Annotated in this window: 114 protein-coding genes, 5 pseudogenes and 5 other annotated features (2 of these 124 only partly in view); of the genes and pseudogenes, 99 read left to right on the top strand and 20 right to left on the bottom strand. The window is 36.2% G+C overall.

What is annotated here, in order from left to right:
• The 7 genes and pseudogenes from Q9B79_RS11405 to Q9B79_RS11375 form a co-directional block, all read left to right on the top strand.
• Positions 1 to 43, top strand: partial view of a retron Ec67 family RNA-directed DNA polymerase/endonuclease gene (locus Q9B79_RS11405; RefSeq protein WP_306184164.1) — the final stretch only. The gene continues 1,712 nt to the left of window position 1, outside the view; 43 of the gene's 1,755 nt are visible here — the last part of the coding sequence; its start codon lies beyond the left edge, outside the window; it ends in the stop codon at positions 41 to 43.
• Positions 44 to 195: 152 nt separating this feature from the next.
• Positions 196 to 426, top strand: a pseudogene (locus Q9B79_RS11400) (site-specific integrase); the annotation flags it as partial.
• A 105-nt stretch (positions 427 to 531) separates the two neighbouring features.
• Positions 532 to 1,467 (top strand): hypothetical protein, encoded by a 936-nt coding sequence (locus Q9B79_RS11395; protein ID WP_306184162.1) that lies wholly within the window; start codon positions 532 to 534, stop codon positions 1,465 to 1,467.
• 440 nt (positions 1,468 to 1,907) lie between these two features.
• The gene (locus Q9B79_RS11390; protein WP_306184160.1) at positions 1,908 to 2,486 is read left to right on the top strand and encodes a hypothetical protein; all 579 of its coding nucleotides are present in this window, start codon (positions 1,908 to 1,910) and stop codon (positions 2,484 to 2,486) included.
• A gap of 644 nt (positions 2,487 to 3,130) precedes the next feature.
• Positions 3,131 to 3,988, top strand: a complete 858-nt coding sequence (locus tag Q9B79_RS11385) for a phosphoribosyltransferase-like protein (protein ID WP_306184158.1) — start codon at positions 3,131 to 3,133, stop codon at positions 3,986 to 3,988.
• Between the two features lie 5 nt (positions 3,989 to 3,993).
• On the top strand, positions 3,994 to 4,308 hold the full coding sequence (locus Q9B79_RS11380; protein ID WP_306184156.1) for a hypothetical protein: 315 nt from the start codon (positions 3,994 to 3,996) through the stop codon (positions 4,306 to 4,308).
• 249 nt (positions 4,309 to 4,557) lie between these two features.
• The gene (locus Q9B79_RS11375; RefSeq protein ID WP_306184154.1) at positions 4,558 to 5,592 is read left to right on the top strand and encodes a retron St85 family RNA-directed DNA polymerase; all 1,035 of its coding nucleotides are present in this window, start codon (positions 4,558 to 4,560) and stop codon (positions 5,590 to 5,592) included.
• A gap of 642 nt (positions 5,593 to 6,234) precedes the next feature.
• Here Q9B79_RS11375 and Q9B79_RS11370 read toward each other — a convergent pair.
• Positions 6,235 to 6,429 carry a hypothetical protein gene (locus tag Q9B79_RS11370; protein WP_306184152.1) on the bottom strand — a complete coding sequence of 65 codons (195 nt, stop codon included), beginning with the start codon at positions 6,427 to 6,429 and terminating at the stop codon, positions 6,235 to 6,237.
• A 217-nt stretch (positions 6,430 to 6,646) separates the two neighbouring features.
• Between Q9B79_RS11370 and Q9B79_RS11365 the strand changes: the two are divergent.
• The 20 genes and pseudogenes from Q9B79_RS11365 to pheA form a co-directional block, all read left to right on the top strand.
• Positions 6,647 to 6,787: pseudogene (locus Q9B79_RS11365) on the top strand (JAB domain-containing protein); the annotation flags it as partial.
• Positions 6,788 to 6,944: 157 nt separating this feature from the next.
• Entirely contained in the window at positions 6,945 to 7,964 is a 1,020-nt protein-coding gene (gene mreB, locus Q9B79_RS11360; RefSeq protein WP_000466737.1) for a cell shape-determining protein MreB, read from the top strand.
• Positions 7,965 to 8,005: 41 nt separating this feature from the next.
• Positions 8,006 to 8,857 carry a rod shape-determining protein MreC gene (gene mreC, locus Q9B79_RS11355; RefSeq protein ID WP_306184149.1) on the top strand — a complete coding sequence of 284 codons (852 nt, stop codon included), beginning with the start codon at positions 8,006 to 8,008 and terminating at the stop codon, positions 8,855 to 8,857.
• A gap of 14 nt (positions 8,858 to 8,871) precedes the next feature.
• A complete protein-coding gene (mreD, locus tag Q9B79_RS11350; protein WP_306184146.1) occupies positions 8,872 to 9,417 on the top strand; it encodes a rod shape-determining protein MreD in 546 nt (181 codons plus the stop codon).
• Between the two features lie 35 nt (positions 9,418 to 9,452).
• On the top strand, positions 9,453 to 10,139 hold the full coding sequence (gene minC / locus Q9B79_RS11345; RefSeq protein WP_098669489.1) for a septum site-determining protein MinC: 687 nt from the start codon (positions 9,453 to 9,455) through the stop codon (positions 10,137 to 10,139).
• A 2-nt stretch (positions 10,140 to 10,141) separates the two neighbouring features.
• Positions 10,142 to 10,939, top strand: coding sequence for a septum site-determining protein MinD (minD, locus tag Q9B79_RS11340; protein WP_000503311.1), 798 nt, complete (start codon positions 10,142 to 10,144; stop codon positions 10,937 to 10,939).
• Positions 10,940 to 11,072: 133 nt separating this feature from the next.
• On the top strand, positions 11,073 to 11,819 hold the full coding sequence (spoIVFA, locus tag Q9B79_RS11335) for a stage IV sporulation protein SpoIVFA (RefSeq protein ID WP_166702908.1): 747 nt from the start codon (positions 11,073 to 11,075) through the stop codon (positions 11,817 to 11,819).
• Entirely contained in the window at positions 11,812 to 12,672 is an 861-nt protein-coding gene (spoIVFB, locus tag Q9B79_RS11330; protein WP_306184143.1) for a stage IV sporulation intramembrane metalloprotease SpoIVFB, read from the top strand. The genes spoIVFA and spoIVFB overlap by 8 nt, the downstream gene beginning before the upstream one ends.
• A gap of 67 nt (positions 12,673 to 12,739) precedes the next feature.
• Entirely contained in the window at positions 12,740 to 14,128 is a 1,389-nt protein-coding gene (locus tag Q9B79_RS11325) for an Rne/Rng family ribonuclease (protein ID WP_306184141.1), read from the top strand.
• 77 nt (positions 14,129 to 14,205) lie between these two features.
• Positions 14,206 to 14,283 (top strand) — a sequence feature (ribosomal protein L21 leader region).
• Between the two features lie 14 nt (positions 14,284 to 14,297).
• Positions 14,298 to 14,606, top strand: coding sequence for a 50S ribosomal protein L21 (gene rplU, locus Q9B79_RS11320; protein WP_000270907.1), 309 nt, complete (start codon positions 14,298 to 14,300; stop codon positions 14,604 to 14,606).
• Positions 14,607 to 14,617: 11 nt separating this feature from the next.
• Positions 14,618 to 14,962, top strand: a complete 345-nt coding sequence (locus Q9B79_RS11315) for a ribosomal-processing cysteine protease Prp (protein WP_306184138.1) — start codon at positions 14,618 to 14,620, stop codon at positions 14,960 to 14,962.
• A 3-nt stretch (positions 14,963 to 14,965) separates the two neighbouring features.
• Complete coding sequence (gene rpmA, locus Q9B79_RS11310; RefSeq protein WP_000944957.1) at positions 14,966 to 15,256, top strand: 50S ribosomal protein L27; 291 nt, start codon at positions 14,966 to 14,968, stop codon at positions 15,254 to 15,256.
• 63 nt (positions 15,257 to 15,319) lie between these two features.
• Positions 15,320 to 15,868 (top strand): sporulation initiation phosphotransferase B, encoded by a 549-nt coding sequence (locus Q9B79_RS11305; protein WP_063224842.1) that lies wholly within the window; start codon positions 15,320 to 15,322, stop codon positions 15,866 to 15,868.
• Entirely contained in the window at positions 15,868 to 17,154 is a 1,287-nt protein-coding gene (obgE, locus tag Q9B79_RS11300; protein ID WP_306184135.1) for a GTPase ObgE, read from the top strand. The genes Q9B79_RS11305 and obgE overlap by 1 nt, the downstream gene beginning before the upstream one ends.
• Before the next feature lie 292 nt (positions 17,155 to 17,446).
• Positions 17,447 to 18,154 carry a response regulator transcription factor gene (locus Q9B79_RS11295; RefSeq protein ID WP_000276717.1) on the top strand — a complete coding sequence of 236 codons (708 nt, stop codon included), beginning with the start codon at positions 17,447 to 17,449 and terminating at the stop codon, positions 18,152 to 18,154.
• Positions 18,144 to 19,226, top strand: a complete 1,083-nt coding sequence (locus Q9B79_RS11290) for a HAMP domain-containing histidine kinase (RefSeq protein ID WP_306184133.1) — start codon at positions 18,144 to 18,146, stop codon at positions 19,224 to 19,226. Before Q9B79_RS11295 ends, Q9B79_RS11290 begins: the two co-directional genes overlap by 11 nt.
• 93 nt (positions 19,227 to 19,319) lie before the next feature.
• Positions 19,320 to 20,096, top strand: coding sequence for an ABC transporter ATP-binding protein (locus tag Q9B79_RS11285; protein WP_000114530.1), 777 nt, complete (start codon positions 19,320 to 19,322; stop codon positions 20,094 to 20,096).
• Complete coding sequence (locus tag Q9B79_RS11280) at positions 20,071 to 21,993, top strand: ABC transporter permease (protein ID WP_306184130.1); 1,923 nt, start codon at positions 20,071 to 20,073, stop codon at positions 21,991 to 21,993. Before Q9B79_RS11285 ends, Q9B79_RS11280 begins: the two co-directional genes overlap by 26 nt.
• Positions 21,994 to 22,042: 49 nt before the next feature.
• Positions 22,043 to 23,956 (top strand): ABC transporter permease, encoded by a 1,914-nt coding sequence (locus Q9B79_RS11275; protein ID WP_306184128.1) that lies wholly within the window; start codon positions 22,043 to 22,045, stop codon positions 23,954 to 23,956.
• A gap of 96 nt (positions 23,957 to 24,052) precedes the next feature.
• Positions 24,053 to 24,904: a prephenate dehydratase gene (pheA, locus tag Q9B79_RS11270; protein ID WP_306184126.1), complete on the top strand. Its 852-nt coding sequence runs from the start codon at positions 24,053 to 24,055 to the stop codon at positions 24,902 to 24,904.
• 217 nt (positions 24,905 to 25,121) lie between these two features.
• On the opposite strand, the gene Q9B79_RS11265 is transcribed toward pheA, so the two are convergent.
• The 3 genes from Q9B79_RS11265 to Q9B79_RS11255 form a co-directional block, all read right to left on the bottom strand.
• Complete coding sequence (locus Q9B79_RS11265) at positions 25,122 to 25,769, bottom strand: MOSC domain-containing protein (protein WP_306184124.1); 648 nt, start codon at positions 25,767 to 25,769, stop codon at positions 25,122 to 25,124.
• A 79-nt stretch (positions 25,770 to 25,848) separates the two neighbouring features.
• Positions 25,849 to 26,391 carry a transcription repressor NadR gene (locus tag Q9B79_RS11260; RefSeq protein ID WP_306184122.1) on the bottom strand — a complete coding sequence of 181 codons (543 nt, stop codon included), beginning with the start codon at positions 26,389 to 26,391 and terminating at the stop codon, positions 25,849 to 25,851.
• Positions 26,391 to 27,533: an IscS subfamily cysteine desulfurase gene (locus Q9B79_RS11255; protein WP_306184120.1), complete on the bottom strand. Its 1,143-nt coding sequence runs from the start codon at positions 27,531 to 27,533 to the stop codon at positions 26,391 to 26,393. The genes Q9B79_RS11260 and Q9B79_RS11255 overlap by 1 nt, the downstream gene beginning before the upstream one ends.
• Positions 27,534 to 27,686: 153 nt before the next feature.
• Between Q9B79_RS11255 and nadB the strand changes: the two genes are divergently transcribed.
• The 5 genes and pseudogenes from nadB (at position 27,687) to Q9B79_RS11230 (ending at position 34,061) form a co-directional block, all read left to right on the top strand.
• Positions 27,687 to 29,216, top strand: coding sequence for an L-aspartate oxidase (gene nadB / locus Q9B79_RS11250; RefSeq protein ID WP_306184118.1), 1,530 nt, complete (start codon positions 27,687 to 27,689; stop codon positions 29,214 to 29,216).
• 19 nt (positions 29,217 to 29,235) lie between these two features.
• The gene (nadC, locus tag Q9B79_RS11245; protein ID WP_306184116.1) at positions 29,236 to 30,069 is read left to right on the top strand and encodes a carboxylating nicotinate-nucleotide diphosphorylase; all 834 of its coding nucleotides are present in this window, start codon (positions 29,236 to 29,238) and stop codon (positions 30,067 to 30,069) included.
• A gap of 30 nt (positions 30,070 to 30,099) precedes the next feature.
• Complete coding sequence (nadA, locus tag Q9B79_RS11240; protein ID WP_306184114.1) at positions 30,100 to 31,206, top strand: quinolinate synthase NadA; 1,107 nt, start codon at positions 30,100 to 30,102, stop codon at positions 31,204 to 31,206.
• Positions 31,207 to 31,431: 225 nt separating this feature from the next.
• A pseudogene (safA, locus tag Q9B79_RS26990) lies at positions 31,432 to 31,588 on the top strand (SafA/ExsA family spore coat assembly protein); the annotation flags it as partial.
• Positions 31,589 to 33,419: 1,831 nt separating this feature from the next.
• A complete protein-coding gene (locus Q9B79_RS11230) occupies positions 33,420 to 34,061 on the top strand; it encodes a YhcN/YlaJ family sporulation lipoprotein (protein WP_306184110.1) in 642 nt (213 codons plus the stop codon).
• A gap of 33 nt (positions 34,062 to 34,094) precedes the next feature.
• On the opposite strand, the gene Q9B79_RS11225 is transcribed toward Q9B79_RS11230, so the two are convergent.
• Positions 34,095 to 34,529, bottom strand: a complete 435-nt coding sequence (locus Q9B79_RS11225) for a branched-chain amino acid ABC transporter substrate-binding protein (RefSeq protein ID WP_306184109.1) — start codon at positions 34,527 to 34,529, stop codon at positions 34,095 to 34,097.
• A 481-nt stretch (positions 34,530 to 35,010) separates the two neighbouring features.
• Here Q9B79_RS11225 and Q9B79_RS11220 point away from each other — a divergent pair, with 481 nt between their 5' ends.
• Together Q9B79_RS11220 and Q9B79_RS11215 are read left to right on the top strand one after the other, a co-directional pair.
• On the top strand, positions 35,011 to 35,547 hold the full coding sequence (locus tag Q9B79_RS11220) for a Pycsar system effector family protein (protein WP_306184107.1): 537 nt from the start codon (positions 35,011 to 35,013) through the stop codon (positions 35,545 to 35,547).
• 25 nt (positions 35,548 to 35,572) lie between these two features.
• Positions 35,573 to 35,857 (top strand): RyR domain-containing protein, encoded by a 285-nt coding sequence (locus tag Q9B79_RS11215; RefSeq protein ID WP_000323609.1) that lies wholly within the window; start codon positions 35,573 to 35,575, stop codon positions 35,855 to 35,857.
• Positions 35,858 to 35,891: 34 nt separating this feature from the next.
• On the opposite strand, the gene Q9B79_RS11210 is transcribed toward Q9B79_RS11215, so the two are convergent.
• Positions 35,892 to 36,650: an MBL fold metallo-hydrolase gene (locus Q9B79_RS11210; protein WP_306184104.1), complete on the bottom strand. Its 759-nt coding sequence runs from the start codon at positions 36,648 to 36,650 to the stop codon at positions 35,892 to 35,894.
• Positions 36,651 to 36,778: 128 nt separating this feature from the next.
• On the opposite strand from Q9B79_RS11210, the gene Q9B79_RS11205 reads away from it, so the two are divergent.
• From Q9B79_RS11205 to Q9B79_RS11175, 7 genes are all read left to right on the top strand, one after another.
• Positions 36,779 to 37,831: a hypothetical protein gene (locus Q9B79_RS11205; protein ID WP_306184102.1), complete on the top strand. Its 1,053-nt coding sequence runs from the start codon at positions 36,779 to 36,781 to the stop codon at positions 37,829 to 37,831.
• Positions 37,828 to 38,871 carry a hypothetical protein gene (locus tag Q9B79_RS11200; protein ID WP_098663526.1) on the top strand — a complete coding sequence of 348 codons (1,044 nt, stop codon included), beginning with the start codon at positions 37,828 to 37,830 and terminating at the stop codon, positions 38,869 to 38,871. The genes Q9B79_RS11205 and Q9B79_RS11200 overlap by 4 nt, the downstream gene beginning before the upstream one ends.
• A gap of 16 nt (positions 38,872 to 38,887) precedes the next feature.
• The gene (locus tag Q9B79_RS11195; protein WP_306184099.1) at positions 38,888 to 40,321 is read left to right on the top strand and encodes a tetratricopeptide repeat-containing protein; all 1,434 of its coding nucleotides are present in this window, start codon (positions 38,888 to 38,890) and stop codon (positions 40,319 to 40,321) included.
• 2 nt (positions 40,322 to 40,323) lie between these two features.
• The gene (locus tag Q9B79_RS11190) at positions 40,324 to 42,708 is read left to right on the top strand and encodes a toll/interleukin-1 receptor domain-containing protein (RefSeq protein WP_306184097.1); all 2,385 of its coding nucleotides are present in this window, start codon (positions 40,324 to 40,326) and stop codon (positions 42,706 to 42,708) included.
• Complete coding sequence (locus Q9B79_RS11185) at positions 42,695 to 43,627, top strand: SPFH domain-containing protein (RefSeq protein WP_306184095.1); 933 nt, start codon at positions 42,695 to 42,697, stop codon at positions 43,625 to 43,627. Before Q9B79_RS11190 ends, Q9B79_RS11185 begins: the two co-directional genes overlap by 14 nt.
• The gene (locus Q9B79_RS11180) at positions 43,620 to 44,387 is read left to right on the top strand and encodes an SH3 domain-containing protein (protein WP_306184093.1); all 768 of its coding nucleotides are present in this window, start codon (positions 43,620 to 43,622) and stop codon (positions 44,385 to 44,387) included. Before Q9B79_RS11185 ends, Q9B79_RS11180 begins: the two co-directional genes overlap by 8 nt.
• A 137-nt stretch (positions 44,388 to 44,524) precedes the next feature.
• The gene (locus Q9B79_RS11175) at positions 44,525 to 45,055 is read left to right on the top strand and encodes a BofC C-terminal domain-containing protein (RefSeq protein WP_306184091.1); all 531 of its coding nucleotides are present in this window, start codon (positions 44,525 to 44,527) and stop codon (positions 45,053 to 45,055) included.
• 13 nt (positions 45,056 to 45,068) lie between these two features.
• On the opposite strand, the gene Q9B79_RS11170 is transcribed toward Q9B79_RS11175, so the two are convergent.
• Complete coding sequence (locus tag Q9B79_RS11170) at positions 45,069 to 46,013, bottom strand: iron-hydroxamate ABC transporter substrate-binding protein (RefSeq protein ID WP_306184089.1); 945 nt, start codon at positions 46,011 to 46,013, stop codon at positions 45,069 to 45,071.
• 189 nt (positions 46,014 to 46,202) lie between these two features.
• Here Q9B79_RS11170 and ruvA point away from each other — a divergent pair, with 189 nt between their 5' ends.
• Genes ruvA through yajC form a run of 6 tightly spaced genes read left to right on the top strand, consistent with a single transcriptional unit; the run spans position 46,203 to position 50,536 of the window.
• Entirely contained in the window at positions 46,203 to 46,820 is a 618-nt protein-coding gene (ruvA, locus tag Q9B79_RS11165; RefSeq protein ID WP_000464508.1) for a Holliday junction DNA helicase RuvA, read from the top strand.
• Between the two features lie 5 nt (positions 46,821 to 46,825).
• On the top strand, positions 46,826 to 47,827 hold the full coding sequence (gene ruvB / locus Q9B79_RS11160) for a Holliday junction branch migration DNA helicase RuvB (RefSeq protein WP_048557571.1): 1,002 nt from the start codon (positions 46,826 to 46,828) through the stop codon (positions 47,825 to 47,827).
• Positions 47,824 to 48,024, top strand: a complete 201-nt coding sequence (locus tag Q9B79_RS11155) for a DUF2905 domain-containing protein (RefSeq protein WP_306184082.1) — start codon at positions 47,824 to 47,826, stop codon at positions 48,022 to 48,024. Before ruvB ends, Q9B79_RS11155 begins: the two co-directional genes overlap by 4 nt.
• 19 nt (positions 48,025 to 48,043) lie before the next feature.
• The gene (gene queA / locus Q9B79_RS11150; protein WP_149178150.1) at positions 48,044 to 49,096 is read left to right on the top strand and encodes a tRNA preQ1(34) S-adenosylmethionine ribosyltransferase-isomerase QueA; all 1,053 of its coding nucleotides are present in this window, start codon (positions 48,044 to 48,046) and stop codon (positions 49,094 to 49,096) included.
• A 12-nt stretch (positions 49,097 to 49,108) separates the two neighbouring features.
• A complete protein-coding gene (tgt, locus tag Q9B79_RS11145) occupies positions 49,109 to 50,248 on the top strand; it encodes a tRNA guanosine(34) transglycosylase Tgt (protein ID WP_000125362.1) in 1,140 nt (379 codons plus the stop codon).
• Between the two features lie 27 nt (positions 50,249 to 50,275).
• The gene (gene yajC / locus Q9B79_RS11140; RefSeq protein WP_048531388.1) at positions 50,276 to 50,536 is read left to right on the top strand and encodes a preprotein translocase subunit YajC; all 261 of its coding nucleotides are present in this window, start codon (positions 50,276 to 50,278) and stop codon (positions 50,534 to 50,536) included.
• Between the two features lie 36 nt (positions 50,537 to 50,572).
• On the opposite strand, the gene Q9B79_RS11135 is transcribed toward yajC, so the two are convergent.
• On the bottom strand, positions 50,573 to 50,956 hold the full coding sequence (locus tag Q9B79_RS11135) for a TIGR04086 family membrane protein (RefSeq protein WP_306184078.1): 384 nt from the start codon (positions 50,954 to 50,956) through the stop codon (positions 50,573 to 50,575).
• 102 nt (positions 50,957 to 51,058) lie between these two features.
• On the opposite strand from Q9B79_RS11135, the gene Q9B79_RS11130 reads away from it, so the two are divergent.
• Complete coding sequence (locus Q9B79_RS11130; protein WP_306184076.1) at positions 51,059 to 51,706, top strand: DUF421 domain-containing protein; 648 nt, start codon at positions 51,059 to 51,061, stop codon at positions 51,704 to 51,706.
• Between the two features lie 29 nt (positions 51,707 to 51,735).
• On the opposite strand, the gene spoVB is transcribed toward Q9B79_RS11130, so the two are convergent.
• Positions 51,736 to 53,295, bottom strand: coding sequence for a stage V sporulation protein B (spoVB, locus tag Q9B79_RS11125; RefSeq protein ID WP_306184074.1), 1,560 nt, complete (start codon positions 53,293 to 53,295; stop codon positions 51,736 to 51,738).
• A gap of 171 nt (positions 53,296 to 53,466) precedes the next feature.
• Here spoVB and Q9B79_RS11120 point away from each other — a divergent pair, with 171 nt between their 5' ends.
• The 13 genes and pseudogenes from Q9B79_RS11120 (at position 53,467) to Q9B79_RS11065 (ending at position 68,982) form a co-directional block, all read left to right on the top strand.
• Positions 53,467 to 53,751 (top strand): post-transcriptional regulator, encoded by a 285-nt coding sequence (locus Q9B79_RS11120; RefSeq protein ID WP_000886978.1) that lies wholly within the window; start codon positions 53,467 to 53,469, stop codon positions 53,749 to 53,751.
• A 269-nt stretch (positions 53,752 to 54,020) separates the two neighbouring features.
• Positions 54,021 to 56,285 (top strand): protein translocase subunit SecDF, encoded by a 2,265-nt coding sequence (gene secDF, locus Q9B79_RS11115; RefSeq protein WP_306184071.1) that lies wholly within the window; start codon positions 54,021 to 54,023, stop codon positions 56,283 to 56,285.
• A 163-nt stretch (positions 56,286 to 56,448) separates the two neighbouring features.
• Positions 56,449 to 57,342, top strand: coding sequence for a cation diffusion facilitator family transporter (locus tag Q9B79_RS11110; protein WP_306184810.1), 894 nt, complete (start codon positions 56,449 to 56,451; stop codon positions 57,340 to 57,342).
• A 101-nt stretch (positions 57,343 to 57,443) separates the two neighbouring features.
• The gene (gene recJ, locus Q9B79_RS11105) at positions 57,444 to 59,783 is read left to right on the top strand and encodes a single-stranded-DNA-specific exonuclease RecJ (protein ID WP_306184069.1); all 2,340 of its coding nucleotides are present in this window, start codon (positions 57,444 to 57,446) and stop codon (positions 59,781 to 59,783) included.
• A gap of 47 nt (positions 59,784 to 59,830) precedes the next feature.
• Positions 59,831 to 60,343, top strand: a complete 513-nt coding sequence (locus Q9B79_RS11100) for an adenine phosphoribosyltransferase (protein WP_000346214.1) — start codon at positions 59,831 to 59,833, stop codon at positions 60,341 to 60,343.
• Positions 60,344 to 60,553: 210 nt separating this feature from the next.
• The gene (gene relA / locus Q9B79_RS11095; protein ID WP_001262809.1) at positions 60,554 to 62,737 is read left to right on the top strand and encodes a GTP diphosphokinase; all 2,184 of its coding nucleotides are present in this window, start codon (positions 60,554 to 60,556) and stop codon (positions 62,735 to 62,737) included.
• 17 nt (positions 62,738 to 62,754) lie between these two features.
• Entirely contained in the window at positions 62,755 to 63,195 is a 441-nt protein-coding gene (locus Q9B79_RS11090; protein ID WP_001266955.1) for a D-tyrosyl-tRNA(Tyr) deacylase, read from the top strand.
• Positions 63,196 to 63,323: 128 nt separating this feature from the next.
• Positions 63,324 to 64,019, top strand: coding sequence for an alpha/beta fold hydrolase (locus tag Q9B79_RS11085; RefSeq protein WP_306184066.1), 696 nt, complete (start codon positions 63,324 to 63,326; stop codon positions 64,017 to 64,019).
• Positions 64,020 to 64,042: 23 nt separating this feature from the next.
• Positions 64,043 to 64,196 (top strand): annotated as a pseudogene (locus Q9B79_RS27075) (YrdB family protein); the annotation flags it as partial.
• Positions 64,197 to 64,278: 82 nt separating this feature from the next.
• Positions 64,279 to 64,455 carry a hypothetical protein gene (locus Q9B79_RS11080; protein WP_001242605.1) on the top strand — a complete coding sequence of 59 codons (177 nt, stop codon included), beginning with the start codon at positions 64,279 to 64,281 and terminating at the stop codon, positions 64,453 to 64,455.
• Between the two features lie 54 nt (positions 64,456 to 64,509).
• Positions 64,510 to 64,740 (top strand) — a binding site (T-box leader).
• A 69-nt stretch (positions 64,741 to 64,809) separates the two neighbouring features.
• The gene (gene hisS / locus Q9B79_RS11075; RefSeq protein ID WP_033656406.1) at positions 64,810 to 66,081 is read left to right on the top strand and encodes a histidine--tRNA ligase; all 1,272 of its coding nucleotides are present in this window, start codon (positions 64,810 to 64,812) and stop codon (positions 66,079 to 66,081) included.
• 12 nt (positions 66,082 to 66,093) lie between these two features.
• The gene (aspS, locus tag Q9B79_RS11070) at positions 66,094 to 67,869 is read left to right on the top strand and encodes an aspartate--tRNA ligase (RefSeq protein ID WP_262722582.1); all 1,776 of its coding nucleotides are present in this window, start codon (positions 66,094 to 66,096) and stop codon (positions 67,867 to 67,869) included.
• A gap of 345 nt (positions 67,870 to 68,214) precedes the next feature.
• Positions 68,215 to 68,982, top strand: a complete 768-nt coding sequence (locus Q9B79_RS11065; protein WP_000903176.1) for a tRNA threonylcarbamoyladenosine dehydratase — start codon at positions 68,215 to 68,217, stop codon at positions 68,980 to 68,982.
• Between the two features lie 457 nt (positions 68,983 to 69,439).
• Here the strand turns inward: Q9B79_RS11065 and Q9B79_RS11060 are convergent, their stop codons facing one another.
• The gene (locus Q9B79_RS11060) at positions 69,440 to 70,081 is read right to left on the bottom strand and encodes an RsfA family transcriptional regulator (RefSeq protein ID WP_306184064.1); all 642 of its coding nucleotides are present in this window, start codon (positions 70,079 to 70,081) and stop codon (positions 69,440 to 69,442) included.
• A gap of 37 nt (positions 70,082 to 70,118) precedes the next feature.
• Complete coding sequence (locus tag Q9B79_RS11055; protein ID WP_263697515.1) at positions 70,119 to 71,405, bottom strand: replication-associated recombination protein A; 1,287 nt, start codon at positions 71,403 to 71,405, stop codon at positions 70,119 to 70,121.
• A gap of 292 nt (positions 71,406 to 71,697) precedes the next feature.
• Here Q9B79_RS11055 and cymR point away from each other — a divergent pair, with 292 nt between their 5' ends.
• The 7 genes from cymR (at position 71,698) to Q9B79_RS11020 (ending at position 78,094) form a co-directional block, all read left to right on the top strand.
• Positions 71,698 to 72,114, top strand: coding sequence for a cysteine metabolism transcriptional regulator CymR (gene cymR / locus Q9B79_RS11050; protein WP_000704116.1), 417 nt, complete (start codon positions 71,698 to 71,700; stop codon positions 72,112 to 72,114).
• A 35-nt stretch (positions 72,115 to 72,149) separates the two neighbouring features.
• Entirely contained in the window at positions 72,150 to 73,295 is a 1,146-nt protein-coding gene (locus Q9B79_RS11045) for a cysteine desulfurase family protein (protein ID WP_306184063.1), read from the top strand.
• A 16-nt stretch (positions 73,296 to 73,311) separates the two neighbouring features.
• Positions 73,312 to 74,427, top strand: coding sequence for a tRNA 2-thiouridine(34) synthase MnmA (gene mnmA, locus Q9B79_RS11040; protein WP_306184062.1), 1,116 nt, complete (start codon positions 73,312 to 73,314; stop codon positions 74,425 to 74,427).
• Positions 74,428 to 74,537: 110 nt separating this feature from the next.
• Positions 74,538 to 75,197: a tetratricopeptide repeat protein gene (locus tag Q9B79_RS11035; protein WP_306184061.1), complete on the top strand. Its 660-nt coding sequence runs from the start codon at positions 74,538 to 74,540 to the stop codon at positions 75,195 to 75,197.
• A 97-nt stretch (positions 75,198 to 75,294) separates the two neighbouring features.
• The gene (gene recD2, locus Q9B79_RS11030; protein WP_263704163.1) at positions 75,295 to 77,631 is read left to right on the top strand and encodes an SF1B family DNA helicase RecD2; all 2,337 of its coding nucleotides are present in this window, start codon (positions 75,295 to 75,297) and stop codon (positions 77,629 to 77,631) included.
• Between the two features lie 127 nt (positions 77,632 to 77,758).
• Positions 77,759 to 77,947, top strand: a complete 189-nt coding sequence (locus Q9B79_RS11025; RefSeq protein ID WP_000469281.1) for a hypothetical protein — start codon at positions 77,759 to 77,761, stop codon at positions 77,945 to 77,947.
• A gap of 18 nt (positions 77,948 to 77,965) precedes the next feature.
• Positions 77,966 to 78,094, top strand: a complete 129-nt coding sequence (locus Q9B79_RS11020; protein ID WP_098670102.1) for a YrzQ family protein — start codon at positions 77,966 to 77,968, stop codon at positions 78,092 to 78,094.
• Positions 78,095 to 78,129: 35 nt separating this feature from the next.
• On the opposite strand, the gene Q9B79_RS11015 is transcribed toward Q9B79_RS11020, so the two are convergent.
• On the bottom strand, positions 78,130 to 78,342 hold the full coding sequence (locus Q9B79_RS11015; protein ID WP_000242552.1) for a hypothetical protein: 213 nt from the start codon (positions 78,340 to 78,342) through the stop codon (positions 78,130 to 78,132).
• A gap of 176 nt (positions 78,343 to 78,518) precedes the next feature.
• Between Q9B79_RS11015 and Q9B79_RS11010 the strand changes: the two genes are divergently transcribed.
• A complete protein-coding gene (locus Q9B79_RS11010; protein WP_306184060.1) occupies positions 78,519 to 79,586 on the top strand; it encodes an AI-2E family transporter in 1,068 nt (355 codons plus the stop codon).
• 38 nt (positions 79,587 to 79,624) lie between these two features.
• Here Q9B79_RS11010 and Q9B79_RS11005 read toward each other — a convergent pair whose 3' ends face one another.
• Positions 79,625 to 79,969: a PH domain-containing protein gene (locus tag Q9B79_RS11005; protein WP_306184059.1), complete on the bottom strand. Its 345-nt coding sequence runs from the start codon at positions 79,967 to 79,969 to the stop codon at positions 79,625 to 79,627.
• A 222-nt stretch (positions 79,970 to 80,191) separates the two neighbouring features.
• Positions 80,192 to 80,411, top strand: a binding site (T-box leader).
• A 40-nt stretch (positions 80,412 to 80,451) separates the two neighbouring features.
• Between Q9B79_RS11005 and alaS the strand changes: the two genes are divergently transcribed.
• The 12 genes from alaS (at position 80,452) to Q9B79_RS10945 (ending at position 92,549) form a co-directional block, all read left to right on the top strand.
• Positions 80,452 to 83,094: an alanine--tRNA ligase gene (gene alaS / locus Q9B79_RS11000; protein ID WP_306184058.1), complete on the top strand. Its 2,643-nt coding sequence runs from the start codon at positions 80,452 to 80,454 to the stop codon at positions 83,092 to 83,094.
• Positions 83,095 to 83,170: 76 nt separating this feature from the next.
• Positions 83,171 to 83,437: an IreB family regulatory phosphoprotein gene (locus Q9B79_RS10995; RefSeq protein ID WP_000348590.1), complete on the top strand. Its 267-nt coding sequence runs from the start codon at positions 83,171 to 83,173 to the stop codon at positions 83,435 to 83,437.
• Positions 83,438 to 83,440: 3 nt separating this feature from the next.
• Complete coding sequence (gene ruvX / locus Q9B79_RS10990; RefSeq protein ID WP_001221192.1) at positions 83,441 to 83,854, top strand: Holliday junction resolvase RuvX; 414 nt, start codon at positions 83,441 to 83,443, stop codon at positions 83,852 to 83,854.
• A 12-nt stretch (positions 83,855 to 83,866) separates the two neighbouring features.
• Positions 83,867 to 84,145 carry a DUF1292 domain-containing protein gene (locus Q9B79_RS10985; protein ID WP_000392730.1) on the top strand — a complete coding sequence of 93 codons (279 nt, stop codon included), beginning with the start codon at positions 83,867 to 83,869 and terminating at the stop codon, positions 84,143 to 84,145.
• A 216-nt stretch (positions 84,146 to 84,361) separates the two neighbouring features.
• Positions 84,362 to 85,432: an endolytic transglycosylase MltG gene (gene mltG, locus Q9B79_RS10980; RefSeq protein WP_306184055.1), complete on the top strand. Its 1,071-nt coding sequence runs from the start codon at positions 84,362 to 84,364 to the stop codon at positions 85,430 to 85,432.
• 202 nt (positions 85,433 to 85,634) lie between these two features.
• Entirely contained in the window at positions 85,635 to 86,276 is a 642-nt protein-coding gene (locus Q9B79_RS10975; RefSeq protein ID WP_000389094.1) for an O-methyltransferase, read from the top strand.
• Positions 86,277 to 86,283: 7 nt separating this feature from the next.
• Positions 86,284 to 87,213 (top strand): peptidase U32 family protein, encoded by a 930-nt coding sequence (locus Q9B79_RS10970; RefSeq protein WP_306184053.1) that lies wholly within the window; start codon positions 86,284 to 86,286, stop codon positions 87,211 to 87,213.
• 18 nt (positions 87,214 to 87,231) lie between these two features.
• A complete protein-coding gene (locus tag Q9B79_RS10965) occupies positions 87,232 to 88,512 on the top strand; it encodes a peptidase U32 family protein (protein WP_000217970.1) in 1,281 nt (426 codons plus the stop codon).
• Positions 88,513 to 88,529: 17 nt separating this feature from the next.
• Positions 88,530 to 89,168, top strand: coding sequence for a uridine kinase (gene udk, locus Q9B79_RS10960; protein ID WP_000537078.1), 639 nt, complete (start codon positions 88,530 to 88,532; stop codon positions 89,166 to 89,168).
• Positions 89,169 to 89,446: 278 nt separating this feature from the next.
• The gene (gene greA / locus Q9B79_RS10955; protein ID WP_000179963.1) at positions 89,447 to 89,923 is read left to right on the top strand and encodes a transcription elongation factor GreA; all 477 of its coding nucleotides are present in this window, start codon (positions 89,447 to 89,449) and stop codon (positions 89,921 to 89,923) included.
• Positions 89,924 to 90,015: 92 nt separating this feature from the next.
• Positions 90,016 to 91,770 carry a peptidoglycan D,D-transpeptidase FtsI family protein gene (locus Q9B79_RS10950; protein ID WP_306184050.1) on the top strand — a complete coding sequence of 585 codons (1,755 nt, stop codon included), beginning with the start codon at positions 90,016 to 90,018 and terminating at the stop codon, positions 91,768 to 91,770.
• 116 nt (positions 91,771 to 91,886) lie between these two features.
• Entirely contained in the window at positions 91,887 to 92,549 is a 663-nt protein-coding gene (locus Q9B79_RS10945) for a YrrS family protein (protein WP_306184049.1), read from the top strand.
• 34 nt (positions 92,550 to 92,583) lie between these two features.
• On the opposite strand, the gene Q9B79_RS10940 is transcribed toward Q9B79_RS10945, so the two are convergent.
• Positions 92,584 to 92,799: a YrzA family protein gene (locus Q9B79_RS10940; protein ID WP_000010984.1), complete on the bottom strand. Its 216-nt coding sequence runs from the start codon at positions 92,797 to 92,799 to the stop codon at positions 92,584 to 92,586.
• A gap of 136 nt (positions 92,800 to 92,935) precedes the next feature.
• Here Q9B79_RS10940 and Q9B79_RS10935 point away from each other — a divergent pair, with 136 nt between their 5' ends.
• The 13 genes from Q9B79_RS10935 (at position 92,936) to Q9B79_RS10875 (ending at position 104,769) form a co-directional block, all read left to right on the top strand.
• Entirely contained in the window at positions 92,936 to 93,574 is a 639-nt protein-coding gene (locus tag Q9B79_RS10935) for a class I SAM-dependent DNA methyltransferase (RefSeq protein WP_306184046.1), read from the top strand.
• 14 nt (positions 93,575 to 93,588) lie between these two features.
• Complete coding sequence (mtnN, locus tag Q9B79_RS10930) at positions 93,589 to 94,284, top strand: 5'-methylthioadenosine/S-adenosylhomocysteine nucleosidase (RefSeq protein ID WP_001217039.1); 696 nt, start codon at positions 93,589 to 93,591, stop codon at positions 94,282 to 94,284.
• A gap of 82 nt (positions 94,285 to 94,366) precedes the next feature.
• On the top strand, positions 94,367 to 95,290 hold the full coding sequence (locus tag Q9B79_RS10925) for an O-acetylserine dependent cystathionine beta-synthase (RefSeq protein ID WP_306184043.1): 924 nt from the start codon (positions 94,367 to 94,369) through the stop codon (positions 95,288 to 95,290).
• Positions 95,291 to 95,293: 3 nt separating this feature from the next.
• The gene (locus tag Q9B79_RS10920) at positions 95,294 to 96,427 is read left to right on the top strand and encodes a bifunctional cystathionine gamma-lyase/homocysteine desulfhydrase (protein ID WP_306184041.1); all 1,134 of its coding nucleotides are present in this window, start codon (positions 95,294 to 95,296) and stop codon (positions 96,425 to 96,427) included.
• Between the two features lie 259 nt (positions 96,428 to 96,686).
• The gene (gene adhE, locus Q9B79_RS10915) at positions 96,687 to 99,290 is read left to right on the top strand and encodes a bifunctional acetaldehyde-CoA/alcohol dehydrogenase (protein ID WP_306184039.1); all 2,604 of its coding nucleotides are present in this window, start codon (positions 96,687 to 96,689) and stop codon (positions 99,288 to 99,290) included.
• A 126-nt stretch (positions 99,291 to 99,416) separates the two neighbouring features.
• Positions 99,417 to 99,644: a YrhC family protein gene (locus Q9B79_RS10910; protein WP_306184037.1), complete on the top strand. Its 228-nt coding sequence runs from the start codon at positions 99,417 to 99,419 to the stop codon at positions 99,642 to 99,644.
• Between the two features lie 158 nt (positions 99,645 to 99,802).
• A complete protein-coding gene (locus Q9B79_RS10905; protein ID WP_306184035.1) occupies positions 99,803 to 100,750 on the top strand; it encodes an ABC transporter substrate-binding protein in 948 nt (315 codons plus the stop codon).
• A 5-nt stretch (positions 100,751 to 100,755) separates the two neighbouring features.
• Entirely contained in the window at positions 100,756 to 101,784 is a 1,029-nt protein-coding gene (locus tag Q9B79_RS10900) for a FecCD family ABC transporter permease (RefSeq protein ID WP_306184033.1), read from the top strand.
• Positions 101,771 to 102,589: an ABC transporter ATP-binding protein gene (locus tag Q9B79_RS10895; protein ID WP_306184031.1), complete on the top strand. Its 819-nt coding sequence runs from the start codon at positions 101,771 to 101,773 to the stop codon at positions 102,587 to 102,589. Before Q9B79_RS10900 ends, Q9B79_RS10895 begins: the two co-directional genes overlap by 14 nt.
• The gene (locus Q9B79_RS10890; RefSeq protein ID WP_306184029.1) at positions 102,556 to 102,951 is read left to right on the top strand and encodes an ankyrin repeat domain-containing protein; all 396 of its coding nucleotides are present in this window, start codon (positions 102,556 to 102,558) and stop codon (positions 102,949 to 102,951) included. Before Q9B79_RS10895 ends, Q9B79_RS10890 begins: the two co-directional genes overlap by 34 nt.
• Positions 102,952 to 103,258: 307 nt before the next feature.
• Positions 103,259 to 103,765: a GNAT family N-acetyltransferase gene (locus Q9B79_RS10885; protein ID WP_306184027.1), complete on the top strand. Its 507-nt coding sequence runs from the start codon at positions 103,259 to 103,261 to the stop codon at positions 103,763 to 103,765.
• A gap of 56 nt (positions 103,766 to 103,821) precedes the next feature.
• Positions 103,822 to 104,280 (top strand): GNAT family N-acetyltransferase, encoded by a 459-nt coding sequence (locus Q9B79_RS10880; protein WP_306184025.1) that lies wholly within the window; start codon positions 103,822 to 103,824, stop codon positions 104,278 to 104,280.
• A gap of 111 nt (positions 104,281 to 104,391) precedes the next feature.
• Complete coding sequence (locus Q9B79_RS10875; RefSeq protein ID WP_306184023.1) at positions 104,392 to 104,769, top strand: hotdog family protein; 378 nt, start codon at positions 104,392 to 104,394, stop codon at positions 104,767 to 104,769.
• Between the two features lie 33 nt (positions 104,770 to 104,802).
• On the opposite strand, the gene Q9B79_RS10870 is transcribed toward Q9B79_RS10875, so the two are convergent.
• On the bottom strand, positions 104,803 to 105,348 hold the full coding sequence (locus tag Q9B79_RS10870; protein ID WP_001020700.1) for a helix-turn-helix domain-containing protein: 546 nt from the start codon (positions 105,346 to 105,348) through the stop codon (positions 104,803 to 104,805).
• Between the two features lie 157 nt (positions 105,349 to 105,505).
• Here Q9B79_RS10870 and Q9B79_RS10865 point away from each other — a divergent pair, with 157 nt between their 5' ends.
• Both Q9B79_RS10865 and Q9B79_RS10860 read left to right on the top strand, forming a co-directional pair.
• Positions 105,506 to 105,910: a DoxX family protein gene (locus tag Q9B79_RS10865; RefSeq protein WP_306184020.1), complete on the top strand. Its 405-nt coding sequence runs from the start codon at positions 105,506 to 105,508 to the stop codon at positions 105,908 to 105,910.
• Positions 105,911 to 105,930: 20 nt separating this feature from the next.
• A complete protein-coding gene (locus Q9B79_RS10860) occupies positions 105,931 to 106,788 on the top strand; it encodes a VOC family protein (RefSeq protein ID WP_306184019.1) in 858 nt (285 codons plus the stop codon).
• Between the two features lie 16 nt (positions 106,789 to 106,804).
• Here the strand turns inward: Q9B79_RS10860 and Q9B79_RS10855 are convergent, their stop codons facing one another.
• The 3 genes from Q9B79_RS10855 to Q9B79_RS10845 form a co-directional block, all read right to left on the bottom strand.
• A complete protein-coding gene (locus Q9B79_RS10855; RefSeq protein ID WP_306184017.1) occupies positions 106,805 to 107,119 on the bottom strand; it encodes a 4a-hydroxytetrahydrobiopterin dehydratase in 315 nt (104 codons plus the stop codon).
• The gene (locus tag Q9B79_RS10850; RefSeq protein ID WP_306184015.1) at positions 107,100 to 108,854 is read right to left on the bottom strand and encodes an aromatic amino acid hydroxylase; all 1,755 of its coding nucleotides are present in this window, start codon (positions 108,852 to 108,854) and stop codon (positions 107,100 to 107,102) included. Before Q9B79_RS10850 ends, Q9B79_RS10855 begins: the two co-directional genes overlap by 20 nt.
• 161 nt (positions 108,855 to 109,015) lie before the next feature.
• Positions 109,016 to 109,243 (bottom strand) — a binding site (T-box leader).
• Positions 109,244 to 109,293: 50 nt separating this feature from the next.
• Positions 109,294 to 109,522 (bottom strand) — a binding site (T-box leader).
• 189 nt (positions 109,523 to 109,711) lie between these two features.
• Positions 109,712 to 112,459 carry a S8 family serine peptidase gene (locus Q9B79_RS10845; protein WP_306184013.1) on the bottom strand — a complete coding sequence of 916 codons (2,748 nt, stop codon included), beginning with the start codon at positions 112,457 to 112,459 and terminating at the stop codon, positions 109,712 to 109,714.
• Positions 112,460 to 112,686: 227 nt separating this feature from the next.
• Between Q9B79_RS10845 and Q9B79_RS10840 the strand changes: the two genes are divergently transcribed.
• Entirely contained in the window at positions 112,687 to 113,919 is a 1,233-nt protein-coding gene (locus Q9B79_RS10840; protein WP_306184011.1) for a TolB family protein, read from the top strand.
• Positions 113,920 to 113,967: 48 nt separating this feature from the next.
• Here Q9B79_RS10840 and Q9B79_RS10835 read toward each other — a convergent pair whose 3' ends face one another.
• Together Q9B79_RS10835 and Q9B79_RS10830 are read right to left on the bottom strand one after the other, a co-directional pair.
• Entirely contained in the window at positions 113,968 to 114,090 is a 123-nt protein-coding gene (locus Q9B79_RS10835) for a DUF4023 domain-containing protein (RefSeq protein WP_000071866.1), read from the bottom strand.
• Between the two features lie 69 nt (positions 114,091 to 114,159).
• Positions 114,160 to 114,498 carry a phosphoglycerate mutase gene (locus tag Q9B79_RS10830; protein WP_306184008.1) on the bottom strand — a complete coding sequence of 113 codons (339 nt, stop codon included), beginning with the start codon at positions 114,496 to 114,498 and terminating at the stop codon, positions 114,160 to 114,162.
• A gap of 169 nt (positions 114,499 to 114,667) precedes the next feature.
• Between Q9B79_RS10830 and Q9B79_RS10825 the strand changes: the two genes are divergently transcribed.
• Positions 114,668 to 115,270, top strand: coding sequence for a histidine phosphatase family protein (locus Q9B79_RS10825; protein WP_306184005.1), 603 nt, complete (start codon positions 114,668 to 114,670; stop codon positions 115,268 to 115,270).
• Between the two features lie 18 nt (positions 115,271 to 115,288).
• Positions 115,289 to 115,343, top strand: a pseudogene (locus Q9B79_RS26985) (delta-aminolevulinic acid dehydratase) (it continues 634 nt past the right edge of the window).

Raw genomic sequence — 115,343 nt, 5'->3', positions numbered from 1 at the left:
TTTAGATAAGAGTAGTGGGAGCAAAGTTCCTTTAGGAGTCTAAAAGTAGTGAGGTTATCACTACTCAAAAACATAAATCTAATTTGTGAAATTAAAAAATTAATCACTAACAGGTGCTTTAATTGAATAAGGTTCGTATCTCAATAATAAAAAAACTCGCCGATACTATGGCGAGTTTTTCTTTTTTAATTTGAAATAGAAGGTTTTTATGAACATTTGAATTTTGTTATGTTGTGGGTCTACTATATGACTGGAATATGAGTGAATGAAGGTACTGCTTTGTGTTGAAATGATAATGATATGAAAAATAAACGTTTGCGTGTTTATCATATGTTAATAGTGAAAACGAGAAGTGAATAGAAAAGAAATTCATATAAGAAAACGGAAGATGGAAAGAGAATTATTGCTCTTGACGATGACACAATAAATAAAAAATGTGTACGTTAGAAAAATTATTCCACATTTTAATGTAAAATTAAAATGTGGAATATAAGGCTGCTAAAAAATGATGTTTATTAGGAGGTTGGAGTGATGATAGTTATTGAAAAGATTGATGGAATTGAAGAAGATGTTATAGAGGAAATGAAAGAAAGTTTAGAAAAGTTAATTATTGAGAGGTTCTCTAAAATTTTAAATTTATCTAGGTTAGATCTTTTATATTTCCCTAATGATTTTGATAAAGCTGTACTGGAATTTCAGATTGAGCAAGGTGTATCGGAAAGAGGTTTAACAAATAATGCTATGGGAACTGCATTCGGAAAAACAATGGAAGTCGAAGTAAATGGAGAACTGAAAGATAGAATTTTTCTTCGTAAAGAACTTCTATTGCACCTCTTTTTCGGAGATGTAAATACCCAAATGTTATCTTTGAATACGATACATCATGAATTATGCCATGTTCATGATAATAATGATCTAGCGAATATGGAGGAGTTTCAAGCGGAATTAGATATAGAATCCAATACTATTTATAGTGTATTAAATGTACATGCAATGAACCTATTCAGCGAATATATCGTTCCTAAGATGGCTGTTACTACTAAAGATCCAAATAATATTATAGATAAGGATTTTTTTACATATATAATAAGCTACACTCAAAAAGAAGTGAAAAAAGATATTGAAAAGTATCTAGATGGAGAGATAGATACTTTAAATTTTTTCAGGGAACTTCAATTAAAAACAAGTCATTTATTAAAGGTGTTTTCAACCACTATAGGTGAGCTGGATGGTATTACAAAAGAAACAGCGTTAATTAACGAACAACAATTAGATAGTTTTATAAGTAATTATCAAATAAGTGATTGTTGGTTTTCATTAAAAGCCGCACTTAGAAAGTTAAACGAAACTTATCCTAATTGGAAACAAGTTGCAGATATAGAACCATTAAAGGATTGTATCTTAAAAACATGGAATACATATGGTGTATATCCAGATGAATATGGAATTAGAATCCTGAAAGATTAACTATTATAAGTAGGTTGCTCTACAGTAGACAATTATTTATTATACTTGATACCTAACACTTCTTACAGTACGTTTCTATTGCCTTTTCCAGGGTGGCAAAAAATTGGTTATTCACCTTGGAATGTTACTATTAGTAAGGACCTTGCTAGTTCATTCATTTTTGCAGAGAACTGGCAGACGAAAGATATGGAAGTAGAATGGAGCTCCAGGCCCTAATGATTGGAATAGGATAGGTACCAGGTAGTTTTGCATGTGCTAATAATAAACCTTTTTATAAAAATAGTATAATGCTTCACAAAGTAGGAATCCGTTTAAACCAAGTTTTTTATGGATTCCTTTTGTCTACTATCAAATAAGGGGCTGTAAGACAATTCTGATTAAACTTTATTCCAAACCAATATTTATTTCTGTACTAAAATAAATTAAGAGAGGAAGATTCCATGTTAAATAAAATAAGGGATATAGAAATTGCTCTTGAAAATAAGAGTTACTTATCAGCTTTGGCACTGTCTTTAACTTTACCTGATATTTGCGGGGAAATTGAATATCCGCATATTAAACACAAAAATGGAAGAAGAAATGTGGGCAAACAGTATGAAAGATGGTTTGATGATTGGGTGAATCAATATTATGCAGACTGTACAGGTTGGACAAATGATTATGCTAAAGCGAAAAATCCTTATTTTACAGGAGAAATGTGTTATTCTTTACGTTGTTCTTTTTTACACGCTGGAAATTTGGATATAAAAGAATGGGGTGAAAAAGAAGACGATGATTATTGTTATTCTTACGAATTTAAACTTGGCGTAAGTGGAGCAGATTCATTTGGTTCATCTTACTCAGACCAAATTCAAAATAACTTCAAAGTTAAAAAACTAGAAACAGTTACAATAAATATTGATAAATTGTGTAAGTACATTTGTTTATCTGCTGAAAGGTATTATCGAGAAAAAGGCTCTAATTATTTCGAAGAGCATAATATTCACTTAATTGACTTTAGTAGGGGCTTTCCCCAATGAAAAGGTAGGGTTTAAAAATAACTTTGGTATGGTTTGGTGACTTTGCCTTTTGTAGGGCTGGCATTAATTCTTTAAATACTAGATAATTTATTTTTTACCAAAAATCCTACCAAGTTAACTTGTATAGTTGGAAAAACTATAATATTTTATTTTATTTTCTTGTAACATTCAGATTAGAAATTAATTTTCTCCTAGTTGTATCATTTTTTCTGACTGTAACTACATTTTTAATTTATTTGCAACTTTTCTACTCATGTTTGGATATAAGTGCCCCTATGCGCCTGGTGTGCTTTGTATGTCCTCATGTACCAGTCGGTCTATCACGAACAACTAAGTCGTTTTTCCAAGAGAAATCAATAGCGAATTATGAGAATGTCTAAGAGCAAGAGTTCTTATTTTATGAACATTAGCAAGCTTAGAATGTTGCTCAATTAATTGAAAGTAATGTATATTTTATATTGTGGAAGTCGTTCTAATTCTTTTGAAATATTACGTTTGATAAGACAAGTGAAGGTGGTTTACCTTATTTGGCCTTTAGAATAATAGTTTAAAATATTTATATATTTACAAAAGGAGTAATTAGAAGTAAAATATATAAAGTTAATTGTATACTAAGAAAATTAAAATAATTGAAGAGTGAAATCATGAGACCTAAAAAAACTGAGAGCGAACTTCGTGCAGATGTTTTTACTAAGCTAGTCGAAATTTTTAAAAATAAGTCTTGGGAAATTGAAAAAGGTCCAAATGAAGCTAGTCTTTTTAATCGATTTTGTAGTACTCTTTCTGAATTAGAATATGATCAGCAGATGTTGATTTTAGAATTGACAGAAAGATTTACAAGGATTAAATTTGAGGAATATATAATTTATATTAAAAAAATCCTGGATAATGTTATCAATAACGAAGAGATAGGTATAAAAAATATAAATAATATATATATAGCACCTTTAATCTCTCCAGAAGATTTTGGGAAAAGTAAAAGTTCAACTATGGTTCAATATGTAATTAGAGGTATTACTCCAAATATACCAGAACTTGCTTTTAAAAGAATTGTATATACAGATGGATTAGAAGTGGAATGTGAACAAATTAATACAGAAGATAGTATTTTGTTTTTAGTTGATGATTTTGTAGGAACTGGGGAAACTGCGTCTTCTGCCATTGATTATTTAATTAATAATAAGAAAGTTGATAAAGAAAAGATTGTAATTTTGTCAATAGCTACATTAGAAGTAGGTGTATGCTTTTTACAGAGTTTAGGGGTGCTTATTTTTACTGCATTAGTCTTTAAAAAAGGTATTTCTGATTCTTATCCATCAAAAATAGCGTCTGAGAAAATTGCATTAATGGAATCTATTGAAAAAAAGATTAAACCGCATAAAAATGAAAAATTAGGTTTTAAAAGTTCTGAAGCGCTAATTACTCTTATTAGAACTCCTAATAATACTTTCCCTGTATTTTGGAAGCAGAAAAAAGATAGAATAGCTCCATTTCCGAGGTGAACTTATTGGATCATGAAACTATATTGCTATTACAATTGATTAAAAAGAATGGGAAGATTGAGAATCTAACTAAACAAGGCTATGAATATTCTCAAATTGCAATAATGATAAACACCATTCTTGAGAACGGATTTATAGAATTTTCACCTGAAGGTATAATTATAACTGATAGTGGAGAAAAGGCATTAGCTGTCTATAATAAAAAACTTAATAGAAAAAATTCAGAGGCAATAATAAGTCCTCAAAAAGAGTACATTTTAGAAGAAAGAAAAAGTATTTATGATATATACTTACCAAATAATATTAAAAACTTAAAATAGTCCAATTAGACTTTTAGTGATATTCTTATCACACGTTTGGCGAGTCGCCAAGCGAAGAAGAACAGTATTTTCTAGCCTAGTGTTAATACCTCCTCCATGAGCCGGAGGTCAGTTCCGAAGTTATTAACACACTACGGCTAGCGCCTCCGTGTCATACTAGTAAATTAAAGGAAAGGCATCTTTAATTTACTAGTATGAGGAAGATAGACAGATTAAATTGGTAATTGGACAGATACACATGGTGATTTTATGAAATGGGAAGAATATAAGTCGAAGTTTTACCACTATGCTAGTTTTGAAGGGAAGAATCAAGATTATATAGATAGCTGTTTGAATTATGCTGAAAAGCTCTTTAATAAAGGAGTTCCGATTATATATGATCAATTACATCTATCCTTACTAGTTGGTTACGAAGAGAGATACTTAATCAAAGTTTCGAATTCACAAGATTTATTTTATAGGGAATTTAAAATTCTAAAGAAAAACAAAAGAGACTATAGAACTATTTCAGAACCCTTACCAAATCTTAAAAATATTCAACGATGGATTTTGAAAGAAATATTATCTAAATTAGAGCCGAGTGAATATTCCAAAGCTTTTAGACCTGGTTTTTCAATCAAGGATAATGCAAGATTTCATAGAGGGCAAAAAAAAGTATTAACTATTGATATAAAAGACTATTTTGGATCAATAGGTTTTAAACAAGTATATATGTTTTATATAAATTTAGGCTATTGTAAACAAGTTGCAGTTATGTTAGCCAATATTTGTACCCTAGATAATGGGTTGCCACAAGGGGCGCCGACTAGTCCTATGTTGTCAAACTTAATTACTAAAAAATTAGATCAAAGAATAGCCGGTTTTTCCAAGAAACAAAACATTAGGTATACTAGATATGCTGATGATCTAACTTTTTCAGGAGATTTTAATGAAGGTCATGTAATTAAATTTATAAAAACAATACTTAATTCCGAAGGTTTTATAATTAATGATTCCAAAACAAGAGTTCGTAAGAGAAATCAGAAGCAAGAAGTAACTGGAATTGTAGTTAACGAAAAGATGCAAGCATCAAGAAAATATAGACGAGATTTTAGGCAAAAAATGTACTATATTAAAAAATATGGGCTTGATTCACATGTTGATAAAATTGAAGGTGGAACTACCCTTAACTATCTGTATCGATTATTAGGAATGGCTAATTTTATTATTAACATTAATCCAAAAGATAAAGAAATAAAGGAAGATTATCATTACCTTAAGGAATTACTACGAAAGGTAAAGTAAATAGTAATAGTTATAAAGGCGGCAGTTCCCTAAAAGGGAGCTGCCGTTTTTACAAGGGTTTGTTTTTTACCTAAATGGTGTTAAAAGTTTTTACTTTCACTTTTCTTGTATTTGAAGGACTGATTTCCTTGAAACTTAGTTTTCTTTTTATATGAAGTTGTGTAACTAATTGAACCAGCCCTATTATTAGCAATTTCAAAATTAACATTAGGATATAAGTGTGAATAGGTACTTAACGTTGTTTTAATATCCTCATGCTCTAAAAGATCTTTAATAATAAGGGGGTAGCGTTATACTCACTGATTAAAAAAGAAGCATGAGAGTTGAAGTAAGCGCTTGGTTTGAATCGGTTTAAACCAAGCGCTTACGTATGCTGTTTTATAATTCGGGCAATTGTTGATTTTTCACTTGTCCTGAGAGAGATTGCCATTCATCATACCAACACTTTAATACTTGAGCCTCTCTAAAACGCAAACTTGTTATAAATAAAGCCAGATAGTAATGAATGAGAAGTGTTCATGATAATCGGATGTAACAAATGCAGAAATAACTTTCTCGAATTCCTTCTCTAGATAAAACGTATACAAATGTATACATATAAAAATTATTAATGACTTGAGGGATATGTAAGATGAATCATGTTTATAATTCATTTTTAAGGTCAAATTCAATAATAAGCTCGTTTATTATAAAGTCTAAACATTGAACTTGGCCTAGGAGGCTTTCTCTTATGCAAGAAAATTCATTTTGTGTCATTTGACTTGTAATTATTTCTTTTCGGGATATAAGACGTTTAGTATGATCAATTATTTTTCCTTTTCTGAATGTTTCTGCCATCTACATCACTCCACTTATTGTGTACATTTGTATACAAAATCAAGATAAGAAATAAGGATTTTAAGGAGCCTTTTGTAAGAATAATTCCCTAAAATATTTTAAATATGTTAGAAAAGGATATAAAATCAAGAGAAAATAGAAAAAATTTACTTTGAAGACATGTAGTGAAAGAAAAAAGTGCACTATAAAGATATTTTTCCTATTTTACTCTTGATAAGACCCCACGCCGAGTCGAGAAGATATTGAAGTAACAAAACGCTTAGTAGAATGCGGCCGGATTATCGGAATTGAAGTGCTTGACCATATTATAATAGGCGACCATAAATTCGTGAGTTTAAAGGAAAAAGGTCATATTTAAGACTATGCTTTTTACTTATTTTGTTTTATAATGTGATTTATGAGTTTTTTGTAGAAATTTATCTACAAAAAGGATAAAGATATAAAAAACGTACTGTTTTTATAATATAAAGTAAGAAAAAATGAGTCCGTGAAAACAAGAAAGGAAGATAAAAAATATGTTTGGATTTGGTGGCTTTACTCGCGATCTTGGAATAGACTTAGGAACTGCGAACACGCTTGTATATGTAAAAGGAAAAGGTGTAGTTTTACGTGAACCTTCAGTAGTAGCGTTACAAACTGATACGAAACAAATCGTTGCTGTAGGTAGCGATGCAAAACAAATGATTGGTCGTACACCAGGAAATGTTGTGGCACTTCGCCCAATGAAAGACGGTGTAATTGCTGATTATGAAACAACAGCAACAATGATGAAATACTATATTCAACAAGCTCAAAAATCAAATGGATTCTTCTCGCGTAAGCCTTACGTAATGGTATGTGTACCGTCTGGTATTACAGCTGTAGAAAGACGTGCAGTAATCGATGCGACTCGTCAAGCGGGCGCTCGTGACGCGTATCCAATCGAAGAACCATTTGCAGCAGCAATTGGTGCAAACTTACCTGTTTGGGAACCAACTGGTAGCATGGTTGTTGATATCGGTGGTGGTACAACAGAAGTTGCAATCATTTCTTTAGGTGGTATTGTAACAAGTCAATCAGTTCGTGTTGCTGGTGATGATATGGACGATTCAATCATTCAGTACATTAAGAAAAGCTACAACTTAATGATTGGTGAAAGAACGGCTGAAGCATTAAAATTAGAAATCGGTTCTGCAGGCGAGCCAGAAGGTATCGAGCCTATGGAAATTCGCGGTCGTGATTTAGTAAGTGGTTTACCAAAAACAGTACTAATTCAACCAGAAGAAATTGCAGATGCATTAAAAGATACAGTAGATGCGATTGTAGAATCTGTTAAAAATACGTTAGAGAAAACTCCACCTGAATTAGCGGCAGACATTATGGACCGTGGTATCGTATTAACAGGTGGCGGAGCATTACTACGTAACTTAGATAAAGTGATTAGTGAAGAAACAAATATGCCAGTTCTTGTTGCAGAAGACCCACTAGATTGCGTAGCGATTGGAACGGGTAAAGCATTAGACAATATCGATCTTTTCAAAACTGCTGCTCGATAATATTGCAAAATAAAAATCAATGAAATTAAGAGGGTGTGAACGTGCCACAGTTTTTCTTAAACAAAAGATTAATTGTTTTGTTAGTTAGTATTATTCTTCTCGTGGCATTGATTGGAATCTCATTGAAAGAACGGAACAGTTTAACATGGCCAGAGCAGTTTGTGAAAGACACTGTCGGTGTTGTAGAACGTGTATTCCAAAAGCCAGCGAAATACGTAGCTGGATTCTTCGAAAATGTAGAGGATGTAAAGCGCACGTATGAAGAGAATAAAGAATTAAAAGCAAAATTAGATAATTATGCAGGCCTATCAGGAAAAGTAAAACAATTAGAAGATGATAACAAGAAGTTACAAGAGTTAACAGGTAAAAAAGAGTTAAATAGCGGTTATACTGAAATTCCAGCGACTGTTGTTTCTCGTAATCCAGATAAATGGTACGATTTAATTGGAATTGATAAAGGGGCACAGCAAGGAATTAAAAAAGATATGGCTGTTATGACTTCACAAGGCCTAGTTGGACGAGTGAAAAGTGTATCTCAGTTTACATCATCAGTAGAATTGCTAAGCTCTATGAGCCGAACAAATCGTGTTTCTGCTATCGTACAAGGTGATGAGAAAATCTTTGGATTGATTGAAGGTTACGACAAAGAAAAACACTTACTTCTTTTTACAAAGATTGGCTCTGATGCAGAAGTGAAAAAAGATCAACTAGTTGTAACATCTGGACTTGGTGATATTTTCCCGAAAGGTCTTGTAATTGGAACAATCGTTGATGTTCAGCCGGATCCATACGGTTTAACAAAAACAGCTTATGTAAAACCTGCCGCTGATTTAAATGACGTAGAGCATATTATGGTTGCGAAACGTGAAACGCCTTCAGCGCCATTAGAATAGGAGGGGGAGAAGAGATGATGAAGGTTTTAAAAAGAGCAGCTCTTCCTCTTTTGCTCCTTTTTGTTTTTTTATTTGAAAATATGTTTGCTACTATTGTTCCAACAGCAGTTTTTTGGAAAGACAGTATAGCAGCACCTCATTTCTTTATCATTGTGTTATGTTTTGTTACTGTGTACTATAGTCCGGTCCAAGGGATTTATTACGGACTATTATTTGGTTTCTTGTTTGATACCGTATACACAGAACTTGTCGGTATATATATTTTTGCGTATCCAATTTTAGCTTATTTAGTTTATAGTGTGATGAAGATACTACAATTGAATTTATTTATTGTTGCTTCTATCGTACTAGCTAGCATAGTAGCATTAGAGTATTATGTGTATGGATTTTTAACTTTGTTAGGACGTACTCATATGTCGGCGTATGTCTTTTTCACAGATCGTCTCCTGTCTACTTTATTGCTAAATGCAATTTTCTTATTGATAGTTTGTTTCCCACTGAGACGATATTTAGTGCGTCTTTCAAAAGCGATGGAAGAAAAAGAAAAAAGGATTTTCTAATTTTATGTCGAATTGAATCGGTGGGGTGAACTTTAGTGGAAGAAAAAAAGCAACAAAATGTAATAATAAAAGGGACAAAAGACGGAATAACACTTCATTTAGATGATTGTTGTTCATTCTCTGAGTTACTGAAAGAACTGGATGAAAAGCTTTCTACACATTACTATGATGGTGATGGGCGCTCTTTAATTGAAGTGCATGTGAAAGTGGGAAATCGTTATTTAACAGAAGTCCAACAAGAAGAGATTCGTACGTTAATTCGTAATAAAAAGAATCTTGTTGTGGATTCGATTGAAAGTGATGTTATAACGAAAGCGGAAGCAATAGCTTGGAAAGAAGAAACAGAAATTGTCCCTATTTCCAAAATTGTTCGCTCTGGACAAGTTTTACATGTAAAAGGAAATTTATTGTTAATTGGAGATGTTAATCCAGGCGGAACGGTTATCGCTGGGGGGAATATTTTTGTCGTAGGATCATTAAGAGGAATTGCGCATGCTGGGTATTATGGGGATTCGGATGCTGTAATCGCTGCATCTGTTATGAACCCGATGCAACTTCGAATTAGTGATGTGGCAATGCGGGCTCCGGAAGAGAAAGAAGACGGAGCGGAGGCGGCAGAATGTGCGTATATTAATGAGAACAATCACATTGTTGTCGATCGACTGCAACTTCTCACTCATCTTAGACCTAATTTAACAAAGTTAGAAAGGGGAATTGTATAGCTGTGGGAGAGGCAATAGTAATTACATCTGGAAAAGGCGGTGTAGGTAAAACTACAACGTCTGCGAACATTGGTACAGCCCTAGCGTTATCTGGAAAGAAAGTGTGCTTAATTGACACAGATATCGGTCTTCGAAACTTAGACGTAGTAATGGGGCTGGAAAATCGTATTGTATTTGATCTTGTTGATGTCGTTGAAGGGCGTTGTCGTTTACCTCAGGCTCTTATTAAAGATAAACGTTTTGATGATCTTTATTTATTACCTGCAGCACAAACGAGTGATAAATCAGCGGTAACACCTGAACAAATGGATGAATTAATACAAGTATTACGTCAAGATTATGATTACATATTAATTGATTGTCCTGCGGGGATTGAGCAGGGATTTAAAAACGCGGTAGCTGGTGCGGATAAAGCAATCGTTGTTACGACGCCAGAAGTCTCCTCAATGCGCGATGCGGATCGTATTATCGGGCTTTTAGAAAAAGAGGATATTGAACCACCGAAACTTGTTATTAATCGTGTGCGTAGTCATATGCTTCATGAACAGGATATGTTAGATGTTGATGAAATCGTACGTACATTATCAATCGAGCTTCTTGGTGTTGTCGAAGATGATGATGAGGTTATTCGTGCTACAAATACAGGTGAACCTGTAGCGTTGCAACCGAGCGGAAAAGCAGCGTTAGCTTATCGTAATATTGCAAGACGTTTGTTGGGCGAGAATGTCCCATTACAAGCATTTGAACAAGAAAAGGTATCGGTATTTACAAAGGTGAAAAACTTCTTTGGAATCCGTTAAAGGCACTTCGCATATTTGCGGAGTGCTTTCTTTTTTCTTTACACGAATATCTTCCTTTCCTAGCTCATACATATGTACAAACTGTATACAACTGTTTCTATTTAAATTAGCTTAATGAAGGAAAGGAGACAGTATGAAGAATAGACGTGTAGAAGAAATTAAAAAACGGATTGCGAAAAGGAAGGCAGAGCAAGAAAGGATGGAGGAAGAGCAGTATTTCGCTGGAGGGAATTTTGATAATGAAACAGTATTTATTGAGGATGGAGAAAAGGAAATTCATCCTTTATTTCGAAAAGAAGTGTTTTTCTTCAAAGTTTTATTATCAGCAATATTAGTTCTTTCTATCGCTATTTTATATAAGAATGCACCCTCTTCTTTTGACGGTGCTAAAGCTGTTACAGAAAAAGTGATGAAAGAAGAGTTTCAGTTTGCCACTGTAGCGAAATGGTACGAAAAGCAGTTTGGAAAACCTCTCGTATTTTATTCGCCAAATGAGAAAAAAGAAGGAACGATTCAGCAAAAAGATTATGCAATTCCTGCTTCCGGAAAGGTAATGCAGGGGTTTCAAAAAAATGGCCAAGGTGTATTTGTCCAAACAGCTACAAATGCAACTGTTGAGTCAGTAAATGAAGGGCTAGTTGTTTTTGCAGGCAAGAAGGAGGAACTTGGTAATACAGTTCAAATTCAGCATGCAGATGGCACGGAGTCATGGTATGCAAACTTAAATGATATGTCAGTGAAATTATATGATTACGTTTCAAAGAAACAAAAAATTGGGACGGTAAATAATGATGCAAATAATAAAAATGGTAAGTTTTATTTTGCTATAAAAAAGAATGAAAAATTTATTGATCCGATTCAGGTGATTTCGTTTGATTAAATATAGAGACGTTTTAACGAAAATTTCAGTGCATCCGTTGTTTTGGGTTATTATTGTTATTGGTATTTTTACGGCTCGTTTTAAAGAGTTGCTACTGTTGTTTTGTATCGTTCTTATCCATGAACTTGGGCATGCTTTTGCAGCGGCGCATTATAATTGGCGTATTAAAAAGATTGAACTTTTACCGTTTGGTGGTGTAGCTGAGCTCGAGGAACATGGAAATAAATCATTGAAAGAAGAGCTCGTCGTCGTAATTGCAGGACCTATTCAACATATTTGGATGATGGCGGTAGGCTATATGTTATTTGAAGCTGGTTGGCTTCATGCGGATTTATATTATTTCTTTATGTGGAATAATATAATTATTTTAGCGTTTAATTTACTGCCTATTTGGCCGCTTGATGGTGGGAAAGTATTGTTTAACGTATTATCATATCGTTTTCCTTATTTACAGGCACATGAAAAGATGATGAAATTATCATGTGTTTTTTTTAGTGTAATACTAGTGTGGCAGTTACTTTGGAATAGTAACAACATTATGATGTGGGTGCTACTCATATTTTTAGCGGTGTCGTTATATCAAGAGTGGAAACAAAGACGGTATGCCTTTATGCGTTTTTTATTAGAACGTTATTACGGGAACAAAAGAGGAATTGAAAAGATTGCACCTATTGAAGTGCAATCAGAAGATCATTTATATAAGATATTCACAAAATTTCGTAGAGGGTATAAGCACTCTATAATCGTCCGTGGAAAATATAAAGAACATTACACATTGGATGAAAATGAACTGCTCTATGCGTATTTTACTGAAAAACGAACAACTTCATCTGTCGAAGAATTAATCGGTTAGTGTTGACGATAGCACTAACCTTTTATTATTGTAAAAGCAAAGATGATTATAAAGTGAGGAAAGAATTTTGAAAACGTTATATATGAACTACGCTGGATCGGAAAAACGCGTTGCAATTGAAGAGAAGAAAAAAATTGTTGAGTTTTTATGGAAGCGAAATGAAGAACAAGAGATTGTTGGGCATATTTATGTTGGACGTATTGTAAGAACGATTGCTGGAATGAACGCAGCTTTTGTAAATATCGGTTTAGAAAAACATGCGTATCTTTCATACGATGATGTACCGTCTTCTTATCGTATACATGAAGGGCAAGCGGTACTCGTACAAGTTGTGAAAGAGGCAATTGATACGAAAGGACCGAAATTGACAGCGAATATAGAATTTACCGGGAAATATGTCGTTTATATGCCGTATGATGAAATGCGTGCGGTTTCTCGGAAAATAAAAAATAATAAAAGAAGGCAACAACTACTCCAAATTGAAGTAGAAGGGACAGGTGGATACATATTTCGCTCTGCTTCTGAAAAAGGAGAAATTGAAGAAATACAAGCTGAAATGCAAAAGTTACAGCAGTTATATGAAGAGTTAAAAAGAAAAGAGGGGCAAGGAAAGGCACCGTTACTACTTCATCGACCGGCCACCTTTTTAGATCGCGTATTTCAAGAGAATCCAATTGAAACGATTGAAAAGGTAGTTGTAGATACAAGAAGTATAGTAAAAGAATTAGAAGAAAAAATTGGGGAAGAGAAAGTATCTTATTATAATGAAAAATCTTCAATGTTTAGCCATTTTGGAATAGAGCGTGAAATCGAGAAAGCACTTCAAAAAATTGTATGGCTCCCGAATGGTGCTTATTTAATTGTGGAACAAATGGAGACGATGACTGTAATTGATGTGAATACGGGCAAGTTTACTGGAAAACAGAACTTACAAGATACAGTCCTTCGTACAAATGAAGTGGCAGCTGAAGAAATAGCACGTCAATTAAGACTGCGTGATATCGGTGGTATGATATTAATTGATTTCATTAATATGAAAAGAAGAGAAGATAAAGAAAAGATAAGAGAATGTCTCATTGCTGCTATGCAAAATGATCGCACATATACAAGAGTGCTCGGGTTTACAGAGTTAGGGATTTTAGAGATGACACGTAAACGTAAAAAGCATTCTTTACGCGACGTACTACTAGAAGAGTGTGTACCGTGCAAAGCGACGGGTTATGTGATGTCATATGAAACAATTGCGTATGAGTTAGAGAGAGAGTTAATTACATATGGCAATATAGAGGAAGAGGCAGTATTAATTGCTGCACCTAAAGAACTGCAAAAACAATTTTTGCAAAAAGAATTACAAAAAAATATTCCATTTGAAATTTATTTCAAAGATGATATGATCGAAAAGTACGCTATTATTCGTTTTGGAAGTAAAAAAGAAATTATAGAACGGAAAAAATAGTTAGTAGAACTTTCATTGACAACCGTCTATGATTCATGATAACATCTTTATGTTATAGTTTATAGCACCTAAACGGCTATATGCTACAACCGCACAAGACAGGTTCCCTAAAGGCATTTATGTCTACCTCGTTTTTGGCGAGTCTTAGTAATTAAGAGGAGGTGCAAGTATGTACGCAATTATCGAAACAGGTGGAAAACAAATTAAAGTTGAAGCTGGTCAAGCAATCTACATTGAAAAATTAGATGTTGAAGCTGGTGAAACTGTTACTTTTGACAAAGTTCTTTTCGTTGGTGGCGAAAACGTTAAAGTTGGTAGCCCAGTTGTAGAAGGTGCAACAGTTACTGCGAAAGTTGAAAAACAAGGTCGCGCTAAGAAAATTATCGTTTTCAAATACAAAGCGAAAAAGAACAATCGTAAGAAACAAGGTCATCGTCAACCTTACACTAAGCTAGTTGTTGAAGCTATCAACGCTTAATTCTGGTTAACATGATTAAAATTACGATAAGTCGCACGAAATTAGGAAGTATCCAATCATTTAAAATGACTGGACATGCCGATTATGCGCCACATGGACAAGATCTTGTCTGTGCTGGAACTACAGCGGTTGTGTTTGGTTCTATAAATGCAGTGGAAGAACTTTGTGATGTGCAGGCAACTATTGAACTCGGAAGTGATGGCGGATTCTTAACGTATGAATTGCCTAATGATTTAGACGTTCATACAATGGAAAAAGCACAGATACTTTTAGAAGGATTGGTTGTTTCGCTTAAGACGATCGAACTTGATTACGGAAAATATATCCGTTTAATAGAAAAAGTGCAGGAGGTGTAACGTATGTTAAGATTAGATCTTCAGTTTTTCGCATCTAAGAAAGGTGTAGGTAGTACAAAGAACGGTCGTGACTCTCAGTCAAAACGTCTTGGTGCTAAACGCGCAGATGGTCAAACGGTTTCAGGTGGTTCAATTCTTTACCGTCAACGCGGTACAAAAATTTATCCAGGTGTTAACGTTGGTCGTGGTGGCGATGACACTTTATACGCGAAAGTTGACGGCGTAGTACGCTTCGAGCGTCTTGGCCGTGACCGCAAACAAGTGAGCGTATATCCTGTTGCTCAAGAAGCATAAGAACTCACGGAAAACTCTAACCTGAGTGCAGGTTAGAGTTTTTCTATATTAAGGGGTATCTAAATGAATGAAAAATGGACAATTATAGATGCATTGCGCCATTCAAGACATGATTGGCTCAATCGTATGCAGATGGTGAAAGGAAACCTTTCCCTTGGAAAAGTGGAAGAAATTCATAGTCTCATCGATCGTTTTGTCCAAGAAGCGAGACAAGAATCCAATCTGATGGGGCTATCAATGCCTTTATTTTCAGAGTGGATTTTAACATATAATTGGAAACAGCAGCCGTGCTTATTGGAGTACGAAGTATTAGGGAAATTACATAACTTATCTCACTTGGATGAGACTGTATGTACATGGACGAATCAATTTTTCTCAATGCTTCAGCATAGTTTAGACGTATATGTTGAAAATTATGTTTGTATCACAATTGAATGTGACGCGGAGAATGCTCGTTTCTTTTTTGATTTTCGTGGTAAGCTAACGAGTGTAGAAGAACTACAGAATTGGCTTGCGAACCAAAACAATAAATGGTATTCCATTTCTTATACAGTGCGAGACGAAGAAGTCTCAGTTATATTACAACCAATTGAAAAAAGTGTGGTGAAATAATGTTTGTAGATCAGGTCAAGATATATGTAAAAGGCGGCGACGGTGGTAACGGAATGGTTGCGTATCGTCGTGAGAAGTATGTTCCAAAAGGTGGCCCAGCAGGTGGCGACGGTGGTAAAGGTGCAGATGTTGTTTTCGTTGTTGAGGAAGGCTTACGTACATTAATGGACTTCCGCTACCAACGTCATTTCAAAGCTGATCGCGGTCAGCACGGAATGAGTAAAGGGCAGCACGGACGTAAATCTGAAGACTTACTTGTAAAGGTTCCACCAGGAACAGTAGTAAAAGATGAAAAAACTGGTCAAATTCTTGCCGATTTAGTAACGCATGGACAAACTGCTGTAATTGCAAAAGGTGGCCGCGGTGGCCGTGGTAACTCACGTTTCGCAACAGCTACGAATCCAGCGCCAGAAATCGCTGAGAACGGGGAACCAGGTCAAGAGCGTGATGTCATTCTAGAACTTAAAGTACTAGCAGACGTTGGACTTGTTGGATTCCCAAGTGTAGGTAAATCTACATTATTATCTGTCGTATCATCAGCACGTCCGAAAATTGCAGAGTATCACTTCACAACAATCGTTCCAAATCTTGGTGTTGTTGAAACTGGTGATAACCGCAGCTTCGTTATGGCTGACCTTCCTGGACTAATTGAAGGGGCACATGCTGGCGTCGGACTTGGACACCAATTCTTACGTCATATCGAGCGTACACGTGTAATCGTGCATGTTGTTGATATGTCTGGTTTAGAAGGCCGTGATCCATATGAAGATTACGTAACGATTAATAATGAATTAAAAGAATACAATCTTCGCTTAACAGAGCGTCCACAAGTTGTTGTTGCAAACAAAATGGATATGCCAGATGCAGAAGAAAACTTACAAGCATTTAAAGAGAAAGTGGGGGACGAAGTAAAAATCTTCCCGATCTCAGCTGTAACGAAACAAGGGGTTCGTGACTTACTGTTTGAAGTAGCGAACTTAATAGAAACAACCCCAGAATTCCCAATACATGAAGTAGCGGATGAGTCTGACACAAGTGTAATGTATAAATTTGATACTGAAGGTGTTAAATTTGAAATTACACGTGAAAGTGACGGCACGTTTGTTATCTCTGGTTACGATATTGAGAAGACATTCAAAATGACAGACTTCTCACGTGATGAATCTATACGTCGTTTCGCTCGCCAAATGCGCGGAATGGGTATCGATGAAGCGCTTCGTGCACGTGGTGCAAAAGACGGAGATATTGTAAAAATTCTTGAATATGAATTTGAATTTATCGACTAAGACTGCCGAAATATGGCAGTCTTTTTTTATCCCACTTTAATGGGCAGTAAGGCCCCCACCTCAAAATGCAGCGAAAGCAAAGAAGTTAGGAGGGGGATCAACTGCCCATAAAAGTCCGATTGGTGAGGGCTGATAATCAGTGGGGGATGAAGAAAACCCCTACTGATTAAAGTTTCACTTTATATCTTAAAAGTCTGATTTAAACAGGAAAAAATCCCCACTAATTAAATTTTCAATTTATAATAAAAAGAGGAGTGGTTTTAGAAGAATTTTTTATGGGGAGAAAATGAACATGTATAAAATATTAATTGTAGAAGATGACGAGAAAATCGCGGGGATATTAGAGGAGCATTTAGAAAGGTATGGCTATCAGTCATTTAGAGCAAGTGATTTACGGCATATAAAAGATGAGTTCGTAAAAGTAAATCCACATCTCGTGTTACTAGATATTAATTTACCGTATTTTGATGGTTTCTATTGGTGTCGCCAAATCCGCACGGTATCGAATGCACCAATTATTTTTGTGTCTGCAAGAACAGGAGAAATGGATCAAGTGATGGCAATTGAAAATGGTGGAGATGATTACATTACGAAGCCATTCCATTTAGATATTGTAATGGCTAAGGTGAAAAGTGCACTTCGGCGTGGGTATGGTGAATATGCTTCTGCGGCAGAAAGTGATTGTTTAGGTGTAAATGGACTGTTGTTATTTCCGTCCCAACATGTTGTTGAGTGGCAAGGGCAACAAACAGAACTGACAAAAAATGAATTTTATTTATTAGAGTGTTTAATGAAACAAGCAAATCAATATGTAACGCGAGAAGAACTGTTAGAGGCCCTCTGGGATGAAGTAGCTTTTGTCGATGATAATACATTAACCGTAAATGTAAAACGTGTAAGGAAGAAACTAGAGGAGCTAGGCATTAAAAATGCAATTGTAACGAAACGTGGATATGGTTATGCGCTTCTTACAGAGTGGGGCGAAGGGCATGAAGGTTAAAAATTACCTCATGGACCGCTTTTCTTTACTTCTTTCTTATATTGTTAGCCTCTGTTTATTTGGTCTCGTTTTGCAGTTGCAAAATCTTTTGGACAAAAGATTAATTGACTGGAGTACGTGGTTATATGGACTCTTATTAGGGACAGTTGTATTTACTGTATACCTCATTTACGATTATCGAAAACGGAGTGTGTTTTTAAAGAGCATCGAAAAGTACGTTACTGGCGGAAATACATTACATGACTCACTACTTATTGATACTTCTTATACGTCAGAGCAAGAGATGGTCGTTGAATCGTTTACGTTATTAAGACAGCAATATATGAATGAAGTTCATAAACAACATGCGAAAGAGCAACAGCAAATGATATTTATGAACCAATGGATTCATCAAATGAAAACACCAGTATCGGTTATAGAACTGCTATTGCAGAAGTTTGGCAAAGAGCATCGTGAAGCAAGAGCGACAGTTGAAAGTATTCGTGAAGAAAATAACCGCATACTAAATGGTTTAGATTTAGCGTTACATATGGCAAGATTAGAGCAGTTTGCGAAAGATTATAAAGTAGAAGTAGTAAATGTGATAGATATCATTCGAGGTATTATTAATGAAAATCGAAAATCTTTCATTCAATCGTCTGTATTCCCGAAAGTAATGTTTGAGGAAGATACTTGTATGGTTGCATCTGATAGAAAATGGCTCAGCATTGCTATAGGGCAAATTGTAGTAAATGCAATTAAGTATACGAAAATTTCAGAAGTAGAGAAAAAGGAAATTCAATTTCAGATTGAAGAGAAAGATCAAAAGGTGTTATTACATATTAAGGACAATGGAATCGGTATTCCAGAGCAAGATGTAAAGCGTATATTTGATCCATTCTTTACGGGGATAAATGGCCGTAAAACAAGAGAAGCGACCGGGATGGGCTTATATATTACGAAGGAAATTTGCGATAATTTACATCACGGTATTTATGTACAATCGGCTGAAGGGGAAGGGACAACGTTCACGTTCCAATTTGCAAAAGATGAAGAATATCATACATTAATGAGAAAAATGACAAAACTGTAAGATAACAAAGCGTTTTGTAAGGGAAATCACTCGTTTCTTTTTCTTATTTTTCTTATAGTAAATGTAAGAAGAAAACACATAGGGGGATTAGAAATGAGTGTTCTGGAAGTAAAAGGATTAACGAAAGTGTATCAATCAAAAGGTTCAGTAGCGACGACTGCTTTAAATGATATAAATTTTAAAATAGAAGAAGGCGAATTTGTAGGGATTATGGGTCCTTCAGGGAGCGGGAAAACAACGCTTTTAAATTTATTAGCAACAATTGATAAGCAAACTTCAGGTCATGTGCTTGTAAATGGGGAAGAAATTAATCAAATGCGTGCTGCAAAATTAGCGGAGTTTCGCCGTACACATTTAGGATTCATCTTCCAAGATTTTAACTTACTTGATACGTTATCAATTAAAGAAAATATCATTTTGCCGCTTGTCATGGCGAAGAAATCTGTAAATGAGATCGATGCAAAAGTGCTTGAGATTGCAAAGTTTTTAAATATCGAAGAAATTTTAAATAAAAAAGTATATGAAGTATCAGGCGGGCAACAACAACGTGCAGCAGCTGCGAGAGCGATCATTCATGAACCGACTTTAATTTTAGCGGATGAGCCAACTGGAAACTTAGATTCAAAGTCAGCAAAATCATTAATGAGTGCGTTACAAGACTTACATGAACAAAAGAAAGTGACAATTGCAATGGTAACACATGATCCAGTAGCGGCGAGTTATTGCGAACGTATTCTATTCATTCGCGACGGAGAAATTTTCTCAGAAATACATAAAGGAAGAACGAAACAAGCCTTTTTCCAAGAAATTCTGGACGTACTTGCGATGCTAGGAGGAGAATATCATGAACTTTCGCCAGCTCGCGCTTAGTAATGTAAAAGGAAATTGGCGTAATTATAAAGCGTTTCTTATAAGTAGTTGTTTGTCGATAGTCGTATTTTTCATGTATGCTTCCTTCATTTATCATCCAGATGTCGTAAGCGGTAATATTAGTATGAGGGAGATGATTTCAAAAGGATTAGAATCAATGAATTATATTGTAGTCATCTTCTCAGCACTCTTTATTTTATATGCAAATTCAACATTTTTACGTGCAAGGAAAAAAGAGTTTGGTCTACTAACATTAATAGGTGGAACGAAATCACAACTTGGCCGAATGATTATATTAGAACAGCTTATGTTAGGTAGTATTGCCATTGTAGTAGGTATTGGGCTTGGTATGCTTTGTTCAAAATTATTCTTCCAAGCATTAAGTGTAATATTGAAAATGGATAAAACACTTCCACTCGTATGGAATAGTAAAGCAGTTTTGATTACAGCGGGTGTATACTTTGTTCTGTTTTTAATCTTATCATTGTTTAGCGTTTGGACAGTAGGACGCTTGCAAATTATTGATTTATTAAGAGAAGCAAGAAAACAAAAAATAGAACCTTTTGCATTTACATCGTTATGTGTAGTTGGTGTAGGATGTATTATTGCTGCGTATGTCCTTTGTTTCCAAGTAACAATTATGAATTTTATCATTCTTTTTTTACCGATTGTAGGGCTGACGATAGGCGGAACTTATTTGCTGTTTACACAAGGTAGTACAGTTGTATTAAAGGCGTTACAAAAACGAAAACAATCTTTTTATACGTACCCAAATATGTTTGTACTTAGCAATCTTATTTATAAAATGAAAGATAATGCTCGTTTTCTATTTGTCATTTCTATCATTACGGCGGTCGTATCTTCAGCAGTTGGTACACTGTATGTATATTTTGAAAATATGAGTGCGAAAACGGTAGAGCTTACGCCGCATGCTATTTCATATGAGGAAAAGGGGCTAAATACGCATAGTCTTATTAATGAAGAAAAAGTACAAGAGATTGTAAAAAGAAATGGGTTTGAAGATGCACGAAAAGTAACCTACGTAAAACTACCTGCAACACAGAAAATAATGTTGTTTAACAGTGAACGTGAAGTACCAATGGCGATTATTTCAGAAAAAGAATATAACGCGGAAGTGCGTAAACAAAAGAAAGAGCAAATTACAGAGGTTCATAATGCACCAGGTAGCGCGACGATGGTTATGGTTGATGCGGCAAATGAACTTATGGAAATAGATCGTACGAAACCGTATGAATTTAAGATTAACGGACAAAAGCAGTCTGTTCGATTAAATGATCCAACGTCATATTCTGTTTTTAACGATAGCGAATATCTTATTGTGAATGATCAAGACTTTGAGAAATATGCAAAGCTTGTACCGGACGAAGAAAAGACGAAATATTATGGTTATTATATTGAAGATTGGAAAAATACCGAAGATCTTGTGCTAGATTTGAAAAAGGAAATTGCACCAGAAAAGCAAGGTGAATTGAGAAACTCAGTGTTTGCTTATAAAGATATAAGGGAAGGTGGAGCAATTACAATGTTTATTGGCTTCTTTGTAGCTGTACTGTTCTTCTTCTTCGCTTGTAGTATGACATACTTTAAATGGTTTAACGATAAAGAGCAAGATCGTATTCAATTTAAGTCGTTAAAGAGAATCGGTATGACAGATAAAGAAATTCGTAAAATTGCAATTCGACAAATGGGTGTTATCTTCTTTATCCCAATTTTAATTGGTGCCATTCATAGTGGATTTGCTCTTCATACGCTAGGAAAAATGCTTTATCTCGATTTATGGAAATCAGGTGCGATTGTAATTGGAGCATACATTGTTGCTTCTGCGATTTACTTTATAATCGCGCAAAGAGGATATTTGAAACATGTGCAAAGCTAGAGAAATCTCTAGCTTTTTGCCTATGTAGTAAGTTATAGGAGGACGATAGATGAACATTCGGCAACTAGCGCTGCAAAATATAAAAGGAAATTGGCGTAATTATAAAGTGTTTTTCTTAAGTAGTTGTTTTGCGATATTTGCGTCTTTTGCATACATGTCTGTCATTGTGCATCCGTATATGCAGGAGACGATGTGGTATCAAAACGTACGCTGGGGACTTATTATATGTAATGTTATAATCATTTCTTTTTTCGTCATATTTATTTTGTACTCTACTTCTATTTTCATAGAGGCACGTAAGAAAGAATTAGGATTATACATGTTAATGGGAGCAACGAAATCTAACGTAATAGGAGTGATTATGACCGAGCAAATATTGATCGGCGTATTTGCTAATATTTTCGGTATTGGGCTTGGCATGATCTTTTTAAAGCTCTTCTTCATGGTGTTTAGTATGTTACTGGGGCTTCCGAAAGAACTCCCTGTCATATTTGATGTGAGAGCGATTGGGGGAACGTTTATTGCGTATATGGTCGTATTTGTTTTCTTATCCTTTATAAGTGCTTTACGTATATGGAATATAAAAATCATTCGGTTATTGAAAGAATTTCGAGCAGATAAAAAAGAGAAGAAAACATCAATGTGGATTTGCATATTAGGATTTATTTGTTTAGGGATAGGATATGCGTTAGCGTTACAAGCGACCATACGAACGATAGCGTTCTATTTTTTCCCTGTGTCTATACTTGTCTCTTTTGGAACATATTTTTCTTTTACACACGGCACTGCTCAAATATTAGAAATAATAAAACGAAATAAAAAGATTATGTATACATATCCGTATTTATTTATAGTGAATCAATTATCACATCGTATGAAGGAAAATGGTCGCTTTTTCTTTCTAATGTCAATGGCAACGACGTTTGTAGTTACGGCAACAGGTACGGTGTTCTTATATTTTTCTAGCATGCAAGATATGTGGCGAACTGGAGGGGTACACTCGTTTTCGTACATAGAAAAAGGTATTTCTACTCATGAAGTCTTTGAGGAAGGTGCGGTTGAAAAATTACTGCATCAATATGAGTATGATGATTTTCAATATATAAGTTTTGTTGGAGTGTATGCATCCTTTCAATCTAATAAGGGAGAAACAACAATAGTACCGCTTATAAAAGAAAGTGAATATAACCAAGAAGCGAGGAAACAAAAACAGAAAACGTATCGTCCTAAAAAAGGTACAGTGACACTCGTTTATTATAATAAATACAATAATTCGAATGTATATAATCAAAAAGAGATTCAATTGCAAGTAATGAATCAACTATATCAATTCGTATTTAACGGTCAGAAAGAAGGGGTTCAATTTAACCATCATCCTTCGTACATTAATGGTTTGTTCTTCGTTATGAATGATGAAGATTTTGATAGTATAGCAAATCAGGTTCCTGATTCTGAAAAAATGATATATAGAGGCTACACATTACCAAATATCGAAAAGACGAAAAAATTAAATGAAGATTTACGGAAACATATGAAACAAGATAATAATAATGCATTTCGAAGCAATATGGAGTTATATGTAAATATGAAAGAAGGCGGCGATATTACTCTATTTGTAGGCTCATTTATTAGTATATTATTCTTTCTTACTTCATGTAGTATCGTGTATTTTAAATGGTTCCATAATATTGCATCGGACCGAAAGCAGTATGGTGCACTATCTAAACTTGGAATGACAAAGGAAGAAGTATGGAAAATTTCTCGTTGGCAATTATGTATGCTATTTTTTGCGCCAATTATAGTAGGGAGTATGCATAGTGCAGTTGCGTTATATACGTTTCATAATACGCTTTTTATGGATGGATCATTAAGAAAAGTAGGTTTGTTCATTCTGTTTTATATCGCAGCATGTATCATTTATTTCTTCTTCGCTCAAAGAGAATATAAGAAACATTTAGACTAGCGAAAGTTAGTCTTTTTTTAATATTCGAAATTTACATAGAAGAATATAAAAAAGTATGGTATAACAGTAAGAAAATGAAAAAGAGGGGAAAAGACGATGATTCGAGTAGGATATTTAGGACCAGAAGCAACATTTACAAATATGGCGGTGAGTCGTTTTTTTCCGGAAGCCGAGCATGTGCCGTATCGAACGATTCCGGATTGTATGGATGCAGCTGCAAATGGAAATGTAGATTATGCAGTGGTACCACTAGAAAATGCCATAGAAGGCTCAGTGAATATAACAGTTGATTACCTCGTACATGAGCAACCGCTTTCTATTGTAGGAGAAATTACAGTACCCATTCAGCAGCACCTACTTGTACATCCGCAGTATGCAGAAGTGTGGGAAGAAGTATATGCAGTGCATTCTCATCCACACGCTATTGCGCAATGTCATAAATTTTTAAATGAAGAGTTAAAAGGGGTAACTGTCCGAGATATGACATCAACAAGTGCAGCTGCGCAATATGTGAAAGAACATCCTGAAGAAAAAATTGCTGCCATTGCAAATGAAGCAGCTGCAGAAAAATATGGATTAACGATCGTAAGACGTAGCATTCATACGCATAAAAATAATCATACACGCTTCCTCGTGCTCCATAAGAAAAAGAAAGCAATACTCCCAAATAATGGAGAAAATCGAGGAGAGAAAACGACGCTTATGATAACGTTACCCGCTGATTATGCAGGAGCGCTATATCAAGTGTTATCAGCTTTCGCATGGAGAAAATTAAACTTATCAAAAATCGAATCGCGTCCAATGAAAACAGGTCTTGGAAATTACTTTTTCTTAATCGATGTCGATAAAGCATACGATGATGTATTATTGCCAGGCGTAACGATGGAACTTGAAGCACTTGGTTTTTCTGTTACTGTGCTGGGAAGTTATTCTTCTTATTGGTTGTAAGGGGAAACTAGGTTATACCGTGTGATAGATAAATAAAATCCCACCTAATAAATGGTGGGATTTTATTTATCCCGCTTTAATGGGCAGTAAGACCCCCACCTCAAAATTCAGCGAAAGAAAAGAAGTTAGGCGGGGGATCAACTGCCCATAAAAGTCCGATTGGTTCAACTAATAATCAGTGGGGATGAAGAAAACCCCCACTGATTAAAGTTTCACTTTATTTTAACTTTGCAAGACGCTCTTCTAACTGACCACGCCAAACATCGGCTAGTTCTGGAACAGCAAGAATCTTTTTAATGCCATCTTTATCTTTTCTATTATGAAAATAAATTTCGTTAGAGAACAATACAGAAACATTGCTCGGTTGACGTTCTAGTAATGTGATTTTTGAATCTTTACGCACAGTACCTTCTTGAAGAACGCGGCATAGGTAGCCAGTAAATCCAGTTGCTACAATGCGCGGCAGTATGCCAGTGATGCCAAGACGTTTTGAAATTGTGCTACAAGGTACTCGGGCTTGCGTCACTTGAATGATTGCTTCACCTAGTTGATATGTATCTCCGATGCAAACTTCACGCTCTAACATATTTGTTACGGTAATATTTTCGCCAAATGCGGAAGCTGGAAGTGTTGTTTGGAATTCTTTTTCCCATAGTGCGTAATGCTCGTGTGAGTACACACAAACTGCGCGATCAGGTCCACCGTGGTGTTTTAAATCTGCTACATCATCGCCAAGGAAGCCATCTTTTGATAGGAAAGCTTCTTCGGTAAGTTCTTTACATATACCAGTAATCATTTCTTTATCTTCGCTATATTTCATTTGTTTCGGCTTGCCAATGCTAAAGTGAACGAGTTCAATTCCCATATTTGATCTCCTTTACGATTGATTACAATATTATAGCATTAAAAAAGCACAGAGAATGATAAAATCTCTGTGCTTTACATTAATAAACGAGAAATCCTGCTTTATCTAGTGCCTCGCAAGCTGCATCTAACTTTTCTTTTGAATCTGCCTCAATTGTATGTAAGTGAATACCATCCGTTAGTTGCGAAAGATAGGAAGCATTTGTGTTTTCGATTTTTTGTAAATATTGCTCTACATCAAAGCGATTACTTACCATGATGGACGCTGTTAAGTCACCGTATACAGGATGTTCAACTTTTACATCTTTAATTGTAATGCCGTGGTCAACAAGCAGTGTAAGTTCTTGACGTACTTCTGCTGGCTTATGTTGGCATACAATGACGCGTTCGAAAGCTTGTTGTTTTTCTTGTGGTTTTAAATATAAATAGCCTTGGGCAGTTGCAATAATTGGTTCGTTTCTTGCTTTAAGTAAGGAAATATCTTGGACGATCACTTGCCTACTTACGTTTGTCTTCTTCGATAGTTCATTTCCAGATAACGGCTCATTTGCAGCGAGAAGCCACTGAAGGATAAGCTGTCGTCTTTCTTCACCTAAAATTTTTTTTTGGTCATTTTGTTTCATTATGATTTAACACCTCTATAAAATTGATTTCCAATTGTGTGTAGTGCATGAATAGTAGTATCAATTTGATCTTTCGTTGTTTGTTGCCCGAAAGAGAAGCGGACATATTGTTTTGCCTCTTCATACGTTTTTCCAATTGCAAGCATTGTTTTCGAAGGTTCTTGTTTACCGACTTGACAAGCACTTCCGGTAGAAATGGCAATACCGCGGCGATTACATTCTAGCATTGTATATTGACCTTCTATTCCTTTTATTGTAACCCCAATAATATGTGGTAAACAAGAAGTAGAATGACCTTCTACTTCAATTTCTAGAGGAAGTGCTTGTAATCCCTCCAAAAAGTGGGATCGTAACTCTTTAAAACGTAAGCTTTCTTCCTGTTGATTTTTTAATATATTCTCAGCAGCTGTTAAAAAAGATGCGATGCCAGGAACGTTTACTGTGCCTGGACGAAATCCTTTTTCATGAGAAGTCCCCGGGAATATTTGTGTCCAGCGAACTTGCGGATTTATATAGCAAGCGCCAACACCCTTCGGTCCGTATATTTTATGTGCTGAAACAGAAAGACTATCAATCCCCATCTCAAAAACATTGATAGGAAGTTTACCAAATGTTTGCACACAATCTGAATGAAATAAAACGTTATATTTTTTTAAAAGTGCCCCAATCTCTGCGATGTTTTGAATGGTTCCAATTTCAGAGTTTCCGTGCTGTATACTTGCTAGAACAGTATTCTCTGTAATAGCTGTTTCTAAATCATCTAAATGAATTAGCCCATCTGTATCAACAGGAATTTCAGTAATTGTATACCCCTCTGATTGTAAGGATTGAAAATAACTTCGAATGGATGCATGTTCCATAGGTGTCGTAATAATATGCTTCTTATTTCGGGCATTTAGAAGAGATTGAATCGCAAGATAGTTAGATTCCGAGCCACCGCTTGTGAAGAATATCCCTTGTTCTTTTCCACCAATCATGTCAGCGAATGTTTTTCTGCAAACTTGTAATAAAGAAGAAGCTGTTCCCCCAATGTCATGTAAACTTTGCTCATTTCCAAAGTATTGCGATGCTGCTTTCATATATGTTTGTAATGCTTCCGCGCTCATAGGTGTAGTAGCTGCATAGTCAAGATATATCATCATGTAAGTTCCTCTCTCTAGTAAGAGTTACATTTCTAGTATTTTTTAAATGGTAGTGAAAATAAGAATTATAAAAAAAACTCTTGTCATTATTTTAAAACTATGTAAATATAGGTGTCAAGACAGTTGAAAAGTGTAAAGTAGGAGGCAACAATTATGCCAAGTGCAGATGTCTTAATTATTGGAAGTGGCGTTGCGGCACTTCGTGTTGCGAAAGAGATTTGTCACGAAAAGAATGTGATTATTATCACAAAGAAAACGACCCGTAATAATAATACATATTTAGCGCAAGGTGGAATTGCCGCAGCGGTTGCTACATATGACAATCCAAATGATCATTTTGAAGATACGTTAGTAGCAGGGTGTCATTATAACAATGAAGATGTGGTCCGTTATTTAGTCGAGGAAGGACCGAAAGAAATGAATCATCTCATTGAAAATGGAATGAAATTTGATGGGGATGAAACGGGCCCTCATCTTGGAAAAGAAGGTGCACATCGAAAGCGTCGTATTTTACATGCAGGCGGCGATGCAACAGGGAAGAATTTATTAGAGCATTTCATTCAAGAAGTAGTTCCGCACGTTACGGTAGTGGAACAGGAAATGGTGCTTGATTTTATTATAGAAAATGATAAATGTGCGGGAGTTTTAACGCGAAATAGTGACGGGAAACTGAACCGTTACGTTGCAGATTATACAGTGTTAGCAACAGGTGGGATTGGAGGTTTATACGCCTATACTTCTAACGATACGACAATTACGGGTGATGGACTTGCGATGGTGTACCGCGCAGGCGGAGAGCTTGTCGATTTAGAGTTTGTACAATTTCATCCAACAATGTTATACGCGGACGGGCGATGCTGTGGCCTCGTTTCTGAAGCTGTCCGTGGTGAAGGAGCTGTCCTTATAAATGGAAAAGGGCAGCGTTTTATGATGGATATACACCAAGATCACGATCTCGCTCCGCGTGATGTAGTGGCAAGAGCGATTCATGAACAGCTTTTGTCGGGTGAAAACGTGTATTTGAACATTGAGTCTATCCAAAATTTCGAAGAACGTTTTCCAACTGTATCATCATTGTGTAAAAAGAATGGTGTTGATATAACTGAAAAACGCATTCCGGTCGTACCTGGTGCTCATTTTCATATGGGCGGCGTAAAAACGAACTGTAATGGAGAGACGTCCATTCCAAATTTATATGCAGTCGGTGAAGTAGCTTGTAACGGTGTTCATGGAGCAAATAGATTAGCAAGTAATTCGTTATTAGAAGGTCTTGTGTTTGGAAAAAGAATAGGACAGCACCTTTTAACGAAAGTGACAAAAGACAGATTGAACAACTTTGGTGAGAAGGAAAAGAAGTTTATCGTTCTGAATCATTTGCCGGCGAAAGAAGAAATACAAGAATGCATGATGAAATACGTTGGGATTGTGCGAACAGAACAAAATTTATCTTATGCAAAGAGATGGCTTAGTAAGTACGGTGTTCGAAATATGATTTTACAACATGATGCTCTTACGAATGAAGAAATAACGATTATTAATATGTTAACAGTGTGTGAGCTTATCGTCGTATCAGCTTTGCAAAGAGAAGAAAGTATTGGTGGCCATTATCGAAGTGATTATCCACATAGAAATAGCGTGAAAAAAGAAATCGTTCGAGTTAAAAGAAAACTACAACTTGTGTAATGAGAGGAAGAGGGGCTTTATGAATACGATAAAGGTTAAAGAAGCATTAAATCGATTTTTTCTAGAAGATATAGGAGAAAGAGATGTAACATCTCAGCTTATTTTTCCAGAGAATTTACTTTCAAAAGGAACATTTCTTGCGAAGGATACAGGGGTCTTCGCGGGACGTTTAGTCATTGAAGAAGGATTTAAATTAATTGATGAGAGAATTGAAGTGGAGCTTCATAAAAAAGATGGAGATTTTGTAGAAAAGGGAGAAATAATAGCAACTGCGCAAGGACCAATTGCTTCGTTATTAACGGCAGAGCGCGTTATATTAAACGTTATTCAGCGTATGAGCGGGATAGCTACAATGACATATGAGGCTGTTCGTGCCTTAGATAGTAGCCATACACGTATTTGTGATACGCGAAAAACAATGCCTGGGCTACGTATGTTTGATAAGTATGCGGTCGTGTGCGGAGGCGGATTTAATCACCGTTTCGGTTTGTATGATGGTGTCATGATTAAAGACAATCATATTGCTTTTGCTGGCTCTATTATGAAAGCTGTTACATCAGTGAAAGAAAAATTAGGACATATGGTGAAAGTAGAAGTGGAAACAGAAACAGAGGAGCAAGTGAAAGAAGCAGTAGCTGCTGGTGCGGATATTATTATGTTTGATAACCGTACACCAGATGAGATTCGAGAGTTTTCAAAGATTGTACCAAGTGCCATCGTTACGGAAGCATCAGGAGGCATTACAATTGAAGATTTATCGAAATACGGAAAAACGGGGGTAGATTATATTTCACTTGGAGCGTTAACACATTCAGTGAAAGCACTTGATATTAGTTTCAACATAGAGGCGTAAGGAAAGTGGCTTAGAGGGGGAGAAAGGGATATGAGTATTTTAGAAAAAGTGCAACCGATTGAAACGATGTTACCAGAGTGTTATTACACGATGACAACAGAAGATATGGAGAAGCGTGTTCGTGAAATTAAAGAAAAAATGGGGGAAACACTATTTATTCCAGGACACCATTACCAAAAAGATGAAGTGGTACAATTTTCTGATGCAGCAGGAGATTCACTTCAGCTTGCGCAAGTAGCAGCGAGCAATAAAGAAGCAAAATATATTGTATTTTGCGGTGTACACTTTATGGCAGAAACAGCAGATATGTTAACGACAGATGATCAAATCGTTATTTTGCCAGATATGCGTGCAGGTTGTTCGATGGCAGATATGGCAGATATCGAACAAACAGAAAGAGCGTGGAAAGAGCTCACAAAATTATTTGGAGATACGATGATTCCGTTAACGTATGTTAACTCTACAGCTGCAATTAAAGCGTTTTGCGGTCGTAATGGCGGAGCGACAGTAACTTCTTCTAATGCAAAACAAATGGTATCTTGGGCGTTTACACAAAAAGAGCGCCTTGTCTTTTTACCGGACCAACATTTAGGAAGGAATACAGCGTACGATTTAGGTATCCCGCTAGATAAAATGGCAGTATGGGACCCGCATACAGATTCATTAGAGTACGATGGAGATATAGAAGAAATTCAAGTGATTTTATGGAAAGGACATTGTTCTGTTCATCAAAACTTTACAGTGAAAAACATTGAGAACGTACGGAAAAATCATCCGGACATGAACATTATTGTACATCCGGAATGTTGCTACGAAGTTGTAGCTGCTTCGGATTATGCTGGTTCAACGAAATATATTATTGATATGATTGAATCGGCTCCATCTGGAAGTAAATGGGCGATTGGTACAGAAATGAATTTAGTGAACCGAATTATTCAACAACATCCAGATAAAGAAATTGTTTCACTTAATCCATTTATGTGTCCGTGTTTAACGATGAACCGAATTGATCTGCCGCACTTATTATGGGCACTTGAAATGATAGAAAGAGGAGAAGTAATTAACGTTATTAGCGTCGATAAACAAGTAACTGAAGAAGCAGTTCTTGCATTAAATCGTATGTTAGAGCGTGTGTAAAGCAGCGGATTCCCGTTGCTTTTTTTCGTACATATAATCATAACGAGAACGAAATGGGCATACATTGTTTTGAAGAAATCATTGCGATTTTCTTATGCTTATTCCACTTCTAATGATATTAAAAATCGAAGAAGTGATACAAGTGAAAAGAAGGTAACGTTATTTAGAAAGGGTTACTTCGTGAGATTTGTTACTTATAGATAAGTTATACAGGAGGGGGAAAATTTGAAAATTCATATCGTGCAAAAAGGGGATACCCTTTGGAAAATTGCGAAAAAGTACGGAGTGGATTTTGATACGTTGAAAAAAACAAATACACAACTTAGCAATCCAGATTTAATTATGCCAGGTATGAAAATTAAAGTGCCATCAAGCAGCGTTCATGTAAAACAACATGCTGGAGCGGGTTCAGCACCTCCAAAACAATACGTAAAAGAAGTGCAACAAAAAGAATTTGCAGCAACGCCAACGCCGCTTGGAATAGAAGATGAGGAAGAAGTTACGTATCAATCGGCACCAATTACGCAGCAACCTGCTATGCAACAAACACAGAAGGAAATGCAAGTGAAGCCGCAAAAAGAGGTACAGGTAAAACCACAGAAGGAAATGCAAGTGAAACCACAAAAAGAAGTACAGGTAAAACCACAGAAGGAAATACAAGTAAAACCGCAAAAAGAAGTGCAAAAAGAAAAGCCAATTCAAATAGAAAAACCAGTTGAAAAACCGTCTGTTATTCAAAAACCACCTGTTATAGAAAAACAAAAACCAGCGGAGAAAGAAAACACGAAATTCTCGGTAAATGTATTACCACAGCCGCCACAACCACCAATAAAAGCGAAAAAAGAATATAAAATTTCAGATGTAATTAAAAAGGGAAGCGAGTTAATTGCTCCTCAAATTAATAAGATGAAACCTAATAACGTCATTTCTCCGCAAACGAAAAAAAATAATATCGTATCACCGCAAGTAAAGAAAGAAAATGTAGGGAACATCGTATCACCGCAAGTAAAGAAAGAAAATGTAGGGAACATCGTATCACCGCAAGTGAAGAAAGAAAATGTAGGGAATATCGTATCACCGCAAGTGAAAAAAGAAAATGTAGGGAATATCGTATCACCGCAAGTGAAAAAAGAAAATGTAGGGAATATCGTATCACCGCAAGTAAAGAAAGAAAATGTAGGGAATATCGTATCACCGCAAGTAAAAAAAGAAAATGTAGGGAATATCGTGTCACCAAATGTATCGAAAGAAAATGTAGTGATTCCGCAAGTAATACCGCCAAATATTCAAGTACCAAACATAATGCCAATCATGGACAATAACCAACCACCGAATATAATGCCAATCATGGATAACAACCAACCACCAAATATAATGCCAATTATGGATAACAATCAACCACCAAATATGATGCCAATTATGGATAATAACCCAATACCAAACATGATGCCGATGATGGATAACAATCAAATGCCAAATATGATGCCGATGATGGATAACAACCAAATGCCAAATATGATGCCGATGATAGATAACAACCAAATGCCAAATATGATGCCGATGATAGATAACAACCAAATGCCAAATATGATGCCGATGATGGATAACAACCAAATGCCAAATATGATGCCGATGATGGATAACAACCAAATGCCAAATATGATGCCGATAATGGATAATAATCAACCACCGAATATGCTGCCATACCAACAGCCTATGATGCCGCCAAATCCATATCAAATGCCCTATCAGCAAGGAGCACCTTTTGGACCGCAATATACGTCTATGCCAAATATGATGCCGATGGATAATAATATGCTACCGCTCGTGCAAGGGGAGGAAGATTGTGGGTGTGGAGGAGAGAGTAGGCTATATAGTCCACAACCTGGAGGGCCGCAATACGCGAATCCTTTATATTATCAACCAACTCAATCGGCATATGCACCACAGCCAGGAACGATGTATTATCAACCAGATCCACCAAATGTATTTGGGGAGCCAGTTTCAGAAGAAGAGGATGAAGAAGAAGTTTAAAAAGGTGGGGGTTATTCCCACCTTTTTTGTATGTAGAGTTGTTCTGAAAAAGGAAGATTTACATCGAATGTTAGAAAATTCCCAGTGAAATATTAACAGTGTAAAAACCTTCTCTGTTACTCATCATAAGAGGGAGCTTTTCAGAAGAGAAGTTCATTCTAACAGAGGGGGTTTTTGTATTGAATACGAAAGTAAAAGTGATTGCTGCTTCTTTGTTAGTTACTAGTGCATTAGCTGCATGTGGTACACCAAAAAACAATGCAATGGATGGACGTAACTACAATTACGAGCGTACATCTTATAATGATACACACCAGTATCGTGATAATGTGACGCGTAACGATCGTTATACAGACTATGTAACATATAGAAATGGTCGTAACGATACAGGATATAACTATTACCGCGATGTAAATTACAACGGTCAAATTGCTAACCCGCATCCAACGCGTAATATTACAATGAACAATTCATACATTAACAATGATGGTAAAACTGCAGAAAGAATTACAAATCGTGTGAAACGTATGAATAACGTAGACCGTGTGTCTACCGTTGTATATGGAAACGATGTGGCGATTGCGGTAAAACCACGTAATCCAGTATCGAATGAAACAGCGCTTGCAAATGAAGTTCGTCAAGCTGTTGCAAATGAAGTTGGAAACAGAAACGTATATGTTTCTGTAAGAAATGACATGTTTACACGTGTCGATGCAATGAGTACACGACTGCGTAACGGTACAGTTACAAACGATTTCAATCGTGACATAACAAATATGTTCCGAGACATTCGTTACGGTTTAACTGGTACTACGCGATAGCAAAATAAAAGAGGAAGGGGTAGCCCTTCCTCTTTATTCATCGTCATATTGTAAACGACGTTTTTTAATGAAATAACTAATGGAATAAGAACCTAAAAAGCATATAAAGAGAATACCACCTGTTAAAATAGCCTCAAATAGGGGCCTTTCTGGACTGAAAATAATATAAATAATAACCATAACGATCCCTACACTAAGAGAACGTAAAACAATTTTGTAATAAGGAGTTAACTTTATCTCCTTTTCGCTTTCTTCTACATCGATTGAAACACTTAGCTGTAAATAGCTAAGTACGATACTCGTAAGAATAAATAATAGCCATAATGGAGATTTCGTAATTTGATCCATTCCTTCAGTGAATCCAATATAGCCTAAAATTCCAATTATACCAAGTGATTGAAAAAGAAAGGCAATACGTACGTTTTTTAACGTTTGCAAAATGAGACGTTCATCCTTTATTTTTTTCACAATACCCATCTCCTGTTTATTATGATTTTGCTGTTATATTTATTGTAACATATATATTACATTTATCAATTTATAATTTACATATAATTTGTTTGGATGAAAGAGGAAATAAAATATTTTTATAAACATGTTGCACTTATACTTTATTAATGTTATATTAGCAAAGCGATGAGCTAATTTACGTAAGACGAGAGATATGCTTAAGTGCTAAACACGCGAATGTGGTCGCCTGGTCTCTCGCCGTAAACGCATCAAGACGCCTGCTTTGCAGGCGTCTTTCATTTTATGTTATAAAATGTTATAACTCTATATTAAGATTAAAATATGTAATAGGTGAGGGTATGAAAAGACTCTTTCTTATTATCTTTTTGTTTTATGTAGGTTGCATTTCATTTGATGATTGCTATCAATCTTTTAAGTACGTTACAATAAATGGGTTAGAGTTACTAATATTGGAATTAATGTGTAAGGGTGAGGTACTATGGGGGAAGAAAAGGAATTAAAAATACAACAAGAACAATTGAAAGTGGAAGTACATCAAACGAAACGTTCATCAAAAACGAATTTTTCTTATCAAATGCATACATATTTAAACAATTCTATTCGTTTTTCAGATGTAAAAGCAGCTGGGATTAGTGGTGTAAATGTAACGGTTTTTCGCTTGTTTTTTGATCCATCGACTATTCAAATGTCTTGGGAATTTTTAATATTAGGTGCGAGCTTAATTGGTTTATTAGTAGGGATTGTATTTGCGATTTTATCTATTATGCCTCGTTTTATGGAGAAAAAAGAAAATGGTTTGATATACTGGGGAAGTGTAGCTGATATGACTAGAGAGGACTATATAGATGCCATTAAAGGTGCAGAAGGCGACCATCTATTAGAAGAATTGCTCAGTCAAAATTATACGTTATCTCTAATTGCGAAAAAGAAATTTGCAATGACTAAGTATGCATTTTTATTTTCGATAGTAGGATATATTTTCTTAATAATAGGAGAAGTTGTGAAAGCATTATAGAATTTTGGAATGGAGGAGATTATGGATGGCATATAAGCCAAAAGCGATTGATACATCAAATGTTGAGGTTCCGAAAGATATTCAGGAACTTACAGAGTTAATTTCTAAAAATACACATGAAGTTTGGGCGGATCAAAGGTTGCAAGAAGGTTGGAGATACGGAGAAAAAAGAGATGAAGATAAAAAAGAACATCCTTGTTTAATACCTTATGAAGAGCTTTCAGAAATCGAAAAAAACTATGATCGAAGAACTTCATTAGAGACAATTAAAGTGATTTTAGCGCTTGGTTATGAAATAAAGAAAAGGTAGAACAGCAAAGTGAAAGTAGCTGTTCTACCTTTTTTTAATACATAATTGGGATTCCTTGTTGTACAAATGAAAGATTGTATTGAGAGAAAGTATTTGGTGCATGATCTGGATAATGCATTGCGTAAAGTATAGGTCTACAAGTGTCGGGATAATAGGATAGTACCTCTGTTAAGTGTGCATGGACTGGATTGTAAGTTAAATCTACATCTTGAAAAATGGCTACGGTTTCTTGGTTGATTTGTTCTTTTAAATTGCTATTGTTTAATTTCTTTATATCAGATGAAAATAGGATGTTTTGCTGTTTGTTTAAATCATAGATTTGTAGTGCGAAACTTATCATATCCTCGCAGTGGAAATTTGTTGTATCAATGAATTTAATTTCAATTGTATTTTCAATTGTTAAAGACGACTGTTCATCGCTCAACGTATGAATATCGCAGTAATCATGTAAAGTTAAATTTTGATTGCATAAACCTGGAGAGAGAAGAGATTCAAGTTGTTTTAATTGACACTCTTTAATAATAATCTGTGGTTTTTTTTGATTTTGTTTGTTTGTGGTTGACCAATAACGTCTTTGAAGTAACTCTTCTAGCCCGCCGACATGATCGAAATGAAAATGCGTGAGAAATATATAATCAATATCCGTATATGTATATGGACTAGCTTCTAAACTAAATCTTAAAGTCGTACCAGCATCAATTAAGATATTTGTATTTGAAATTGAAATAATGTAGTTATTGTGAAAGTATTTTGTTGAAAATCCTTGTCCTACTCCTAATGGATATATTTTCATATAGGTCCCTCCAAAAAATGAACATTTTGTGAAAAGTTATGCTAAAATGTTGTTAGTAATTAGTGGAATTATAGCATACAGAAAAGAATTTGGAGTGTTTTGAAACTAGATATTTGGATGTGGAATCGATGTTGGAAAATCTGGAAGAACGTTTGTTGTTACATGAATTAACCGTGGATGTTCCGAGTGGGAAGCGTTCCTTCTTTATTTATAAAGGAGATATGTCGCAAGCTAAGGCCACTGTTTTTTTTGTTATTGCACATGGCTTGTCACTAGATGAAAGTGGTGAATTGTACGAAGCATTTGACAATAAATTTTCTCTTTCTACTTCGAAAGAGAAGAAGCTATTATCACTTTCCAGTGGAGGCTGGATTGGTATTATTGATCAGAAACAACAAAATAAAACATTTTTAATTCTTCATACTAACAAAAAAGAAGGAACGAGATATTCGTTAGATTTACTAGAAGAATACATCAAGGGATGTTTTTTAGCATTAACTTTACTAGAATATAAAGGATTTGAACTAAAAGATGTTTGTCTACCTGTTATCGGTAGAAAAGGAATAGAGACTGAACATCATTTAGTAGCTATAAATATGATGATCCAGTATGCAACAAACTGGTTAAGGGACACATCTTGTTGTGAAAAATTATCATATTTTTTATATGTGCAACAAGATAATGATGTGTGGATGAATTCTTTGGAAAAAGCATTAAAAGGCACGAATGTTGCTCCGGATTTTGATGAAATAATTCGAAATTTACGAAAAAAAATTGTAAGTGAAATAAATAATATTTCCGTAAAAAATGATTTTTATGCTAGTACATTAAATGGAATAAAACAAGAACTAGAAAAAAGAGAAGATTCTAGTAGAAATGTAGCCGTTTTATGTAGAAGTCTAATCATTGAAATAAATAAGGATATATGCCGAATTGCAGGAGTGCCTGTTTCATCATTTAGGAAAAATATAATAGAGATAAAAAGGAATAAAGTAGTAGAAGAATGGATGGTTAATCATTTTATTATACTATACGAGTATAATGAAGGTGGTAGGGGTAATATTCCATTATATGGGCCGAAAACTTTGGAAAAAGATGATATTGCTATTATGTATTTTACTCTTTTAAGAGTTATCAAATTTTTAAATAAAATGTTGCCCAAAAGGATGAACGTGGAATGAATATTATAAATCGTGTAATAGTTGATTCAACCTTTGGTGATCGATCTTTTTTGTTGTGTAAAGGTGATTTGTTAGAAAGTAGTGGGGACGGTGCCATCGTCATTACTACGTATAAAAATGAAAGTGGCCAAATATATGGTGAGCTAGTAGAAAGTATTAGGCAGAGGATGGATATAGATACATTAAAGATTGCTCCTTTTTATCATGTCAACGACCAAGTTTTTATTGGTTATACGATTCTGCAAGGAGACAAACAGGATAAATTTGTATTAACGATTAATTTTAATAGAACACACGATATATTATTTTCGAAAGAAGAATATGAAGAATTAATTGAAGGAGTATTCGCCACGCTAGCAGCATTAGAATTTTCAGGATATCGTTTTTCTTCTATTGCTCTTCCGGTTATTGGTAGGAAGGGATTGGTAGGAAACTATAGTGCTGAAATTACAACGTTACTTGAGCATGCAACACGTTGGTTAAAAAAATCTAAATATACAAAGACGATTTACTACTGTATTTATTTGGATGAGGATGTTGAAATTTGGAATGCAACGCTGAATCAAGTGTTAGGGCGTTCGATTATTCCGCTGCATTATTCTAAAGAGATGGATCAAATTCAAAAGGAATTGTTAAATATATTGGATTCTTTTCCTAAGTCTGATGCTTTTTGGGAGGACACATTTCTCCCCTTAAGAACAGCATTACAACGTGTAAATGAAATACAGTTTGAAACTCTCGCAGCATTTGGAAGGAAATTTGCTGAAAATACTTGTCAGAATCTTTGTGAACTAACAGGGACTGACACAGCATTATTTGATATGAACTTAAGAAATATTAAAAATAACAATGTATTAAACCGAAGTATGAGTCAGTATATGTATGGATTGAGATCGTTTGGTAACCCAGCTATTCATCGGACTGCAACTTTAATAGGAGAGAATAGACCGACAGAAGAAGACATATACGTACTCTTATTGATGCTCCGGAAAATTTTAAAGTTATATGGGTTGTTAATTTATAATCAGAAGCTAATTTGAAAAGAGGGATAGAATCTTGGAAAAGAGATCTATGTTTATTGTTTTCTCTGACTTGAAAGGTTTTTCAAAAATGAATGAACAAGAGTTCAAAAATTTTTATGAACACTATTTAAAATTACTTGTTGAATCTATTCGGTCGTATAAGGATAAAGCAATTGTATGGAATACATGGGGAGATGCGTTTATTGCTTTATTTGAAAATGGAGAAGATGCTGTTTCTTTAATGTTGGAATATCAAAATTTTTTCCGTAAGCACAAATTAAGTATGACGCCTCGCATTGCAGGCCACTATGGTGAGGTGTATATTTTCGAGGACCCTATGTTAAATAATCGGAAAAATGCAGTTGGAGAACATATTAATCGAACTGCACGAATTGAGCCAGTTACATTTCCAGGAGAGATTTATATTACAGAAGACTTCGTACAGGCTTATAAGCAATTTAATGAAATGGAAGCAGTATTTTTTGAAGATTTAGGTGATGTTCAATTAGCCAAGAAATTCGGAGAGCAGCATTTACATAGACTATATTCAGCTAAAGATGAAGGTTGGAATGTTACCAATTTGTTTTTTAAATATAATTTAAAAGAGGCGATTCCACCACGTCCTCAAGTGATAGATGTACAAGAAAGAGACGTAGTACAACAAGTTATTTCAGTTAGAGATAAGGATGAGTTATTGATACTCCAAGAGAAATATAATTTTGATACGTATAGCGGACCATTCCTTCTCGAGTTAGCTAAAGTATATAAAAAATTTGGTGTATATGATAAAGCGCTTATGTACATAAAAAAAGTAGAAGCATGGTCTATGGTCGTGAATGAAATTAATCTTTACCCATTTATAGAGGATAAAGAAGTAGTGAAGTTAAAGGCGAACTGTTTGACTCGTATGGGGAACTATGATGAAGCAGCTAATTTGATGCATGCATTATTAAAGGAAAATAGAATAGATTCTGATGCTTTAGCAATGTTAGCGGCGCAATTTAAACGTAGAGCTTTATATAAAGAAGATTGTTTATTAGATAGAGAGAGTATTAATTTTTCAGATTTACGGAAGTCTTTAGATTTATATTTAGAGGCGTTTCGTGTGAATCCTGAAGATTTTTATCCTGCGATTAATGCAGTGTATATACAAAAAATTTTAGGATTAACAGATTGCTTTACTTTCGCAAATTATATTTCGGATCGATGGTCTGAATATAATGAGAAGTCATGGTGGCATTATAGTACTCTAGCCGAAGTACAACTTATTCAGGATCGTTATGAAGCAAGTGAAAGGTTGATGAAGCGTGCAATTCGCTTCGGGAAGCCGAACACTTTTGAAAAGCAATCCACATTAGATCAAATTAAACAATACTTATTCATCATGGGGCTTGAAAAAGAAGGAGCAGGTATCGTGAAGCTGTTACGTTCAGAGAGCGAAAAGAAAACTATAGTGAATAGGGGATAAAAATGGAAAAGGTATTTATTAGTTATTCTACAAAAGATTCAAGCATTGCAGATATGTTATGTAGTAAATTAACTAGTGCTGAAATAGAATATTGGTTTGCCCCGAAAGATATTCCAGTTGGGGGAGTATACAGTAAACATATCGTACAAGGTATTCAAGAATGTAGTTGCGTGCTACTTATTCTTTCGGAGAATGCTAGACAGTCTGGACATGTAGAAAATGAAATAGAAGCGGCAGTGAATTATAAGAAAAGAATTATTCCATTCCGAGTAGATAATAGTGAGTTAGGAGATTTTTTTGAATATCATTTGAAAAAGGTAAGTTGGTTTAATGCAGCGTTTGGTGAAATAGAGGAACATGCAGATGAACTCATTGTAAGAATAAAAGAAAGTTTAGCTTATGATAATTTAGATGCTAATGTAAATGAATCTGAGTTCTATTACGAAATGATTCCTAGCGATATTTCTAAAGAAGAAGGAACAAATTTTTCTTTGAATATGTCAAATAAACTGTTTGCAATTAAGGACAGTGAAATCGATAAAGTCAGTAATATATATGAGCAAATCGCCAACTTTAACGACTGCTTGCAGGAGTTAAAAAAGAATCATATTTTATTTCTACATAATGAACAGGTTGTCGGAAAATATACAACTGCAATTGCGCTTGCGAATGAGTTGAATCTTGAAAGAATGTATCAATTTTTCCCGGATGTTAGATGGGAAAAATTGATTAGTGGAATGTTGAAAGAAAATACTGTATTTATTATCGATCATATTACATATGACTCCTTACAAGGGTTACAAGATGCTGTAATAAAACAGATGATTGATTTTTTGAAGAATCATAACAGTTATTTTATTGTAACAGTCAATATTGATAAGGAAGATATCAATGAAGACATACAACAATATATGAAGTTTTGTCCGATTCCTAACGGAAAGGAAAGAATTATAAAGAAGCACTTAGCATTTTTAAATTCAATAGATCCAGAGATAGAAGAAATTAATCGTTTTTTTAACAAGAATGAAATTAAACATTATCTAGATTTAGTATTTATTCCGAGAGATGCAGAGGTGTTTTCGGAGAAATTAGTGTGTTTATTAAACGGTGAAATACAGGAAGGTGATGTGTTAGCTGTTTTAAGACAAAACATAAACGAGCGAATTGAAAATTTGTTGCATGAAAATTCAGGAGTGCGAAAATATACGATGCTCCTAGCTTTATCTGTATTTAGTGGTATGGAGTACCAGTTCATTGGGGAGACTGCAGGGCGCTTGCGTAAAATGTTAGAAAAAGAATTGGAGATAAAAGATGAGATTCGGGTAGGTAGCCCTTTGATAATGCCGGTGCAACAAGAAGTTAAGCAACTTGGCGGAATTTTGTACCATGCGCAAACATATTCTCATTTAGGAGTCTTACCAACAAAGTTTGCAAAATTTAAGTATGAAGAGGATGCTAGAGCTGTATTGTTAGAATCTTGGAAATGTTATTTTACCCCAGAGTTAAAAAACGTATTTATAAAGTGGTTAATGGAAGAATCGATGGATTCCAATAAGAAAAAAAATCAGCGGATTTTAGAGGGGTTAGCAGCGCTTTGTAAGGAAGACTTTTTATTTATTTATAATACGGTTATTTCTAATTGGGCTGGACAGAAAAAATATATTTATCATATGAACGTTATCCAGTTATTTCTTTTATTACTGAAAGATAAAGATAATGTTGTTCTAGTATCACGTGTATTACGTTATTGGACGTCTAGTAATAATTATAACTTCCAGAAAATAGCTGCAAGAGTGTATGGAACAAAGATGGGAATTATGATGTATCCACAAGCTTTGGTAGGATTAAAAGAAATATTTAATAAATCAAATACATCTTTACAGGATATAGCTTTGGAAAGTTTTGAACACTTATATAGATTAAGTGAAAGTAGGACGGGATATTACGGAGCGTCATTTGCATTCTTGAGAAGCTGGATACAAGAAGAAGCATTAAGTACGAATAGAAAAGAAAAATTACTTGATCTAGCAATTTCATTAATTTGTACGCTTTCACCAGATACGCTTGTTTACTTGTTTACAAATGATTATATAAGAAGTACGAGTCTAGTTTCGATTGTAAGTGAATGCTTAGGGAATGGAGAAACAAGAATTAAAACTACAAAATGGATTCGAAATGTATTTGAAGAATTGGAGAATAGAGAGGAAGTACATCAAGGTTTACGTGAATTTATGAAAGAGTTGTTTATTGTAGGTGGAGATAGAGTAGAAACACAAATGAGAATTATTTTAGAACGCCTTGTTGAGTCTGAACAGCACTATATTATCAATCCTGTAATTCTTGAAATTGTAGCGATCCAGAGGGGGAGAAAAAATGTCATTTATTAAATCTAGACAACCGGTTAAAGTGAAAATTTTTGGGAAACAACAACCTTCAACGCAGACTTCATCATTTGTATATATAAATGATGAAGGTGAATGTCTTGTTGTGCAAAATGGAGATTACGCATTAAATAGTGAATTACGACACGGAAAATACCATACTGTTTATGAGGTAGATACAAGTGTGTATAGTTATACGTTTCATAAAGAGGTAATGTGTGATGATGGTCAAAATGCATTTTTAATTAGAATGCGCATTAGTTTTTATGTTGGTAATCCAGAAATTATAGTTAGAAGAGGGATTGTAAATTCTACTAATATGTTAGATGAATTGTTATTTTATTCTATAAAAGAAGTTACGAGAGATTACCCAATTGATCAAATTAGAGCGGTAAATGGAGCATTAAAAGGATTGCAAAATGATAGTAAATTTAATAGGGTTTTTGGTGAATATGGTTTAGCAGTCGAAGCTTTGGAAGTAGATGTTGAGTTAGGACATGAAACGCGTGAAAGACTTAAAAGAAAAATGATAATTAAAGATGAGCAAGAAGAAAAGCGTTTGAGAAAAGAAGGGGAAATTGAAAATCTTGTGCACTTTATGGAAAAGTACGGAGAGGTGGGAGTGTTTAGCTCGGAAAAAGAGAGAACAGAATTTATTATGAAAGAATATGAGCGAAAAAAACAAGAAGAACAAGAGGAGCTCAAAATAAAGCGAGAGAAAGACAAAAGAACACAGGATTTAATAGAAGATATGGTCAAAAAAGGTGAAGACCCGAAGTTGATTATGGAAGTAATACAGACATTGAATGAAATTAATTCAGAAAAGAGTTTTGTATCATCAGAAACTGATAGGGTGGAAAAAGATAAGTGGGAGAAATTAGGGGAAACATCAGAGTTAAAGCGGAAAGAGAGATTAGATGGATAAGTTATTAGAATGGTTTTATAAATCATATATATTTTTACTTTCAATACCGATAGCAGCACCTATTCGATTTGCTATTATATTATTTTTAATCATGTTTATCGGGAAGTATTTGATTTTTTATCTTTTCCCTTATACGAGTAAGAAAATTTTAGGTTTGCTTGATTGGTGTATTAAAAAATTAGTAAATGGGATTACTAGATTTATTAGTGCTACTATGCGTAAAAGAAGACAAAAAGGAAAACGTGTCTCAGCTGTTTTTAGTATCGCAGAATTATTAATAAGTATTATCGATAAGGGTTTTGAATATATAAAGATGTATGCTTTGAAATTCATTAGTTTTATAGTGAGATTAGAGCATAAATATAAGATAACAATGAGAGTTTGCGTAGTTGTAATTCCTATTTTAATATATGTATTTCCTACTAATTCGTATACTTTAAAAGTATACGAGTCTGAAAATAAATTAATTCAAGAACATTTAATTCCTTTAGGTTTTGATCCGCAGACATTAAGCGCGAGTAGTGAAGGGAAGACATTACTAAAAGTGAAGGATGAAATGGAAGGAGGAAATGTACGTAAAGAAGCTCGAATTGATGCAGAAGTTGTAGAAGCTGTATCACCTGGAGTCGAACTTGTATATTTAGAAGAGAATGTACAAGTCCAAGATAGTGATAATCAACAACGTACATGGTTAAAAGTAAGACTACCAGACGGAAATATTGGCTGGATTAGTGGTGCAATCGTGGAAAAAGTGAAATGAAAAAGGTTATTGTGAATCGGTCTTCGCAGTAGGAAAAAACTATTGTGCACAAATGAAATAAGGTTCTTGGATAAAACCCCCATTTCCGGAGAAACTACTAATGAAAGTTTGATCTTGCCTAAAAGAGGTGAACGGAAATGAAATGGATACTGATTGCGATGCAAGCTTTCGTTATGATGTTTTGTCTCGTTTATGAAACGAATGTGAAGGCGGAAGGGCCAGTACCAGAAGTAACAGAAAAAGAACCTGAAGTTACAATTTTATTAGAGCGAATGTATGTAGATGGAGAAGTAAGTGAGGAAATCTTTACAGAAAAAGTGGCGGATTTAGAAAAGTTTTTACAGCAATATAAAGAATGGCAGCTCGTTGATCGTGATGATGTACAAATCGTATTACAAAAGAAAGTTGATGATATTTCTCCGTTATTAAAGACGAGCGGTTATTTTGGCGTGTCAGAGGAAGGGATATTACAAATTTTTAAAGGTGTACCGAAAAGTGATAATGCGATTCATTCCTTCTTCCGAATTGATATGAAAAAGCTTGAGAGTTATGAGCGTGCGAAATTGAAGCGTGGTATTCGGATTAAATCAAAAGAAGGTTTTGTGAAGACGATTGAAAAAATGAAACAATATGCAGTGCAAAATAAGAAAAAAAGCAGCTCATGGTGAGCTGCTTTTTTTCTTATTTATTTTTCGCCAAAATTTGTTTTGCGATTTCATTAATTAGCATGTCTTTTCCGATTGGATTGAATGCTTTCGTATTGAAGACTTCGTTCGATACTTCATATACATGATTGTTTTTCACAGCTTTATTGTCTTTCCAGACGGCACTGTTTTTGTAGTCTTCGTAAACTTTATCAGCTTCGCCGCCAAAGTTTACTATAAACATTTGATCAGGTTGGAATGCAACAAGACCTTCTAGCGATACTTGCGCCATCGTTTGTTTTAAATCTGTGCCTTTTGTTGCTGGAAGTTTTAAGTCGTTAAAGATGATGTCACCGTATCCGAAGCTACCGTATACGCGGAAGTTTTGTGGTGTAACTGCGATGAACATAAAGTTCTCATCTTTTGTTTTTTCTTTAATTTTTTTAGATAGAGAGTCTGCTTTTTTATCATAGTCTGCAATCCATTTGTCTGCTTTCTTTTCTTCGTCAAATAGTTTACCTACTTCTTTAAACTTACCGCGCCAGTCTTCTAAGTTTGTTTCTAAAACAACTGTTGGTGCGACCTTTTCTAATTGGTCATAAATCTTCAATTGACGATTATTTAAAATAATTAAGTCTGGTTTTAAAGCAGTAACAGCTTCTAAATCAACTTTAGGTGCCCAGTACCAACCCACTGCTTTTACGCCATCTAATTTCTCTGTTAAATGATTTTGGATTTTATCTTTATATGTATTTGCTGTACCAACAGGTTTGTATCCAAGAAGTAATAATTCTTCTGTTGATCCAGATAAGTCAACAATTCTCTTTGGATTTACTGGAATTGTCGCTTCCCCTTTAGCGTGTTTTACAACTTTTGTTTTCGGTTGTTCTTTTGTTTTTGCTTCTTCTTTTTGAGAAGAACAGCCAACGATAGAAAGAACAACTAGCATAATCGTAAATAAAATAAATAGCTTCTGTTTCATCTTGATGTAACCCCCTTTAATTAATATTGATAATCATTATCGACTATTGTATATTAAGGTGCTTTATGCTTTCTGTCAATGGAAAATAACAGAAGTTTCAAATAGAGAACATTTGTTGGGGTAGTCTCGCTTTTCTATCATTAAATATGTTAAAATGGAATACATGATTTAAGAGGGAGAGATCGTATTTTGTTTGAATATGTTACAGGTTACGTGGAGTATGTAGGGCCGGAATATGTCGTAATTGATCATAATGGAATTGGTTACCAAATTTTCACACCAAATCCGTATGTATTTCAAAGAAGTAAGCAAGAAATCCGTGTCTATACATATCATTATGTGAGAGAAGATATTATGGCACTTTACGGGTTTAAAACACGTGAAGAGCGTTTATTATTTACAAAATTGTTAGGTGTGTCTGGTATTGGACCAAAAGGTGCTCTTGCGATATTAGCTTCTGGTCAAACAGGCCAGGTCGTTCAAGCAATTGAACATGAAGACGAGAAGTTTTTAGTGAAGTTCCCGGGAGTGGGAAAGAAAACAGCGCGCCAAATGATTTTAGATTTAAAAGGAAAACTAGCAGACGTTGTACCAGATGCATTTGTTGATTTATTCTCAGACGAAGAACGTTTTGATGAGAAGAAAGGTTCATCAGCTGAGCTTGATGAGGCACTGGAAGCTCTGCGCGCACTTGGATACGCAGAACGAGAAGTTTCTCGCGTTGTACCAGAGCTATTAAAAGAATCATTAACGACGGATCAGTATATTAAAAAGGCACTTAGTCTTTTACTAAATGGTAAGAGGTGAGTATAATGGACGAACGTCTCCTTTCAGGGGAATCTGCATATGAAGATGCGGATTTAGAGTATTCATTACGGCCACAGACGCTCCGTCAGTATATTGGCCAAGATAAAGCGAAACATAATTTAGAAGTGTTTATTGAAGCAGCGAAAATGCGTGAAGAAACGTTAGATCACGTTCTTTTATATGGGCCGCCAGGTCTTGGTAAAACGACGCTTGCCAATATTATTGCCAATGAAATGGGCGTAAATGTTAGAACAACTTCAGGTCCAGCAATTGAAAGGCCGGGAGATTTAGCAGCCGTATTAACATCGCTTCAACCAGGGGATGTATTATTTATTGATGAAATTCATCGTTTGCATAGATCAATTGAAGAAGTACTATATCCTGCGATGGAAGATTTTTGCCTTGATATTGTAATTGGAAAAGGTCCGTCAGCACGGTCTGTACGTTTAGATTTACCGCCATTTACATTAGTTGGAGCAACAACACGTGCGGGAGCATTATCAGCGCCGCTTCGTGATCGTTTTGGTGTACTTTCAAGGTTAGAGTATTACACAGTAGATCAGCTTTCTGCGATTGTTGAACGTACAGCAGAAGTGTTTGAAGTTGAAATTGATTCGTTAGCTGCACTAGAAATTGCAAGACGTGCTCGTGGTACACCTCGTATTGCGAATCGTTTATTACGACGTGTACGAGATTTTGCACAAGTTCGTGGTAACGGAACAGTTACGATGGAAATTACTCAAATGGCGTTAGAACTACTGCAAGTAGATAAATTAGGTCTAGATCACATCGATCATAAATTATTGCTTGGTATTATTGAGAAATTCCGTGGTGGCCCAGTTGGGCTAGAAACGGTTTCCGCAACGATTGGAGAAGAATCCCATACCATTGAAGATGTGTATGAGCCGTATTTATTACAAATAGGCTTTTTACAACGAACGCCAAGAGGCCGAATTGTAACGCCACTTGCATACGAGCATTTCGGAATGGAGATGCCAAAAATATGACGGAGATGCCAAAATTGCTTATTACAGCAGGTATCTTACTCATCGTTGTTGGATTAGCTTGGAAGTTCATTGGAAGGTTTCCAGGCGATATTTTTGTGAAAAAAGGAAACGTTACCTTTTATTTTCCTATCATTACATGTATTGTGTTAAGTATTGTATTATCTTTTATTATGTATATAATAAATCGATTTAAATAAGAAATAGGTGGATATAGTTATGGATATTAATCTGTTTGATTTTCATTTACCAGAAGAACTTATTGCACAAGTCCCATTAGAAGAACGTGAAACATCGAGATTAATGGTGTTAGACCGTGAAACAGGCGATATTGAGCATAAACATTTTACGGACATTCTTTCTTACTTACATGAGGGGGATTGCTTAGTTTTAAATGAAACGAAAGTAATGCCAGCTCGTTTGCACGGTGTGAAAGAAGATACAGGCGCGCATATTGAAGTGCTTCTACTAAAACAAGAAGAAGGCGATAAGTGGGAAACGCTTGTTAAGCCAGCGAAACGTGTAAAAGAAGGAACTGTTATCTCTTTTGGCGAAGGGAAATTAAAAGCAACTTGTACAGGAACTGCAGATCAAGGTGGACGTCAGCTTGAATTTTCATATGACGGCATCTTCTATGAAATTTTAGATGAACTTGGGGAAATGCCACTTCCTCCATATATTAAAGAGACGCTAGAAGATCGCGATCGCTATCAAACAGTATACGCGAAAGAAATCGGTTCAGCAGCAGCGCCGACAGCAGGACTTCACTTTACAGAAGAGTTACTAGAGAAGTTAAAACAAAAAGGCGTCGAGTTAGCTTTCATTACACTTCACGTAGGGCTTGGAACATTTAGACCAGTTTCTGCCGATACGATTGAAGAGCACCATATGCACGCAGAATATTACCATATGTCTGAAGAGACAGCAGCATTATTAAATCGTGTGAAAGAGAGTGGTGGACGTATTATTACGGTAGGTACGACTTCAACTCGTACGTTAGAAACAATTGCGACAGATCATGATGGCAAGCTTTGTGCTGCTTCTGGCTGGACAGACATTTTTATGTACCCAGGTTACGAATTTAAAGCAATTGATGGTTTAATTACAAACTTCCATTTACCGAAATCAACATTAATTATGCTTGTAAGTGCATTTGCAAACAGAGATAATGTACTTCATGCTTATAATGAAGCAGTAAAAGAAAAATATCGTTTCTTTAGCTTTGGTGATGCAATGTTCGTTGCATCTCATGCTAAAATGGGAAACAAATAAAAGGAGTAAATTATGACAGCAATTCGTTATGAATTTATTAAAACTTGTAAACAAACGGGGGCGCGTTTAGGACGTGTACATACGCCGCACGGTTCATTTGATACACCAACATTTATGCCAGTTGGTACACTTGCAACAGTTAAGACAATGTCACCAGAAGAATTAAAAGCAATGGATTCTGGCATCATTTTAAGTAATACGTATCATTTATGGCTACGTCCAGGTCACGAAATTATTCGTGAAGCAGGCGGTTTGCATAAATTTATGAACTGGGATCGTGCAATCTTAACGGACTCTGGTGGTTTCCAAGTATTCAGTTTAAGTGACTTCCGTCGTATTGAAGAGGAAGGCGTTCATTTCCGTAACCACTTAAATGGAGATAAATTATTCTTATCACCAGAAAAAGCGATGGAAATTCAAAATGCGTTAGGTTCAGACATTATGATGGCATTTGATGAGTGTCCACCATTCCCAGCTACTTTTGAATATATGAAGAAATCTGTAGAGCGTACAAGCCGCTGGGCAGAACGTTGCTTAAAAGCGCATGAACGCCCACAAGATCAAGGTTTATTCGGTATTGTACAGGGCGGAGAGTTCGAGGAGCTTCGTCGTCAAAGTGCAAAAGACCTTGTTTCAATGGACTTCCCTGGTTACGCTGTAGGTGGTTTATCTGTAGGTGAACCGAAAGATATTATGAACCGTGTACTCGAGTTTACAACACCACTTCTTCCGGATAATAAGCCACGTTACTTAATGGGAGTAGGTTCTCCTGACTCATTAATCGACGGTGCAATTCGTGGTATTGATATGTTTGACTGCGTACTTCCAACTCGTATCGCTCGAAATGGTACTTGTATGACAAGTGAAGGTCGTCTAGTGGTAAAAAATGCGAAATTCGCAAGAGATTTCGGTCCGCTTGATCCAAATTGTGATTGCTATACATGTAAAAATTACTCTCGCGCGTACATTCGTCACTTAATGAAATGTGATGAAACGTTTGGAATTCGTTTAACGTCTTATCACAACCTTCATTTTCTGTTAAACTTAATGGAGCAGGTGAGACAAGCTATTCGTGAAGACCGTCTTGGCGATTTCCGCGAAGAGTTCTTTGAACAGTATGGCTTTAATAAACCGAATGCTAAAAACTTCTAATACATAATTTAAAAGGAGGAACAAAAGATGAATCCAGGTATGATGAATATCGTTATGATCGTTGCGATGTTTGCGATTTTCTATTTCTTATTAATTCGCCCGCAACAAAAACGTCAAAAAGCAGTTGCTCAAATGCAAAGTGAGTTAGCAAAAGGTGATGCTATCGTAACAATCGGTGGTTTACATGGTACAATCGAATCAGTAGATGATACGAAAATCGTTATTAAATCTGGTGGTTCACACTTAACTTTCGATCGCAATGCGATTCGTGAAGTTGTGAAAAACTAATGAGGAAGGCCCTGCATGGAATGTGCAGGGCCTTTTTTAGTTGTTCTGTTTGGACATATTTACACCGAAAATACCACCGAGTGTACTCGCACCCATTAAGGCTAATTGGTAAAGTAACTGTGAGTTCGATAAAGTTTGAGAGAAACCTAAATAGTTAACTAGAAAAACAAGTATGGTGAATGTAATTCCTGTTGTGAAGCCTACGAGCCAACCTTTTCCTTGTGCTTTTTTGCCGGCAGTAAATCCGGATATAAGCATAGATAAAAGAGCTAGTATAAAAATAGTAACAGCTAATGTGCCTTCATTCATATCTGTAAATTTTAATAAAAGAGCCATAATCATGCTAGTAACTGTTGCGAGAAGTAATAGGGTAACGATACCGAATCCGATTGCAGTTGATAATTTTTTCGTTCCATCCATTTATACATTCCCCCTTTTTAATACAAGCATATTTTCATTTTGCTTAAGTTAGACTAGTTTCTTTTTTAAAGGGGAGTCTATATGTAAAAAGGAGATGTAGAAATGGAATGGGTATCAATCATTGGCCGGACGATGCTTTTGTATATCATCATCTTAATTATTTTTCGTCTTATGGGTAAACGTGAGATTGGAGAGCTAAGTGTATTAGATTTAGTTGTATTCATTATGCTTGGTGAAATGGCAGTAGTCGCAATTGAAAATACAGATAAATCACTGTGGCACCAATTAGTTCCGATGACCTTTCTTATGTGTATACAAATCATTTTGTCAGTTATTTCGTTAAAGTATCAACGATTTCGGCATTTAATAGAAGGTGAACCGGCCATTCTTGTAAATGCAGGAAAGATTGATGAAAAGAAGATGAGAAAGCAACGTTATAACATAGATGATTTAATGATGCAATTAAGGGAGCAGGGAGTCGGAGATATAAGGGATGTAGAATATGCTATTTTAGAACCATCTGGAAAGTTATCTGTCTTTCAAAAACGAAGAGATAAACAGGATGCATTGCAGTTTACTCTTCCTCTTATTATCGATGGAGAAATTCAGTCTAATCATTTACAAATGATTGAACATACAGATGAATGGCTGATTGGGAAATTAAAAAACTTAGGTTATAACGATACAACAAAAATTTTATATTGCAGCTTCCAAAATGGACAATTCTTTGTTGATTTGAAAGAAAACTAGAGGCTTACTATACGAAATAGTAAGCCCGTTTACTTCAAAAATGAAAGTTTTCGAATGATAGGGAGGCGGCTTAACTCTTCTTTTCGAATGAGTTTGAAAAGGAAGAGGAGCACAATATAAACGAGTGTTGTTAAAGTGATTTCCCATAATGTTTGTATGCCAAGTGAATGAGAGAAAATCATATACTTATGAAGGTAAAAACCGAAGGAGCCTGCAATACCGATGGCAAGTCCGCCGAAAATGTAGTCTTTTGCGTAAATGGTAAATGTAATTTTCTTTAAAACAGTAGCGTAATGGAGAAAAGTTACTGTTACTATATTTGCAGCGATAGCAAGGGCAACTCCCATCATTTGAAACTCTGGCCTTGAAGCTAGTACAAAAATAACGATTAATTTTACGATTGCGCCAATAAATGTATTCATCATGGCGGCTCGTGCTAAGTTTAAAGCTTGTAAAACAGAGGTAAGTGGACTTTGGAAATAATGAAATAAAAAGCAAGGTGCAAGGAGCTGGATGAATGCTGTTGCACTATCTGATCCATACATAAGAGTTAAAACAGGAGAAGCAAATACGTATAATATAACAACTGACCAGCCACCAGTAATTAATGAGATACGCAGAGCTTGTTGCAAGCGGTGTTCCACTAATTTATGTTGTCTTTTAGCCATTGCTTCACTAATGGATGGAACGAGTGCTGTAGAAAGAGCGTATGTAATAAAGGCTGGCAGTGAAAGAAGTGGGAAGGCATACCCGTTTAATATACCGTATTGCTGGGTTGCGACGGAGGCGGCAACGCCGGCAATCGCTAAGCTTTGCATAACGACGATAGGTTCAAAAAAATAGGAAACGGAACCGATTAAGCGGCTTCCTGTAGTTGGAAGTGCAATATCCATAAGAGAATAAAATGTTCCCTTGCTTTCCTTTACAGTAGTGAAAAATCCAGAGCGTATAGATAAATGTTTTTCACGCTGGAATAAAGTGAGTAAAAATAATAATGATGCAACTTCACCGAGAACGGCTGATAACATAGCGCCGGCTGCAGCATATTCTACGCCGTAAGGTAAAAATAATTGAATACATATAGCGATAATTGTAATGCGGACAACTTGTTCTATAACTTGGGCGTAAGCGCTAGGCTTCATATTTTGTTTCCCTTGGAAATAACCGCGTAAAACAGAAGAAACAGCAATAACAGGAACGACAGGTAAAATAGCCATTAATGGATAGTATGTTCGTTCATCAGTTAATAATGTTTTTGCTAAAATAGGTGTGAGGAGCATAATGCCAATTGTTAAAATGATACTAATAACGGATGTAACAGCTAATGATACTGTTAATATTTTTTTTACTTTTTGTTTATCGTTCACAGCTTCCGCTTCTGCTACAAATTTTGCGATTGCGACAGGAAGACCAATTTGTGTTAATGTAATTGCTAGAATAAATGTAGGGACAGCCATCATATAAAGGCCAACGCCTTCTTCACCTAAAATACGTGCCATTACAATACGGTTAATAAATCCTAGAATCTTGGTAATAAAGCCGGCTATCATTAAAATAAATGCGCCTTTTAAAAAGCTTTGTCTCGTCATGGTCTTCTCCTACCTTCTCAAAATCAATGGAATGATTTACAATAATTTATATGCACGTACGAGACAAGAATGACAAGCATTTAAGAGAGTGCTCTTGAAAGTAGTTATTGCTGTCCATTAGAGCGGGAATAAAAGCGACTTTTCGTGCGAAATAAGAAGGAGATGTTATATATGTTAGATAGAGAGGCTTTGGTAGAATCATACCGCGGACAGTTACAAGTCGTTTTGGAAAGTAAAGTAGAAGAGTTTCAAATGTTCGGCTACGACAGAGTGACAGATGATGACATTTGGAAGTTTCTTAAAGTGAAAAAGTGGAAGAAGATAGACAGCGATGTTAGATTGTATGAATTAGTTAATGACGTATTAACAGTAAGTGCTAATGAATATATGACTTATTTAACTGTTGAAGCATATCAAGCGCCACTTTGGTCATTTGATGAATATGAAAATAAATAACCGACTGCAATTGGTTTGTTCTTCCTTTTGCAGTATAATGATAGGTATTGATAATGAGGAAATAATTATGTCTAAGATCATATATAAAGGAGGTAGTGAAGAGAGAAAACAAATAATGAAAGTGCAGGTATTGTGAAAACTTACCGGTACAGCTAGTGATGAGCTAGCAAAATTATAGAAAGGAAGTCTACTAACTAGACGTATGCACACGTGTAAAAGTGAATCGTAAGAGATTTATTTAAAGTGTTAGTAGCGGAAAGAGGGTACATATGGCAAAGCGTGGTACGAGAATTGCCGCCTTTTTCCTCATCGTTTTATTAATCGGTGGAGTAATTGGTGCGGCAGGAAAAGACATAGCAAAAGGAATTAGTCTAGGACTAGACCTTCGCGGTGGTTTTGAAATTCTGTATGAAGTAAAACCAGCCAAAAAAGGTGATAAAATCGATCGAGACGTACTTGTGAGTACAGTAGGTGCTCTTGAAAATCGTGTCAATGTTCTCGGTGTAAGTGAACCGAACATTCAAATCGAAGGGCAAGATCGAATTCGTGTACAGCTTGCTGGTGTACAAGATCAGCAAAAAGCACGTGAAATGTTATCAACACAAGCGAAATTAACATTCCGTGATGTAGATGACAATCTTCTTATGGACGGAACGGATTTAAAAGGTGGCGGAGCGAAGCAAACATTTGATGAGCAAGGCCGTGCGAGTGTAGGTCTTACACTAAAGAGCGCTGAAAAATTCCGTGAAGTAACTGAAAAAATTTCAAAAATGCCACCACCAACGAATTTAATGGTAATTTGGCTTGATTTTGAAGAAGGAAAAGATTCATACAAAGCAGAATCTGCAAAACCGAATCCGAAATTCTTATCAGCAGCAACAGTAAGTCAAGTATTTAACCAAGCTGAAGTATCTATCGTAGGTGGAAACTTCACAGTTGAAAGTGCGAAACAACTTTCATCTTTATTAAATGCAGGGGCACTTCCTGTTGATTTAAAAGAAATGTATTCAACATCAGTTGGAGCGAAATTTGGTCAACAAGCGTTAGAGCAAACAATTTTCGCTAGTGCGATTGGTATCGCTCTTATTTTCTTATTTATGCTTGTATTCTACCGTTTACCAGGAATTGTAGCGGTTATTATGTTAGGTCTATACATTTTCGTTACATTACTTGTTTTTAACTGGATGCATGCAGTTCTTACGTTGCCAGGTATTGCGGCGTTAGTGCTCGGGGTAGGTATCGCAGTTGATGCGAATATTATTACGTACGAGAGACTGAAAGAAGAGCTGAAAATTGGTAAGTCAATGATGTCAGCATTCCGTGCTGGTAACCATCGTTCATTAGCAACAATTTTAGATGCGAACATTACAACACTTGCAGCAGCTGGTGTGTTATTTGTTTACGGTAATAGCTCCGTAAAAGGATTCGCAACAAGTTTAATTGTCAGTATTTTAGTTGGTTTTGTTACGAACGTATTCGGTACTCGTTTCTTACTAAGTTTACTTGTGAAGAGCCGTTACTTCGATAAAAAACCAGGATATTTCGGTGTGAAACAAAAGGATATTATTCCGTTAACAAAAGGTATAGTACATCCACCAACGAAATTTGATCGTATTAATTTCGTAAATATCGGTCATAAATTCCTTGTTTTCTCGATTGTAGTTGTAATTGCAGGTGCAATTATCTTGCCAATTTTCAAATTGAATCTTGGTATTGACTTTGCGAGTGGTACACGTATCGACTTGCAATCAAAACAATCAGTTACTGTGTCTGATGTTCATAAAGATTTTAAAGAATTGAACATTGATGTGAAGGAAGAAAATATTGTACCGACTGGAGATGACAATAAAGGATTCGCAGTTCGTACATTAGGTGTTTTATCAAAAGATGAAATTGCGAAAACAAAAACATTCTTCCACGATAAATATGGTACAGATCCAAACGTAAGTACAGTTTCACCGACAATCGGTAAAGAAATTGCACGAAATGCATTTATCGCAGTATTAATTGCTTCTGCAGTTATCATTTTATACGTAAGTATTCGATTCCGATTTACGTACGCATTATCTGCAGTACTTGCATTATTACATGACGCATTTGTTATGATTGTTATATTTAGTATTTTCCAGTTAGAGGTAGACTTAACGTTTATCGCTGCGGTATTAACAATCATCGGTTATTCTATTAATGACTCGATCGTTACATTTGATAGAAACCGTGAATTATACAAACAGAAAAAACGAGTACGCGATATAAAAGATTTAGAAGAAATCGTAAATGCAAGTATTCGTCAAACGCTTGGTCGTTCGATTAATACTGTATTAACAGTGTTATTCCCAGTAATTGCACTGCTTATCTTCGGTAGTGAGTCACTACGTAACTTCTCGTTTGCGTTACTTGTTGGATTAGTTGTAGGTACGTATTCTTCTGTTTTCGTTGCTTCTCAAATTTGGTTAATGCTTGAAAACCGTCGTTTGAAAAAGGGCAAAAACAAGAAAAAGGTTGAGAAAGTAGAATCTGAACCGCAAGTATAAAAAAGATGATGTCTCTTTATGAGGCATCTCTTTTTTCGTTTGTGGATACAATAAGATAGCAACTTTTAAAAGTGAAAATGGAAGAAAGTGGAGATGTTATCGCTGTTTTTGTTACAATAAAGTGGGATAAAAAGATAGGTTAAGAAAAGAAGGGATTTTAATGATGGAAAAAGATGAACGTTTTAAACAGGCCGAGTTTGGTGCTATTGTCGGGATCGTTGGTAATATTATATTAGCGATTGTAAAGGCGGTAATTGGTTATATTGGGAACAGTAAAGCGTTATTAGCGGATGCTGTGCATTCTGCGTCAGATGTAATTGGTTCACTAGCTGTACTGTTTGGATTGCGAGCAGCAAAGCAGCCGCCCGATGAAGATCATCCGTATGGTCATGGTAAAGCGGAATCGATTTCAGCGATTATTGTTGCAGTATTATTATTTATTGTGGGAATCGAGATAGCGATTTCGTCTATAAAAGCTTTTTCGCAGGAACTAGAACCACCGAAAGGAATTACGATTTTTGCTGTTGTTCTTTCAATTATCGTGAAAGAAGGAATGTTTCAATATAAATTCCGATTAGGGAAGAAGGTAAATAGTGATGCAATTATTGCAAATGCATATGAGCACCGTTCGGATGTATTTTCTTCAATTGCAGCTTTAATTGGTATTTGTGCAGCGATTCTCGGTGGTAAGTTCGGGTTAGATTGGCTTGTATATGCCGATCCAATTGCAGGATTATTCGTTTCACTTCTTGTTGCAAAAATGGCGTGGAGTATTGGGGCAGAAGCAATTCATGCAACGCTGGATCATGTTCTTCATGAAGAAGATGTTATTCCGCTTAGAGAAGCAGTGCTTCAAATAGATGGTGTCAAAAAGATTGGTTCTTTATATGCAAGGGAGCATGGACATTACGTTATTGTTGATATTAAAGTTTCAGTAGATCCGTACATTACTGTAGAAGAAGGGCACCGCATTGGTAAGCATGTGAAAGAAACGCTTATGAAACAAGATAACGTACAAAATGTGTTTGTACATATAAATCCGTATTCTCCAAATTAAACATTAGTAACATTTTAGTATATAGATATTGCATCGTAGTTTGCATGATATTGTCACCCCTTAATCTGTCTTGTATAATGAACAGGTTAAGGGGTGATTTCGTGTTACAACCGAAGACGCGTTGGAAAGAAAAAGAATATAATGGCGAACGAGTGAGTGAATTAGCAAGTAAATTACAATTATCACCACTTGTCGTTTCGTTATTCCTCGGCAGAGGATTAGATACAGAAGATAAGATTTTAGATTTTTTAAATACAGAAAATCAAGAATTTCATGATCCATTTTTATTAGAAGGAATGGATAGAACGGTAGAACGTGTAAATAAGGCGATTCAAAATGGAGAGCAAATATTAATATTTGGTGACTACGATGCGGACGGAGTAAGTAGTACGACTGTTTTATATCTTGCCTTGCAAGAATTAGGTGCAGACGTAGAATTTTATATCCCAAACCGTTTTACAGAAGGTTATGGACCAAACGAAGAAGCATTCCGTTGGGCGCATAGCGCAGGGTTTTCACTAATTATTACTGTTGATACTGGTATCGCAGCGGTACATGAAGCGAAGGTAGCGAAGGAACTTGGAATAGATCTTATTATTACGGATCACCATGAGCCACCACCAGAATTGCCAGAAGCACTTGCGATTATTCATCCGAAATTAGATGGCGGTGTGTATCCGTTTCACTATTTAGCTGGTGTGGGTGTTGCGTTTAAAGTTGCACATGCACTATTAGGCCGTGTACCAGAACATTTATTAGAAATTGCAGTAATTGGTACAGTAGCCGATTTAGTATCACTTCACGGTGAAAATAGATTGCTAGTGAAGCGTGGTCTAAAACATATGCGCATGACGAAAAATATCGGACTAAAGGCGCTATTTAAAGTTGCTAACGTTTCGCAAAGTGAAATTACAGAAGAGAGTATTGGCTTCTCAATTGCACCTCGTATTAATGCTGTTGGACGTTTAGAAGATGCTACGCCAGCTGTACATCTTTTATTATCAGAGGATCCAGAAGAAGCGAAAGAGCTTGCTGAAGAAATTGATGAGTTGAACAAATTACGAAAAGATATTGTAAAGCAAATTACAGAAGAAGCTATCGCTGAAGTGGAAAATAATTTCCCGCCTGAAGAAAATAAAGTGTTAGTGCTTGCAAAAGAAGGATGGAATCCGGGTGTCATTGGAATTGTCGCTTCTAAATTAGTTGAACGTTTTTATCGTCCGACGATTGTATTAAGCATTGATCCTGTGAAAGAAACAGCGAAAGGTTCAGCACGTAGTATTGCAGGATTTGATTTGTTTGCAAACTTGTCAGATTGTAGAGAGTTATTGCCACACTTCGGAGGGCATCCGATGGCAGCGGGAATGACGCTACATATGAATGATGTAGATGAATTACGCCGCCGCTTAAATGAACAAGCAGACACAATTTTAACGGAAGAAGATTTCATTCCAATTACATCAGTTGATGTCTTTTGTAAAGTGGAGGATGTAACACTTGCAGCAATTGAAGATATGCAAAAGTTAGCGCCATTTGGTGTTGGAAATCCAAAACCACGTATTGCGGTGAAGGATGCTGAGCTAGAAAGTATTCGAGCAATCGGATCCGACGGTTCTCATTTAAAAATGGCTCTTCGTGATGGACAAGCGACACTGGATACAATCGGATTTGGTTTTGGTGCGTATGCGAAAGAAATTTCTCCAGTTGCAAAGGTATCTGTAATAGGGGAAGCATCTATTAATGAATGGAATAATTTTAAGAAGCCGCAATTAATGGTACAAGATATTGCTGTAGAGGCATGGCAATTATTTGATTGGCGTAGTATGCGTAACGTAGAAGCAAATGTAGCAGAACTTCCGAAAGAAAAAGTAAAGATGGTGTATTTTTCTGAAGAGGTATTGAATAAATTTTCTTTAGAAGACTATAAAGAACATATGATGCATGCATCAGAAGTAACTGAGTTAGATGATCAATACGTCGTGTTCCTTGATTTACCAAAAGGGACAGATGAATTACGAGAGCTATTTAAAGTTGGGTTCCCGTCGCGAATTTATACACTATTTTATCAAGAGAATAATCATTTATTTAGTACTGTTCCAACGAGAGAACACTTTAAATGGTACTATTCTTTCTTGAGCCAAAAAGCACCATTTTCTTTAAAACAATATGGAGCGCAACTATGCCAACATAAAGGTTGGTCAAAAGATACAGTAAATTTCATGACACAGGTGTTTTTTGAGTTAGAATTTGTTACAATAAAAGATGGCGTCATTTTTATGGCAGACAAAAAACAAAAGCGTGATTTAATTGAATCGAACACATATCGTGAGAAAATGAACCACTTACAATTAGAAAAAGAATTGGTTTATAGCACATATCAGCAATTATATACATGGTTTGAAACGATTCGTAATCATAAAGAAGTAGAACAGTTAGGGTAAAGGATTTGTATTTACAAACCTTTTAGATCTGAGGAGGATTCAGAAATATGGATTTCAAGCAACATATCGCAATTGTACCGGATTATCCAAAAGAAGGTATTGTGTTTAAAGACATTACACCGTTAATGAACGACGGTAAAGCATACAAAGCAGCAACAGATGCAATCGTTGAGTATGCAAAAGAGAGAGACATCGATCTTGTAGTAGGACCAGAAGCTCGTGGTTTTATTATCGGTTGCCCAGTTTCTTATGCGCTAGAAGTAGGATTTGCGCCAGTTCGTAAATTAGGAAAATTACCACGTGAAGTAATTACGGTTGACTACGGTAAAGAATATGGTAAAGATGTTTTAACAATCCATAAAGATGCAATTAAGCCAGGTCAACGCGTATTAATTACAGATGACTTATTAGCTACAGGTGGAACAATTGAAGCGACAATTAAGTTAGTTGAAGAGCTAGGCGGAGTTGTAGCAGGAATTGCATTCTTAGTAGAACTTACTTACTTAGATGGTCGTAAAATGTTAGATGGTTACGATGTATTAGTATTAGAAAAATACTAATCACTATATAGTAAAACTACGGTGATAAAAAGTACCCGTGAATCTCTTGGAGAGGAGCGGGTACTTTTGTATAATTGAACAAAAAATTATGGTGAAATGTCAGTAAAATCTTTTCCTTTTCACAATTCACAATCATTGGGTTATAATGATAGAATATAATTTATTCTATTTAATTAAAGATAAAGTCAATTTTCAATAAAAGGTGATTCGATGGCAAATGAGCAGGTACTAACAGCTGAACAGGTACTCGAGAAAGCAAGTCAATATTTAGTAGATGAAGATATTGAGCTAGTAGCACGTGCCTATGAATATGCACGCGATGCGCATAGCGAACAATACAGAAAATCGGGTGAACCATACATTATTCATCCAATTCAAGTTGCAGGTATTTTAGTTGATTTACACATGGATCCAGCTACAGTATCGGCAGGTTTCTTACATGATGTAGTAGAAGATACAGAGATTACATTAGAAGATATTGAACGGGAATTTAATAAAGAAATTGCTATGCTTGTTGATGGTGTGACAAAGCTCGGAAAGATTAAATATAAATCTCATGAGCAACAACAAGCAGAAAACCATCGCAAAATGTTTATTGCAATGGCTCAAGATATTCGAGTTATTTTAATTAAACTAGCTGACCGTCTTCATAACATGCGTACATTAAAACATTTGCCTCAAGAGAAGCAGCGTCGCATTGCGAATGAAACGTTAGAAATCTTTGCACCTTTAGCACATAGACTCGGAATTAGTACTATTAAATGGGAGCTAGAGGATACGTCACTTCGCTACTTAAATCCACAGCAATATTATCGTATTGTAAATTTAATGAAGCGTAAACGTGCAGAACGTGAAGAGTATTTAGACGAAGTAATGACTGGTATTCGTGAGAAATTAGACGAAGTTGCAATTCAACCTGAAATTTCTGGAAGACCAAAACATATTTACAGCATTTATCGTAAAATGGCACTGCAAAATAAACAGTTCAATGAAATTTACGATTTATTAGCTGTACGTGTCGTTGTAAATAGTATTAAAGATTGTTATGCAGTGCTTGGAATTATTCATACGTGTTGGAAGCCAATGCCAGGGCGTTTTAAAGATTATATAGCAATGCCGAAAGCAAACCTATATCAATCTCTTCATACGACTGTAATTGGGCCAAAAGGTGATCCGCTTGAAGTACAAATTCGTACGAAAGAAATGCATGAGATTGCAGAATTCGGGATCGCAGCACACTGGGCGTATAAAGAAGGAAAAACAGCAGAAACAACGGGTACATTAGAGAAGAAACTTACATGGTTCCGTCAAATATTAGAATGGCAAAATGAAGCTTCTAATGCGGAAGAGTTTATGGAATCATTAAAAATTGATTTATTCTCTGACATGGTATTCGTCTTTACACCGAAAGGCGATGTAATGGAATTACCGCTTGGATCTGTTCCGATTGACTTTGCATATCGTGTGCACTCAGAGATTGGGAATAAAACAATTGGTGCAAAAGTAAACGGGAAAATGGTGACGCTTGATTATAAATTAAAAACAGGTGACATCATTGAGATTTTAACATCGAAACATTCGTATGGACCAAGTCAAGACTGGGTGAAACTTGCTCAAACATCTCATGCGAAAAACAAAATACGTCAATTCTTTAAGAAGCAACGTAGAGATGAAAATATTGAAAAAGGCCGTGAACTTGTTGAGAAAGAAGTGCGTAGCCTAGAGTATGAGATGAAAGAAGTATTAGCTCCTGACAATTTAAAACGTGTTGCTGAAAAATTCAACTTTGCAAATGAAGAAGATATGTTTGCAGCAGTCGGATATAATGGCATCACTGCATCACAAATTGTTACGCGACTAACGGACAAGTTCCGTAAGCAACGTGAAGAAGAAGAGATTGTTGAAGTTAAAGAAGTTCGTAAACCGATGAAAATTCGAAAATGGGATTCTGGCGTTAAAGTAAGTGGTGCGGATAATTTATTAATTCGTTTATCAAAATGCTGTAACCCAGTACCAGGTGATGATATCGTTGGATATATTACGAAAGGCCGAGGCGTATCGATTCACCGTCGTGATTGTGTAAATGTTCATACAGAAGAAGCTATAGAACGTTTATTAGAAGTAGAGTGGGAAGGTAGCCCTGAAAAAGAAATTGAGTATAACGTTGATATTGAAATTTCAGGTTACGATCGCCGTGGTTTATTAAATGAAGTATTACAAGCTGTTACAGAGACGAAAACGTACATTTCGGCAGTTTCTGGTAGAAGTGACCGTAATAAGATGGCGACAATTAATATGTCAATCTCTATTCGTAACTTACAACACTTGAAAAAAGTAGTAGAACGCATTAAACGTGTTCCAGAAATTTATGCAGTACGACGCATGATGCATTAATAGGGAGTGTAGAAAAGATGAGAGTTGTTTTACAACGATCAAAAGAAGCGTCTGTCACAGTAGACGGTGAGATCGTAGGACAAATTCCGTTCGGTTTAACATTACTAGTTGGCATTACGCATGAAGATACAGAAAAAGATGCAACTTACATTGCAGAAAAAATTGCGAATTTACGTATTTTTGAAGATGAGAGTGGAAAGATGAATCATTCTGTACTTGATGTAGAAGGACAAGTTCTATCAATTTCGCAATTCACATTATACGGAGATTGTCGCAAGGGAAGACGTCCGAACTTTATGGATGCTGCTAAACCTGACTATGCAGAACGTTTATATGATTTCTTTAATGAAGAAGTTCGTAAGCAAGGATTGCATGTGGAAACAGGGAAGTTCGGAGCAATGATGGATGTTTCATTAATCAATGATGGTCCGGTGACCTTAATTGTGGATAGTAAATAGTGTTGCTGAGGAAGAGAGGGGATAGCCCTCTCTTCTTTTGTGTTTTTTAATGGTATATTTTGTTAATTGTTGTTATGATAGTTAAGAAAATAAACCATATAATCGGGGGATTATGGGAGGTAAATCTTATGAAAACATTTGTACTCGTTCATGGAGCGTGGGATGGTGGCTATGTTTGGAAAAAACTAGCTCAACTTTTAAGGGAAGAGGGGCATAGTGTATATACTCCTACATTAACTGGTCTTGGGGAACGAACGCATCTCACGCAACCTCATATAGGGTTGAAAACATTTATTCAAGACATTGTTAATACCATTAAATATGAGAGCCTAAAAGATGTGATTTTAGTGGGGCATAGCTATTCTGGGATGGTAATTACAGGAGTGGCAGAAGTGATTCCCGAGTTTATTAAGGCGCTAGTATACGTGGATGCAATGCTTCCGGAAAATGGTGATTCTGTTATGGATATTTCTGGACCGGAAATGGCCGCACATTTTATAGAAGAAGTAAAAGTACACGGGGAAGGATGGCGTGTTCTTCCTAGAAATACAACAGATGAAAAAAAATCAGCGATGTCATTGTTGGCTTTTACACAATCGGTTGAAATAAAAAACTCTAAAGCACAACTTATACCGCATATATATGTGGAAGTAAAGGATAATCCAGAACATTGGCCAATGACGCCTATCTTTTTAGAATCAGCAAAAAAAGCAAGGGACAGAAAATGGGAAGTTTTTTCTATTGAAGTTGGTGGGCATTGGGTAATGGAAACTAATCCAGAGGCGTTGGTTCGTATATTGAATCAGAGTGTAGAAGTAGTTTAATGTATGCTTTACTTTCTATAAAAGAATTGGAAGCACAAGGTATATTACATGTAATTTTAGAAATTCTCGTATTGGGGGTAGGTATTGTATCGTTATATCATTTGAAGCATTATATGCTAGCAAGTGGACTAGCTCATTGTTATAAATCCGATACTAATGTTTATTTTGAGTCAATAGCTTTTTCGTTTATGTATAACTCTTTAATCAATATGGAACAATAAAAAGTAAAACATCCATATTGAATGTGAGGGATATACGTATGCGTATGAATGAAAAAGGGCATTCTGTTACAAATGGTGCAAATCAACTGTTTAACGTGAATTTTCATGATTTTATTTCAAAAGAGCAAAACAATACGTCAATGGAGCTTGCTTCTGAGTTTGGGATTTCTCTTCAAGATGTAAAGCGTTTAAAGAAGCAGATTGAACGCTCTTAGAGCACTTGACAATCCTACTGAACAAACGTATAGTAATTTTATATTTACATATGAATATAACCGTTGATAGAGAAGAGTAAATGAGACACACATGGAAAGAGAAGAAATGTCTTAGGCTGAAAACATTTCTACATGATGACTGATTGAATGACACTCTAGAGGTTTCAACTTGAACGGCATATACGCTTAGTAGGGATGAACGCACATTTAAGCGTTATTAAAAAAGTGGAAGCATACGTGCTTCAATTAGGGTGGCACCACGGGTATAATACTCTCGTCCCTACTGTTCAAACAGTAGAGGCGGGAGTTTTTTTATTTTTATTAAGATTAAAACAATTTGAGGAGGAACTGAATATGTCTATTCAAATCCCACGCGGAACGCAAGATATTCTTCCAGGCACTGTTGAGTTATGGCAGTATATCGAAGGGCAAGCACGCGAAATTTGCCGTCGTTACAATTATAAAGAAATTCGTACACCAATTTTTGAACACACTGAGCTATTTTTACGTGGTGTTGGTGATACGACAGATATCGTACAAAAAGAAATGTACTCATTCCAAGACCGTGGAGAGCGTAGTTTAACATTACGTCCAGAAGGTACGGCACCTGTTGTACGTTCTTACGTTGAAAATAAAATGTTCGGTGACGCAACACAACCAACGAAATTATACTATATCGGTCAAATGTTCCGTTACGAAAGACCACAAGCAGGTCGCTACCGTCAATTCGTACAATTCGGTATTGAAGCAATCGGTAGTAACGACCCTGCAATTGATGCAGAAGTAATTGCGCTTGCTGTAGAGTTTTACCGCGGCATGGGCTTAAAAAATATTAAAGTTGTATTAAACAGCTTAGGTGATGCGGCGAGCCGTCAAGCGCACCGTGATGCGTTAATCGCACACTTTGAGCCACGTATCGGTGAGTTCTGTTCTGACTGTCAATCTCGTTTAGAAAAGAACCCACTTCGTATTTTAGATTGTAAGAAGGACCGTAACCATGAATTAATGGGAACAGCACCATCTATTACAGAATACTTAAATGAAGACTCAGCAGTATACTACGACAAAGTTCAAGAACTATTAACGATGATGGATGTTCCATTTGAAAAAGATCCGAACTTAGTACGTGGTTTAGACTACTACCAACACACTGTATTTGAAATTATGAGTGAGGCAGAAGGTTTCGGTGCTATCACTACATTAAGCGGTGGTGGCCGTTACAACGGACTTGTACAAGAAATCGGTGGACCAGAAATGCCAGGTATCGGTTTTGCGATGAGTATTGAACGTTTAATTATGGCGCTAAAAGCTGAAAACATTGAATTACCAATCGAACATAGCATTGATTGTTACGTTGTAGCGCTTGGTGAAAAAGCGAAAGACCATGCTGCAAAAGTTGCGTTTGATCTTCGTAAAGCTGGATTATCAGTTGAAAAAGATTATTTAGATCGCAAAATGAAAGCACAATTTAAATCAGCAGATCGTCTAAAAGCGAAATTTGTAGCTGTATTAGGGGAAGATGAGCTAGATAAAGGCATCATTAACTTAAAAGACATGGCAACAGGCGAACAAGAAGAAGTAGCGTTAGATGTATTTGCTTCATACGTAGCAGAGAAATTAATATAGGGGGAACTTACAGTGGCTGAAAGAACACATGCATGTGGAAAAGTAACAATAGAAGCAGTTGGACAAACAGTTCAATTAAAAGGTTGGGTACAAAAACGCCGTGATTTAGGTGGATTAATCTTTATCGACTTACGTGACCGTACAGGTATCGTACAAGTTGTATTTAACCCAGAAACATCAAAAGAAGCACTAGAAGTAGCAGAAACAATTCGTAGCGAATACGTGTTACACGTAGAAGGTACAGTTGTTGAGCGAGGTGAAGGTGCGATTAATGACAATATGGCAACTGGTCGTATTGAAGTACAAGCAACGAAAGTGAACGTATTAAATGCAGCGAAAACAACGCCAATCATTATTGCTGATGATACAGATGCATCAGAAGATGTGCGTTTAAAATATCGTTATTTAGACTTACGTCGTCCTGTAATGTTCAACACATTCAAAATGCGTCACGACGTAACAAAAACAATTCGTAACTTCTTAGATACAGAAGAGTTCTTAGAAGTGGAAACACCAATTTTAACGAAGAGCACGCCAGAAGGAGCTCGTGATTATTTAGTACCAAGTCGTGTACATGACGGTGAATTCTATGCGTTACCACAGTCTCCACAGCTATTTAAACAGCTTCTTATGGTCGGCGGATTTGAGCGTTACTATCAAGTGGCACGCTGTTTCCGTGACGAAGATTTACGTGCAGACCGTCAGCCTGAATTCACGCAAATCGATATCGAAGCTTCATTCTTAACACAAGATGAAATTTTAGATATGATGGAGCGCATGATGACGAAAGTTATGAAGGATGCAAAAGGTGTAGAAGTAAGTGCACCATTCCCTCGTATGAAATATGCTGATGCAATGGCTCGCTACGGTTCTGATAAGCCAGATACACGCTTTGAAATGGAACTAACAGACTTATCTGAGTTTGCTGCGGGTTGTGGCTTCAAAGTATTTACAAGTGCTGTAGAAAGCGGCGGACAAGTAAAAGCAATTAATGCAAAAGGTGCTGCAAGCAAATACTCTCGTAAAGATATCGATGCATTAACTGAATTCGTGAAAGTATACGGTGCAAAAGGTTTAGCTTGGCTTAAAGTGGAAGAAGACGGCTTAAAAGGACCAATCGCGAAATTCTTCGGTGAAGAAGATGCGAACGCGTTAATGACTACGTTAGACGCTACTGCTGGAGATTTATTACTATTCGTAGCAGATAAGAAGAGCGTTGTTGCAGATAGCTTAGGTGCACTTCGTTTACGTCTAGGTAAAGAGCTTGAGTTAATTGACGAAAGTAAATATAACTTCCTATGGGTAACGGACTGGCCACTTCTTGAGTACGATGAAGATGCAGATCGTTACTTCGCAGCTCACCACCCATTCACAATGCCATTCCGTGAAGACGTTGAGCTATTAGAAACAGCTCCAGAAAAAGCACGTGCACAAGCATATGACCTTGTATTAAACGGTTATGAGCTTGGTGGTGGATCACTTCGTATTTACGAGCGTGACGTACAAGAAAAAATGTTCAAAGCACTTGGATTCTCACAAGAAGAAGCGCAAGAGCAATTCGGATTCTTATTAGAAGCATTCGAATACGGTACGCCACCACACGGCGGTATCGCATTAGGTTTAGACCGTCTTGTTATGTTACTTGCAGGACGTACAAACCTTCGCGACACAATTGCATTCCCGAAAACAGCAAGCGCAAGCTGCTTATTAACAGAAGCTCCAAGCCCAGTTGCTGAAGCACAGCTTGAAGAGTTAAACTTAAAATTAAGCTTAAAAGAAGAGAAGTAAGAATAAAGTCTAGATGGTTATACTATAGCCATCTAGACTTTTTTTGAGAGGAAGTTTAAAAAGTCCGGTTCAGATGGCAGTCGCATCTCTTCGTTGCTTCGCCAGTCCGGTGCTCGAGTAGTGACGCTACACTGCGCTCCTCCTAGCTTCAGCGCCTCGATCTGCTCGGCCCTCTGAATCCTCCTTTTTAAACGTGTATTTAGGAAGAAATAAAAGTCGGTTTACATTATGTCTTCATTTTCGAAATATGTATTTTTAGGAATTCTATAACTTTTTCTATACAAATAGTAGGAAAAACGCTAGAATACATGGTAGACCATTTTTGTAATAGGAGTGTAGAGCTGAATGTTACATCAATTTTCACGTAATGAATTAGCCTTCGGTAAAGAAGGACTTGAAATATTAAAAAATAGTACAGTCGGTATTTTAGGAATTGGCGGCGTAGGTTCTTTTGCAGCTGAAGCGTTAGCGCGTTCTGGCGTTGGACGTCTTGTATTAGTTGATAAAGACGTTGTAGATATTACAAACGTAAACCGTCAAATTCACGCTTTAGTATCTACTGTAGGACGTTCAAAAGTAGAATTAATGAAAGAGCGTATCGCAGATATTAACCCTGAGTGTGAAGTAATTGGACTAGAAATGTTTTATACAGATGAAACATATGAAGAGTTCTTTAAACACGGTTTAGACTTCGTAGTGGATGCATCTGATACGATTACGTTCAAAATTCATTTAATTAAACAATGTTTACGTCGTAAAATTAAAATTATCTCATGTATGGGTGCGGCAAATAAAATGGACCCAACTCGTTTCCGTATTGCAGACATTTCTAAAACACATACAGATCCAATTGCGAAAGTCATTCGTACGAAGCTTCGTAAAGAGGGTATTAAAAAAGGTGTAAAAGTTGTCTTCTCTGACGAAAACCCAATTGTAATTCGTGAAGAAGTACGTAAAGAAATCGTACCAGACGAAAATGCAAAAATTCGTAAAGCGAAATTACCGCCTTCTTCAAATGCATTCGTACCATCTGTGGCAGGCTTAATTATGGCAAGTCACGTTGTACGCGAGCGTATTAAAAACGTAGAAGTGAAACGTGTAGGGCAAGAATAAAGTAAAAGCATATATCCATTTCGGATATATGCTTTTTTTGTATGTATTAAAGAAATAGGGATATTTGCATTACTACTAGTTCAAATGTAAGTAAGGCTAGTAAGTAATGATCATATTTATCTGATTTATAGGCGGACGTCTTTTTTAAACTGTTAACGGTAAAAAGAGCTAAAGTTAAGACGAGGACACCGAGTGTTATTTTGAAAACTATTAAAGAAATAGTAATCAGCTCCCTTTAAAAATATATGTTTATAATAACATTTTAGTGAAAAATATCTAATATATACCGAGAGTTTTCTTGTATGATAGGGAGAGATATTTCGTCAATTTTTGTCGGTAAATTGATATTCCTTGTCGAATCGTCGGTATAATTTCATTCACCGATACATACATGTATACTCTCCACCAAAGAAACAAACAGAGACGTCACTTAGTCAAAAAAGTGACGTCTCTGTTTTTAATTCTCTGCAGAATAAATAATATCTAAATTTCCATTTTGATCTGTTTTGAAAATGGGAGCGATCTGTTCGTCTTGTTCTTCAACTGAAACGAGTTTTCGAGCGCGATCCATAATTCTAACAAGCATTGCATAATCTTCTTCGATTGCTTGTTGTTTTTTTGAGAGTACCGCTAATTTTGCTTCCAGTTCATGATTCGTTTTTTTCAAAGTCGTGAGCTGAGCTTGCAATACTTCATTTTCAGTTTGTAACTTTGCAAGTGAAGGGTTGGTATGCTCTAAGTTTTGCAAAAACGAGATGACACTTTGCATTGTGAGTTCTTGTTTGCTTGGCGTAATATCTTCTGAAAAGTCGGCATCGATTACGAGTTGTTTCGTTTTCGTGAAATGCTCTTTTTCTATTTTAGCTTCAGAGCGTTTTAATTCTTTACGTTGCTTTTTTGCAAGTTGCACTGCGTCTTCATAATTGGGTCTTACTTCGGCATTCCATCTAAATCCGCAAGCTGCTGAAGTACGGTTCAATGCATCGCCGACTTCATCAAATGCTTTTATTTGTGTACTACCGCTGCGAATATGTCGTAAAACAGTTTCTGCTAAAAGGAGATCGTCTTCTTTTGTCCATGCATCTTGACGTGTTTTCATAAGCGAAGCCTCCATAATGGTGACGTTTTCGCTTATGTTACCCTTTATTTTTCGTTTTATTCGAAGTTTGTAATCTTTCATATACGGTAGAAAGTGCTTGCTCAAATTTCCCTGTTGTTTTCGGTTTATAATATTGTTTGTTTTTTATTTTATCAGGTAAGTATTGTTGCTGTACCCAGCCATTTGGATGGTCGTGTGGGTATAAGTACCCGATGCCTCTTCCGAGTGATTCTGCGCCTTTGTAATGACTATCTTTTAAATGACTTGGGATGTCGCCTGTTTGACCGTTACGTAAATCATGTAAGGCAGCATCAAGTGCTTTATAAGCTGAGTTTGATTTCGGTGATAGACACAGCTCGATAACGGCATTTGCAAGTGGTATGCGTGCCTCTGGAAATCCAACTCGTTCAGCTGATTCAATGGCTGCTAGTGTACGTGGTCCGGCTTGCGGGCTAGCAAGTCCGATATCTTCATATGCCATAATAAGAAGACGTCTACCAATGCTTTGTAAATCACCAGCTTCAATAAGACGTGCTAAATAATGAAGTGCTGCATTTACATCACTTCCGCGCACCGATTTTTGAAATGCCGATAATACGTCATAATGAGCATCTCCACCTTTGTCATGAACGAAGCTCTTTTTTTGCAAGCATTCTTCTGCGATTTCTAGTGTGATTTCCGCAGCTTTGTCATCCGTTGTAAAGCTAGATAAAACAGCTAGTTCAAGTGCATTATAAGCGGAACGCATATCTCCGCCTGATGCATTTGCGAAGTGATGTAATGCTTCAGGCGTAACCGTTACATCATATTCTCCAAGACCTTTTTCTTTATCTTCAAGTGCTCGTTTTAAGCCGATTAAAAGATCATCTTCTGTTAATGCGTGTAATTCGAAGATTTGACAACGACTTCGAATAGCAGAATTAATAGCATGGAACGGATTACTCGTCGTTGCCCCAATTAAGGTGAGAAGTCCGCTTTCTAAATGAGGTAATAGAAAATCCTGTTTTGCTTTATCTAGGCGGTGTACTTCATCTAAAATTAAAACGAGGTGTCGATGCATCTTTGCTTCTTGTACGACAACTTCCATATCTTTTTTATTATGAGTAACAGCATTTAATAGGCGGAAAGGGGTTCCGGTACTGCCTGCAATTGCGCTCGCGATGGATGTTTTTCCAGTGCCTGGAGGGCCATATAAAATCATAGATTGAAAATGATTTGCTTGGACCATTCGCCATAAAATCTTTCCTTCACCAACTAAATGTTGTTGGCCGATAATTTCTTGAATATTTGTAGGGCGCATTCGATGTGCGAGTGGTTGTTTCATTTTTACCGTCTCCCTTAAAGTATAATCTCTTTCTATCGTATCATTTTTTTTAGTGGAATTTGAAATAGGATGCTGTTTTGTGGGAAAAATGAATATGAATATTTTCATTTTTCTATCAATTGTAATAATTTCCGAGTTTTTCAATGTGATTTTATGTTATCATTTTGATACACAAGTTGAAATTTCTTATAATACTATATTATGCTATAATTTCATAGGATTTTAAATTGTGTTCTTTTATAAATAAGATATAACCAATAGAAGTGAAAATTTGAAAAGAGGTGCAAAATAGATGAAGATTTCAACGAAAGGCCGTTACGGCTTAACAATTATGATCGATCTTGCAAAAAAGTTTGGTGAAGGTCCAATTTCCTTAAAATCAATTGCGCAGGCACATGATTTATCGGAACATTATTTGGAGCAATTAATTTCACCACTTCGTAACGCTCGTCTAGTAAAGAGTACGCGCGGGGCATATGGTGGATATGTATTATCAGATCAACCGGCTAACATTACAGCTGGGGATGTAATCCGTGTATTAGAGGGTCCAATTAGTGTTGTAGAAATGATAGAAGAAGAAGAACCAGCACAACGCCAATTATGGATGCGTGTTCGTGATGCGGTGCAAGAAGTGTTAGATAGTACAACGTTAGAAGATTTAGTGCGTTATGAGGAAGAAAATCACGGGGGCTACATGTTTTACATTTAATTCCTTGTGAAACGATTTGGAAAGAAGGAGATTTAATGGAACGCATTTACTTAGATCATGCTGCGACATCTCCGACTCACCCAGAAGTGGTCGAAAAGATGATTCCATATATGACAGAAACATTCGGAAACCCGTCTAGTATTCACTTTTATGGACGTCAAACGCGACATGCAGTAGATGAGGCAAGACGCGCGTGTGCACGTAGCATTCATGCGAATCCGAATGAAATTATATTTACGAGTGGTGGTACAGAAGCTGATAATTTAGCGCTTATCGGTGTAGCACGTGCGAACCGTCATAAAGGTAAGCATATTATAACGACGCAAATTGAACATCATGCGATTTTGCATACATGTGAATTGTTAGAGCGTGAAGGGTTTGAAGTGACATATTTACCTGTTGATGAAACAGGGCGCGTTCAAGTTTCTGACATACAAAAGGCATTAACGGAAGAGACAATTCTCGTATCCGTTATGTTTGGGAATAATGAAGTTGGGACGATGCAACCAATTGCGGAAATAGGTAAGTTGTTAAAAGAGCATCAAGCTTATTTTCATACAGATGCGGTACAAGCTTACGGTTTAGTAGAAATTGATGTGAAAGAGTTTGGTATTGATTTATTATCGATTTCAGCTCATAAAATTAACGGGCCAAAAGGTGTTGGATTCCTATACGCTGGTGCAGATGTGAAATTTGAACCGTTATTAATAGGCGGGGAGCAAGAAAGAAAACGCCGTGCTGGTACGGAAAATGTGCCTAGTATTGCTGGGCTTCAGCATGCAATTCTTATAGCTGAAAAAACTCGTGAGCAAAAAAATGCCCAATATGAAGAGTTTAAAGATATAATGGTATCTGTCTTCAAAAATGAAGACATTACTTTCGAGGTAAACGGAAACTTAGAATATCGCTTACCACATGTGCTTAATATTAGTTTTACAGGAATGAACATTGAACCGTTTCTTGTGAACTTAGACTTAGCTGGCATTGCAGTGTCAAGTGGTTCGGCTTGTACAGCTGGTTCGATTGATCCATCACATGTATTAGTAGCGATGTTCGGAAAAGACTCCGATCAAATACGTTCATCCGTACGCTTTAGTTTCGGACTTGGAAATACGAAAGAGCAAATTGAGAAAGCGGCGTACGAAACAGTGAAAATCGTGAAGCGATTAACACAAAATTAGCATGGGAGGTGACATGATGAACAAACTACCTCAAGAAACACGTGTTGTCATCGGTATGTCCGGTGGCGTCGATTCATCTGTAGCAGCTCTTTTATTAAAAGAACAAGGTTATGATGTAATCGGAATTTTTATGAAAAACTGGGATGATACAGATGAGAATGGTGTCTGCACAGCAACAGAAGATTACAATGATGTAATCGAAGTGTGTAACCAAATTGGTATTCCGTATTATGCAGTAAACTTTGAAAAACAATACTGGGATAAAGTATTTACGTACTTCTTAGATGAATACCGAGCTGGTCGTACACCAAACCCAGATGTAATGTGTAATAAAGAAATTAAATTTAAAGCATTTTTAGAGCATGCAATTGCGCTTGGTGCTGATTATGTAGCGACAGGTCATTATGCACGCGTTGCGTATATGGACGGCGAATATAAAATGCTTCGCGGCGTTGATGACAATAAAGACCAAACGTATTTCTTAAATCAATTAAGCCAAGAGCAATTGTCAAAAACAATGTTCCCGTTAGGTGAATTAAAGAAACCACAAATTCGTGAGATGGCGAAAGAAGCTGGTTTAGCGACAGCGGCGAAGAAAGATAGTACTGGTATTTGCTTCATTGGAGAGCGTAACTTTAAAGATTTCTTAAGTAACTATTTACCAGCACAACCAGGTGTGATGCAAACATTATCTGGCGAAGTGAAAGGAAAGCATGACGGTTTAATGTACTATACAATTGGACAACGTCATGGCCTTGGTATTGGTGGTAACGGTGATCCATGGTTTGCTGTTGGGAAAAACTTAAAAGAAAACATTTTATATGTCGATCAAGGATTCCATAACGAACTTCTATATGGGGATGAAGTTATTGCTACGAATATCGGCTGGGTAAGTAACAAAGCGAAAGAAAAAGAATTTAAGTGCACAGCGAAATTCCGTTATCGTCAAGAAGACAATAAAGTAACGGTTCAAATCGTTGATGAAAATACAGTTCGTATTCTTTGTGACGAGCCAATTCGTGCAATTACACCAGGACAAGCAGTTGTTTTCTATGATGGAGATGAGTGCTTAGGCGGTGCTACAATTGATGAAGTGTACCGTAGCGGTAAGAAATTGGATTATTTAGGATAAAACGAGAAGCCTCTGCCGATTCGCGGTTAGAGGTTTCTTTTACATAAAGCGAATTTTTGTTCGCTTGAAAAATACATTCTTTGATATAATTTGTTGTAGAGGTGAAGGACATGTCAAACAAACTTGAAACAGGTATTCAATATATGCAAGAAGGAAACTGGGAAGAAGCTGCTAAAAACTTCACAGAAGCAATCGAAGAAAATCCGAAAGATGCGCTTGGATACATTAATTTTGCAAACTTATTAGATGTACTAGGTGACAGTGAAAGAGCAATTTTATTTTATAAACGTGCATTAGAGCTAGATGATAAATCTGCGGCTGCTTATTATGGATTAGGTAATGTGTATTACGGTCAAGAGCAATTTGCAGAAGCTAAAGCTGTATTTGAACAAGCGATGCAAGCGGGCTTACAATCAGCGGATGTAACATTTATGTTAGGTATTACGTATGTGCAACTTGGAAATGATCGTCTTGCACTGCCGTTTTTACAAAGAGCAACAGAATTAGATGAAAACGATGTAGAAGCTATGTTCCAGTGCGGACTTTGCTTTGCGCGACTAGAACATATTCAAGAAGCGAAACCTTATTTTGAAAAGGTATTAGAAATGGATGAAGAGCATGCAGATGCGTATTATAATTTAGGCGTTGCATACGTATTTGAAGAAAATAACGAGAAGGCTCTTGCTTTATTTAAGAAAGCAACTGAAATTCAGCCAGATCACTTTTTAGCTGGTAATGGTGTTCGTTTATTGGAGCAAGAAGCTGAATAAGATGAAAATATAGTTTAATGGGTAGTTATCCCTCATCTAAAGAGGTGGGGGATGTACTGCTCATTAAAGTGAAACGAAACCGGAAAGGAGAGGAAAGATGGGAAATCAACATGCAATGGATTTGTTTGAAGAAGAGAAAAAGTTTATAAAAGCGCAAGTTCTTCATACCATTTTCCACAACGAAGAAAACCTCTATTCCGTTGTCAGTATGAAAGTCATTGAAACAAATGAAACGTACGACGAAAAAAAAGTAATGATAAACGGTCATTTTCCCCGCATGCATGAAGATGAAGTGTTTACATTGACAGGACATTTTAAAGACCATCCGAAGTATGGGAAACAATATTTAGTTGAAACGTTTAAGAAAGAATTGCCGCAAACAAAAGCTGGTATGGTGCAATATTTAGCCAGTGATTTATTTAAAGGGATAGGAAAGCGTACAGCTGAAAAAATTGTGGACCATCTTGGGGAACATGCTATTTCTAAAATTATGGATGATCCTGACGCGTTAAATGGTGTTGTCAACAAACAAAAAGCGCAAGAAATTTATGAGACAATTGTTGAACATCAAGGGCTAGAGAAAGTAATGAGCTTTTTAAATGGTTACGGTTTTGGAACGAAGCTTTCTATTAAAATTTATCAGCAATATAAAGAGATGACATTAGAAGTAATTCGTAATAATCCATATCAGCTTATTGAAGAAGTGGATGGCATTGGATTTGGAAGAGCGGATGATATAGGACGTGCGTTAGGGATATCGGGTAATCATGATGATCGTGTACGTGCGGGATGTTTTTATACGTTAGAAAATGTATCATTGCAACTTGGCCATGTTTATATGGGAAAAGATCAACTTGTAAGAGAAACGATGTCACTTTTAAATAATCAAGAAGGAAGGGTGACAGAGGAAGACATTATCGGTTGCATTGAAATGATGCAAAGTGAAGGGAAAGTCATCATAGAAGAAGAACGGATATATTTAGCATCGTTATTCTACTCTGAAAAAGGTGTTGTAAAGTCTATTCGTAGGCTTATGAATCAAGAGGAAACACCTTCATTTCCTGAAGCAGAAGTGTTAAAGACGTTAGGTGAAATTGAAGAACAACTGAATGTGCAGTATGCACCATTTCAGCAAGAAGCAATTCAAACGGCACTTCATAAACCGATGATGTTACTGACAGGTGGACCAGGAACAGGGAAAACAACAGTTATTAAAGGGATTGTTGAAATGTATGCGTCACTTCACGGGCTATCGTTAAATCCGAATGAATACAGTGATGATAATCCATTTCCAATATTATTAACGGCTCCAACAGGAAGAGCAGCGAAGCGAATGAGTGAATCAACAGGGCTACCAGCTTGTACAATTCACCGTTTACTTGGCTGGACGCCAGAAGGGTCTTTCCAACGTAATGAAACGGATCCGGTACAAGGGAAATTGCTCATTATTGATGAATTTTCAATGGTTGACATTTGGCTTGCAAATCAGCTGTTTAAGTCATTGCCGACTAACATTCAAGTTATTGTTGTAGGCGATGAAGATCAGTTGCCATCTGTAGGACCTGGTCAAGTGTTGAAAGATTTATTGAATGCAGGTGCAGTTCCAACGGTAAAGCTTACTGAAATTTATCGTCAAGCGGAAGGCTCATCAGTTATTCAACTTGCCCATGCGATAAAAAATGGAACGCTTCCACCAGATTTAGCGCAAAACCAAAAAGATCGTTCATTTATCGGTTGTACAGGAGCTCAAATTGTTGAGGTTGTTAAGAAGGTTTGTGAGAATGCTAAGACAAAAGGGTTTAGCGCAAGAGATGTACAAGTATTGGCTCCGATGTATCGTGGACCTGCCGGTATTAATGTACTAAACGAAGCGTTGCAAGAAGTGTTTAATCCGAAAAGGGAAAAAAGTAAAGAAATTGCTTACGGTGATGTTGTATACCGACGAGGCGATAAAGTATTGCAGCTCGTTAATCAGCCGGAGAGCCAAGTGTTTAATGGTGATATCGGAGAAATTGTTTCGGTGTTTTATGCGAAAGAGAACGTTGAGCAACAAGATATGATTATCGTTTCATTTGATGGAATTGAAGTAACGTATACAAAGCCAGATTTAAATCAAATTACGCATGCCTATTGCTGTTCGATTCATAAATCGCAAGGTAGTGAATTTCCGATTGTGATTATGCCGATAGTAAAAAGTTACAATCGTATGTTACGTCGTAATTTAATTTATACTGGTATTACAAGAAGTAAGAAGTTCCTTATTATTTGTGGAGAGGAAGCCGCTTTCCAGTCTGGTGTAAATCGCCTTGATGATGCAATGCGTCAAACGACTTTAGCTAGTCGATTGCAAGAATCACAAGGAGAAGTACAGATGGTAACGGTAAATGGCGAAGAAATGGACGTGGAAAACATTTCACCGTATGATTTCATGTAACAAGGTGAAATTATATAGTGAAACTTTCAAACGTATAACGTTGAAAGGCTCCAGCAATGTATAAATGAATGCGGTTTGGACATAATGGCGAATAGAATCTGGGAGAATGTAAGGAGATGAAAGCCATATGTTCATTTGTCCAAATTGCAAAGGGAAAGACATTGGAAAAATAGGTGTCAACCAATTTTATTGCTGGAATTGTTATATCGAATTATCGGTTTCAAAAGGGAAAATCCATACGCATCAAGTAGAAGAAGATGGTTCATTAAGCTCTCTTGATGATTTATTTGATGAGAATGAAAGAACGATCGGATAACGAAAAGGGGGATTTACTTTGAATCTACGCAATTCATTAATCGCATTAGGTGTTGGAGCGGCAGCATATCAATATGCTCGCAAACAAGATATGTTCTCAAAACGCAATATGAAAAAAGCACGTAAGATGATTAAATCTTATTTATAAGCATAAAAAACTCCCTTCATCATAAGGGAGTTTTTTTATGCACTTGTATGCAAATATAAAAGTCCGATTTCAGAGAAGAGATAAGATAGGCCGTAACATCCAACACCAAGCATGCCGTAATGAAATAATTGCTTCGCTCTTTCTTTTCGTGAGGAACGAATAAAGAAACCTTTCCAAATACCGAACCCGATACAAATCCATTCAAGAATCATAAAAAGTGCTGATAATACGAGCATAAATAAAACCATTATGAGCCCTCCTGATTATATTGTTTCACGCTACATTCTCAGGGGTGGTTGTCCTTGTTATGTTATGTATATGTACGTCTTTACAAAACAGTATGGTCTACATGAAAAGATTTTAAAACTTTCGCACATAACCTACCCTATTTATTTTCAAAATAAGGGTAGAGGAGGTTTTTCGTGTGAAGAATCTTAAAATAATTTGGATATATCGTTTAGGATTATTGTTACTTGTATTTCTTTGTTTGCTCGTCTTTCTAAAAATTAAGCCGCTATGGGCACCGATTATTTTTGTATTTAAAGTGGCCATTACACCGTTTCTTATTGCGTGTTTTATTGCGTATTTATTGCATCCTTTAATTGAAAAAATTCATAAGGAAGGGATGCCACGCACACTCGCTATTTTGCTCATTTACATCCTTTTCTTTGGCGGAATTGGTTATGGCATTTATAAAGGAACGCCAGTGGTGATTAAGCAATTACAAGAAATCAATGAACAATTCCCGCAGTTTACAAAAATGTATGATTCTTGGATGGATGGCGTTACGGAACAAACAGCGAATTTCCCGTCCTTTATTCATGAAAAGGTGAAACAAATTTTTGTCGGGGTAGAAACGAAGATACAAGCACTTTTAAATAAAGTGATGAGCACAGCTCGTGGTGTACTAGATTCGTTACTCATTATTTTCTTAATTCCGTTCATTGTATTTTACATATTAAAAGATTACGGTGAGTTTTATCATATCTTTTGGAAACTAGTCCCAAGTAAGTGGCGTAATACAGGGCAAATGCTGGCGAAAGAAATTGATAAATCACTTGGAAGTTATATTCGAGGACAATTATTTGTTTGCTTAGTATTAGGGGGCGTATCTGCTCTTTCCTTTTGGTTTATCGGTATGAAATATCCATTGTTACTCGGGATTATTATTGGGGTGACAGATATAATACCGTACTTTGGTCCTATTTTAGGAGCGATCCCGACATTAATGATTGCGGCAACGGTATCAACGAGTTTACTTATTAAAGCGGGGATTACGATTGCAATTTTACAATTCGTTGAAAGTAACATTTTATCCCCTTATATCGTTGGTAAGTCGCTTCGCATGCATCCTGTTATTATTATGCTTGCATTATTAGTTGGGGGAGAAGTGGCAGGAATTGTAGGTTTATTAATATCAGTTCCTGTTTTAGCTGTCATTCGTACAGTAATCGTTCATGTAAGGCCTCTTTGGAAAAAAGAAGATGCGTAATAGGAAAGCCCTCTAATTATAAAAGTAGAGGGCTTTCCTTATTTAGAGAGTTGCTTATTTATTTGTTGAACGAGAGAGCTTACATCATTGGTTTGAATATGTTTTATTCTTTTCCATTCATTATCATACATAAAGATAATTTGATTGCTGAAAAGGCGCTTTTGTTCTTTTAGGTCAGAAATTTTTTCGAAAGAGTACTCCTCAAATAATGGATTCTTACTTACATCTGGTCCCAAAAAGAAAAGTCGTTTGTTCGTTAAAATTAACAGTCCTGGTCTTGCAACGGAACGATAAATAAATATATCTAATGAACAGGCTACGTAAAATAATATCGTTTCGTCAGTCGTTAACATATTTTTAGCGTTATTCAATAAAGTTGTCATTATAATCGCTCCTTTATTATTGGTAATTTAATTATAACAAAAATAAAATATTCAGAAAAATAAATAGAGGTAGTGCAATTTAGTAATACATGCATAATATATGAAAAGGCCGTTAAGAATGAATAGTAGAATAGCTATGATTAATAAGCAATTGATATAATATAAATGATTATCTACATTGACAAACTTAAGAGAATTCTATTATATTTAGTCATATAATACATTAAATCAATGACGGAACAAGTACGTTACAGTCCATTTATAGAGAGAAGCTTCCATATGGCTGAAAGAAGCTTTAAATGAAGGGTAACAGAAAGCTAATCCTGAGAGCAGCTAATCACTGCCGTCTTGCCACGTTACGGCACCATGAGGTGATGAGTTGATTTGTATAGTAATCAATTCATAATTAGGGTGGTATCGCGAGTTAACTCTCGTCCCTTTTATAGGGGCGGGAGTTTTTTATATTTAAGGAGGAAAATACAATGAAACAACTAACAGGCGCACAAATTCGTCAAATGTTTTTAGACTTTTTCCAAGAAAAAGGACATGCAGTAGAACCTAGTGCTTCACTAGTTCCACATGAGGATCCATCTCTTTTATGGATTAACAGTGGTGTAGCAACATTAAAAAAATATTTTGATGGACGTGTAATCCCACAAAATCCACGTATTACAAATGCTCAAAAATCAATTCGTACAAACGATATTGAAAACGTAGGGAAAACAGCTCGTCACCATACATTCTTTGAAATGTTAGGAAACTTCTCAATCGGTGATTACTTTAAAGAAGAAGCAATTACTTGGGCTTGGGAGTTCTTAACGAGCGACAAATGGATTGGATTCGATAAAGAATTACTATCAGTTACAATCCATCCAGAAGATGAAGAAGCATTCAAAATTTGGAATGAGAAAATGGGCGTTCCAAAAGAGCGTATCATTCGTTTAGAAGAAAACTTCTGGGATATCGGTGAAGGACCAAGTGGACCGAATACAGAAATTTTCTATGACCGCGGAGAAGCTTACGGTAATGACTTTAGTGACCCAGAATTATATCCAGGCGGAGAAAACGAGCGTTACTTAGAAGTATGGAACCTTGTATTCTCTCAATTTAATCATAATCCAGACGGTTCATATACACCACTTCCTAAGAAAAACATCGATACAGGGATGGGTCTAGAGCGTATGACATCTATCGTTCAAGATGTGCCTACAAACTTTGACACAGACTTATTCATGCCAATGATTGGTGCAACAGAAACAATCTCTGGCGAGAAATATCGTAATGGTGACTTAGAAAAAGATATGGCGTTTAAAGTAATCGCTGACCATATCCGTACAGTAACATTCGCTGTTGGTGACGGTGCCCTTCCATCTAACGAAGGCCGTGGTTATGTGTTACGTCGTTTATTACGCCGTGCTGTTCGTTACTCTAAGAAATTAAACATCAACCGTCCGTTCATGTTTGAATTAGTACCGGTTGTTGGAGAAGTAATGAAAGACTTCTATCCAGAAGTACTTGAAAAGAAAGATTTCATCGCAAAAGTTGTGAAAAATGAAGAAGAGCGTTTCCACGAAACACTTCATGATGGTGAAGCAATTTTAGCTGAAGTTATCGCAAAAGCAAAAGAAGAAAAAACAACTGTTATTTCTGGAGTAGATGCGTTCCGTCTATATGACACATACGGTTTCCCAATTGAATTAACAGAAGAATATGCAGAAGAAGCTGGTATGACAGTTGATCATGAAGGCTTTGAAAATGAAATGGAAAAACAACGTGAGCGCGCACGTGCTGCTCGTCAAGACGTTGATTCTATGCAAGTTCAAGGCGGTGTCCTTGGAGAAGTGAAAGTAGCGAGCGAATTCGTTGGTTACGGTACAGTTGCGACAGAAAGTAACGTTGTTGCACTTGTGAAAAACGGCGAATATACAGACAGTTTACAAGCTGGTGAAGAAGGACAATTAATGCTTGATGTAACACCATTCTATGCTGAGAGCGGTGGACAAATTGCAGACCGTGGTTACCTTCTTGCTGACGGTGTGAAAGTTCTTGTAAAAGACGTACAAAAAGCACCAAACGGCCAAAACTTGCACAAAGTTGTTGTTGAAGAAGGTACATTAACGAAAGAGGCAGCTGTGAAAGCTATTATCGATACGAAAAACCGTAGTAGCGTTGTGAAAAACCATACAGCAACTCACTTACTACACCAAGCATTAAAAGATGTACTTGGAACGCACGTTAACCAAGCAGGTTCTCTTGTAACTTCTGAACGTTTACGCTTTGACTTCTCTCACTTCGGTCAAGTACAAGCTGACGAATTAGAAAAAATTGAGCGTATCGTAAACGAGAAAATTTGGGAAAGTATTGATGTTGAGATTTCTCAAAAAGCAATTGAAGAAGCGAAAGAAATGGGTGCAATGGCATTATTCGGTGAAAAATACGGTGATGTTGTACGCGTTGTACAAGTTGGCGATTACAGCTTAGAGCTTTGTGGTGGTTGTCACGTTGATAACACAGCTTCTATCGGTATTTTCAAAATTGTTGCTGAGTCTGGTATCGGTGCAGGAACTCGTCGTATTGAGGCAGTAACTGGTAAGTCTGCATACGAATTAATGAACGATCAAGTAGGTTTATTAAAAGAAGCAGCAGGAAAAATGAAAACAAATCCGAAAGATATTTTAACAAGAGTAGATGGTTTATTTGCTGAAGTAAAACAACTTCAAAAAGAAAACGAATCTCTTGCAGCAAAATTAAGTAACATTGAAGCTGGAAACTTAACTGATTCAGTAATGACAGTTGATGGCGTGAACGTATTAGCGGCAAAAGTAAATGTTGCAGATATGAACAACTTACGTACGATGATGGATGACCTAAAAAATAAATTACAATCTGCAGTTGTCGTATTAGCATCTGTAAATGATGATAAAGTAAACATCTTAGCTGGCGTAACGAAAGACTTAATTAGCCAAGGATACCATGCTGGTAAACTTGTGAAAGAAGTAGCTTCTCGTTGTGGCGGTGGCGGTGGTGGCCGTCCTGATATGGCACAAGCGGGCGGTAAAAACCCAGCGCAAGTTGAGGAAGCTTTAGCATTTGTACAAGAGTACGTTAAATCTGTTTCAAAATAAAGAGATAGTAGTGTACAATGGTAGGGAGAGGAGAAGTTCTTCTCCCTATACTTACTATATAAGTGAGGTGCTTGAAATGGACGGTTTTGATAAAACAATGAAGTTTAGCATTCAAGATGAAAAACAGAGTGTCCATGTAAATGATGTACTTTTAACTGTGTATGATGCACTTCAAGAAAAAGGCTATAATCCGATTAACCAAATCGTCGGTTACTTATTAAGTGGAGACCCAGCATACATACCTCGCCATAAAGATGCACGAAGCATCATTCGCAAGCTTGAACGAGATGAATTAATTGAAGAGCTTGTGAAGTCTTACTTGAAACATCATCGTGAGGAGTAGTTTATGCGGATATTAGGTTTAGATGTAGGTACAAAAACAGTCGGAGTTGCAATTAGCGACGAAATGGGCTGGACAGCACAAGGATTAGAAACAATTAAGATTAACGAAGAACGAGGTCACTTTGGTTTTGATCGTATTTCTGAGTTAGTAAAGCAGTACAATGTGGACAAAATAGTAGTAGGTTTACCTAAAAATATGAATGGTACAATTGGCCCACGTGGTGAAGCGTGCCAACAATTTGCAGAAAACCTACGAGAGCTGTTACAATTAGACGTTGTAATGTGGGACGAGCGTTTGTCAACGATGGCAGCGGAACGTCTACTCATTTCAGCCGATGTAAGCCGTAAGAAGCGAAAGCAAGTAATCGATAAGATGGCTGCAGTCGTAATCTTACAAGGATTTTTAGATAGAAAATAAGAGGTGACCAAAATGGAAGAACGTCAAATTACAATTGTAGACGAAAAAGGTAACGAACATTTATGTGAAATTATTTTCACTTTTGATGCTGACAAATTTGGTAAAAAATCATACGTAATCTTCTCTCCAATCGGTGAAGTAGACGAAGATGGAGACCCAATTTATGATGCAATGGCTTATGAGCAAAATGAAGAAGAGGGCGGAGTTTTACTTCCAATCGAATCTGAAGAAGAGTGGGAAATGGTACAAGAAACGTTTAACACTATTGCTGATGAGCAAGAAGCTGAATAATAAGTACTGAAAAGGTGGACGATATATCGTCCACCTTTTTTATATGTAAAATGAAAGATTTTTTGTCGAAACTGTGTAAGCCTTTGTAGTATAATGAGACGGATTGTAGAAAAATAAAGTGTCTATTAAAAAAGATAAGTGAATTTGTTGCGTTTTTACATCGTGCTGTATAGAAAGGTGTACATACGGTCTACAATTAAGTAAGGAGGAAATGTTTTGATAGAGAATCAAGTGAAAAAGAAGCGTAGACGCATCTTTTTATTTTCGATTATTGCACTGCTTTTAGTTTGTGGTTCAGTCTATGCGTATATTTCATCCGCATTAGGACCAGTTGATAGCGGGAATAAAAAAGAGATTGAAGTAGAAATTCCAAAGGGATCATCTACTAGTAAAATTGGTGAGATTTTAGAAGAAAAAGGCGCTGTAAAAAACGGTACAGTTTTTAGTGTTTATACAAAGGCTAAATCGAAAAGTTTACAAGCAGGTACATATTTATTAAATGCTTCAATGAATGCTGAAGATGTGATTGAACAAATGTCATCTGGCAACGTGCATCGTCCAGCTCTTTATAAAGTGACGATTAAAGAAGGGGCGCAAGTAACTGAAATTGCAGAAACGATTGCGACAGAACTAAAGTTGAATAAAGATGATGTTACGCGTCAATTAAACGATAAAGCATTTATTCAAAAAATGCAGCAAAAGTATCCGAAGTTGTTAACGGATAAAATCTTTGATAGCAATATTAAATATCCATTAGAAGGTTATTTATATCCTGCGACATACTCTTTCTATAAAAAAGATACGACGTTAGAAGAAATTGTAATTCCAATGCTTGAGAAAACGAATGCAATTATCGTGCAAAACGAGGCAAAAATGAAAGCGAAAAACTGGGATGTTCATCAGCTTTTAACATTGTCTTCACTTATTGAAGAAGAGGCAACAGGCTTTACAGATCGTCAAAAGATCTCTAGTGTCTTTTATAATCGTTTAGCAAAGGGAATGCCCCTGCAAACGGACCCAACGGTATTATATGCACTTGGAAAGCATAAGCAACGTGTATTATACGAGGATTTAAAGATAAATTCACCGTACAATACGTATGTTGTAAAAGGATTGCCAGTTGGGCCGATTGCAAACTCTGGTAAACATTCAGTGGAAGCAGCGTTAGAGCCTGCTCAAACAGATTATTATTATTTCTTAGCTGCACCAACTGGTGAAGTGTACTACGCGAAAACATTGGAAGAGCATAATGCACTAAAGCAAAAATATATTACGAAAAAACAGTGAAATGGGGAGGGATAGCGAAAAAGGTCGCACATCCCTCTTTTTTATGGTAAAATATATCGGGTTAAAAACTGGCAGAAGAATCGTTTTTAATATCAAAACGGGACGTACAAGCTAAGGGTAAAGCTGGCTTGTATTTTTATTGCATTCTATGTGTGAAAAGACGTCATAGAGGCACTTCTCCATGTAAATAAGGAGGACCATTATGGAGGATGCAGTTAACGAGTACCTATTATCATTTATTGATCCGAAAGATAAATTAATTCTTGAAATGGAAGACTATGCGAAAGAAAACCATGTGCCGATTATGGATCGACTTGGAATGGAATTTATGTTGCAATTTTTACGTTTAATTGGACCGAAAAGCATTTTAGAGCTTGGTACAGCAATTGGCTATTCTAGTATTCGTATGATGCAAGCTATTCCAAATTCTCGCATTGTGACAGTTGAGCGCAATCGCGAGCGATATGAAAAAGCACTTGAATATATAGAACGTTCACCAGTTAAAGAGCGTATTTCCGTTATTTACGGTGATGCGTTAGAAACAGGCGAACAAGTAGAAGAACATGGAACATTTGACGTTATTTTTATTGATGCAGCAAAAGGACAATATCGTCGCTTTTTTGACTTATATGAACCGTTATTAAATCCTGGTGGCGTAATTATTTCAGATAATGTTATGTACCATGGCCTTGTAACGACTAAAGAGAAAATTGAAAACAGACGTACACGTGGTTTAATCCGTCGTATTAAGACGTACAATGAATGGCTTATGAACCATGAAGGATATGATACAACGATTTTCCCAATTGGTGATGGAGTAGCTGTTAGTAAAAAGAGAGGGTGACCAAGGTATGAAGAAACCTGAATTGTTAGTAACGCCAAAAGCAGTGGCGGATATCGAACCTCTTGCGAAAGCAGGAGCAGATGCGGTAATGATCGGTGAGCAAAAGTTTGGTTTACGTTTAGCAGGGGAATTTTCACGTGAAGATGTGAAACAAGCTGTGAAGGTTGCACATGAAAATGGTGTAAAAGTATACGTAGCAATGAACGCGATGTTCCACAATGATAAAGTTGAAGACTTAACAGATTATGTTGCATTTTTAAACGAAGTACATGTAGATGCAATTGTTTTCGGAGATCCAGCGGTATTAATGGCGGTTCGCGAAGTTGCACCAAATATGCAATTGCACTGGAATACAGAAACAACAGCAACAAACTGGTTTACTTGTAACTACTGGGGACAAAGAGGAGCAAAACGTGCTGTATTAGCTCGTGAGCTTAGTTTAGATGAAATTGTTGAATTAAAAGAAAATGCTGAAGTGGAACTTGAAGTACAAATTCACGGTATGACTTGTATGTTCCAATCGAAGCGTTCATTAGTAGGAAACTACTTTGAGTATCAAGGACGTCATCTTGACATTGAAAAGAAAAAATATGAAGAGAATATGTTCTTATATGACCCAGAGCGTAACAATAAATATCCAATTTATGAAGATGAAAATGGTACTCACATTATGAGTCCAAACGATATTTGTTTTATCGATGAGTTAGAAGAGCTAATTGATGCTGAAATCGATAGCTTAAAAGTTGATGGTGTACTAAAAAGCTCTGAATACATTATTGAGGTAACGAAGAAATATCGTAAAGCAATTGATTTATGTGTAGAAGATCGTGATGCGTATTATGACGTGAAAGACGATTTATATAAAGAGATAGAAGAAATGCAACCGGTAAATCGTCCGTTAGATACAGGATTCTTCTTTAAAGAGACGGTTTATTAAACGAGGAGGGTGTAGGAAATGACTGTACAAGAAATTTCACGAGTGATCGATGGCAAACGCGTTATTGTGAAGAAACCTGAACTGTTAATCCCTGCGGGTAACTTAGAAAAATTAAAAGTAGCTATCCATTACGGGGCAGATGCTGTATATTTAGGTGGACAAGAATTTGGTCTTCGTTCGAATGCAGGTAACTTTACACTGGAAGAAATGGCAGAAGGTGTGGAATTTGCAAAGAAATATGGAGCAAAAATATATGTAACAACAAATATCTTTGCACATAATGAAAATATGGACGGGCTAGAGGAATATTTAAAAGGGATTGAAAAAGCTGGCGTAACGGGAATTATCGTTGCTGATCCGCTTATTATTGAGACGTGTAAACGTGTAGCGCCTTCTGTTGAGGTGCATTTAAGTACACAGCAATCATTATCCAACTGGAAAGCAGCACAGTATTGGAAAGAAGAAGGTTTACATCGTCTTGTATTAGCTCGTGAAGCAAGCTATGAAGAAATGAAAGAAATTAAAGAAAAAGTGGATATTGAAATTGAAGCATTCGTCCATGGTGCAATGTGCATCGCATATTCAGGAAGATGTACGTTAAGTAACCATATGACAGCGCGTGATTCTAACCGTGGTGGTTGTTGTCAATCTTGTCGCTGGGACTATGATTTAGTTCAAACAGTATCACAACATAAAGATGCAAAAGAGCTTCCTTTATTCCAAGAAGAAGATGCTCACTTTGCAATGAGTCCAAAAGACTTAAATTTAATTTTATCAATTCCGAAAATGATTGAAATTGGAATAGATAGCTTAAAAGTTGAAGGACGTATGAAATCAATTCATTACGTAGCGACTGTAGCAACGGTATACCGTAAAGTAATTGATGCGTATTGTGCAGATCCTGATAACTTTGAGTTTAAACAAGAATGGTTAGATGAGCTTGATAAATGTGCAAATCGTGATACAGCTCCTGCATTCTTTGAAGGGGTTCCAGGACATCAAGAGCAAATGTTTGGAAATCATAGTAAGAAAACAACGTATGATTTTGCTGGTTTAGTGTTAGATTATAATGAAGAAACGGGCATCGTAACGATTGAGCAACGTAATCATTTCAAACCAGGACATGAAGTGGAGTTCTTTGGACCAGAAATAGAAAACTTTACACAAACGGTAGAGAAAATTTGGGATGAGGATGGAAACGAATTAGATGCAGCGAGACATCCGTTGCAAATCGTGAAATTCAAAGTGGATCAACGAGTGTATGTGAATAATATGATGCGCAAAAGCATACTTCAATAAGAAAGAGTGGTAGTCGAATGGGGACGAATAAGCCTGTTGTAATTGGAATTGCTGGTGGTTCGGGATCAGGTAAAACAAGTGTAACGAAAGCGATTTTTGACCATTTTAAAGGTCATTCTATTTTAATCTTGGAGCAAGATTATTATTACAAAGATCAAAGCCATTTACCAATGGAAGAACGTTTAAAAACAAATTATGATCATCCGCTTGCGTTTGATAATGATCTGTTAATTGAACATTTGCAGCAGTTGCTTGCATATGAGCAAATTGATAAGCCTGTATATGACTATACATTGCATACGCGTTCAGAAGAAATTATTCCAGTTGAGCCGAAAGATGTAATCATTTTAGAAGGAATTCTTATTTTAGAAGACCCACGTCTTTGTGAGTTAATGGACATTAAGTTATTCGTTGATACAGATGCAGATCTTCGTATTCTGCGCCGCATGCAGCGTGATATTAAAGAACGCGGTCGTACGATGGATTCAGTTATTGATCAATACGTAAACGTTGTACGTCCAATGCACAATCAATTTATTGAGCCTTCTAAGAAATTTGCGGATATTATTATCCCTGAAGGTGGACAAAACCACGTTGCAATTGATATTATGGTTACAAAAATTGCAACAATTCTTGAACAAAAAGTAAATTTGTAATAGCATAGTAAAAGATATACGATAGGAAGGGATTTTTTCCCTTCCTATCGAATACAATGAAACATGCAACCTCATCTATATATAGGTGAGGGCATATTTATATCAACTTTCCATACATATCTTCTTTATAGAAAGAAGAATTGGGAATACGGGGTTGTATGTGACAACTCCGCTAGTACAGGCGTGCTAGAAACCTCCGCTCTACATATAAGCGGGGGAGTTTTCATATGGAACTCCTCTTTTTTTCGGGGGATTGGTATATAAAAGGAGTGGAAAATATGGCAACAGAAAAAACATACCCTATGACGCAAGAGGGTAAGCAAAAGCTAGAGAACGAACTTGAAGATTTAAAAACGGTAAAACGTAAAGAGGTTGTAGAGCGCATTAAGATTGCACGTAGCTTCGGAGATCTTTCTGAGAACTCTGAGTACGATGCAGCAAAAGATGAGCAAGCGTTCGTAGAAGGACGTATTACACAATTAGAAAACATGATTCGTAACGCAGTTATCATCACAGATAACGGTGAAGAATCTACAGTTGTTACATTAGGTAAAACAGTAACATTTAAAGAATTACCAGATGGAGATGAAGAAGCTTACACAATCGTAGGTAGCGCAGAAGCAGACCCATTTGAAGGAAGAATTTCTAACGATTCCCCAATTGCAAAGAGCTTATTAGGCAAGCAAATTGGTGAGAAGGTAGCAATCCAAACTCCAGGTGGAGAAATGCAAGTAGAGATTATCTCTGTAAAATAATTGAAAATCACTCGTATAAAAGCGAGTGATTTTTTTATTTGTATAAAAGATGAAACACTCCGTCCAAACTATAGTAGACGAGGTGTTTTTGTATGAAAATAAACCGGAGAATTATAATTGTTCTAATTTGTTTTATAAGTGTCATGTTTATCTTATTTTGTCGTTTAATTCAAATACAAATTATAGATACGGAGTCATTTACGGATCGTAAGATTAATTTAATTGAAAAAAGTGTTACACAACGGACGCAATCCATTACGGTAGATGATGGACGAGGTCATTTTATAGATCGGAACGGTAAGGAAATAGGTGAGAAAAAGTATCCTGTTTTAATTGTTTTTCCATTTCTACAAATAAAAAATGACATGTTAGAGAAAATTGCGCATATCATTGGTGTGTCGAGACAAGAGATTGAAAGTCAAATGAAAGATAAGAAAAGTGCATTTATCATGCAAAGGGGAGATGGACCAATTCGATTGGCACGCGAACAGATGGAGAAGGTAAATCAATTAAATATATTAGGTATTGTAGCAGCTGAAGTTCGTTTACGGCAAACGGGCAGGGTGAATCATTTAATTGGCAATGTGGGTGAGAATGAACGAGAATTTCAAAAACGATACGGAGAAGTAAGAAAAATTTCAAAGCAAACGCCAATTGGCATTTCAGGATTGCAACAATCATTTGATGAGTTTCTTTTGACCGATGGAGAGACGAAAGTATTGTATCAGGTGGATCGGCAAGGAGAACCGATTTTTGGAAAACAAGCGAAATATACGTCGCCTGGAAATCCGTTTTATCCAGTGAAGATTCAAACTACTTTACATAACGAGTTACAGCGAAAAGCAGAAGAAGTAGTTGAAGCAAGCGAAATAAAGAAGGGGGGATTAGTGTTACTTGATGTAAAGAAAAATGAAATTTTAGCGATGGTCAGTAAACCATCTGTACAGGTGAAAGATGAAAGGCTATATAAAACTACACTTGAAAATCAAATGTTAACACCACATTTTCCTGGTTCTGTTTTTAAAACAATAGTTGCAGCGGCAATCATTGATCAAAATGAAAATGTTTTTAATCGCAGATTTAATTGTAATAAAGATTTATATGGTGAAGACCACCCACAAGTTATGATGGGGACACTTAGTTTTAAAGAGAGCTTTGTTAGAAGTTGTAACAGGACATTTTCAGAGTTAGGTAACGAGTTAATACAAAAGGATAAGATGGTGTTAGAAACTTACGTAGCAGCTTTAGGGGCCGCTGATAAGGTTGGATGGAGAGGCTCTGTATTTCATACAACTCATTTTGAGCAAATGCCAGAGGAGAAAGGTGTTACGATTTGGGGGAATGAAGGGAATAAGAATAGTAAAAAAGCGGTAGCACAAACAGCAATTGGACAGAAAGATGTACGTATGTCACCTCTAGCGATTGCAAATATGATGGCGACAATTGCTAGGGATGGAGAAAAAATGGAAGTAAAAGCTGTTGAAAAGATAATGTATAAAAATGGAACGGAATTTTATACATTTGAAAACCATGCATTAGGTGGAAAGCAGCTTCCGTATGAAACAGTGAAAACATTACAACAGTTATTAAGAAGCGTTGTAACAACGGAGAAAGGAACAGGAGCCGCATTCAGGTCGTTACCACTAAGTGTCGCCGGAAAATCTGGGACAGCACAAACAGGAAAAGGGACGAAAGAGAATCGTTGGTTTGCAGGTTACTTTCCATATGAAAATCCAAGATATGCTTTAGTTGTCGTGGATATAGAAACGAATAGCAATGTAAATAAGGTTACACCTATTTTCAAAGCTATCGTAGAATCAATCTATCGATTAGAGAAGGAAAAGTAATCTTGCAATTCATAGTAAAATGTTTTCATTTCATGAAAATATTATTGTAAATGTTCAACCTTTCTAGATTTAATGTTACAATAGCAAGTATGAAAAACTGCATGGAGGTTTGAAGAATGGCAGGAGGATCTAGATTCCAACAGAAACAACAAAAACGTCGTCAAAACGGGGTTTTAAATATTGCAATTGCAATTGTGTTAATATTAGTAGCTATTGTATCATATCAATTGTTTGTTCCTAGTACGAAAGAGCAAGCATCTTCTACTGATAAGAAAGTCTCTCAACAAACAACAAAGAATGAGAAAGCTGGAAAATCAGAAGATAAAGAATCTGCTAAGAAAAAAGAAAAAGAACAAGAGCAAGCAGAAGCTAAGCAAAAAGCTGAAGAAGAGAAGTTAAAGGCTGAAGAAGAACAGAAAAAAGCTGAAGAAGAAGCGAAAGCTAACGAGAAAGTATCAGCTGAAAAAACTGTATCCAAGGCAAAAGAGGCTTACACAAAACCTTCTTGGAAAGCTGTAGGAACAGAACAAGGTTCATCACCGGCGATGACGTTTAAACAGGGGTCATCAGATTGGAATGAGATGCAAAGTGCAATTGCTGCGGGTATTGAAGTACCGAAAGAGCAATTAGTATTCCATTTTGTTGGAAGAGACAAAACTGGAAAGAGCAAAGCTTATGGTGATGTTCAAGATAAGCAAAGTGGGAAAAGATATTACGTAAATATTGATTGGGTAGAGAATGAGGGCTGGAAACCAGTACTTGTTCAAACTCTAAACTAAAAAAGAGAGGCTCCTTAGGAGTCTCTCTTTTTTGTTAACGCAATTTCTTTAATTTAAAATGAACAACCGCGCTATAATACGGTCTTTTGCTTTCAGGATCCATAACCATTTGATGTGAGATGTGATGAACTTCAAGCATAAGTGCTTTATTATTATCGATTTGTTCACTAATTTTTCGTTCTAAAGAAGCTAAGTCTCCCGCTTCAAAAAATTCTACTTTATCTTCTAACATTTCAAAGGTAAATGACATGAAGACGGCCCCTCTCCTATGTAATCAACTATAGTGTAACAAAGAAAAGAAGGAAATACCATGTACATTTCAATTGACATTTTTAGAAAGAGGGAATATCATACTGATAAAACCGATAAGAAAAAGGGGAATTTTTATGGGTACAGAATTTAATGGTTTATTTGATGAGTGGGCTCATACGTACGATTCATTTGTACAAGGCGAAGATATACAATATAAAGAAGTTTTCGCCCATTATGAGGACATTCTAGAGGATGTAGTTAACAAGTCATTTGGTAATGTATTAGAATTTGGTGTTGGTACTGGTAATTTAACAAATAAATTATTACTTGCTGGCCGCACAGTTTACGGTATAGAGCCGTCACGTGAAATGCGTATGATTGCAAAAGAGAAATTACCGCAAGAATTTTCCATTACAGAAGGTGATTTTCTTTCATTTGAAGTCCCAAATTCAATTGATACCATAGTAAGCACCTATGCATTTCATCATTTAACAGATGATGAAAAAAATGTAGCAATTGCGAAGTATAGTCAATTGCTAAACAAAGGTGGTAAAATAGTGTTTGCTGATACGATATTTGCAGATCAAGATGCATATGATAAAACTGTTAAAACAGCAAAACAAAGAGGTTTTCATCAGTTAGCAAATGATTTGCAAACGGAATACTATACACGTATTCCAGTCATGCAGTCTATTTTTGAAAACAATGGCTTCCATGTAACGTTTACGAGATTAAATCATTTCGTTTGGGTAATGGAGGCAACTAAGCAATAGAAAGAGGGATTAGATTGAGAATTGCTGTAATTGGAGCAATGGAAGAAGAAGTACGTATTTTACGTGACAAATTAGAACAAGCAGAAACAGAAACGGTTGCGGGTTGTGAATTTACGAAAGGACAATTAGCAGGACATGAAGTAATCTTGTTAAAGTCTGGTATTGGTAAAGTAAATGCAGCGATGTCAACGACAATTTTATTAGAAAGATATAAGCCTGAGAAAGTAATTAATACTGGTTCAGCTGGTGGATTCCATCATTCTCTAAATGTTGGAGATGTCGTTATTTCAACAGAAGTTCGTCATCATGACGTAGATGTAACAGCATTTAACTATGAGTATGGTCAAGTACCAGGAATGCCGCCTGGATTCAAGGCTGATGAAGCATTAGTTGCATTAGCTGAGAAATGTATGCAGGCAGAAGAAAATATTCAAGTTGTAAAAGGTATGATTGCAACAGGTGATTCATTTATGAGTGATCCGAACCGCGTTGCAGCCATTCGTGATAAATTCGAAAATCTTTATGCAGTAGAAATGGAAGCAGCAGCTGTTGCACAAGTATGCCACCAATATGAAGTTCCGTTTGTTATCATTCGTGCACTTTCTGATATTGCTGGTAAAGAATCAAATGTTTCATTTGATCAATTTTTAGATCAAGCAGCTCTTCATTCTACAAACTTTATCGTAAAAGTATTAGAAGAGTTAAAGTAATGTAACAAAAAGGCAACTGTCTCATATAAAGAAAATACATACAGTTGCCTTTTCTTTATTGGCAAATAAGGGGGAGAACACGATGAATGTATATCGTGGAGTTCATGAGTTAATTGGTCATACACCAATTGTAGAAATTACTCGTTTTTCACTTCCAGAAGGGGTCCGTTTATTTGCAAAGCTTGAATTTTATAACCCAGGTGGAAGCGTTAAGGACCGGCTAGGAAGAGAATTAATCGAAGATGCGCTAGAAAAAGGGCTTGTAACCCAGGGTGGAACAATTATTGAACCGACTGCTGGAAATACTGGTATTGGACTGGCACTTGCAGCGTTACAACATGATTTACACGTTATTGTTTGTGTACCAGAGAAATTTAGTATTGAAAAACAAGAATTAATGAAAGCACTAGGCGCAACAGTCGTGCATACGCCGACTGAGCAAGGAATGACTGGCGCAATAGCAAAAGCGAAAGAGTTAGTAAATGAAATACCGAATTCATACTCTCCAAGTCAGTTTGCGAATGAAGCAAACCCGCGTGCATATTTCAAAACACTAGGTCCTGAACTTTGGTCGGCACTTAATGGAGAGATTAACATATTTGTTGCAGGAGCAGGAACTGGTGGTACATTCATGGGGACTGCATCTTATTTGAAAGAAAAAAATGTAGATATAAAAACGGTTATTGTGGAACCAGAAGGATCTATTTTAAATGGTGGTAAAGCTGGCTCACATGAAACAGAAGGGATTGGCCTTGAATTTATCCCGCCATTTTTGAAAACATCTTATTTTGATGACATTCATACAATTTCTGATCGAAATGCATTTTTAAGAGTAAAGGAATTAGCGCAAAAAGAAGGACTGCTCGTTGGGAGCTCTTCCGGAGCAGCATTTCATGCAAGTTTACTTGAAGCAGAGAAAGCGGCGCCAGGTACAAATATTGTAACGATTTTTCCTGATAGTAGTGAGCGCTATTTAAGTAAAGACATATACAAAGGATGGGAATAAAAAATGAGAGCAAAGACAAAGTTAATTCATGGTATTCGCATAGGAGAACCTTCAACTGGATCTGTAAATGTACCGATTTATCAAACAAGTACGTACAAACAAGAAGCAGTTGGTAAGCATCAAGGATATGAATATTCACGTACAGGCAACCCAACACGTGCAGCTTTAGAAGAGATGATTGCTGTATTAGAAAACGGTCATGCTGGTTTTGCATTTGGTTCAGGAATGGCTGCTATTACAGCTACAATTATGTTGTTCTCAAAAGGTGATCATGTTATTTTAACAGATGATGTGTATGGTGGAACGTACCGCGTTATTACGAAAGTATTAAACCGCTTCGGTATTGAGCATACATTTGTAGATACAACAAACTTAGAGGAAGTTGAAGAAGCGATTCGTCCAAATACGAAAGCGATTTATGTGGAAACACCAACGAACCCGTTACTAAAAATTACTGATATTAAGAAAATATCTACTCTTGCTAAAGAGAAAGATTTATTAACAATTATTGATAATACATTCATGACGCCATATTGGCAGTCGCCGATTTCTTTAGGAGCAGACATTGTACTTCATAGTGCAACGAAATATTTAGGAGGTCATAGTGACGTAGTTGCAGGTCTAGTAGTTGTAAATAGCCCGCAATTAGCAGAAGACCTTCACTTTGTACAAAATTCAACAGGAGGCATTCTTGGCCCACAAGATAGCTTCTTACTACTTCGTGGTTTAAAAACATTAGGAATTCGAATGGAAGAGCATGAAACGAATTCACGCGCTATTGCGGAGTTTTTAAATAACCATCCAAAAGTAAATAAAGTATATTACCCAGGCCTTGAGTCACATCAAAACCATGAACTTGCAACAGAACAAGCGAATGGATTTGGTGCTATTATCTCATTTGATGTAGATAGCGAAGAAACGTTAAATAAAGTACTTGAGAAATTACAATACTTTACACTTGCTGAAAGTTTAGGAGCAGTAGAAAGTTTAATTTCTATCCCATCTCAAATGACACATGCATCAATCCCAGCGGATCGTCGTAAAGAGTTAGGAATTACAGATACATTAATTCGAATTTCTGTCGGTATTGAAGACGGCGAAGATTTAATTGAAGATTTAGCACAAGCGTTAGTATAATAAAAATGCACTGCCTATATGAGCAGTGCATTTTTATTATGTTATTTTGTGAAATATTTCACAAAATGGACATACACAAATGAAATCATTTCATGTATATTAAGTTCATGAAATGTTACTCACGAACAAACTTGTGAAATATTTCACAAATGATGAGGTTCATGTAGGAAGGCAACTCTATTTTTTTTGTGCTAATCGGGACTCGTTATGACCTATAGGGTCTTATTTAGTCCAAGATAGCAGAATAGGAGGAATTTACATGGTAGTCAAAGAGAAAGTTGTAAATGAAATGCAGGAAGTAAAAGAGATGGTTGATACGTTAGTGAATAAAGGTCGAAAGGCTTTACAAGCATTAGAAAGTTTTACACAAGAGCAAATTGACAACATTGTTCATGAAATGGCATTAGCAGGTGTTGATCAACATATGCCACTTGCGAAGTTGGCTGTTGAAGAAACAGGTCGTGGTGTATACGAAGATAAATGTATTAAAAATATTTTTGCTACTGAATATATTTGGCATAGCATAAAGAAAGATAAAACAGTAGGAATTATTCGCGAAGATCCTCATGAAGAAATAATTGAAATTGCGGAACCGGTCGGTGTAGTAGCTGGGGTAACGCCAGTAACGAATCCAACATCGACAACAATGTTTAAAGCATTGATCGCCATAAAAACGAGAAATCCAATTATTTTCGCATTTCATCCTTCCGCACAAAAATGTTCCATTGCAGCGGCGAAAACAGTATATGATGCAGCTGTGAAGGCGGGGGCGCCCAAAAATTGTATTCAGTGGATTGAAAAACCTTCTGTCGAAGCAACGAAACAATTAATGAATCATGAAGATGTTGCACTTGTTTTGGCCACTGGAGGAGCAGGTATGGTGAAATCAGCTTATTCTACTGGAAAACCAGCGCTAGGTGTAGGTCCTGGTAATGTACCATGTTATATAGAGAAATCAGCGCATATAAAACGAGCAGTTAATGATTTAATTTTATCCAAAACATTTGATAACGGCATGATTTGTGCATCAGAACAAGCAATTATTGTAGATAAGGAAATTTATGATGCTGTGAAAACAGAAATGATTGCAAATGATTGCTACTTTGTAACAGAGGAAGAGAGAAGAAAATTAGAAAAGCTTGTTATTAATGAAAATACATGTGCAGTAAATAGTGATATTGTAGGGAAATCCGCACAGTATATTGCCGCATTAGTTGGAATTAATGTGCCTGAAAATACAAAAATGCTTGTAGCTGAAATACAAGGTATCGGAGCAGCATATCCACTATCTCGTGAGAAATTGAGTCCAGTATTAGCTTGTGTAAAAGCAAATTCATTAGAGGAAGGATTTACATATTGCGAAGAAATGTTAAATCTTGGTGGTTTAGGACATTCAGCAGTCATCCATTCTGTAAATAAAGAAGTGCAAAAGCAATTTGGATTACGTATGAAAGCTTGCCGCCTTATTGTAAATGCTCCTTCATCACAAGGTGGAATTGGTGACATATATAATGGGTTTATTCCATCACTTACGCTTGGTTGCGGTTCCTACGGGAAAAACTCAGTTTCCCAAAATGTAACAGCGACGCACTTATTAAATATAAAAAGGTTGGCAAATAGAAAAAAGAATATGCAGTGGTTTAAATTACCACCAAAAATTTATTTTGAAAAACATGCAACAGCATATTTAGCAAATATGCCTAACATTTCACGTGCATTTATTGTAACGGACCCAGGAATGGTCGAGCATGGATATGTAGATACGGTCGTGCATTATTTACGTAAACATGCAAATGATGTGAAAGTGGAAGTTTTCTTTGAGGTCGAGCCAGATCCATCAGATGAAACTGTGTTTAAAGGTGCGGAAATGATGAGAAGTTTTCATCCAGATGTAATCATTGCACTTGGTGGTGGTTCAGCTATGGATGCAGCGAAAGGGATGTGGCTTTTCTATGAGCATCCGGAAACAACATTCTATGGAATTAAACAGAAGTTTTTAGATATAAGAAAACGTACATGTAAATATCCGGAATTAGGAAGTAAGGCGCAATTTGTTGCCATTCCAACAACTTCAGGAACAGGATCAGAAGTGACACCATTCGCGGTTATTACAGATAAGAAAAATAATATAAAGTATCCACTTGCAGATTATGAATTAACGCCAGATGTAGCAATTGTGGATCCGCAATTTGTAATGACAGTACCACCGCATGTAACAGCTGATACTGGGATGGACGTATTAACGCATGCAATTGAGGCGTATGTGTCTGTTCTTGCAAATGACTATACAGATGGATTAGCATTAAAGGCCATTGATCTCGTATTTAAATATTTACCAAGAGCATTTAAAGATGGAAATGATGAAGAAGCACGAGAAAAAATGCATAATGCTTCTGCAATCGCAGGAATGGCATTTGCCAATGCTTTTCTAGGTATTAATCACAGTTTAGCACATAAAATAGGACCGGAATTCCATATTCCGCATGGGCGTGCGAATGCGATACTTATGCCGCACGTAGTTCGCTATAATGCTATTAAGCCAAGAAAACATGCATTGTTCCCAAAATATGAGCACTTTGTAGCTGATGAACGCTATGCACATATTGCGAGAATGCTCGGGCTTCCAGCAAGTTCGGCCGCAGAAGGTGTAGAATCACTCGTCCAAGCGATTATTGAACTTGGAAAGAATTTAAATATAAACATGAGTATTGCAGGACAAGGGGTTGCTAAAGACCAATTTGAAGAGGTTGTTGGATTATTGGCAGAAAGAGCTTTTGAAGATCAATGTACAACAGCTAATCCAAAATTACCTCTCATTTCAGAGCTGAAAGAAATTTATATGAAAGCATATAAAGGTGAGTAATGGTTATGAAAGAGTCGCCATAAAGCGGCTCTTTTTCTTTTGGAAAACATCTCCCAGAATGGCTGTATTTACTTGTCTTTAAGTGTAATAGAATATGATACAGTGAAATGGAGGAGTGAGAATATAATGAAAGAATTACAAGAAAAAATAGAAGATTATACTCGTTTCGGACAAATTCTTCTCGCTGTAAGTACATTGTTCATGGTTGGCCTATTGATTCCGACTGGAGCAAAAGAAACGATACAATTTTTTGTTATGATGGGGAGCATCGTTATATTTTTAAGTTTATCTTTCTTTTTCTTTCAGCGTGTGAAAGTGATGCGAGATGAGTTAGAGGGAAACGAATGTGAATAATATCGATAAATAGAGCGTTACAAAAAAGAAGGAATCTTTTTTGTAACGCTTTTTGTTTTTTCTAGAAAATGTATGCGTTTTATATTGACAATGATAATCTTTATCAATTAAAGTAGAATAGTAGTTAATGATTATCATTATCATTTAGAGGTGGAAGAATGAAAAAATCTATTACGCTATTCACAGCGATTTTATCTATTTTTTTCTTATTAATAGGTTGCAGTGCGAAAGGAGACGAAAAAGCATCTGCAACAAAAACAGAAAAAGGAAAAGAGAAAATAGAAGTTACCGACCTGTCAGGAAGAAAGGTAACGTTCGATAAAGTACCAGAGACTTTTGCGACATTAAGTATGGGAGACATGAATATTATTCACGCTTTAGGCGGAAAAATAGTAGGTCGTCCGGATGCAAAAATAACTCTTCCAGAGGATATAAAGAAAGTACAAGTAATCGGGAATGCACATCAACCGAATTTTGAGCAAATTGCTAGCTTAAAGCCTGATGTACTTATTGCTAACAATGGGTTCCAAAAGAATGTTCCAACGGTTGAAGATCAAGGAACAAAAGTAATGATTTCTTCTGCGAATTCTATACAAGATATTCAAAAGAATATTGAACTATATGGAACGATAATGAAGGAGGAAGATAAAGCGAAAGAACTTAACCAAAAAATTAATGATCAAATAAAGACATATGAGAAAAAGAGCGATGTAAAAGCATTGCTAGTGTATGGAGCACCAGGTACGTATTTAGCAGCATTACCAACATCTTTATCAGGTGATATTCTAGACAAAACAGGTGGGAAAAATATTGCAGCTGACTTTCCAGAAATGAAGGAATATCCGCAATATGCACAGCTAAGTGTAGAACGTATTATTGAGGCGAATCCAGATGTAATTTATTTAATTACACATGGAGATCCAAATAGCGTTAAAAAAGCATTTGAAGGTGAAATGATGAAAAATGAAGCGTGGAAAAATTTAGATGCAGTAAATCAAAGTCGTGTAGTTATTTTGCCACCAGACTTATTTGGATCCAATCCTGGAACAAAAGTTACAGAAGCGATGGACTTTATGTATAAAAGTATACAAGATGTAAGGAAATGATAAGTATGGAAAGTAGTGAAGTAGTAAGGGAAAAGGAACATCCTTTTGCGAAAAAAAGATGGATAATAGCAGTTACCTTAGTAGTAGTAACGATTTTAGGTCTTTTTTACGGTCTTTTCGCAGGAAGCCTATCCTTTTCTTTACGAGACATTGTAGCTGGTATACAAGATGAAGGTTCGACAGTTCATCGAATTGTATGGGATCTTCGTATACCGAGAGTGCTCGTTGGATTTATAGTAGGAACATGTTTAGCTGCATCTGGAGCACTGCTGCAAGGGGTGATGAGAAATCCTCTTGCAGACCCTGGTATTATCGGGGTTTCATCTGGAGCAGGCCTTGTAGCAATTGTAATTATGATATTATTCCCTCAGCATATGGCATTTTTACCACTCGGAGCATTTTTAGGAGCTTTCATAACGGCGATGGTCATTTATGCTTTATCATGGCAAAAAGGGGCATCGCCTTCAAGAATTGTCTTAGTAGGTGTGTCAATCAATGCATTAATTGGTGCAGCGACGTCAGCGTTAATGTTATTACATAGTGACAAAGTGCAATCTGTATTACCGTGGTTAGCGGGTGGCATTGGTGGTGTAAGTTGGGCACATTTAAACATGATCATTTATTATGCAATATTCGCTATTATATTAGCTTTCTTCGGTATTAAGCATATTCGAGTATTGATGCTAGGAGATGAAATAGCAAAGTTATTAGGTCATAACGTGGAGAGAAGCCGGTTTTATTTAATAGTAGTAAGTACGTTATTAGCTGGAATTGCAGTCAGTGTTTCTGGTCTTATTGGATTTGTCGGTCTTGTCGTACCACATATGTTACGTTTATTAGTTGGAAATGACTATAAATATTTACTGCCATTATCATGTCTTGGCGGAGGGATATTACTTGTTTTCGCGGATGCGATAGCTCGAAGTTGGTTTGATCCAATTGAATTTCCTGTTGGTATTTTACTATCCTTCTTAGGCGGTCCGTTCTTCTTATATTTAATTCATAGAGGAGGGAAACAGAGTGATTTCCGTTAACAAAGTGTTTTACGCACATTCTGAAAGATTTCAAATGCAAAATATGAATGTACATATTAAAGCTGGAGAGGTCGTTAGTTTAATTGGGCCGAATGGATCTGGGAAATCTACTTTGCTTCGTTTAATGGCAAGGCTACTTAAACAAAGCGAAGGGGATATCATTTTAGATGGAAAAAGTATTCATACGATGAAAAGTGCCGATGTAGCGAAGCAATTAGCGATGTTACCACAAATGCATGATCATCAATTAGATTTAACAGTGAAAGAATTAATTGAATTTGGAAGAGATCCTCATAAATCATGGAGAGGTCACTTAAATAAAGAAGATGAAGAAATTGTTAATTGGGCATTGTCTGTTACAAATCTTGAAGGGTATGAATATCGGCTTTTACAATCTTTATCAGGGGGAGAAAGACAGCGTGCCTGGATTGCAATGACGTTAGCACAACGTACAAATGTCTTATTATTGGATGAGCCAACAACCTTTTTAGATATCGTGCATCAGTTGGAAGTAATGGAACTTGTGAAACGGTTAAACGAGGAGTTTGGTATGACAATTATAATGGTTTTACATGATATTAACCAAGCGGCTCAATATAGTGATCGTTTACTCGTATTAAAGCGAGGGAAGCTTCAGTATGACGGTGTACCAGACAAAGTGTTATGTCATGAAATGTTTCAACATGTGTTCGGCATAGAGGTAGATATTTTTCAAGGAAGCGACAAGCCATTTTTCACACCGAAACGAATTTCTAAAAAAGGAGGAGCAAGATGCGAACAGAAGAACGTATTACCACTGAATTAGTAAGAGAATTTGTTATGGCAGCTCACGGAGATTTAGAAAAAGTACAAGAACTGTTGGTGGAATCGCCAAGCTTACTCCATGCCTCTTACAATTGGGGCGGATCAGATTGGGAAAGTGCGTTAGGAGCAGCAGCACATGTAGGTCGTAAAGATATTGCTCTTTATTTACTAGAAAAAGGTGCTCGAATGGATATTTTCACGGCTGCTATGCTTGGAGAATTAGAAGTTGTACAAGCTATTTTAGTAGCACAACCAGAAGCATTACGCGCATCGGGTCCACATGGTATTTCCCTTCTTCAGCATGCACGAATGGGTGGAGAGAAGGCACAGCGTGTATTTGAGTATTTAACAGTGCTCTCTTAATGACCGCAAAAGTTCTTATGTGCGGTAAACTTTTCACTTTCATATATTTGAAAAGTTTACCGCCCGTTAGAACGGGATAAGTATCTAGTATATTTGAAAATCCTACACCCCCCTCAATTGTAGTTTTCTTTATGCTAGTTATGATATGGACGCAGTAGACAATAGTTGTCTACTGCCTTTTTTATTCTTCGTGAATTGAATATTCTGTATTTTTATGTTTGTTCATTTATAATGAATAGTAACATTTAGTATATATCCAATATATGATCGTGTAGGTAAGTACAAATTTGTGGGAAGGAGTGCAGAGATGTTTCATACAGATCGTTTACAAATTCGCAAATATACAATGGATGATTTACAGTTCTACGCTTCACTATGGGGAAATGAGAAGGTAATGCGCTATATTGGAAATGGGACGTTAAAAACATATATGCAATGTAAAAAAAGTTTGGAGGAATGGGTGATTCCTAGCTATAAAAACGGTCTCGGTTTATTTGTATTGATTGAAAAGGAAACGGGAATACGAATTGGTCATGCAGGATTAGTAAAGCAGCAAATAGATGGAAAAGAGGAAATTGAAATTGGTTATTGGTTATTACCTCAGTATTGGGGAAAAGGGTATGCGAAAGAAGCAGCGGCAGTATTTCGGGATTATGGCTTCCAAGCGTTACGAATGAATAAATTAATTTCTCTTATTAATCCGGATCATCCTGCGTCAATATTTGTTGCTAGAAAAACGGGGCTTAGTTATGAGAAAACAACTTCATTTCATGGGATGGATGTTCTCGTTTATTCGATTAAACGCGTTGGATGAAAAAGGGTAAATTGCATCTTTTGAAGAATGGTATATAAAAATAAAGGGGGGATTACATGTACATTTATCATAATGGACTTATTATTCGTGAGGGAACGAATGGTGTACCTGCATATGCAATTAAAACCTTATTCGAAGATGCCGGTTGGAGCAATGATAATATCCCTTCTTGGCAAATTGAAAAATTTACGATAGCATTTGAAAATTCAACATGGGCATTCACAATATGGGATGAAGAAGAAATGGTTGCGATGGTTAGAGTCATTTCTGATGGAATCATGGTCGCGAACATAGTAAATTTAGTTGTGAAATATGAATATAGAGGGAAGGGGTTAGGCAAGAAGCTTGTCGCTCTTTGTTTACAAAAGCTGCCACATGGAGACTGGTTTGCACATACATCTGCTAGTAATTTTGATTTTTATAGAAGTTGTGGTTTTGAGGTGAGAGAGTTATCGAGAAATGGAACATGTGCGTACTACGGGTATCAAGCAGCAAAAAAAGATGGGCATCGATAAAGAGAAAAAGTAGCATGGAAAAAGCTCGATATTTTAATAAGATAAACTGAACTAAGACTCATTTTATGGTAAAGTGAAAGAAAATTCTGTTTAATATTAGGGGGGATAAAAATGAGTATTAAGGTTGGGGATGTATTTAAATACGAAAGAAGATTTACTGAAGAAGAGGTTTTTGAATTTGCAAATATTACAGGAGATAAAGGTAGACATCATATGGAATATGATGAAAATGGACGTTTAATGGTTCATGGTTTATTAACTGCTAGTATTGGAACGAAAGTAGGTGAAGAATTACATTACATAGCAAGAGAATTAGTAAGTGAGTTTATTAGACCAGTTTTTACAGGAGATACAATCACTTGTGAATTAACTTTAACAAATATTGAACAGATGGAAGGATACAAAAATGTTTCAATCGAGTCAGTTTATCGCAATCAACACGAAAAGACTGTACTAGTTGGGACAAGCTATGGAGTTATAAGGGGATAAAAAAGAAGCCTAATTTACAGGCTTCTTTTTTATTTAATAAACACGTTTTCGATTTTCTGCATGACTAGAGATGAGTAATAATGCAGTTTCTTCCCCGATATTACGAACGATATGAGGAACACATGCATTCCAGGAGAAAGAATCACCTTCTTCTACAATTGCAATATCTTCCCCATGTTGAACTTCTAGTTTTCCGCGTAATACAAGGTGACATTCTTCCCCTTCATGCGCATTTGGTGTGTTTTCTTTCGGAAACCCAGCAGGAATTTCTACGAGATTGAGACGAAGGCCACCTTGCTCTGCAACATGCTCAATTCTTTGTTCATCTTTTCCATATACACTGTATTTACGCTCTACCTTTTTGACAACTTTCAACCGATCTTTTTGTTCTAATAATAAATAGGGAAGGGGAACGTTTAAGAAATTGGAGATTGTTTCTAAAGTTGAGATTGATGGTGATGTTTTATTATTTTCAACCTGACTCATAAATCCTTTAGAAAGACCTGTTCCCTCACAAATTTGTGCGATTGTTATGCCTCTACGTTGACGAATTTCACGTATTGCAGAACCAATATTCATAAAATCAAGCTCCTTTTTTGTAAACAACTATTTGTATCATAGCAAAAAAAATATATTTTTTCCCGGTGAAAATGAATTGACGAATAAAAAAAAATAGTGTATGTTTTGTAATGTAAATAAAAGTTTTGTATAAGAAAACTATAAAGGAGAGAAAGAAATGAATCAACATATCGGTAACTTAATTATTCGTATCGTGTTAGGGGTAACGTTCTTTATGCACGGTTTAACAAAATTCCAATCGGGGATTGACAATATTGCAGGGTGGTTCACAAGCATTGGTTTACCAGGAGGACTTGCATACGGTGTAGCAACAGCGGAAGTAGTTGGTGGTCTATTATTAATTCTAGGTTTAGGTGTAAGATATATTGGATTATTATTTGCACTTGTTATGGTTGGAGCAATCATAAAAGTAAAATGGTCAGCTGGGTTATTAGGAGATGGAAAAAATCCTGGCTTCGAACTAGAGCTTGCATTATTAGCAATGGGTGCGTACTTATTTGTTGCGAAAGCAGACGGTTTTGTAGATAATTTCTTAAAAGAGAAAATGTCTAAGAAGAACTAAATGAAATGGGGGCTAACAAGATGAGTTTTCAACTTCATCCCGACACAACACTTGATGTTGTTCATTTATATGTATCAAATGTAAAGAAATCACTAGAGTTTTATACAGAAGTACTAAGTATGAAAGTACTAAAGGAAGATGACATGGTCGTTACATTTGGGAATGAAAATAACGAACCACTCCTTATCATTGAAGAAAAGAAAGAAGCCTTACCAAAGCAAAGAGGGAGAACGGGGTTATATCATTACGCAATATTATTACCGAGCAGACAAGATTTAGCGAATATTCTTCGTCATCTTGTAGAAATGGTATATCCACTGCACGGCGGAGCCGACCATTACTTTAGTGAAGCCCTTTATTTAGCTGATCCAGATGGCAACGGGATTGAAATTTATCATGATCGTCAAAAAGAAGTTTGGCGTGATAAGAATGGAGAACTACCATTTGTTAGTAACCCGTTAGCTGGTGAAGAATTATTACAACAAGGAAGTGTGTGGAATGGTTTTCCAGCGGGTACTGTGATGGGGCATGTTCATTTCCATGTAGCTGATTTAGAAGAAGCAAAACGTTTCTATGTGGATGGTCTTGGTTTTGAAGTGACAATCCCAGCTCGTAATGGGGCGCTCTTTGTATCGGCAGGTGGCTATCATCACCATATCGGTTTAAATACGTGGCAAGGTGAAGGAATACCACCGCAAATGCCAAATTCCGTTGGGTTGAAATATTTCACAATTGTACTAGCAGATGAAAAACAAAAAGAGCAAGTATGTGAAAGCTTAAAAAATATTGGCAAGATTGCTACGTACAAAGATGGAATATTACAGGTCGAGGATCCATTTGGACATTGTATTCATTTCAAAATAAAAGGAGAAGCCTAATAAAGGCTTCTCCTTTTTACTTTCTTATAATGGCTTTTTCATTTTGGACAAATAGTTTATCAAATTGCTTCGCAAGCTCAAAATCGAGTTTCGTTAAACCTTTTGCATTCCAAGATGACAAAGTAATAATGACTGCTTTATACTGGATAAGGATAAATGGGTGGTGATTATGTTCTTCTGATAGTTTGGCGGCTTCAGAGACAAATTCGACTCCTTTTAAGTAGTCGGAAAACATATATTTTCTTTCAATCCATTTTTCATCTTTTACTACCCATTTATCTAACTTCAATAATTCCTCTTGAACTTCTTCTTCAGTTAATCGTAGCATCATTTTTCACATCCTTTATGTTCAGTAACGCAAGACCATTTTTAATAAGACGTGTTACAGCTTCGTCCGTTGTGAAAGTAGATAGTTGTTGTAATAGTGCTGCCGATGTTTCGTGCCCTTTGTTATGCTCTAAAAGCAATTCTAATATTTCTAGGCGAAGTAGCCATTCTTTTGGATACAATTTATTTAATACCTCTTGAATCACTACTAATTGGTCGACATTCGCATCGTGTAAAATACCTTCATTTCGAATGTCGCGAACTGTTTGATACATACGTTCAAGCTCATTCAGTACAAGTGGAGCAGGAATTTCTTGAATTTCTTCATCCATTGGGAAGAATGCTGCAGCATCTGCGGCACCTGGGAATACGGAAGTAATTGTTGAACCAACAGCCATATCAAATGCGCCCCATGAAGCATCAAATAAAACACGGTCGTTATAAGTAACTGTGCAATTGATAAAGGAAATAAGCGCAATTTTTTTATCGTTTTTTACAATATCTGTTACTGTTCCTTTTACATGAATACCGCTGGCAAAAGTAAATGCTGCTTTATTTCCGATTGTAATTCCTAATGATTGTAATTGTTCATCTGTACAATTTTCTAATGCAATATTTTCAGTGAGTAATCCAATTGGTGTTCCAAAGCCGTCACTGTGTACAGCCGTAGAATGATTCGCTAGCTGTTTATTGTGAATTGCTAATGCTGTTGGCGAACTTGTTCGCATATAAATCAATTCACCTGCATCGTTTTCAATTGTCTCGGTGAATGTACCTGTAATTTGTAATCCGCTATTTAATTCAGCAGTTGCATGGTTTTCAGAGCGAATTGCTTTTTCTAAGCCTTTTTTACCACCTGTTTTAAAAGCCATCGTTTCCGCGAATTTCTCAAGTGCTTCTGTTAATTCTTCAAATGATTCACAAACAAATAGTTGTGGTTGCATTTTTGTTACATCATAAGTTGTACCTGTACATGCCTCGATAGAGAATGGAACCTTTTCTACAGCGTCTGTTAAGCAATGTTTGCTTTCGCCAACAGAAGAGAGGAGACCAGCACCATATATTTTTGGAGCATCTATATTTCCGATTAATCCATATTCTACTGTCCACCAGAAAAGACGCGAAATTTGTTCTGCTTCTGATAAGCCAGAAACTAATTTTTGTTTTTCAATTACATTATTTTCAGCAGCTGCAACTTCATCAGGAGTAGAAGTGGGGCTTTCTTTTACAATTGTTAATGTACGAACAGCTTCGAATGCATCATGTTCTTCTTTTGTAGAGAAAGCTTTTGCACCAATTTGTCCAAATCGTTTTACATATTTTGCATATGTAGGGTCAAGTAAAATAGGTGCGTGTCCTGCTGCTTCGTGTACAATATCTGGAGCAGGTGTATACTCGATATTTTCTACTTTACGAATATCTGTTGCGATTGGTAATAATCCATGTCCTTGAAAATCGAAGAAGGCTACGCCAGGAATAAGCCCGTCAATCGTTACAGCCCCCCAGCCGCTTGGTGCCAAACACTCATTCATTTCTTCTACCTTTGGAATTGCATCTATATTAATACCAGATGATTGTAATCCGTTCACATAGGCTGGATGAGCAACGTCTTTTAAGAAACTATGATTTTGTCTCATAATGTAACGCCACACAGCGTGATTCACCGGTGTGTATTGATCATAATGCTGTGTGGATACGAATGGTTTTAAATGCGATGGAATTTCTGTTTTCTTTGTCATTTAGACATCCTCCTTTTTTCTGTAAAATTAAATATCGGTTTCGTATAGCTTGTACCACCACCCTTCAAAATTGTAAGCGCTTATAAAATTTTATCATAAGATTCGGAATTATTTAACATTTGTTTCTGTGAGAAATAGAAAAAGCCCCTATCGGAAAATCCGATAGGGGCGAAAGAATCGCGGTACCACCCTATTTGTAAGTGAAAAGATACTTACATCTCAATTAATGATAACGGAAAAACTCCGTCTTTTCCTTCATGCATAAACGCACTACGAAAAAGAAGCTCCAGAATTGTAATTCATACTTATATATGTGCCAATTTCCACCGACCATTAGCTCTCTGTAACAGGGATATAAGATACTACTGCGATTCTTTCAACGCGTATATATGAAATTATGTAAAAGGACAGACGCAAAAAAGTCCCTATCGGAAAATCCGATAGGGACGATAAAAATCGCGGTACCACCCTATTTGTAAACAAGTAATTGTTTACCACTCACTTTACGATAACGGAAAGATCCGTCTTTCTCTTCATGCATAAAAAGCATTACGGGAAAGAAGCTCCAGAATTGTAATTCACGCTTGTATATGTACTGATTCGCACCAACCATCAGTTCTCTGAGACAGGGATATAAGTCGCTACTGGTATTCCTTCAAAGCCGATATATAATTCGTTCAACTAAACTATGTTTTGTATTATAAAACTATATTTAAAAAGTTGTCAACAATAATTTTTTATCCCACTTTAATGGGCAGTAAGACCCTCACCTCAAAATTCAGCGAAAGCAAAGAATTTAGGTGGGGGTTGGGCTGCCCAGAAAAGTCCGGCTGGTGAGGGCTGATTAAAGTTTCACTTTATTTTACATCTAAATCAACATTTAAATTAGTTGTATTTCCAGCTGCATCTGTTGCAACAATATGAATTGTATTCTTTCCTTGTTGTAATTGATTGCGATCGAAATAAATTTCGTAGTTTTTCTCCCACGTGTTTAAGAATGCACTCTCCCATACACCATTTCCGTTAATCTCATATTGGATTCTCACTGGAATACCAGGTGCAATCCAACCAGATTCTGTCATCCAATCTAGTAGAATATCATCAACGTTTCCTCTAATAATAAGATTTTCTTGATCAATTTCGTGAGTTAACTTAGGTGCTGTTCGATCGATAAATACAGCTCCTGTTTGCTTTGTTTCTCCACCAGAGTTAGAAGCAACGGCTTCAATTTGGTATAAGCCATCAGGCAATGGAGATCCGTCTGCTCTTGTACCATTCCATTTGAAAGATTTATAACCTGGTGTTTCGTTTTTACCTTGATATACTGCACCTTGATATGTCACACGGTCTTTCGTAATTAAATTGGCATGAAACGCTATGTCCTCAACTGGTGTAACTAAATAGTAATTGATTAGGTTGTCATCCAGTATTTTGTCATTATTTGGACTGAAAGTAGAATTAACGATTTCAAGGCCGTCAATACGCTTGTATTCTTTTGGATCGATGCTAAATGTAAATGGAATACGCATTTCTTCCGTTTTCCCTTGTTCTTTTACATACAGATTTCCTGTATATACACCTTGCGGTAAGGAGCTATCTACAGTAATAGTAAAAGGTTTTTCCATGTTACTATTTGCTTTTAAACTAATTGAAGAAGGAAAAGAAGTCTGAATTTTTGTTTTTGTATCTAGTAATTCAATACGAGTTGAAAAGTTTTTCTTTTTGTTAGAAAGATTTTGTAACGTAATATTTTGTGTTAGTTTCAGTTTGCCGCTATTTGGTTTAATAAGACCGAAACTTACGTTGTTCGGTTTCACTAACGCATCTGTTTGAGCTGCTTTTGGAATGTTAATTAAACCAGATCCTTGTGCCATGACAGGATATGTATTTTCATTGACATCCTTTAATGTTTTTGCAGTGTTGGCAAGAGCAGATTTCAATTGTTCTGTCGTCCAATCAGGATGCATCTGACGTAATAAGGCAACGGCTCCTGCAACTTGTGGGGCAGCCATACTTGTTCCGTTATGAGATTCATAGCCGCCTCTTGGTACAGTACTAGTAATTTGTACGCCAGGTGCAACAACATCAGGTTTTATGAGCCAACTACCTTGTGATGGTCCTCTGGAACTGAAGTTACCAATCAGTTCGGTTTTATTTGGTTGTCCAATCTTTATATTTTTCTTTCGTTTTGTAATTAAATTTTTCAACTCTTCACCGTTTATATTTGATAGTTGCATAACTGGAAGAGCTATATCTTCACGCCCAAAGTATTCGGGCATAATATTAATTTCTTTTTCATTAGAAATTAATAGCACGCCAAGAGCACCAGCTTGTTTTGCTTGTTCTGCCTTTACTAATGCGCTCGAAGTTCCTTGTAAAACAAGGACGAACTTCCCTTTCACATCTTGTTTAGCGTAATCGCTTGAATTACCGTAGCCAACATAGACAAGCTGAGCATCGTTTCCTACTTGGAAATCCGCTTTTGATAACGGTAATCCTTGATACAATTTATTAGAACCAGCTACTTGGAATGTTGGAAATGGAATAGAAACAGTAGATGCACCAACAGAGATGACGCTACTCGCGTTACCAGGAGCATCAACAGACCAAGGCTTTGGTCCATCATTTCCATTTGAAACGACTGCAGTAACACCAAGTTTTGCTGCACGTTCTAACGTCATTGTTACAGGTTGATCAGGGACATTTAAATCTTGACCGAGAGATAGATTTAAAACATCTGCACCATCTTGAATAGCATGCTCAATACCTTGAAGAATATCTTCGGTCGTACCAGTACCACTATCATTCATTACACGATAGGCTAGAATAGACGCATTTGGAGCAACACCTTTAATTTTTCCATTACCAGCAATTATGCCAGCTACATGAGTACCGTGTACGTTGCCGTCCATCGGATCGTTATCTTCATCGACTGTATCGTAGCCACCAATATAGTTTGCTTGTAAGTCAGGGTGTGTATAGTCTACGCCAGAATCAATAATAGCGACTTTCATACCTTTTCCATCAAGCGGTTTGCCAGATGGATCTTTTAAATTCCATGCTTCAGGTGCACCGATTGTCGGTCCACCAACATTTGGGGTTTCTCCATTAGCAGCGCTTTTTGCTGTTTCATGCAATTTATATGTTAAGTTTGGATAAACAGCTTTTACTTCAGGTAAAGAAGCTAAAGCTGCAACTTGATCTCCTGGGATAGAAATAGAGAATCCAGAAAATAACGTACTATACGTTTCTTTTATTTTTGCTTTCGGTGCTTTTTCTTTCATTTTTTTTGTTGTATCATCTTGTGCCTTTTTTAGTTGTGCATGGTATGATTGCACATTGCCATTTTTTAAATCTGGAGCATGCTGAATGTTACTTTGTGAAGCGAGCGGAGCATGTTGCAATTCTACAATGACTGAAATTTCTTTTGCTGTTTTTGTTTCAACATTTGGCGCAATTTTATTTTCTCCCCATTGTTCAATATTTGCTTTTAACTGTGGGCTAAATCGCTTCTCCTTTTGCAGCGATTCAGCATGTGCGCTTAAAGAGCCAAAACTAGAAAAGACGAGCGCCATACTTAATAGTGTAGATGTAGTTTTTTTCATTGAAACTCCCCCTAATAAAAAGTGCTAATATTCCGAGAAAAATCTTACAAATTTATCTCGAATTACATAATCGGATGTTAGTTAAACTATATTTTCGACATAATTCATACCAATCCTCTATGAATTTAAAATTTCTTGGGAAATTTTTTCTGATTATGTCGAATGGGTATTTTTTACATATTGTAGGTGGATATTGAGGAATGCTATGAGGGAAATGGAGGGGTGTTATGAAACGGTTCATAGTAAGCGTTGGTACAATGTTAGTCATATTTTTATGTTCAATCATTAATATTAGCGCAGAAAATAATGAAGCGAAAATTGCTTTTATTCGTCATCATGACCTCTGGATTAAAGTTGATGGAAAAGAAAAACAACTTACAAAAGGAGAGTATATAACAGGGCCAAAGTGGTCATATGATGGAGAGTGGCTGGCATATGTAAAAGGAAAGAAACAAGGTAGTCTTGAGTTATATCGGCTGAAAGATGGAAAGAAAGTTACGCCGTTTCATTCAGAAGCAGCGAATTATCAATGGTCACCAACAGAAAATATAATTGCATTTATATTTACAGGTACATTAAATACATTTGATGTAGAAAAAAAGAATGCAGATTTTGAAAATGTATCAGCTGGTGTAGGTGATTATGCATGGTACCCTGATGGAAAGAAGTTTCTTGTATCCTCTGAAGCACACTTACTTCCAACAGGATGGACAGGAGCACAGCTATATGAAGTGCAAAAAGATGCACATATGAATCCTCATAAAATGAAACATTTATATGCATTACCAAATGAACATGATGATTTTCTAGCGTTAGTTGCAAGCGGCTTTGAGTGGTCACCAGATCGAAAGTGGATTTCATTTTTAGCGGTACCGACAGCTTCATGGTCAGCTGATAGCAATACGCTTTGCTTAGTTCGAGCAGATGGTAGTCGGTTTGAAAAAGTAGATCAAATGTTATTAAACACACAATGGTTCAAATGGGCGCCAGCCAACAATGTATTAGCTTATATTGAAGGAAGCGGGAGAGTTGCGTTAGAGAATAAACATTTAAAAGTAAAAGAATTGCCGGCACTTCAGCAGAAAACATTTACGCCGAAAGGATATGTCGATTGGGATTTTGCATGGAAGAATGATAAAGTAATTATCGTTTCACGGGCAAAAGAGGCAGGAATAGAAACTCCGCCAGAAAAAAGACCACTGCCATCTTTAAATGAGATCGATCGTACAAGCGACAAACAATTTCAAATCACAAAGCCACCTCATAAGCAAGGTGATTATCATCCGATTTTTATGAAGAAGAGCAATCAATTAATATGGATACGTTCAGACCGTGAGAAAGCCAATGTATGGATTGCCAATAGTGATGGGAAACAGGAAAAGAAGTGGATTGAAAATATAGATGTACCAGAGTGGTATTATGAGAAATGGAATTGGGAAAATGTTATCTCGGTGAAATAAGAATAAAAAACGTGCCTACAAGATATTTTTAGGCACGCTTTTTTATTCTTATTTATGTGTTTTATTTGGCTTTTTTTTCGCTGGGTTGCCGTTTCCCTGACGCTTTCTGTTTTGTTCATCTTTTGCTTGTTTTTCATGCAGTGTATCTAAAAACTCATTTGAATTACTCATTTTTATATCTCTCCTTTCATTTCGTCCTAATTACTATAACCATTTAGGAAGATAATCATGAAATAAAAGTTAAGCACTTAGTTTTCTTCGATAATATACGTAAAAGATGCCATACGTAATGAATAGCATAAATAAAATTTGTAACTCTACATTTTCTTTTAAAATAGTTGCGACAGAAGATGGTAAGTAAGGCGATGTATCGTTTGTTCCTACACCTAACCATTTGTTTAAAAGATTAATGGTACAAAATATAAAAACACCAGACCAGCTTGCGATAATTGCCTTTTGCTTAATTTTTGTTTCACGTTCATCATCTGTAATCCAAGGATTAGCAGCTTTATCACTACTAAAAAGTCCGTTTATATATCCCCATATAATCGTGCCAATTAAGATCGTTAGCCATTTCATATTTGTGATTCCCCTCTCTCTTGTAAAAAGTATTTTACATATATTATCGTAATATTTCCCAATTGTTTGTGTCAAATGTTTTTTACAGAACGGTTTTTCATATAGCAGGAATAATGGATGAGATAGGGAAGGAATTATGTTGAAGTATTTCATAGAGAGGAGGATCGATATGAAACTCGTTTTTGTTCGGCATGGAGAAGGTGAACATACAAAAGATTTGCCGTCAACTTTACAAGTATTGCATCCATCATTAACGGATGAAGGAAGGAATCAGGCTAAATTACTTCAATGCAATGTGCCATTGCAAGAAACGGATATATTAGTTGCTAGTCCTACAATGAGAACTTTACAAACGGCGACAATATGGAGTGAGAAGGTATCTTGTCAAACAATTGTTCATCCATATGTATCCCCACGTATTTTTCCTTATCGAGAAGGAGCGAAAACATTACCATGTGATCACATAGTAGATCAGGAAATGATAGCAAATTTATTTCCACATTTTTCAATAGAGAAAAGCACAAATAAGCAGTTATGGACGGAGGGTATAAATATTATTTCAGAGAATAGCTTTCAGCAAATAGTAGATGAATTTCTTCTTTTGTGTTATGAGCTAGGCGCTGAAAGAATTTGCATTGTATCTCACGACGGAACAATTACAGCATATAGGCAATATTTACAGAAAGTCGTTTTAACTAGATCTGATTTTTTGAAGGAAACGGGTATATATGAAATGGATGTATCGCTTGAAAGTTTGATGGATGAGATCTAATAATAGGATGGAGGATGTATGTTGAATGTTGCACTAGTAGTTGGTTTTAATTCTGATTTAGAGGCGCAATCAA

Origin of the sequence: Bacillus sp. MHSD_36, assembly GCF_030757775.1 — a bacterium.
Classification (GTDB): domain Bacteria; phylum Bacillota; class Bacilli; order Bacillales; family Bacillaceae_G; genus Bacillus_A.
The sequence above is the reverse complement of the archived record's forward strand: the minus strand, read 5'-3'. Positions and strand labels throughout refer to the sequence as shown.

Coding starts and splice junctions, on each gene's coding strand:
- pheA (WP_306184126.1), top strand. CDS start 24,053: ATGATTCGAGTAGGATATTTAGGACCAGAAGCAACATTTACAAATATG.
- Q9B79_RS10905 (WP_306184035.1), top strand. CDS start 99,803: ATGAAAAAATCTATTACGCTATTCACAGCGATTTTATCTATTTTTTTC.
- nadC (WP_306184116.1), top strand. CDS start 29,236: ATGAATACGATAAAGGTTAAAGAAGCATTAAATCGATTTTTTCTAGAA.
- Q9B79_RS11170 (WP_306184089.1), bottom strand. CDS start 46,013: ATGAAACAGAAGCTATTTATTTTATTTACGATTATGCTAGTTGTTCTT.
- Q9B79_RS11265 (WP_306184124.1), bottom strand. CDS start 25,769: ATGGGAATTGAACTCGTTCACTTTAGCATTGGCAAGCCGAAACAAATG.
- Q9B79_RS11015 (WP_000242552.1), bottom strand. CDS start 78,342: ATGGTTTTATTTATGCTCGTATTATCAGCACTTTTTATGATTCTTGAA.
- Q9B79_RS10940 (WP_000010984.1), bottom strand. CDS start 92,799: ATGTCATTTACCTTTGAAATGTTAGAAGATAAAGTAGAATTTTTTGAA.
- Q9B79_RS11280 (WP_306184130.1), top strand. CDS start 20,071: ATGAACTTTCGCCAGCTCGCGCTTAGTAATGTAAAAGGAAATTGGCGT.
- Q9B79_RS11025 (WP_000469281.1), top strand. CDS start 77,759: ATGTTCATTTGTCCAAATTGCAAAGGGAAAGACATTGGAAAAATAGGT.
- ruvX (WP_001221192.1), top strand. CDS start 83,441: ATGCGGATATTAGGTTTAGATGTAGGTACAAAAACAGTCGGAGTTGCA.
- Q9B79_RS11370 (WP_306184152.1), bottom strand. CDS start 6,429: ATGGCAGAAACATTCAGAAAAGGAAAAATAATTGATCATACTAAACGT.
- Q9B79_RS10855 (WP_306184017.1), bottom strand. CDS start 107,119: ATGATGCTACGATTAACTGAAGAAGAAGTTCAAGAGGAATTATTGAAG.
- nadA (WP_306184114.1), top strand. CDS start 30,100: ATGAGTATTTTAGAAAAAGTGCAACCGATTGAAACGATGTTACCAGAG.
- Q9B79_RS11175 (WP_306184091.1), top strand. CDS start 44,525: ATGAAATGGATACTGATTGCGATGCAAGCTTTCGTTATGATGTTTTGT.
- Q9B79_RS11260 (WP_306184122.1), bottom strand. CDS start 26,391: ATGAAACAAAATGACCAAAAAAAAATTTTAGGTGAAGAAAGACGACAG.
- Q9B79_RS11255 (WP_306184120.1), bottom strand. CDS start 27,533: ATGATGATATATCTTGACTATGCAGCTACTACACCTATGAGCGCGGAA.
- Q9B79_RS10880 (WP_306184025.1), top strand. CDS start 103,822: ATGTACATTTATCATAATGGACTTATTATTCGTGAGGGAACGAATGGT.
- Q9B79_RS10830 (WP_306184008.1), bottom strand. CDS start 114,498: ATGAAATGGCTAACGATCTTAATTGGCACGATTATATGGGGATATATA.
- Q9B79_RS11180 (WP_306184093.1), top strand. CDS start 43,620: ATGGATAAGTTATTAGAATGGTTTTATAAATCATATATATTTTTACTT.
- Q9B79_RS10865 (WP_306184020.1), top strand. CDS start 105,506: ATGAATCAACATATCGGTAACTTAATTATTCGTATCGTGTTAGGGGTA.
- Q9B79_RS11120 (WP_000886978.1), top strand. CDS start 53,467: ATGTTAGATAGAGAGGCTTTGGTAGAATCATACCGCGGACAGTTACAA.
- Q9B79_RS11130 (WP_306184076.1), top strand. CDS start 51,059: ATGGAATGGGTATCAATCATTGGCCGGACGATGCTTTTGTATATCATC.
- Q9B79_RS10835 (WP_000071866.1), bottom strand. CDS start 114,090: ATGAGTAATTCAAATGAGTTTTTAGATACACTGCATGAAAAACAAGCA.
- queA (WP_149178150.1), top strand. CDS start 48,044: ATGGATATTAATCTGTTTGATTTTCATTTACCAGAAGAACTTATTGCA.
- Q9B79_RS11005 (WP_306184059.1), bottom strand. CDS start 79,969: ATGACAACTTTATTGAATAACGCTAAAAATATGTTAACGACTGACGAA.
- Q9B79_RS11220 (WP_306184107.1), top strand. CDS start 35,011: ATGGGGGAAGAAAAGGAATTAAAAATACAACAAGAACAATTGAAAGTG.
- Q9B79_RS11190 (WP_306184097.1), top strand. CDS start 40,324: ATGGAAAAGGTATTTATTAGTTATTCTACAAAAGATTCAAGCATTGCA.
- Q9B79_RS11055 (WP_263697515.1), bottom strand. CDS start 71,405: ATGAAACAACCACTCGCACATCGAATGCGCCCTACAAATATTCAAGAA.
- alaS (WP_306184058.1), top strand. CDS start 80,452: ATGAAACAACTAACAGGCGCACAAATTCGTCAAATGTTTTTAGACTTT.
- Q9B79_RS11080 (WP_001242605.1), top strand. CDS start 64,279: ATGCGTATGAATGAAAAAGGGCATTCTGTTACAAATGGTGCAAATCAA.
- Q9B79_RS10850 (WP_306184015.1), bottom strand. CDS start 108,854: ATGACAAAGAAAACAGAAATTCCATCGCATTTAAAACCATTCGTATCC.
- Q9B79_RS11390 (WP_306184160.1), top strand. CDS start 1,908: ATGTTAAATAAAATAAGGGATATAGAAATTGCTCTTGAAAATAAGAGT.
- obgE (WP_306184135.1), top strand. CDS start 15,868: ATGTTTGTAGATCAGGTCAAGATATATGTAAAAGGCGGCGACGGTGGT.
- spoIVFA (WP_166702908.1), top strand. CDS start 11,073: ATGAAGAATAGACGTGTAGAAGAAATTAAAAAACGGATTGCGAAAAGG.
- Q9B79_RS11295 (WP_000276717.1), top strand. CDS start 17,447: ATGTATAAAATATTAATTGTAGAAGATGACGAGAAAATCGCGGGGATA.
- tgt (WP_000125362.1), top strand. CDS start 49,109: ATGACAGCAATTCGTTATGAATTTATTAAAACTTGTAAACAAACGGGG.
- Q9B79_RS10870 (WP_001020700.1), bottom strand. CDS start 105,348: ATGAATATTGGTTCTGCAATACGTGAAATTCGTCAACGTAGAGGCATA.
- recD2 (WP_263704163.1), top strand. CDS start 75,295: ATGGGAAATCAACATGCAATGGATTTGTTTGAAGAAGAGAAAAAGTTT.
- Q9B79_RS11205 (WP_306184102.1), top strand. CDS start 36,779: ATGTTGGAAAATCTGGAAGAACGTTTGTTGTTACATGAATTAACCGTG.
- Q9B79_RS11200 (WP_098663526.1), top strand. CDS start 37,828: ATGAATATTATAAATCGTGTAATAGTTGATTCAACCTTTGGTGATCGA.
- Q9B79_RS11090 (WP_001266955.1), top strand. CDS start 62,755: ATGAGAGTTGTTTTACAACGATCAAAAGAAGCGTCTGTCACAGTAGAC.
- Q9B79_RS10970 (WP_306184053.1), top strand. CDS start 86,284: ATGAAGAAACCTGAATTGTTAGTAACGCCAAAAGCAGTGGCGGATATC.
- greA (WP_000179963.1), top strand. CDS start 89,447: ATGGCAACAGAAAAAACATACCCTATGACGCAAGAGGGTAAGCAAAAG.
- Q9B79_RS11290 (WP_306184133.1), top strand. CDS start 18,144: ATGAAGGTTAAAAATTACCTCATGGACCGCTTTTCTTTACTTCTTTCT.
- Q9B79_RS10985 (WP_000392730.1), top strand. CDS start 83,867: ATGGAAGAACGTCAAATTACAATTGTAGACGAAAAAGGTAACGAACAT.
- Q9B79_RS11185 (WP_306184095.1), top strand. CDS start 42,695: ATGTCATTTATTAAATCTAGACAACCGGTTAAAGTGAAAATTTTTGGG.
- relA (WP_001262809.1), top strand. CDS start 60,554: ATGGCAAATGAGCAGGTACTAACAGCTGAACAGGTACTCGAGAAAGCA.
- Q9B79_RS10825 (WP_306184005.1), top strand. CDS start 114,668: ATGAAACTCGTTTTTGTTCGGCATGGAGAAGGTGAACATACAAAAGAT.
- Q9B79_RS11375 (WP_306184154.1), top strand. CDS start 4,558: ATGAAATGGGAAGAATATAAGTCGAAGTTTTACCACTATGCTAGTTTT.
- cymR (WP_000704116.1), top strand. CDS start 71,698: ATGAAGATTTCAACGAAAGGCCGTTACGGCTTAACAATTATGATCGAT.
- ruvB (WP_048557571.1), top strand. CDS start 46,826: ATGGACGAACGTCTCCTTTCAGGGGAATCTGCATATGAAGATGCGGAT.
- Q9B79_RS11035 (WP_306184061.1), top strand. CDS start 74,538: ATGTCAAACAAACTTGAAACAGGTATTCAATATATGCAAGAAGGAAAC.
- Q9B79_RS11085 (WP_306184066.1), top strand. CDS start 63,324: ATGAAAACATTTGTACTCGTTCATGGAGCGTGGGATGGTGGCTATGTT.
- nadB (WP_306184118.1), top strand. CDS start 27,687: ATGCCAAGTGCAGATGTCTTAATTATTGGAAGTGGCGTTGCGGCACTT.
- mnmA (WP_306184062.1), top strand. CDS start 73,312: ATGAACAAACTACCTCAAGAAACACGTGTTGTCATCGGTATGTCCGGT.
- Q9B79_RS10920 (WP_306184041.1), top strand. CDS start 95,294: ATGAGAGCAAAGACAAAGTTAATTCATGGTATTCGCATAGGAGAACCT.
- yajC (WP_048531388.1), top strand. CDS start 50,276: ATGAATCCAGGTATGATGAATATCGTTATGATCGTTGCGATGTTTGCG.
- Q9B79_RS10900 (WP_306184033.1), top strand. CDS start 100,756: ATGGAAAGTAGTGAAGTAGTAAGGGAAAAGGAACATCCTTTTGCGAAA.
- Q9B79_RS10885 (WP_306184027.1), top strand. CDS start 103,259: ATGTTTCATACAGATCGTTTACAAATTCGCAAATATACAATGGATGAT.
- secDF (WP_306184071.1), top strand. CDS start 54,021: ATGGCAAAGCGTGGTACGAGAATTGCCGCCTTTTTCCTCATCGTTTTA.
- Q9B79_RS11100 (WP_000346214.1), top strand. CDS start 59,831: ATGGATTTCAAGCAACATATCGCAATTGTACCGGATTATCCAAAAGAA.
- Q9B79_RS10845 (WP_306184013.1), bottom strand. CDS start 112,459: ATGAAAAAAACTACATCTACACTATTAAGTATGGCGCTCGTCTTTTCT.
- hisS (WP_033656406.1), top strand. CDS start 64,810: ATGTCTATTCAAATCCCACGCGGAACGCAAGATATTCTTCCAGGCACT.
- udk (WP_000537078.1), top strand. CDS start 88,530: ATGGGGACGAATAAGCCTGTTGTAATTGGAATTGCTGGTGGTTCGGGA.
- Q9B79_RS10965 (WP_000217970.1), top strand. CDS start 87,232: ATGACTGTACAAGAAATTTCACGAGTGATCGATGGCAAACGCGTTATT.
- mreB (WP_000466737.1), top strand. CDS start 6,945: ATGTTTGGATTTGGTGGCTTTACTCGCGATCTTGGAATAGACTTAGGA.
- Q9B79_RS11315 (WP_306184138.1), top strand. CDS start 14,618: ATGATTAAAATTACGATAAGTCGCACGAAATTAGGAAGTATCCAATCA.
- Q9B79_RS11215 (WP_000323609.1), top strand. CDS start 35,573: ATGGCATATAAGCCAAAAGCGATTGATACATCAAATGTTGAGGTTCCG.
- Q9B79_RS11305 (WP_063224842.1), top strand. CDS start 15,320: ATGAATGAAAAATGGACAATTATAGATGCATTGCGCCATTCAAGACAT.
- Q9B79_RS11065 (WP_000903176.1), top strand. CDS start 68,215: ATGTTACATCAATTTTCACGTAATGAATTAGCCTTCGGTAAAGAAGGA.
- Q9B79_RS10995 (WP_000348590.1), top strand. CDS start 83,171: ATGGACGGTTTTGATAAAACAATGAAGTTTAGCATTCAAGATGAAAAA.
- Q9B79_RS10840 (WP_306184011.1), top strand. CDS start 112,687: ATGAAACGGTTCATAGTAAGCGTTGGTACAATGTTAGTCATATTTTTA.
- Q9B79_RS10975 (WP_000389094.1), top strand. CDS start 85,635: ATGGAGGATGCAGTTAACGAGTACCTATTATCATTTATTGATCCGAAA.
- Q9B79_RS11110 (WP_306184810.1), top strand. CDS start 56,449: ATGGAAAAAGATGAACGTTTTAAACAGGCCGAGTTTGGTGCTATTGTC.
- Q9B79_RS11395 (WP_306184162.1), top strand. CDS start 532: ATGATAGTTATTGAAAAGATTGATGGAATTGAAGAAGATGTTATAGAG.
- Q9B79_RS11275 (WP_306184128.1), top strand. CDS start 22,043: ATGAACATTCGGCAACTAGCGCTGCAAAATATAAAAGGAAATTGGCGT.
- Q9B79_RS10890 (WP_306184029.1), top strand. CDS start 102,556: ATGCGAACAGAAGAACGTATTACCACTGAATTAGTAAGAGAATTTGTT.
- Q9B79_RS11285 (WP_000114530.1), top strand. CDS start 19,320: ATGAGTGTTCTGGAAGTAAAAGGATTAACGAAAGTGTATCAATCAAAA.
- adhE (WP_306184039.1), top strand. CDS start 96,687: ATGGTAGTCAAAGAGAAAGTTGTAAATGAAATGCAGGAAGTAAAAGAG.
- mreD (WP_306184146.1), top strand. CDS start 8,872: ATGATGAAGGTTTTAAAAAGAGCAGCTCTTCCTCTTTTGCTCCTTTTT.
- Q9B79_RS10875 (WP_306184023.1), top strand. CDS start 104,392: ATGAGTATTAAGGTTGGGGATGTATTTAAATACGAAAGAAGATTTACT.
- Q9B79_RS11060 (WP_306184064.1), bottom strand. CDS start 70,081: ATGAAAACACGTCAAGATGCATGGACAAAAGAAGACGATCTCCTTTTA.
- Q9B79_RS11045 (WP_306184063.1), top strand. CDS start 72,150: ATGGAACGCATTTACTTAGATCATGCTGCGACATCTCCGACTCACCCA.
- Q9B79_RS10935 (WP_306184046.1), top strand. CDS start 92,936: ATGGGTACAGAATTTAATGGTTTATTTGATGAGTGGGCTCATACGTAC.
- Q9B79_RS10950 (WP_306184050.1), top strand. CDS start 90,016: ATGAAAATAAACCGGAGAATTATAATTGTTCTAATTTGTTTTATAAGT.
- Q9B79_RS10925 (WP_306184043.1), top strand. CDS start 94,367: ATGAATGTATATCGTGGAGTTCATGAGTTAATTGGTCATACACCAATT.
- Q9B79_RS10860 (WP_306184019.1), top strand. CDS start 105,931: ATGAGTTTTCAACTTCATCCCGACACAACACTTGATGTTGTTCATTTA.
- Q9B79_RS11155 (WP_306184082.1), top strand. CDS start 47,824: ATGACGGAGATGCCAAAATTGCTTATTACAGCAGGTATCTTACTCATC.
- Q9B79_RS11210 (WP_306184104.1), bottom strand. CDS start 36,650: ATGAAAATATATCCATTAGGAGTAGGACAAGGATTTTCAACAAAATAC.
- rplU (WP_000270907.1), top strand. CDS start 14,298: ATGTACGCAATTATCGAAACAGGTGGAAAACAAATTAAAGTTGAAGCT.
- Q9B79_RS11385 (WP_306184158.1), top strand. CDS start 3,131: ATGAGACCTAAAAAAACTGAGAGCGAACTTCGTGCAGATGTTTTTACT.
- Q9B79_RS10945 (WP_306184049.1), top strand. CDS start 91,887: ATGGCAGGAGGATCTAGATTCCAACAGAAACAACAAAAACGTCGTCAA.
- rpmA (WP_000944957.1), top strand. CDS start 14,966: ATGTTAAGATTAGATCTTCAGTTTTTCGCATCTAAGAAAGGTGTAGGT.
- Q9B79_RS10910 (WP_306184037.1), top strand. CDS start 99,417: ATGAAAGAATTACAAGAAAAAATAGAAGATTATACTCGTTTCGGACAA.
- spoVB (WP_306184074.1), bottom strand. CDS start 53,295: ATGACGAGACAAAGCTTTTTAAAAGGCGCATTTATTTTAATGATAGCC.
- Q9B79_RS11135 (WP_306184078.1), bottom strand. CDS start 50,956: ATGGATGGAACGAAAAAATTATCAACTGCAATCGGATTCGGTATCGTT.